Raw genomic sequence first — 113,685 nt, forward strand, 5'->3', positions numbered from 1 at the left:
CGCTGATGGACTCCGTGGACCGCGGTGTCGGCCAGCTCGTCGACGCCGACATGAACGCGGAATCGACCCGCCTTCAGGCGCTGCAGACCCAGCAGCAGCTCGGCGTTCAGGCGCTCTCGATCGCCAACCAGAACAGCCAGAGCATCCTGTCGCTGTTCCGTTAAGCCGCGGCTTCGAAACCGGCCGTGCTCCCAAGGGAGCACGGCCTCCGCCATGAACGGCGGATCCGGTGGCACAAGACGTGCCCGCAATCGACCTCCCGACGCCAGACTCGACCCAGTACGTATCGCCGATCGCGCTGTCATTCGCCCGATCGCCCGCACGTTGCCGCCGATCGCGTCGTTCACTCGCTTGCAAAATTGCAACGCCTCGCCGGCGAACCGGCACATTCGCATTCTCGCGCAACCTTCAGACAAGGTTGGCAGCGGAGTGTCCTCTACGTTCGCATCGGTACGAGGTCACATGCTGCTCAGTCGTGCGCAGATACAGCAACTGCTCAACAATCTTCTGGAGCTTGGGCCGCGACGCCTGATGGCCCTGGGACTGATCGGCTTTGCCGTTCTCGTCACCGTCGTCGGCGGCGCCTATTATCTGAGCCGGCCCGAATTCGAGACGCTCTATACCGGCCTCAGCCGGGAAGACGTGACGCGGATGGGCGCCGCGCTGCGCGAGCAGAACATCACATTCGACGTCAATACCGCCGGCGATGCGGTTTCGGTGCGCCCGAGCCAGACCATGCAGGCGCGAATGCTGCTCGCCGAGAAAGGGCTGCCGACCAGCGCCAATTCCGGCTACGAGCTGTTCGACAAGATCGGCTCGCTCGGCCTGACTTCGTTCATGCAGGAAGTCACGAAGCTGCGCGCGCTCGAAGGCGAGATCGCACGCACGGTGCAGTTGATGAAGGGCGTCAAGGCCGCAAGGGTGCATATCGTGCTGCCGGTGCGCGGCTCGTTTCGTGCCACCCAGCAACCGCCGTCGGCCTCGGTCGTGCTGCGTACCGACGGTGCGATCGAGGCGCGCACGGCGCAGTCGATCCGTCACCTCGTCGCGGCCGCGATTCCAGGCATGACCCGCGACAAGGTGACGGTGCTGGATGCCGACGGTTCGATGCTGCTGGCCGAAGACGACGAGGCGAGCGCCGCGCCGACCAAGATGGCGAACCTCCAGAAGACGGTCGGCGGGATGGTGCAGGAGAATATCCGCAAGGCGCTGACGCCGTATCTGGGCCTCGACAATTTCGAGGTGAGCGTCGCGCCGCAGCTCTCCACCGACAAGCGGCAGATCAACGAGACCGTCTACGATCCGGAGACCCGCGCCGAGCGTTCCGTCCGTAACGTGCGCGAGAAAGAATCGTCGCAGAACGCGGATCGCTCGACGCCGACTACGGTGCAGCAGAACCTTCCGGACCAGCAGGTCAACGCCGGCGGCACCAAGAACTCCAGCGAGGACAAGACGCGCCGCGAGGACGTCACCAATTTCGAGGTCTCGTCCAAGACCACGACGACGGTGAGCGACGGCTATCTGGTGAAGAAGTTGTTCATCGCGGTCCTGGTCAATCGCGCGCGCCTCGTCGCCGACCTCGGCGACAAGAGCAACCAGGCCATCGTCGACAGCAAGCTCGCCGAGATCAGCCAACTCGCGGCGACGGCGGGTGGGCTGGACAAGCAGCGCGGCGACCAGATCCAGGTAACGGCCGTCGACTTCATCGAAGGCTCGCGCGAACTGGCGCCGGTGCCGCCGATCAGCTTCGTCGAAATGATCAACAAGCAGCTCGGCAGCGTCATCAACGCGGTGACGATCCTGGCCGTTGCATCGATGCTGGTCTGGTTCGGGCTTCGCCCCGCGGTCAACGGCATTCTGACCCATCGCGCTGCGCAGGAGCAGACCGAGGCGGCAGAAGCTGCCCAGCTCGAGGCCGCCGGAGCCCTTGCATTGGCTGAAAGCGAGGAGGCCGAGCTCAACCTCGTCGAAGATCTCGAAGGCAAGATGCAGCGAACGCCGCAGAAGCGGCTGGAGCAGATCGTTCGGCTCGATCAGATGCAGGCGGCAGCGATCCTTAAAGACTGGATGCGACGCGAGGAGGCGGCATGAACGCGGCAATCGGAAAACTTCTGACGCAGTTCGACGCGAACGGCCGGGCCAAGTCGCCGCCGCCTCCGCCGCCCAAGATCCAGGACGTGCTGACGAGGCAGAAGGAGGTCCGGCGCGAGCCGCAGCCCCAGCCTCAGCTTCAGGGTCAACCGCAACCGCAGCCTCAGCCTCAGTCGCCGTCTCCCGCTCCGAAGGCGGAAGCTCCGTCGGCCAACCTTCTGGACGATGCCTATCGGCGCGGCCATGCCGCGGGCGTCGCGGAAGGCGACGCCCGGATCGCCGAGGAGCGGGTGCGCAGCGCGATCCGGCTCGGCGAGGAGCGGGCCAAGTGGTCCGACCAGCAGGCGGTCGCGGTCGTCAGTGGCTTCGAGACGGCTTGCCGCGAGATCGAGACCAACATCGCGAGCTCCGTCGCACGGATATTGCTGCCGTTCCTGGCTGAGGCGGTCCGCGACAAGGCGATCGGGTCGCTGGTGGAGCAGATTGCGGCGCTGACCGGCAATTCGCCGGTGCCGGTGTTCAAGGTCACCGGCCCGAGCGAACTGCTCGACCTGGTGAAGATACAGCTCGATACGGCCCGCCGAACGGGTATCGAGTACGAGGCCGCCGAGACCTTCGAGGTCCGCGTCGTCGCCGACCAGACCGTGATCGAGACTCAGCTCTCGGCCTGGAGCGAACGCCTGAAAGAGGCGCGCCGGTAGCCCGCCATGAATGAGGTCAAAGCAGAGCTCGTCATCATCCGTCGGCGGAGCGCCTTCGACGACGAGAAGCCGCACGGTGGCGTCTGGAAGATCGCCTATGCGGACTTCATGACCGCGATGATGGCGTTCTTCCTGGTGATGTGGCTGATCAATGCGCTGAACCAGGACCAGAAGCAGGTGGTGGCGAGCTATTTCAATCCGATCAAGCTCGCGGAGAACGCGCCCGCGCCGAAGGGCCTCAAGGATCTCTCCAAAAAGGAGCCGTCGTCGTTCGAAGGCCAGGACGGCAGGCGTCAGCCGGCCGGACCCAGCGAGGAACGTCGCGGCGACTCCCCGACCGCCGAGAAGCCGCCCTTCTACGAGGAGAAGGTCCTGTTCCGCGATCCCTATGCGACGCTCACCGAGATCGCCAACAGCGCCAACCAGGCCTCGGGCCAGCGGCGCGCCGGCGCGCTGACGTCGGCCGAAGAGGACGGCCTCAAGGGTGGCGACGCCTACCGAGATCCCTTCGATCCCGGCTATTGGAAGCTCGCGCCGCAGGCGTCCAAGGATGCCGACCGCATCATCGAGAGCGAGCCCAAGCCGAATGCGTCCGCGCGCGACAATGCGGCCGGGACAGTTCAGGGCGAGCCGCAGGCGCGTCGTGCCAGGGCGGACGATGCCGCCGGAAACGTGGCTCCGAACGCCGATGCTTCGTCCGCAAGCCTGTCGCCTCTGCTGCCGCCGGGGCCTGCGCCGTCGCAGTCTGCACGCGACGGCAACGCGCAGCCGGGCGCCCAGTCTGGCGTTGGCGTTCAAGCCAACGCCGCCGCACCCGCGCGGCTCAACGATACGACAAAGGAGTCCGAGCCGCGCGATGCGGCCCAGACGCAGCAACCGACGGTCAAGCAGCTGCAATCGGCAATCGCAGAGGCGCTGTCGGACATCAAGGCCGGCGCGGGACCGGCGGCCGAGGTGCGTCAGGTCGAGGAAGGACTGCTGATCAGCCTGACCGACGACGCCAGCTTCGGCATGTTCGCGGTCGGCTCTGCTGAGCCCCGGCCGGAGCTCATCCGCGTGATCGACAAGATCGGCCCGCTGCTGACGAAGCGGCCTGGCATGATCATCGTCCGCGGACACACCGACAACCGGCCATACAAATCGGAGACCTACGACAATTGGCGGCTGTCGACGGCCCGTGCGCAGATGGCCTATTACATGCTCGTCCGCGCCGGCGTCGATGCGCGGCGGATCGAGCATGTCGAGGGTTACGCCGACCGGCGGCCCAAGCTTCAGAACGATCCGGCGGCCGCGCAAAATCGCCGGATCGAGATCCTGATCCGGGAGAAGCGTCCTTGATCAAGCCACTGCTCCGCGCCGCGCTGCTGGCGCTGCTGCCGATAACGGCGGCGGGCGCATTTGCCGAGCCGGCACCGGCTCCGGCGCCATCGACATCGGGCGAGCCATATGAGCTCGTGCGCGCATTGCAGGCCGCGCAGGACGGCATCGCCAACGGCGATACTGCGGCGTATGGCAAGCACATCGCGTTGATCCGGCAGATCGGCGAAAAATTTGTCGCTGCGGATCCGGGCGTGTGGAGCAACCCGCAGAACGGCCAGGCCGTCGTCATCTATCTGCTCAGCGGCGGCGGGCCGCAAATCGTCCGCAAACTGCCGCGCGACAAGCTGAACGTCGACGCACGGCTGTTCGATGGTGCGGTTGCCTATGTCGAGGGCCGTCAGGACGAAGCGCGCGAGTTGCTCAAGGACGTCAAGCCGCGCACGATTCCGTCGGGCCTGGGCGGACAGGTCGCACTGGTGCAGGGGGCGCTGTTCGCGCGCACCGAGGCGTCGCTCGCGATCGAGCGCCTGGACGACGCGCGCCTGCTCCTGCCGGGCACGCTGGTGGAGGAAGCGGCGCTGCGGCGCCAGATCCTGCTGGTCGGCCAGGCGGAGGATTTCGACAAGTTCGAGTTCCTGACGCTGGCCTATATCCGCCACTACCGCAACTCGGTCTATGCCGGGGATTTCTGGCAGCGTTTTTCCACGGGCGTGACGCAATCGAGCCTCGCGCTCGACGAGCGCCGCTTTGCGCGGATCGTCACTCTGCTCGAGCAGATCGATCGCGCGAGCCGGCTCAAGCTCTATCTCGTGATCGCGCGCACCGCGATGGTGCGCGGACGACTGGTCGTGACCCGGCTTGCCGGCGAGCGCGCGCTCGCGCTCAGCGCCGATGCCTCGGCGGATCGCGAGCGCGCGCATTTCTTCCGCGGCGCCTCGCGGGCGCTGACGGACGAATATGACGGCGGTATCGCCGAGCTGAAGGCGCTCGACCGGTCGAAATTGCCCGAGCGCGATCTTCCGCTCCTGAATGCAACGCTGCAGCTCGCGCTCGATGTCCGCAAGCCGTTCGCGGGCGGAACGGTCGCCGCAGCCGACAAGCCTCCGGTCACGCCGGCGCGTCTCGATCTCGCATCGTCGGCCGCGACGCTCGCGCGCGCGCAGAAGCAGTTCGGCGAACTCGAACTTCTCACCAGGGATCGCCGTCCATGACGAAGCTCAGTGGAACCTCCGGACAGGTGTTTTCGGGACTAGCCGAAAGCCTCAGCATGCGGGGCGCATCGCGCTCCGGCAAGAGTGCCGCGGCGAAACCGCAGGCGGACTCGTCGTTCAACGATCTGCTCCACACCGTCTCGAACCTCGCCAAGCGGGCCCTGAACGATGAGGGCGGCGATACGGCCGTCAAAGCGGCAACGCTTCGGACGGGCCTGGCGCATCAGAGCGACAAGGACAAAGCAAGGGACGAGACGGCGCATGACGGCACCGCGACGGTCGAGGACTCCAAATCCACCGGGAAATCCCCCGCGAAGAAGACCGGCAAATCGTTGGAGAAGCAGGCTCCGGTCGACCCCGGCGAGAAGGCCGACGTCCAGAACCGGCCGGGGATTTCCGCAATCGTCGGACAGGAGATCGCCGCCGCACCGGCCGCGAAGCCGCAGCTGCAAGCAACAGCCGGCGACAAGCAGGATACCCCCGCGCGCGGCGAGCGGTCCTTCACTGCGAAGCGCGAAGTTCAGGTCACGGACTTGACGAAGGCGGCAACGGCCGAGTCCCGCCCGTCTGCTGTCGCTCCGACCGCTGCGCGCTCGCAGGCCGCGGCTCCGCGAGCGATAGACGCCGCCCAAGCGCTATCGACGCAAAGCGAAGAGCCGTCGAAGGCGATGCCCATTGCACCCGGCTTCGAGGCCGTCGCCGCCAATGTCGAACGCGCCGCCAAGGCCTCGGCGCGGGATGCGCTGCCCGAGGCGACCAAGGTCACGGTGATCCAGCAGGAAACCCATCTGCCTCCGGCGCAGTTCAACGCCCCACAACAAATTGCCAATGCCGTCGTCGCCGAGCTGAAGGAATCTCCGGTGCCGGCGGCGTCCGCAGCTCCCGATTCTGCGGCATCCCAGACCTCCGCGCCGGACCAGCCGCTCAAGATCCTGACCATCAATCTCGAGCCGCCCGCGCTCGGCAACGTCACCGTTCGGCTTCGTCTCGTCGGCACCGAAGTGTCCGTCCACCTTGCCGCCGAGCGCAAGGACACGAGCCAGATGCTGGACCAGCGGCGCGACTCGATCCGCGAGCTCATGCAGTCGGCGGGCTACGTCGCCGACGTTGCCCCTGTCCAACACGGCTCGTTGGATGAATTCCAGAGCGGCACCGGCCAGTCGCAGTCGCAGCTCTCGGGCCAGCAACAGCCGTCGTCGCAGTCGCAAGGCACGTTCGGCGGCACGAGCACGTCGTCTGGACAATCGGACGGCGGCGCGAAGCAGACCCGACAGGAGCGCCAGTCCAACCAGGAGACGCGTCATGACCAGGACGTGGCGCCGCAGATTCGTCGCGGCCCTGTTTATCTGTAACGCCGGCGCCGCGGCAGCGGCGACCGACAATTCGCGCCCTTGCGAGCGCGAGATGGCGCGCGCGTCCCAGCAGCACGGGATTCCGCTCGGCATTCTCTATGCGGTCGGCCTGACCGAGACCGGGAGGCGCGGCGCGCTTTATCCCTACGCGCTCGGCGCCGAGGGACAGACCGTCTTCGCCAAGGACATGAACGACGCGATCGCGAATTTCGAGGCGATGCGAGCCAAGGGCATCAAGCTGATCGACCTCGGCTGCATGCAGATCAACCACTATTATCACGGCGACAAGTTCGCCTCGGTGCGGGCGATGTTCGATCCCGCCAGAAACGTCGACTACGCCGCGCGCTTCCTGAAGGAGCTCAAGCAGCGCGAGGGCAGCTGGACAATGGCGGTCGCCCGCTACAATGCGGGGCCCAACAACCAGCCGGCGCAGAAGCGCTACGTCTGTCACATCGTCGCTCATCTCGTCTCCAGCGGCTTCGGCGCGTGGACCGACAAGGCGCGCTCATTCTGTCAGGCCAAGACCACCTGAAGAGACGACCCGAGGAGCGACATCAAGTTGTGCATCGTTCCCGATCATCAGCCTCGCGCAAGCAACAACCCCCATTGTAACTGCAACCTACCAAAGGAGCCCAATTCATGAGCCTGTATGGTGTTATGCGCACCGGAGTTTCCGGGATGAACGCGCAGTCCAACAAGCTGTCGACGGTTTCGGACAACATCGCGAACGTCAACACCACCGGCTACAAGCGGGCTTCGACGGAGTTCTCCTCGCTGATCCTGAAGAGCGGCTCGGGCAATTACGATTCCGGCGCGGTCGAGACCACGGTCCGCTATGCCATCACCGATCCCGGCAACCTCCAGTTCACGACCTCGACGACGGACCTCGCGGTCCAGGGCAACGGCTTCTTCGTCGTGCAGGACCCGAACGGCAACAATTTCCTCACGCGCGCCGGCTCGTTCGTGCCCGACAGCACGGGCAATCTCGTCAACACGGCCGGCTTCCAGCTGATGGGCTACAACATCCAGAACGGTGCCGCGCCCAACGTCGCCGCCAACGGCTTCGGCGGCCTTCAGGTCATCAACGTCAACCAGATGGCGCTCCAGGCCGCGCCCTCGACCAAGGCGACCGTGGCGGCCAATCTCGATCCGAGCGCAACCGCGATCGCGGCTCCGGCCGGTCCGGCCAACTACACGTCGAAGACCTCGATGGTGACCTACGACAACATCGGCAATGCCGTGACGCTCGACGTCTACGCCGCAAAGACGGGCGCGAATACCTGGGATATCGAGGTCTACAACGGCGCAACCGCGCTGACGACGAGCGGCCCCGCGACCACGTTCACCTTCGACGTTACGGCGGTCGGCAAGGGTGCGCTGGCCGCCGCGAGCCCGACGTCGCTTTCGGTGGCGATCCCTGGCGGTTCTGCTGCCTTCAATATCGACCTCTCGGCGATGACGCAGGTCGCCTCCGCCTTCGACTTCAAGGCGACCGTCGACGGCAACGCTCCGTCCGCTGTCGAGAAGGTCAACATCGACGACAAGGGAGTGGTCACCGCGGTCCTCAAGAACGGCACCGAACTTCCGAGCTTCCAGATCGCGCTGGCGACCGTGCCGAGCCCCGACCATCTGACGCCCGAAGTCGGGAATGTCTATTCGCCGAACCTGGATTCCGGAAACGTGCAGGTCGGCCTCGCCGGCCAGGGCGGCCTCGGCACGATCCAGTCGGGCGCGCTGGAGGATTCCAACGTCGATCTCGCCGACGAATTGACCTCGATGATCGAGGCCCAGCGCGGCTTCACCGCGAACTCGAAATCATTCCAGACCGGCGCCGATTTGCTGGACGTGGTCGTCAACCTGAAGCGCTGATTCCCGCAGCGCTCGTCGCCGGCAAGAGCAGATCATGAACCTTACCGCCGCCCTCGAATCCGCCCGCTCCTCGCTCATGGCGTCGGGCATCCAGTCGTCGGTCATCTCGCGCAACATCGCCGGTGCCAGCTCCACCGGCTATTCGCGGAAGATTGCCGTGTTGGACAACCTGCCCGGGACCGGCGTCTATGTGGCGGGGATACAGCGCGCGGCCAGCTCGGGTCTCTACAACAACGTTCTGATCGCGACCTCGTCGTCGGCCGAGCAGAGCGCGATCCATGACGGCCTCCAGAAGATCGCATCCGCCACGGTGGACGATCCGGAACTCGACCAGTCGCCGACGGCGCAGCTCAATGCGCTGAAGCAGGCGCTCCAGCAATATGCCAACGCCCCGGACAACACCACGCTGGCGCAGGCGGCGGTTGCGTCAGCCAAGGACATGGCGACCGCGCTCAACCAGGCGACACAGACCGTGCAGTCGGTCCGTGAGGGTGCGGATGCCGACATGAAAACGTCGGTCCAGAACATCAACCGGCTGCTCTCCCAGTTCCAGTCCGTCAATACGGCGATCGTGAAGGGCACGATTTCCGGCGACGACGTCACCGACTACCTCGACCAGCGCGACAGCATCGTCTCCCAGCTGTCGCAGGAGCTCGGCGTCACGATGTCGATCCGCACCAACGGAGACGCGGCACTCTACACCGACAGCGGCGTCGTGCTGTTCGACAAGACGGCGCGGACGGTGAGCTTTGCGCCGACCAACGCCTATACGGCCGGCACCACGGGCAATGCGGTCTATATCGACGGCGTGCCGGTGACCGGCGCCAATTCGGTGATGCCGCTGAAGTCGGGCAAGCTGGCGGGCCTCGCCCAGCTGCGTGACCAGGACACGGTCACCTATCAGAGTCAGCTCGACGAGATCGCGCGCGGCCTGATCAATACCTTCAAGGAGAGTGATCAGTCCGGCGCGGCGCTGCCCGACGTTCCCGGTCTCTTCACCTATCCCGGCGCGCCGGCGATGCCGGCGAGCGCCACCGTCTCAGTAGGCCTCGCAGGCACGATCTCGGTTGCCGCGTCGGTCGATCCGGCCCTGGGCGGCAACCCGGATCTGCTGCGCGACGGTGCGATCAGCGGCAACGCCGCATACCAATACAACACCGCCGGCAACGGCGGCTATTCGACCCGGTTGCAGCAGCTCATCGGCGACATGGATGCGTCGCAGCCGTTCGATGCCACCACGCAAGGCAAGCCGAGCGGCAGCCTGATCGACTTCGCCTCGTCGTCAACGAGCTGGATCGAAAACCAGCGCAAGGCCGCGGACGACAACGTCACCTACCAGAACACGCTGCTCGACCGCAGCACTGCGGCGCTGTCGAACGTCAGCGGCGTCAACATGGACGACGAGATGTCCTTGATGCTTCAGGTCGAGCGCACCTATTCGGCGTCGTCGAAGATCATCTCGACCGTCGACGAAATGTTGCAGAGCCTGCTGGCTGCCGTGGGGAATTGAGCCATGATGAGCGCGAACTACATCTCGACGTTGATGCTGTCTTCGTCGTTGAGGTCCTCGATCACGAACAACCAGGCTGCGCTGAGCAAGGCGTCGACGGAGGCAACCACCGGCCGCTTCGCCGATATTGGCCTCGAACTTGGTGCCACGACCGGCAGCGACGTCACCCTGCGGGCGGATTGGAGCTTCGCCGATCAGCTCGTCGATACCAACGGGCTCGTCTCGGGACGCCTGGACGTGACGCAGAACCGGATCACCCAGCTCAGCACGACCGCAACGGACTTCCTCAAGGACCTGATCGCGGCCCGCAGCACCGACGGCGGCGGGCGGATCATCCTGCCGCCTGCGTCCTCCAATCTCCAGGATCTGATCGGCGCGTTGAACGTGTCCTATAACGGCTCGTACCTGTTCTCGGGCATCAACACGCAGAACCAGCCGATCACGGCTTACGCCGCCGGCTCGGCCAGCAAGAACCAGGTCGACTCCGATTTCCTTGCGACTTTCGGCTTCTCGCAATCCTCCGCCAGCGTGAGCAGCATCACCGCCGCTCAAATGCAGACCTTCCTCAACACCAGCTTCGATGCCGAGTTCGCGAGCCCGGCCTGGAACACCAACTGGTCAACGGCCACCGACCAGGTCATGCAAAGCCGGATCTCAACGACCGAGATCGCCGATACGTCCGTGAGCGCCAACCAGGCCGGCTTCCGCAAGCTCGCCGAGGCCTACACCATGATGGCGGATCTCGGGAACACGAACCTGAGCCAGGAGACGTTCCAGGTCGTCGTGGACAAGGCTATCGGCCTCGTCGGTAACGCCATCACGGACCTCGCTGCGCTCGGCGGCAGCGTCGGCACGGTCCAGCAGCGGCTCACCACCGCAACCAGCAAACTGAAGGCGCAGCAGGACATTCTGAACAATCAGATCGTCGGTATGGAGCAGGTCGATCCGGCGGAAGCCTCGGTCCGGGTCAACACCTTGCAGACCCAGATCCAGACGGCGCTCGCGCTGACCTCGCAGCTCCAGAAGATCAGCCTCATCAACTATCTCTGAGTCATAGCCCGTTCGTAAGGCCTGCAATCCTTGTCTTGTTATTCGGTCTCCTGCGCAGAGTTTTCCTGATGACGTTTGAAGCCTATGAAGCGGTCGTCGACGAGAGCGGCTATGAGGCGCGGGGCCGCGAGCGGCAGGCGCTCAGCCTCGGCATCGATCGGCTCGAGCGAATCCAGAAGGGGCGCTTCAGCTTCGAGGATCTGGTCGAGAGCCTGCTCTATGTGCGGCGGCTGTGGACGATCTTCATCGAGGATCTCGCGCATCCGGAGAACGGACTGCCGGACAAGCTGCGCGCCGACATCATCTCGATCGGCCTGTGGGTCGTCAAGGAAGCTGACCGCCTCCGCGAAGAGAAGTCGGACGACGTGATGCAGCTCATCGAAATCAACCGCCTGATCCGAGACGCTCTTTGATGAAGATATCCTTGCGCGCGGGTGAACGGGTCTACATCAACGGCGCGGTGCTGCGTGTGGACCGCAAGGTCTCGCTCGAACTCGTCAACGACGTGATGTTCCTGCTCGAAGGGCAGGTGATGCAGGCCTCCGACGCCACCACGGCGCTGCGCCAGCTCTATTTCATCGTCCAGCTCATGCTGATGAATCCGACCGACGTCCGGGATGCATCGGCCCTGTACGGGCAGCATCACGCGGCCCTGGTCGCGGTGTGCGAGAGCCACGAGATGCTGGTCGGGCTTGGCGCTGTCGACGAACTGGTCGGAGCGACGCGTTACTTCGAGGCGCTCAAGCGGATCCGGGCGCTGTTTCCGGTGGAGCAGGCCATCCTGGCGGGCGCCAAGACCGATTCCCCATCCGAAGCTGCCTGACAGCGGAGAGGCACATGAACGTCACCAGCGCGACCGATAGCACCGGCAAGTCGTCCAGTTCGACCGGTTCCACCACGTCGACGTCGAGCACCGGCGTCGACTACAACACGTTTCTTCAGCTGCTCATCGCCGAGATGAAGAACCAGGATCCGACCAATCCGATGGATACCTCGCAATATATGAGCCAGTTCGCGCAGCTCTCGTCGGTCGAGCAGGCGATGCAGACCAATACGAAGCTCGACGCACTGCTGTCTTCGCAGTCGCTGTCGCAGGCCGACGGCTTGATCGGAAAGACCGTCAGCTTCACGGACTCGACCGGAGCGACCTTCAGCGGCAAGGTCGCTTCGATTTCCATCAACAGCGACGGCTCCGTCGCGACCCTCGAGGACGGCACCAAGGTCGCCGTCGGGCCCGGTCTCACGATCAGCCAGTCATGAATGAACGGGACGCCCTCGACATCGTCCAGGCGGCGATCTGGACCATCATCGTCGCCTCCGGCCCTGCCGTCGGCGCCGCGATGCTGGTCGGCACCATCATCGCGCTGATCCAGGCCCTGACCCAGATCCAGGAGGTGACGCTGACCTTCGTTCCGAAGATCATCGTCATTCTCGTGGTCGTTGCCGTCTCCGGCTCCTTCATCGGGGCCCATCTCTCCACCTTCACCGAGATGGTCTATTCGCACATCGAGCGCGGTTTCTGATCCGGACGGCCCCGGCCACCACCCCCGCGTAAGCTTTGCACGGCAGATTACGCGCCGGATCCTCTGCCGGTGACCCATGGCCGATACGTTAGCTGCTAGCCTGCCGACCCCGCGACGATTGGGCGCCGACGCCTTCTTCGCGGGCGGCATCGTGGCCATGCTCACGATCCTGTTTCTGCCGATTCCGCCGATCCTGATCGACCTCGGCCTCGCCTTCTCGATCGCGCTGTCGGCATTGATCCTGATGGTCGCGCTGTGGATCCAGCGGCCGCTCGACTTCTCGGCCTTTCCGACCGTGCTGCTGATCGCGACGATCCTGCGCCTGGCGCTGAACGTCGCGACGACGCGGCTGATCCTGTCGCGGGGCGGGGAGGGCGAGCAGGCGGCCGGTCACGTCGTTGCCGGCTTCTCCAAGTTCGTCATGGGCGGCGACTTCGTCATCGGTCTGATCATCTTCGCGATCCTCGTCACGGTGAATTTCGTCGTGATCACCAAGGGTGCCACGCGTATCGCCGAAGTCGGCGCCCGCTTTACCCTGGACGCGATCCCGGGCAAGCAGATGGCGATCGACGCGGATCTGTCGGCGGGCCTGATCGACGACAAGGAAGCGCAGCGCCGGCGCCGCGAACTCGAGGAGGAGAGCGCGTTCTTCGGCGCCATGGACGGCGCCTCGAAGTTCGTTCGGGGCGATGCCATCGCCGCCCTGATCATCACGGCGATCAACATCTTCGGCGGCATCATCATCGGCGTCACCCATCACGGGCTGACGCTGTCGCGCGCCGCCGACGTCTACACCAAGCTCTCGGTCGGCGACGGCCTGGTGTCGCAGATGCCGGCGCTGATCGTGTCGCTGTCGGCGGGCCTGCTCGTCTCCAAGGGCGGCACCAGGGGCTCAGCCGAGCAGGCCGTGCTGCGGCAGCTCAGCGGCTATCCGCGCGCGGTGTCTGCCGCCGCGCTGATGATGTTCGTGCTCGCCTTGATGCCGGGGCTGCCGATGGCGCCCTTCCTGCTGCTCGGCGGCGTCATGGCATTCATCGGATACGCGCTGCCGAGGCGGCAGGCGGCGCGGGAGCGGAAAGAGGATGCGCGCAAGGCCGACGAGCGCGCCCAGTCCGAGGCCAAGGAATCCGTCAAGGAATCGCTCAAGACCGCGGAGATCGAGCTGGCGCTCGGCGGCCACCTTTCGGTCCATCTGCTGGGCTCGCGCACCGAGCTCGCGCACCGCGTGGCCAAGATTCGCAAGAAGTTCGCCAAGCAGTACGGCTTCGTGATTCCCGAGATCAAGCTCACCGACAATCTGTCGATCGACCCCAAGGGATACCAGATCAGGCTCCACGACACCCGCATCGCCCAGGGCGAGCTCCGGCTCGGCGAGGTGCTGGTGCTCGTCGACAAGGACGGCAAGCCCGACGTGCCCGGCGAAGAGGTGATCGAGCCGGCCTTCGGCATGAAGGCATTGTGGGTGACCGACGCGTTCACCGACGAGGTCAAGCGGCAGGGTTGCAAGCCGGTCGACAATCTGTCGGTGCTGCTCACGCATCTGAGCGAAGTGATCCGGGCCAATCTCGCCCAGCTTCTGTCATACAAGGATATGCGCGGCCTGCTCGACCGGCTCGATCCCGAATACAAGCGCCTGGTCGAGGACCTCTGCCCGTCGCAGATCTCGTACTCGGGCCTGCTGGCGATCCTGAAGATCCTGCTGGCCGAACGCGTGTCGATCCGCAATCTGCATCTGATCCTGGAGGCCATCGCCGAGATCGCGCCCCATGTGCGGCGCTCCGAGCAGGTCGCAGAGCACGTGCGCACGCGCCTTGCCCAGCAGATCTGCGGCGACCTCTCGGACAACGGCGTGCTCAACGTGGTCCGTCTCGGCAACCGCTGGGACCTGGCGTTCCACCAGAGCCTGAAGCGCGACGCCAAGGGAGACGTCGTCGAATTCGACGCCGATCCGCGCCTGATCGAGCAGTTTGCGACCGAAGCCAGCGCCGCGATCCGCAAGTTCACCGAGAACGGTACCAGCGTTGTGCTGGCGGTGACCCCTGAAGCCCGTCCCTATGTCCGGATGATCCTGGAGCGGGTGTTTCCGACGCTGCCGATCCTGTCGCATGTCGAAGTCGCGCGCAGCGCAGAGATCAGAGCGCTCGGAGCCATATCGTGATCAGCGGCCTCGCCGACAGCGTTCTGGTGACGTTCATCGTGTTCTGCCGCATCGGCGCCTGCCTGATGCTGGTGCCCGGCTATTCCAGCGTCAACGTCCCGGTCCAGGTCCGCCTGTTCGTCGCACTCGTCACAACGTTTGCGCTGACGCCGATCCTGATCGCTGTCCTGAAACCCCTCACGGACAATGCCGCGCCGCTGACGCTCGCGCTCCTGATCGGCTCAGAGCTCGTGGTCGGCAGCGTCATCGGGCTCGGCGGTCGCGTGTTCTTCCTCGCGCTCCAGACCATGGCCACCATGATGGCGGGCGCGATCGGGCTGAGCAACATCCCGGGAACGCCGATCGCCGACACCGATCCTGCGCCGGCTTTGGTGCCGCTGATCATGGCGGCCGTCACCACGCTGTTCTTCATGACCGACCAGCACTGGCAGGTCCTGCGCGGGTTGATGAACTCCTACGACGTCTGGCATCCCGGCGACAGGCTCGGCGGCGGCATGGCGCTCGACCAACTCGTCGGCCGGCTGTCCGAGGCGTTCGTGCTGACGCTGCGGATCACCAGCCCTTTCATCGTCTATTCGGTGATCGTCAACCTGGCGGTCGGCCTGATCAACAAGCTGACGCCGGCGATTCCGGTCTATTTCATCTCGGTGCCCTTCGTGCTGTGCGGAGGCTTCCTGCTGCTCTACCTCACCAGCGACGAGCTCTTGACGCAATTCATGCTCGGCGTCTCGTCGTGGCTGGCGGAGTGACCGGTCATGACGTCGCGCGCGGACAAGCTCGGCCGGATGGTCTCGCTCGTGAAGCTCCAGCTCCGGCTGTCCGAATGGCAGCTCGCGCAATTGCGGCAGCAGGAGAGAAGCTTGCAGGACGAGCAGGAATGGCTGGTCGGGACCCTGAACGACGGGACGCCCCCGGCGGGATCATCGAGCGAATCGATCGCGCGGCGCTTGAGCAGGACGAGCGTCGGCGCACGCGCGGTTCAGGCCCAGGCCTCGCAGCAGCTCGACCAGGTCCGCGCGGAGAGCCGCCGTATGAAGCAGCTCGAACAGGTCGCGAAGGCGGCACTCGCGGAAAAGCTTCGCGACGCCGAAAAGCGATCGCTCGAGGAGATGACGGGAACCAGCCTCATTGTGCGCGAGTGGACGCCACGGCCAGCCAACCGGACCAAGACATGATCGTAACAGCGACAACCGACCTCGTTCTCGACGTTCTCGATGCGGCCGACCCGGTAGCGCAGCGCGCGGCGACCGCCAAGCTCGACGGGCTGAAAGCCTCCGATGCCGATTTCGCCGCCACGATGGATGCGGAGGTGGGCAAGGCTGCGGCGGCGGCCGATCAAGCGGCGACGAAGCTTTCGGAAGCGCAGCCGGGTGCGGTGAACGGGGCTCCGGTGCCGGTGATCAAGGCGCCGGCTTCGGGCGAAGTGTACCGGAAGTTCGAAGCTTTCATTCTCCAGACCTTCGTCGAGACGATGTTGCCGAAGGAGTCGGAGGAGGTCTTCGGCAAGGGCACGGCCGGCGGCGTCTGGAAGTCGATGCTGGCGGAGCAACTGGGTGCTCAGCTGGCGAAGGGCAAGGGAATTGGCATTGCCAAGCAGCTCGCCGCCGCGCATCCGGCGGGGCCTGACGTTACGGGCAAGGGCGGATGACGATCCGGAAATGGAAGACAGAAGTTGAAGGGTGAATTTCCTATGCAGGCACAAGATGGCGCGGCGACCCTGGTGATGGAACAGCCGGTCGTGGAAACCGGGGCGATGACGACGGCAGCCGCGACGACCGACGTGCTGTTGCCCGTGCCGCTGCCGAATGGCGGCGGCGAGATCGTGAGCGACGGCGCGGACGCGGCGAGATCCGACGAGGTGCGCGGCCTGCTGGCCGCGATCCGCCGGCTCGAAAGCATCGTCGAGGAGGAGACCGCCGCGCTCTCGACGGGCAATAAGATCGATTTCGACGATTTCAGCGCCCGGAAGAGCCGGAGCATGCTGGAATTCGTCCGCTTGATGCGGGCACGAATGCATCTCGGCGGCGAGGTCGAGATCACCGAGGAGATCCAGCGGTTGCGCGAGAAGCTTGAACGGAATCGCGCCATCCTCGAGATGCATTACGACGCGGTACGCGAGGTTGCGGCCATCATCGTCAAGGCCATCAGGGACGCCGAATCGGACGGCACCTATACCGGTCGCGCAGCACAGGACGGAAAATGATCAGACTCGTGCTGGCCGGGCTCTGGGTATGCATCCTCACCGCGGGCACGAGCTATGCCGTGGCCTATTGGAAGGAAAACGGCAGCCTGCTGCCGGCGAAAGACGAATATCTCGAGGGGCTGCAGTACCAGAAGACGCGGGCGCTGAGCGTGCCGATGGTCGAGGGCGGCAACGTGCAGGGCTATATCGTCGCGCGCTTCGTCTACACCGTGGATGCGAGGACCTTGCACCAGCTCACCGTTCCGCCGGAGCCGTTCGTCGTCGATGAGGCCTTCCGCAGGATCTATGCCGACGACCGCCTCGACTTCAGAAAGCTCGCCCGTTACGATCTTTCCATCCTCACGACGGCCATCAAGCAGCGCGTTAATGAGCGGATGCAGGCGGAAATCGTCCAGGACGTCCTGGTCGAGGATTTCAACTACGTGTCGAAGGACGAATTCCAGCAGAAGCCCTGACGCACCAGCCGGCTCCGGAGCGTCGCGGGACCGTGCCTGCGTTCGCCGCTTCTATCGTTGAAACTACAACGGCCTCTGCGAAATTGGTTAGCAGAGGCCGTTGTCGGTTTCGAGGGTGTGCGCCCCGCCGGTTCAGTTTCCAGCCGGATACGCCGCCGGGGCGGCATGTGCCCGGTTCAGGAGAATGCCGACCTCGTCGAGCTCCTGCATCGGCACGTCAATGGTCTCGCCGGCCGGGATGTTGAGGCGGTATCCGACGTAGCGCCGGGCCACGATCGCGTCGAAGCCGAGGCGGTCACGAAGTTTCTTGCGCAGCTTGCTGACGTGACTCTCGATGACGCTCTCGTCGAAGGTCGACTCGAAGATGCCGTAGACCGCGTTGAAGATCTGCGTCTTGGTGATCCACTTGCCGTGGTTGCTGACCATATATTCGAGAATGCGCAGTTCGCGGCGGGGCAGGGTGAGGGCGTGGCCCGCGATCTCGGGGTCACGTCCGTTGAAGAAGACCTGGATCCTGGTCTCGCAGGGCCTCGGCAGTTCGCCCACGCGACGGCGCGCGATCGCGGCCGTTCGGGCGAGGATCTCGCGGAGATGAATCGGCACGTGCACGACGTCATCGACGCCCGATTCGAACAGCTCGAGCGTGTTCTTGAGCATCTTCTGGCCGCTCATGGCGATGATGGGCGCCGAAGAGCGCTTGCGCATCGCCCGCGGCAGGCTTCCACGGGCGTCGCAATCCCCGAGGAGGAACGCGTCCACCGCAGCCAGATCCGATTCACTCGCAGATTGCAGCCAGTCCCAGAATTCTCCGGAGGAGAAGCCGATCGACGATACACCTTCGCGAACGAGCCCTCCGACGTAGCTGTTCGCGACGCTCTCGCGATCATCAACGATAATATACATCAGTCTTTCGCCCCTGTTTCGCAACTGTTGCGGCCGGTTGTTTGTTGTGATGCCCCGGCTCGGCAACGATGCTGTTTGACGACATTCCTTCCCGCGAACCGTTATTATGGTTTCGATATTCGCGGGCAGCCCTACGCATTCAGTGCCTGCGTCTCGCAGGCCTGCTACTTCGACTCGATACTGAACGCTTACTGCGTGAGGCCCGGCGGGTGTCTTACGGATCACCCCGCGGAGCGGATTGAGAAAGCGACCTAGAACAGTTGCGCCAGGTTGCTCATCGCGTCCGAACGCTACTGCACTGTGTCGATCTCCTCGCCAACTGGCGAGAATCACTTGAGTAGGACCGTAACAATTGCCGATTTCCGATCAAGCGTGCGCAACAAAGCGATTGCTACACGTGCTTGATGCTGTTGGTTTGTTTCGGGTTGTTTCTTTGTATATCCAATCGCATCAGTTGATTTGGAATTCGAACTAGTTTTGCACCGTGGCGGTTCTAAAGTTCCGCATCCCCGTATGATTGCAGCTATTTTGGGTGGTCTTGCAGGTCATGCACATCGAGTGGTTTTCAACCCGGGATTGACTCTCGCCGTCGCGTTTCCATGTGCGACAATTCGACTCATTATGGCGAGATGACTCCAGTTTGGCGAAATCTTGGCGGGTGTGTGTCTTTCGAGTCGCACTCTCGCCACGTGTATGACTCGTCGGACTCATGTGACGTCGTCGCACGCGATGAAAAGTTTTCGATACGCACGTTTCGGGCAAGCTTCGGCAAATAACGTCATCGTCCGACAGATCGAACCGAACGGAGCATTCCCGCATGTTGTCCGATGGACAAGCTCGTCCCAACGCGACCGCTGATGTTTCCGCAGCGGCGAAGCCGGCTGCGGAGGTGCGCGATGTCAGGGACAATACGGCGCGAGCCCCCAAGCCCGCTGCGAATACCAAGCGTGTGTCGGCGGCAGCGAGTGACGAAACTCTGGCAAAAGAGGCGCTCGAGGGTCTGAAGCGTATTCGCGCCAAGGCGCGCCTCGACAAGATGGCGATACCGAAGCCCGCGCCGACCGTGATCAAGCCGGCAGTGATCGTGGCCAAGCCGCCGCCGCCGCGCCCGACATGGGTTGCGCCGCTCGCCACATTGGCGGTCGCTTCGATCCTGGTGGTCTGTGCCTGCACCGGCGTGATCGCCTATCTCACCACGCAGCCCGCCCAGAGCAGCGTCGCAGCCAATACGGAGATCAGGATTCTGCGCGAGACGGTGGCGCAGCTACGCAAGCAGGTGTCGGGCGTGTCCGAAAATCTCGACGGCCTGCGCACCGCGGTCGATCAATCAAGCAAGGCAACCAATGACCGTTTTGGCCGTTTCGCCGAGAACCTGGATCGCATAGAACGGGTGAGTTCGTCCTCGACGGTGAAGCTCGACAAGCTCGCCCTGGCCCAGGACCAGGCTCCGACGCCCGCCGCCTCGCAACCGCAACAGCCAGTGCCGATGATGGCTTCGGTCGCGGCACCCGAGATCACGGGATCGGTGCCTCCATCCGAGCGCGGGTCGGCACCGCGAAAGGCGGTCAAGGGCTGGTCGGTCCGCCAGGCCTATGAGGGAATTGCGATCCTGCAGGGCCCCAACGGCGTCATCGAGGCCGTGCTGGGACAGCAGGTGTCCGGCCTTGGCCGCATCGAGGAGATCAGAAGCGAGAACGGACGTCTGGTGGTGGAGTCCAGCGGGGGCGTCATCTATTCGTCACGAAAGGCGGCACCCTGATCGAAGGCCGCTTCTATTGACGGTGATGCTCGAAGCTGGTGCATAGCAGATCGACCTCCGCCTCCGCGATCGGCGCGCGAAACAGGCGGCAGCTGAACTCGACCGTCGTCTTGCTGTCCGTCGTGGTGCGGTCTTCGCGGAGGAAGATGCATCGCTTGCAAACGTCGGTGTGATGCCGCTGTTCTGCGGCGTCCGACTGATCCAGCACATGCCGGAACGTGTCGCGGAAGCGGATCTTTGCCTCGTCGTCGAGTACGTCGATCGCCTCGACGAGGACGTTGACGGGGTCGCGCACCAGGAACTTCTTGCCCTGCAGCGTGACGCTCAGCATCACCGAGCGCTTGTCCTTGGCCGAGCGCTTTCGCTCGACATAGCCGAGCCGCTCCAGCTCGCCGATGATGAACGAAGCAGTGCCACGCGTGGTGCCGACGTAACTCGCGAGCGCCGACGGTGTTCGGGAAAATCGGTTGGCGCGGGACAGGAAACGCAGCGCCATCCACTCGCGGTCGCGCAACCCGTGCTTGGCGCCTTCGAACCACAGGATCCGCGCGGCCTGCTCCAACAGTTCAATCGATTCGCGAGCCAAGTTCATTTCAATTCCAGGTCGGATAAAGCTTTATTCAATTGAGCCTTTGGTAGCGCAATCTGGGTGGACGAGGATGAATCTCTCGGGCGATCCTTCCTCCGTTGCCGGAAGGCAGACCGCGCGCGGGAAGAGCCTTGGTTCTGCGGAGGGAACTTCCGGACGTGGAACTAGAGCTTCACAAAGAAAGTTCGAGTAAATCGCCTCGCTCAACTCTTCCGATAATTTCAGTCAAATGACCGCAGTTCGCGCGCGGATCTCCGATGGCTTGCGATGCGGGAGCAACATGATGTGTTGTTGCGGCTACGGCAGAGCTCATTTGTTGCCGCGACGTGCTTCGAATTGCGCGACGAGGCGCATCGGCTGCAACTCCCGGCAGCGCAAGTCAGGACGAGGGAACCGCCATTTTCGGTTAATGGATGTTGCGCCGCAGCGCAGCCAGCCGGTTAAATCCGAAATACGATCGGGCCTGGGAATGCCAGCGTGCCGTCCGTGATCGAGCAAGCAAACCGTTCAGCGTCTTGTTGCGACGAGCCTGATGCCCGAGGCCGCGCCGGTGAAACAGCGCCGCAAGCAGGCCTGATGGCGGCAGCGCTCGCAGGCTGGTGATTTGCGTTTGGCCGGCAACCAAGGGCGAATGCGCCGCCTGAAGGATCGGGGCCAGGCATCAGGAAGGACCGACCGATGAGTCTCGAAACCACCATCACATCCGACGTCGTCGGGCTGACGAAAGTCGCCCCGGTCTCGCGTCGCGGCTTCATGAGCGTCACCGCGGCTGTAGCCGCCGGCTACACGCTTGCGGCCGGGCCGGTCCGCGCCGAGGTGATCACGACAGACACCAACGGTCTCCAAACCGGCGATGCCAGGATCAAGGTCGGCTCCGAGGAGATGCCTGCATATTTTGCCCGCCCCGCCGGCAATACCAAGGCGCCGGTGATCATCGTGGCGATGGAGATCTTCGGCCTGCACGAATACATCAGGGACGTGACGCGGCGCCTCGCCAAGCTCGGCGCATTCGCGGTCGCGCCCGACTATTACTTCCGCAAGGGCGTCGATCTGACAAAGGTCACCGACATCAAGGACCTGCTGCCGGTCGTCAATGCCAAGCCGGACGCGGAGCTGCTGTCCGATCTCGACGCAACGGCGGCGTGGGCAGGATCACAAGGCGGCGATACCACGAAGCTCGGCATCATCGGCTTCTGCCGCGGCGGTCGCACGGTCTGGGAATATGCCGCCCACAGCGGCACGCTCAAGGCCGGCGTCGCGTTCTATGGTCCGCCGGTCGATGCGCCTAATCCGCTGTGGCCGAAGAGCCCGATGCAGCTCGCGCCCGAGATGAAGGCGCCGGTGCTCGGCCTCTATGGCGGCGCCGATACCGGCATTCCCGTCGCCCAGGTCGAGCAGCTCAAGGCCGCGCTCGAGCGGAACAAGAAGACGGCCGAATTCAAGATCTATCCGGAGGCGCCGCATGGCTTCTATGCCGACTACCGCGGCAGCTACCGCAAGGACGCGGCGGAAGATGCCTGGAAGAAGGCGCAGACCTGGTTCAAGAAATACGGCGTGTTGAGCTGACGCTGAGGCATGATCCGGAAAAGTGTGCAGCGGCTTTCCGACAAGATCATGCTCAAACAATTCACGAGGGCGGCCCGAGCGGCCGCCCTTGCTATTTTAAGGCGCCGGTCTCACTTCACCATCGCGCCATAGACGATGTCCTGGACCTGCTCGCGGTAATATTTCCTGAGCTCGCCAGGTGCCGCTGTTCCCACCACGACGACGAGACGTTCCTTGGGGTCGCAGAAGAACTGCGTCCCGTAGGCGCCATTCCAGGTGAACTCGCCGGGATTGCCGGGAACCGATGACAATCCCTCGCTGGTCCGGACCGCGACCGCGAGGCCAAAGCCGAAGCCGGCGCGATGCGGCTCGACATTCGCCACGTTGTTCTTGATCTCGGGACCGAGATGGTTGGTCGTCATGTGATGCACGGTCTTCGGGGAGAGGATGCGCTGGCCGTCGAGATCGCCGCCGTTGAGCAGCATCTGGCCGAAGCGGATGTAGTCGCCGACCGTCGCGAACGAGCAGGCGCCGCCGCAGTCGAACCTGGTAGGCGTATCCAGCAGCTTGATGGCCTGCGGCTTGCCGGTCAGCGGATCGTTGCCGAACGGGCGGGCGAGGCGCGGGCGCTGTACGTCGGTCGGATGAAAGGTCGCATCCTTCATGCCGAGGGGTTGCCACACATTGGCGGCGAGATAGTCTCCGAGCTTCTGCTCGCTGACCTTCTCGACGACGGCGCCGAGCACGTCGATGGAGAAGCCGTATTCGAATTCGGTCGAGGGCTGATGCGCCAGCGGCAGCTTCGTGATGCGGTCGATGAACGCCTGGGTGTCGCCTTCGATCGCCGGCGCGACGCCATCAGGATATTGCCGCGCCACCGGGCTAGATGAGTCCGGGCGGCCGCCATACATCAATCCGGACGTATGCCGGTAGAGATCGTGGATGAAGATCGGCGAGGCCTGCGACTCGAGCTTGAGCGAACCGTCGGCCTGGACGACGCCGACCTTCATGCCGGCAAAGCCGGGATAGTAGTCCGACAGCTTGGCCTGGAGCGGCAACTTGCCTTGTTCCATCAGTGTCAGGCCCGCGACCGCGGCCATCGGCTTGGTCATCGAGGCCAGCGCGAAGATCGCATCGACGGGCATTGGCGTGCGCTTGTCCGGATCGAGCATGCCGTAGGCCCTGTAGTGCACGAGCTTGCCGTCCCGCGCCACAGCCACGACCGCGCCGGGCACGCGCTTGGCGGCGATCTCGCGGGCGAAGAAATCGTCGAGGCGGGTGAGGCCCTGCTTTGAGAAGCCGGCATCGTCGGGATTGGCTTCGGGCAGCGGCGCGGCTTGCGCTGGACCGAACGTGATGACGGCAGCCGCCGCGATCATGGCGATCGTCTTCTTCATTGTTTCCTCCCAAGGCGAGCTCGTTATGCAGTGGCCCCGCTCAACGGGTAGATCAAGGCCGCGCTGGCGCGAAGTCAAGCGCGAGCACGGCATGTCTGGGGCGGCGGAGATGCCGACCCCTATCGTCCTTCCCCCGCGCGCCATAGCGCATCCAGGGCGTGGCGGTAGCTCGGATAAGCAAGCGTGACGCCGAGCTCGCGCTTCAGTCTAGCGTTGCAGACGCGGGCGCTGCTGGCATAGAAGCTGCGGGCCATCGCCGACATCTCGGCCGTCTCGAACGCCTCTTCGGGCGGCGGTGCAACATTCATCAGCTCCGCCGCGTAAGCAATCACGTCCTGCGGCGGCGCCGGCTCGTCGTCGCAGACATTCCAGGTGCCGCCGCCCGGGCGATGAATGGCGGCCATGATCGCGCTCGCGATGTCGTCGACATGGATGCGGTTGAAGACCTGTCCCGGCTTGATGATGCGCCGAGCTGTTCCAGCGCGCAACGTCACCAGCGCGTTGCGGCCGGGGCCGTAGATGCCGGCAAGCCGCAGGATCGCGACATTGCCGTGCGCCGCGTCCCTCCAGGCCTGCTCGGCAGCAAGGCGCAAGCGCGCGCGCTCGAGGCTCGCCTGCGGCGGCGTGCTCTCGTCGACCCACCCGCCGGCGTGATCACCATACACGCCGATCGTGGACAGATAGACGATCTTGCGGTGGCGGCCCGCCGCCAGCACGCCGGGAAAGGCCTTGATTGCGGGATCGCCGGTGCCGCCGGGCGGGATCGAGACGAGAAGGATATCGGCGTCGCGGATGCGTTCGACTGTCTCGCGTGCCGGACCGCCGCCGGAGAAGGCATGTGTCGCGATGCCGGCAAGGTCGTTTCGTGTTCCGGGATCGCGCACAGTGCCGGCGATATGCGTGAAGGTGCCGCCAAACCTGCGGACGAAATGCCGGGCGCTGTAGCCGAGGCCGAGGATGAAGAGCCGCATGCGTCTGCCGTTCTGGTCGGAGTTCCCGTTCGCGCGAGCTGCGCATCCTCGCTCATAAGAGATTTTTGGGTCCGGCAAAAGATATTGCGATTTGTCCCGCGCGCCAGTGCGGGCGATGCTTGCCTGTCACAGAGGGGACAGGATGAATGCGTCGATCATGCGGGCAGAAGCCCCCGCCACGGTGCCATTGGACGCTGCGGAGCTGATCCGGAGCGCCGCCGCGCTGATCTTCGATGTCGACGGCACCTTGGCCGAGACCGAGGAGCTGCATCGGCAGGCCTTCAACCATGCCTTCACCCGCCATGGCCTCGACTGGCAGTGGGACCGTGCCGTCTACAAGGACCTGCTGCGGGTCACCGGCGGCAAGGAGCGCATCCGCGCCCACCACGAAAGGCTGCGGATCGCTGCGCCATTGTCGGACGAAGACATCGCTGCGCTCCATCGCGTCAAGACCGCACAATACGCCGAGCTGGTCGCGACCGGCTGCTGCCCCTTGCGGCCGGGCGTGACGGAACTCCTCGCTGCTGCAAAGGCGCGCGGCCAGCGGCTCGCGATCGCAACCACCACCTCGCACGGCAACATCGATGCGCTGCTGTCGCGGGCGCTGGGAACGCGCTGGGCGGCGGACTTCGACGCGATCGTGGCCGGCGATGACGTGCGCCAGAAGAAGCCGGCGCCGGATGTCTATCTCGAAACGCTGGCCCGGCTGAACCTGGAGGCTTCCGACTGCGTCGCGATCGAGGACTCAGCCAACGGGCTGATCGCGGCCTCGCGCGCCGGCATTCCGGTCCTCATCACGCGGAGCATGTTCTTCAGCGACGATGATTTCGGCGATGCACGGTTCGTGCTGGATGATTTGTCGGAACTCGGGGCCGCCAAATGAAAAAAACAACAAAACAACCCCATGCACAGTAGAACGCGCCCGCGGGCCGGCCGCCTTCAGTGGACCCGGTGGCTCGCTCTATCGTCTTCGCCCTGCTCGACAATCTGCGCAATTGGGCTCGACTGATGATGCACAAGGCGCCAGCCGTCGCCGACGCGCCGAAAATGATTGGCGGCGGCCAAAGCGGTGCCGTCGACGATCTCGATGCAGAGCACGCGCGCGCTGTCGCCATCGACGATCGCCTGCGGTTCGGCGCAGACGATCTGCGGCCGCTCCGGATTTTGCAGGATGTCGCGCCAGCTTCCGATCACGGTGGCGCGGCCGATGATGGCCGGCCAGCCGGGGTGGATGCAGGAAATGGCGTCATCGTCCGCCCACATCCGCTCCATGCCGTCGAAGTCGCCCTTTGAAAAGGCGGCGTAGAAGGCCGCGTTCGCGGCGATGACCTTGCTGTCCTTTGCCATGCCTTTCGGGTGGGGCAACGACAGCCAAAAATCAAGCGCGACTTCCGTCGGTTTTGACCGCAGTGCAGCATTGCCCGCTTTGAAGTCACGCCGAGATGAGCATCGCCACCGCGCGCCGCGCGCCGTTCTTGTAAAGCCGGTCGAGCGCCGCGGTCACGGCCTCGCGCAGGCGCGGCTCGGCGGCCAGCGGTCCGAACACCTTCTCGATCCCGAGCAATGCGGGCGCGAGCCGTTCGGCGACAGGCCCGGCCTCGCGTGCCAGCGCCGCGAGGTCGCCGGCAAGCGGATCGCGCACGTCGATCGCGCGGCCCTGCTCGTCGAGGGCTGTGACGTAGCGCATCCAGCCGGCCACCGCGAGCGCATGCGTTGCGATCGGAAGGTTTCTGGCGAGACGGTCCTGCATCGCGCCGAGCAGGCGCTGCGGCAGCTTTTGCGAGCCGTCCATCGCAATCTGCCAGGTGCGGTGATGCAGGGCAGGATTGGCAAAGCGCTCGAGCAGCGAGGCACGATAGGCGGCAAGGTCGGTGCCTGCAGGCATCGTCAGCGTCACCGCGGCTTCTTCCATCACCTGTGCGGCGAGGCGGGCGAAATGCGGATCCAGCATCGTGTCGGCGATGGTCTCGTAGCCCGCGAGATAGCCGAGATAGGCCAGCGCCGAGTGGCTGGCGTTGAGCAGTCGCAGCTTCATCAGCTCGAACGGCTTGACGTCGGTGACGAGCTCGACGCCCGCGGCGGCAAGATCAGGCCGTCCCGCTGTAAAACGGTCTTCGACCACCCATTGCGTGAAGGGCTCGGTCATGACGGGCCATGCATCGCGCATGCCGAGCGCGGTCGAGACCATATCGCGGTCGGCATCATTCGTCTCCGGCACGATGCGATCGACCATGGTCGACGGGAAGGCGGCGCTATCAGCGATCCACTTGCCGAGATCCTTCGAGCGCAGTGCCGCGAACTGCGTCACGATCCGCTGCACGGTATGGCCGTTGGCGGCAAGGTTGTCGCAGCACAGCACGGTGAAGGGCGCGAGTCCCTGCGCCCGCCGCCGCGCCAGCGCAGCCACGATGAAGCCGGGTGCCGAGCGCGGCGCGTCGAAATTGTTGAGATCGTGCACGACATCGGGATGGCGCTCGTCGAGATCGCCGGTCTGCGGCGTGTGGCAATAACCCTTCTCGGTGACGGTGAGCGAGACGATGCGGATGGCGGGATCGGCCATCCGCTCGACCAGCGCTGCCGGCTTCTCGCGCGCGACCATGCTGTCGAGCAGCGCGCCGATCACGCGGTGCCCGGTGCCTTCGGCTGCACGCACGGCGACAGTGTAAAGATGGTCCTGCGGGGCGAGGGCGTCGCGCGTATCCGGGCTACGCAGGCTCGCGCCGACGATGCCCCAGGCGTTGCTGCCTGCGGCAAGACAATCGTCGATGACGACCGCCTGATGGGCGCGATGGAAAGCCCCAAGGCCGAGATGCACGATGCCGGGCGTAACGCGCGAACGGTCATAGGCCGGGCGGCGGATAGCCTGCGGCAACCGCTCGAGATTGGCGCTGCCAAGGCGCATGGACGTCTCCCTTTGCTTTGGCCGCTGCTTGACATGGCGCCCGTCCTCGGTCAATGCTCCGGTCAATTGGTAAGACCAATTCTCCAAAATTGGCGGGCCGCCGGGGGAAGCCTCCCCTGCGAGACCCTTTAGGGAGGACCAGCGTGCCGCTGGAAGCTGTGGAGGCGAGACGGCTTTATCGCCAGGTCGCCGATCAATTGCGAAGCCTGATCGACAGCGGCGAGTACGCGGTCGGCAGCCGCTTGCCGACCGAGCGCGAACTCGCCGAGCAGCTCAAGATCTCGCGGCCGACCGTGCGCGAAGCCCTGATCGCGCTCGAGGTCGAAGGCCGCCTCCGCATCCGCGTCGGCTCCGGCATCTATGTGATCGAACCGGCGGCCGTTGCGGCGCCCGCAACCGCCGCAGTGATCGAGGGGCCGTTCGAGCTGCTGCGCGCCCGCGAATTCCTGGAAAGCGCGATCGCCGAACAGGCCGCGCGCGTGGCGACGAAGGACGACATCGCGCGGATCGACGCTTCCGTTCTAGCGATGGAGAATGTCGAGCATCCCGGCGAAGCCTCGATGGTCCACGACCGTGCCTTCCACGTCGCGATCGCCGGAAGCCTCGGCAATGCGGTTCTCGTGCGCGTGGTCGGCGAACTGTTCGACCAGCGCCTCAATCCCTATTTCGCGCAGCTTGCGCATTATTTCGAGAGCCCAGGCACGTGGCGCACGGCGCTCGACGAGCATCGCGCCGTGCGTGACGCCATTGCGGTACACGATCCGCAAGCTGCCCGCGATGCCATGCGCGATCATCTGGCGCGCTCCCAGGAACGCTTTGCGCAGAATTTCGGCGCCGAGACCGCGGCAGGATCGTCCGCCGGGCGAGGCCAGGCGGCGCGATCTCCACCAACGCCGGCGGGATCAAAACGAGCGCCGAAGAAGCGGGCCAAAAAGGAAGCCAAGAGCGGCAGCGCGCGACAGCGATGAGATTGGGCGGCCCGTCTCGGTTTTGGGCGGGCGAACAAGAAGCAGACTTTAGTCAGTGGAGGATAAGTCAGTGTTGAAGAAAATGACGATGGTGCTGGCGACTTCGGTCGCGGCGATGTTCGCGACGACCCATGCCGGCATGGCGCAGACCAAGCTGAAATGGGCGCATGTCTACGAGACCTCGGAACCGTTCCACACCGCTTCGGTCTGGGCCGCGCAGGAAATCGGCAAGCGCACCAACGGGCGCTACCAGATCGACGTCTATCCGGCATCCCAGCTCGGCAAGGAAGCCGACATCAACCAGGGCCTCTCGCTCGGCTCGGTCGATATCATCATTTCCGGCTCGAGCTTCGCGGCCAAGAGCTTTCCGCCGATCGGCGTGACCTACTATCCCTACACCTTCCGCGACGCCGACCATCTCCTCGCCTACACCAAGAGCGACATCTTCAAGGAGCTCGCCAAGGGCTATGAGGACAAGAGCGGCCACCACATCGTCGCCGTGACCTATTACGGCGTGCGCCAGACCTCGTCGAACAAGCCGATCAAGACCTGTGCCGACCTCAAGGGCCTGAAGATGCGCGTGCCCGACGTTCCGGCCTATCTGGCGATGCCGCGTGCCTGCGGCGCCAACACCGCGCCGATCGCGTTTGCCGAAGTCTATCTTGCGCTCCAGAACGGCACCGTCGAGGCGCAGGAGAATCCGCTGACCACGATCGAGGCCAAGAAGTTCTACGAGGTGCAGAAGCACATCGTGCTCACCGGCCACATCGTCGACCACCTCAATACGGTGGTGGCGGGCGCGCTCTGGAAGAAGCTGAGCGACGAGGACAAGAAGATCTTCACGGACGTGGCGCAGGAGGCTGCCGCCAAGGCGACCGCGGAAATCAAGCAGAACGAAGCCAAGCTGGTCGCCTTCTTCAAGGAGAAGGGCCTGACCGTGACCGAGGTCGACAAGAACGAGTTCCGCGACGCCGTGCTGAAGAACGTCGCGTTCGAGACCTTTGGCTATCGCAAGGCGGATTGGGAGCGAATCCAGGCGGTGAAGTAGCGACCTTGTCGTCATTCCGGGGCGGTCCGCAGGACCGAACTACGGTGCGCAATAGCGCACCTGAGAATCTCGAAGTTCCGGGTCCGGTGCTAGCGCACCAACCCGGAACGACGCGTTGCAGGTTTTGAGGAGCATCCCCATGTCCACCGCCGAAACGCACCGGCAGATCACCGCGGACGAGATCGCCCATACCTTCGAGGAGGAGGCGGCGCCGAAGGTCGATCTCGGCATCTACGCTTTCGAGGACTGGGTGGCGCTGGCGATCTTCTGGGTGATGGCGCTCGCCGTCTTCCTGCAGTTCTTCACGCGCTACGTGCTCAACGACAGCTACGCCTGGACCGAGGAGATCGCGACCTACTGCCTGATCGGCGTGGTCTTCATCGGCTCCTCGATGTGCGTGCGGCTGTCACGGCACATCCAGGTCGATCTGATCTATCGCTATCTGCCGCATCTACCGGCGCGCGCGCTGTCGACCGTCATCGACCTGATCCGGATCGCATTCTTCGGCTACGCCATCAAGCTGGTCTGGGTCTACATCCAGATCATCGGCGATGAATCGATGACCACGATCAATCTTCCCAAGGACTACGTCTACTACGCGGTGCTGCTCGGCTTCGTGCTGATGTTCGTGCGCTCCGTGCAGGTGGCGGTGCAACATCTGCGACAGGGCTACTCGATCCTCGAACGTCCCGGCGCCTACGACGGTTTTGAAGGATAAAGTCATGCTGCTGTTGCTTGGAGGCTTCCTCATCCTGATGCTGCTCGGCGTACCCGTGGCGATCGCCATGGCCTCGTCGTCGCTGCTCTACATCCTCGTCAGCGGGGTGACGCCCGACGTCACGCTGGCGCAGCGCATGATTGCCGGCGTCGAGAGCTTTCCGTTGCTCGCTGTGCCGTTCTTCATCCTGGCCGGCAACCTCATGAACATCGCCGGCGTGACCGGCCGCATCTACAAATTCGCGGTCGCGCTGGTCGGCTGGATGCGCGGCGGCCTCGGTCACGTCAACATCATCGGCTCGGTGATCTTCTCCGGCATGTCCGGCACCGCGATCGCGGACGCCGCCGGTCTCGGCACCATCGAGATCAAGGCGATGAAGGACCACGGCTACACCACCGAGTTCTCGGTCGGCGTCACCGCGGCCTCCGCGACGCTCGGTCCGATCATCCCGCCGTCACTGCCTTTCGTGATCTACGGCATGATGGCGAACGTCTCGATCGGTGCGCTGTTTTTGGGCGGCGTCATTCCCGGCGTCGTCCTGACCCTGCTGATGATGGCGACCGTCACTTATTTCGCCCACAAGAACAAATGGGGCAGCGACACCCCGTTCTCCTGGCCGCAGCTCGGCTCGGCCGGCCTCGAGATCGCCATCGTCCTGGCTTTCCCGCTTGCGATCTGGCTGATGGTGGTTGCCGGCATGTCGACCAACATGGCGGTCGTCATCGGCCTCGGCGTGCTGCTCGCGATCGACTGGTACTTCGACTTCTCCGCGGTGATGGCGCTGATGGCACCGGTGATCCTGATCGGCGGCATGACGCTCGGCTGGTTCACGCCGACGGAGGCCGCGGTCGCCGCCGTGATCTGGTCGCTGTTCCTCGGCCTCATCCGCTACCGCACCATGACGCTGAAGACGGTGGCCAAGGCGACCTTCGACACCATCGAGACCACGGCCTCGGTGCTGTTCATCGTCACGGCAGCCTCGATCTTCGCGTGGCTGCTCACGGTGTCGCAGGCGGCCCAATTGCTGTCGGACTGGATGCTCAGCATCACCCACAACAAATGGGTGTTCCTGGCGCTTGCCAACGTCCTGATCCTGTTCGTCGGCTGCTTCATCGACACCACGGCGGCGATCACCATCCTGGTGCCGATCCTGCTGCCGATCGTGCTCAAGCTTGGCATCGATCCGATCCATTTCGGCCTGATCATGACGCTGAACCTGATGATCGGCCTGCTGCATCCGCCGCTCGGGATGGTGCTGTTCGTGCTCGCCCGCGTGGCAAAGCTCTCGGTCGAGCGCACCACGGTCGCGATCCTGCCCTGGCTGGTGCCGCTGATGCTCGCGCTGATCGCGATCACCTACATCCCCGAACTGACCCTCTGGCTGCCTAAATACATGGGACTCTCCAAATGACCTCCACAGCTCTCGCCGCTACCCTGTTCGGGCCCGAAGACCTGCGCATGATCGAGCATCCGCTCGACAAGCTCGCAGGCGGCATGGTGCGTATCCGCTTCGGCGCCGGCGGCATCTGCGGCTCGGACATGCATTACTTCCGTCATGCCCGGACCGGTGATTTCGTGGTGAAGTCGCCGCTGGTGCTGGGCCATGAGATCTCTGGCGAGGTCGTGGAGATATCCGGCTCCGCCGCTAATTTGAAGGTCGGCGACCGCGTCGCCGTCAATCCGTCGCGCTGGTGCGGCCATTGCGTCGCCTGCCGCGAAGGCCGGCCGAACCTCTGCGAGAACATCTACTTCATGGGTTCGGCCTCGAAGACGCCGCACATGCAGGGGGGCTTTGCCAATTATTTCGACGCGATCCCGGCGCAGTGCGTGAAGATCCCGGATCATGTGTCCTATCAGGCCGCGGCGCTCGCCGAGCCGCTTGCGGTCTGTCTGCACGCGGTCGCGCGTGCCGGCAACATCGAGGGCAAGCGCGGCATCATCTTCGGTGCCGGTCCGATCGGGCTTCTGACCATGCTGGCTGCGCACCGCGCCGGCATGACTGACATCACGGTCGCCGACATCGCGCCGGCGCCGCTGGCCTTTGCTAGCCGGCTCGGCGCCTCTCATGTCGAGAACGTCGCAAGCGGCGAGGAGGGCCTCAAGGCGCAGGCTGCTTCGCGGCCCTATGACGTCGCTTTCGAGGTCTCGGGCACGGCCGCGGGCCTTGCCAGCGCCATCGGCATCATCCGGCGTGGCGGCATCGTGGTGCAGATCGGCAATCTGCCGGGCGGCCAGATTCCGGTGCCGGCCAACGCGGTGATGGCGAAGGAAATCGACCTGCGTGGCTCATTCCGCTTCGGCTTCGAATTCTTGAACGCGGTGGAACTGATCGGAGCCGGCAGCGTCGACGTGCTGTCGCTGGTCACCGCCGAGCGGCCGCTGTCGACCGCGCCCGACGCGCTGCGGCTGGCGCTCGACCGCTCGCAGAGCGTCAAGGTGGTGCTGACGGCGAACTGACCCGGGAGAATTTCGATGATGCTAGAGGGATGGCGCTGGTACGGGCCCGATGATCCCGTGTCGCTCGACGATGTCAGGCAGGCCGGTGCGACCGATATCGTCTCGGCGCTGCATCAGGTGCCGATCGGGGAGGCCTGGACGCGCAAGGCGGTCGAGGAGCGCAAGAATTTCATTGAGCGCGGCCAGCCCGGCCGCTCGCAATTGACCTGGTCGGTGGTGGAATCGATTCCGATCCCCGACGACGTCAAGCGTCTCGGGGGCAAGGCTACGAAGTCGATCGAGGCGTGGATCGCGAGCCTTGAAGCCGTGGCGGCCTCCGGCATCAAGATCGTCTGCTACAATTTCATGCCGGTGGTCGACTGGTGCCGCACCGATCTGGAATGGGAGCTGCCGAACGGCGCCCGCGCCATGCGTTTCGACCAGGATCGCTTTGCCGCATTCGAGCTGCACATCCTAAAGCGTCCCGCGGCGCTCGAGGAATACTCGCCCGAGCAGCAGGTGCGCGCGAAAAAGCTGTTCGACGGGATGAACCAGGCCGATATCGACTATCTCGTCATGGTCATCGCCAGCGCGTTGCCGGGCTCGACCACCGAGCCGATGACGATCCCGCAATTCCGCGACCGGTTAGAGACCTATCGCGACATCACGCCAAAGATCCTGCGGCAGCATCTCGCCGAATTCCTTGCGCGCGTCGCGCCGGTCGCCGAGCAACTCGGCGTCTCGCTGACGCTGCATCCGGACGATCCGCCGCGCCCGCTGTTCGGCCTGCCCCGCGTTGCCTCCAGCGTCGACGACTATCAGGCGCTGTTCGACGCCGTGCCGTCCAAGGCCAACGGCATCTGCCTGTGCACCGGCTCGCTCGGCGTGCGCGCCGAGAACAACCTGCCTGCCATGGCCGAGCGCTTCGGCCCGCGCATTGCCTTTGCGCATCTGCGCGCGACCAAGCGCGAGGCGGATGGCCTGTCGTTCTACGAGTCCGATCATCTGGACGGTGACGTCGACATGGTCGCAGTGCTCAAGGCACTGCTGAAGGAGAACGCGCGGCGTTCGCCCGACAAGCGGATCGTGTTCCGGCCCGACCACGGCCACCGCATGCTCGACGACCTCGCCGCCACCAAGCGCACCAATCCCGGCTACACCGCGATCGGCCGCCTGCGCGGCCTCGCCGAACTGCGCGGTGCGATCCGCGCGATCGAGCATCGGTGAGGTGTGTCTCGCCTCTCCCCGCCTGCGGGGAGGTGCCGGAATCTAGCCGCGTCGTCGTTGCGAGCGCAGCGAAGCAATCCAGAATCCCTCCGCGGAAAGACTCTGGATTGCTTCCGCCTTCGCCAAGGCTTCGGCGGACAAGTCGCTGCGCTCGCAATGACGTGGAGGGAGAGGTGCCGCACTCCAAACACCTCCCGCTCGCTCAATAGCACGCCGCCATCGCACCGAGTTTCGGATGGAGCCGGTCGATCGCGGCGATCTCGCTTTGCATCTGCGCGGTGATCCAGTCGCGGATTTCGGCGGCGATGGGGCGCATCGGCCGGTTGCGCGGCGGCAGGAACTCGCAGATGCGCCGCGTGGTGGTGAGCGCGTTGGATGCCGGCACCAGCGCGCCGGTCAACAGCCAATGCGAGGCAACCGTCAGCCAGCCGAGCGCGATGCCCTGGCCGAGCAGGGCGGCCTGCACCACGACGGCATAATCGGTAAAGCTCAGCGCCTTGGCCGCGCCACGCCGCCGGGTGAGGAACGATGAATAATCCGCCGCCCAGTCGCCGGGCGTGTCGGCAAGGCGGATGATGGTGTTGCCCTCGGCAGGCCCGGTCTCGCCGAGATAGGCAGGGCTGCACACCGGCAGCATCACCTCTTTCATCACCAATGTGCCGCCCGAAGACGGTTCTTCGCGATCGCGGAAGCGCATGCCGAGATCGACATTCTCCACCGGTCCGCGCAGCGCGCCCGAGATGAGCTGGAAGCGCAGATCGACCTGCGGAAACTGTTTCTGAAGCTTGTCGATCCGCGGCATCAGCCAATGCGTGGTGAAGGCGGAGGAGACCGAGAGCGTCACCGTCTCGGTGCCCTTGCGGCGGCGCTCGATCTCGATCAGCCCGGTTTCGATGCTGCGAAAACCGTCGAGCACGCGCCGATAGAGCAACTCGCCTTCCTCGGTGAGCACCGCGCGTCCCGCTTTGCGGTCGAACAGGCGCACGCCAAGATGATCCTCGAACTGGCCGAGCATGCGGCTCACCGCCGGTTGCGTGACGTTCAATTCAGCCGCAGCGGCCGTGAAGCTGCCGTTGCGCGCTGCTGCGTCGAAGACGAACAGGGCGTTACTTGAGGGCAGCATCCGGCGCAGCTCGGGCATAACGCCATGTTATGAGCCTGGTAAGAATTTGGCAATTGCCGAGTTCTGCCAAGTCTGGTGTCATTGGCATGACAGCATAAAGACAGGGTCTTGGAGCGAAGATTGGTTGCAGCGCACGCTGCGATCCGGATTGCTCCGAATCCCTGTCTATAAAGCAGGCTTATGGCGTGCAGTGAGGCACGCTGTTGCAGGACACAGACGGGGTCGATCGTTGGACAAACGAGCGGAAAGCGTCGAGATCAGGTCCGCGAGCAAGGCTTACGGCGCGGTTCGCGCCCTCGACGACGTGTCCCTCAATGTCGGCGCCGGCGAGTTCGTCTCGCTGCTCGGCCCCTCCGGTTCCGGCAAGACCACGCTGCTCGGCATTTTGGGCGGTTTCATCCTGCCATCGTCCGGCTCGATCCATTTCGGCGGCCGCGATGTCACCTGGATGCCTCCGCACAAGCGCGACATCGGCGTCGTGTTCCAGAACTACGCGCTGTTCCCCCACATGAGCGTCGGCGAGAACGTCGCCTTTCCGTTGCGCGCACGGCGCCTGCCGAAGGCGATCTGGCCGGAGAAGGTGCGCGCCGCGCTGGCGATGGTCGGTCTCGCCGGCTACGAGGAGCGCGGCATCGCGCAGCTCTCCGGCGGCCAGCGCCAGCGCGTGGCGCTGGCGCGCGCCATGATCTTCGAGCCGCGCCTGATCCTGATGGACGAGCCGCTCTCCGCGCTCGACAAGCAGCTCCGCGAATCCATGCAGATCGAGCTGCGCGCGCTGCACAAGCGCATCGGCGCCACCATCATCTACGTCACCCATGACCAGCGCGAGGCGCTGACCATGAGCGACCGCGTCGCCGTGATGAAGGACGGCAGGCTGATCCAGATCGACGCGCCGGCGCGCCTGCACGATTACCCCGCAGATTCCTTCGTCGCGAGCTTCATCGGCGAGGCGACGATGCTGCCCGTCCGCCGCGTCGATGCCTCCAGCGTCGCGCTCGGCAACGCTCTTCTGCGCAGCGCCCGCGCCATTCCCGACGGCGATGCCCTGATGCTGGCCGTGCACAGCGAGAAGCTGCTGATCGACGACGACTCGCAGGATATCGCCTGCAACCGGTTGACCGGCACCGTCACCGACATCGTCTACCAGGGCGAGAGCCTGCGCATCTTCCTCGCGCTCGAAGGCGGCGTCGCGCTCAGCCTGCGCCAGCCAAGCTATCACCAGGCCTACAGCCGCATTCCGCCGCTCGGCGGCAGTCTCACCGTCACCCTTCACCCCGAGGACACCATCATCGTGCCCGGGGGAACCTAAGCCTTGTCCAACCCGAGAGAAGAAGCCCAAATGTCGTCAGCAGCCTCGTTCAGCAATTTCAAGGTCCTCACTTTCGATGTCGTCGGCACCTTGATCGATTTCGAGACCGGCGTGCTCTCCGCGGTGCGCAGGATCTCGGGCAAGTCGCCGGCCGAGCTCAGCGACGACAAGATTTTCGAATCCTACAAGCGCGGCCGCGACCAGCATTACGAGCGCTCGAGCGAGGTGATGTTCCACGTCTACCGCTACCTCGCCAAGGAGCTCGGGCTTCCGGCGGACGATGCAGCGTGCGACATGTTCCAGCTCTCGGTATTGCGCTGGGGACCCTTCCCGGACTCGGTCGAGGCGTTGAAGCGTCTGCGCACGAAATTCCGCCTGGTCGCCATGACCAATGCCGACCGCGTCGCGCTCTCATGTTACGCGCATGCGCTAGGCGATCCCTTCGATGACACCGTCTGCGCCGACGAGACCGGCGTTGCAAAGCCCAATCCGGAGTTCTTCGCCTACAACAAAGGTCGTCAGTCCGCCTTCGGCTACAAGCAATCCGACATCCTGCACGTCGCGCAGAGCCAGCACCACGACATCGGGATCGCGCGGAAGCTCGGCTACAAGGTGTGCTGGATCGAGCGGCGCCAGGGCATGGCGGGCTTCGGCGGCACGCCTGCCGTCGAGAAGCTGACCAAGCCGGATTTCCACTTTTCGACGCTGAAGGCGCTCGCTGACGCGGCCATCGGGCCGGCGGCGTAATCGGTGAGCACGGGCATGACACGGGACTGGAGCGCGCTGCCATCGGCCAACTCGCTGTGGGAAGCCACGGCGGAGCCGGCGCGCGCGTTTCCCGTGCTGTCGGGCGAGAAACAAGCGGATGTGGTGATCATCGGTGCGGGCTATACCGGCCTGTCCGCGGCGCACCACGTTACCAGGAGCGGGCTCGCGCCGGTCGTGCTCGAGGCCAACCGGCCCGGCTGGGGCGCGAGCGGCCGCAATGGCGGCGTGATCACAGCGAAATTCCGCCTGTCATTCCGCGAGATCGATGCCGTGCACGGCCGCGCCATGGCGCAGCGCATGTACGGGATCGCGCATGAATCCACCGACATGGTCGAGGAGCTCGTCTCCGAATTCGGCATCACCAGCGCAGCGCTGACGCGCACCGGTCAGGTCAAGGCCGCGCACAACGAGACGACGCTGAAGGCCGCGATCGACGAGGCCAACTGGATGAAGCGCGAGATGGGCGATGCGGAAGTCCGCATCCTCGACAAGCGCGAGGTGCGCGAGGAGACCGGCTCCGACATCTTCGTCGGCGGCGTGCTCAATCCGGGCTCGGGCGGTATCCATCCGCTGAACTATCTGCGCGGCCTCGCCGATGGCGTGGCGCGTCGCGGCGTTCCGATCTTCCAGGATTCGCCGATGATCAAGCTCCGGCGCGAGAACGACGGCATCGTCGCCGAAACGCCGCAAGGCGCGGTGCGGGCGAAGCAGGCGATCATCGCTACCAACAGCTATTCGGATCTGACGGATGCCACCGCGCATATGCAGCGGACGCTGATCCCGTTCCGCAGCGCCATGGTCGCGACCGAGCAGCTGCCGCGCAATCTCGCCGGTCGCCTGATGCCGACCGGGCGCACCTATACCGAGACCAAGCGCATGATGCGCTGGTTCCGCATGGTCGACAATCGCGTCATCTTCGGTGGCCGCGGCGCCTTCGGCAAGCAGGATTCCGAAGCTGCCTTCGATGCGCTGCGCAAGGCGATGGTCGGCATTTTTCCGGACCTCGCGGATGTGCCGCTCGCATACAAATGGTCGGGCCTGGTCGGCATGACGCTGGACTCCGTGCCGCATATCGGCCGGCTCGACGACCGCACGCTGTTCTCGATGGGCTACAACGGCGCAGGTGTGGCGATGTCGAGCCTGATGGGCCGCTATCTTGCCGCCTTCGCGCGCGGCGAGACGCCCGAGGTCGGGCTGCTCGATGCGCGGCGCCTGAAGGCCATTCCGTTCTATCCGCTGCGCGAGCCCGCCGTGCGCATGGTCGCCGGCTGGTACCAGTTTCTCGATGCGATCGGTCAATGAGATTTATTTGGAGGAGGCGAGGATGACGATGAAGCGGAATTCTGGGTTTGGCTACACCCTGCTGGGCGCGATCGCGCTCGGTGGCACTGCGGCCCATGCGGCCGAGCAGATCACCTTCGTCTCGCAAGGCGGAGCCTATCAGCAGGCACAGACGGTGGCGATCCTCGATCCCTCCGCCAAGAAGCTCGGCATCACCATCAACCAGGACTCGATTCCCGACGCCTGGCCCGCGATCAAGACCCAGGTCGGCAGCGGCAAGCCGATCTGGGACGTCGTCGACACCCCGACCGGCTATTGCCTGCGCGGCGGCGAGCAAGGGCTGATCGAGAAGCTCGACTTCTCGAAAATCCCGAACGCGGCGGCGATGCCGGAGGCGTATCGCAGCCCCTATTCGGTGTCCTACGAGTTCTATTCCAGCGTGCTGGCCTACAGCCAGAAGACCTTCCCGAAGGATGCGCCGAACAGCTGGGTCGACTTCTGGGACGTCAAGAAATTCCCCGGCCGCCGCGCCCTGCGCAACCACCCGATCGCCACGCTCGAGGCGGCGCTGATGGCCGACGGCGTCGCGCCCGACAAGCTCTATCCGCTCGACGTCGATCGCGCCTTCAAGAAGCTGGAAGAGATCAAGCCGAATATCACGGTGTGGTGGACCTCCGGTGCGCAGTCGGCGCAGTTGCTCAACGACGGCGAGGTCGACATGGAGATGGCCTGGAACGGCCGTGTCAGCGCTGTCGCGAAAGAGGGCGCGAAGGTCGCTTTCACCTACAATCAGGGTATCCTGCAGAGCACCTCGCTCTGCATCCTCAAGGGTGCGCCGAACCTCGACACCGCGGTGAAGTTCCTCAACGAGGCCGTCGATCCCGTGCACCAGGCCAATCTGCCGCTGCAGATCGACTATGGTCCAGGCAATCCCAAGGCGTTCGAGACCAACGTGATCAAGCCCGAGCGCGCCGCGCAATTGCCGAGCGAGCCGGCCAATGCGGCCAAGCAGGCGCTGATGTCCTACGCCTGGTGGTCCTCGCCCGCCGGCGAGGCGGCCGAGAAGCGCTGGGCGTCGTTCATGCAGAAGTAAGCGAAGCGAGGCCGCGTTGACGACATCCGTGCCAGATCCCTCCCAAAAGCATCAGCGCCGTGAGCACGGGCTGATGCTGGCATTGGTGTCGCCGGCGCTGCTCGTGATCCTGCTGCTGATCGTGCTGCCGGTCGGCTGGCTGGCCTGGCAGTCGATCTACCATGACGGCTTCACGCTGGAGAACTATCGCCGCATCTTCACCGAAGACATCTACTGGCGCAGCTTTGCGCTGACCTTCGAGATCAGTCTCGCGGTCACGTTGATCGCGCTGTTGCTCGGTTATCCCGTCGCCTATCTCGCCAATTCCGTGCCGAAGGGGTGGAGCATCCTGATCCTTGCGCTGGTCGTGCTGCCGTTCTGGACCAGCGTGCTGGTGCGGGCCTATGCGTGGCTGGCGCTGCTCCAGCGCACCGGCGTGATCAACCAGCTGTTGCGTTATCTCGATGTGATCTCCGAGCCGCTCGCGCTGGTCCACAACACCTTCGGCACGGTGGTGGCGACCGTGCACATCCTGCTGCCATTCATGGTGCTGCCGCTCTACGCCACCATGCAGAAGATTCCGGGCGATTTGATGCAGGCCGGCGCCAGCCTGGGTGCGAGCCCGTCGCTCACCTTCGCCCGCGTCTTCCTGCCGCTGTCGCTGCCGGGCGTGCTCGCGGGCTGCACCATGGTGTTCGTGCTCTGCCTCGGCTTCTACATCACGCCGGAACTGCTCGGCGGCGGCCGTACGGTGATGGTGTCGATGCTGGTGAGCCGCAACGTCGAGCTCTACAACCAGTTCGGGGCTGCGAGCGCGGTCGCCGTCGTGCTGCTCGTCAGCGTGCTCCTGATCTTTGTCGCCGTCAGCCGCTTCATCTCGCTCGATCGTATCCTGGGGCAGAAATGATGCGAGTGTCGCCCGCCCGGATCGCTCTCTATGTCGTCAGCGCGCTGGTGCTGGTCTATCTGATCCTGCCGGTGCTGATCATCGCGCCGATCTCGTTCTCCAGCGCGCGCTTCCTGACCTTCCCGCCGCCGTCGCTGTCGCTGCGCTGGTATCAGCAGTATTTTTCCAATCCGGCCTGGATGCAGGCGACGCGGGTGACGCTGACGGTTGCGCTCCTGACCGTTCTGATCGCCACGCCGCTCGGGGTTGCGGCCGCCTATGCGATCAGCCAGTCGAAGCTGCGCATCATGCGGCTGATCCACATGATGCTGTTGTTGCCGCTGGTGGTGCCGATCATCATCACCGCGGTCGGCATCTTCTTCGTCTATGCCAAGGTCGGCCTGGTCGCGACCCTGCCGGGCCTCGTGCTCGCCAACGTGATGCTGGGCCTGCCCTACGTCATCATCTCCGTGCTGGCGGGCTTGCAGAGCTTCGATCCGGCGCAGGAAATGGTGGCGCGCAGCCTCGGCATGAACCGCCTGCGCAGCTTCTTTGCGGTCACGCTGCCGCAGATCAAGTCCAGCGTGGTCGCCGGCGGCATCTTCGCCTTCATCTCGGCGATGGACGAGACCATCGTCGCGCTGTTCATCTCCGGCGGCCAGTATCAGCCGCTGACCAAGCGCATGTTCACCGCGCTCCGCGACGAGATCGATCCGACCATCGCCGCGATCTCGACGCTGATGACGGCGGCCTCGTTCATGCTGGTGCTGCTGGCGAGCGCGCGGCAGAAGAAGAGTGGGTGAGGGCTACTAACTCTGCTTCCCCAGCCACGCCAGGATCATCTCCACGATCTGCGTGCGGCTCTTCGCGAGCACCCTGGGCTCGCTGAGGTCGCGGTCGAACAGGGCGCCGAAGGTGTGGCGGTTGGCGACGCGGAAGAAGCAGTAGGAGGAGATAGCGAGGTGCAGGTCGATGGCGTCCACGTCGTCGCGGAAGACGCCTTCGCCACGGCCGCGCTTGAGGATGCCGTCGAGCGTCGCGATCACGCTGGCATTGAGCTGGCGCAGCTGCAGATTCTGCTTCAGGTGCTTGCCGTGGTGGATGTTCTCGATGCTGACGAGGCGGATGAAATTCGGATTGCGCTCGTCATGGTCGAAGGTCGCCTCGATCAGGCGGCGCAGTCCCTCGCGCGCGTCGCAACTGGCGATGTCGAGCTGGTCCTCCAGCGCGCGGATGCTGCGATAGGCCTCCTCCAGCACCGCAAGGTAGAGCTGCTCCTTGCCGCCGAAATAATAATAGATCATCCGTTTCGACGTGCGCGTCCGCGCCGCGATCGCATCGACGCGGGCGCCGGAATAGCCCTCCGAGGCGAATTCGGCCATCGCCACCTCAAGGATGTCGCGCCTGGTTCGCTCGGGGTCGTTGATGCGCTTCGATAGGGGCGGCATGCGCTCGAGCATCGCTGTTTCTCCCGCCAGTTTCCACGGATCACCTTGAAGGTGAAGGCAAATTTCACCTGTCGCGGCATTGATCCAATGCGTATTGCATAAACGTACTAGTTCGTACATTATGGCTTCAAACCAAGGTTGCGGCAACCAGAACCACAAAAACGCGCGCGGCGGTCAGCCTGACGCGAACCGCACCGGACACATGGGGAGGAGATTCAGATGACGTTGACATCAACCGCACCGCTGCACGCGCCGTCCAGCGCGGAGGCCACGCCGAACAAGCTGCCCAAGCGCGCCGCGCTCGTCAGCTTCGTCGGCAGCATGCTCGAATACTACGACTTCTTCATCTACGGCACCGCGGCGGCGCTGATCTTTCCAAAAGTGTTCTTTGCCAATGTCGATCCGTCGACCGGGACGCTGCTCGCGCTGCTCTCTTTTGGCATCGGCTACGTCGCGCGTCCCGTCGGCGCCGTCATCCTCGGTCATTTCGGCGACCGCATCGGCCGCAAGACGGTGCTGCTGTTCACCCTCGTGCTGATGGGCGGCTCGACGCTTGCGATCGGCCTCTTGCCGGATGCCAAGGCGATCGGCAACGCCGCGCCCGTCATCCTGACCCTGCTTCGCCTGTTGCAGGGCCTCTCGGCCGCCGGCGAGCAGAGCGGGGCGAACTCGCTGACGCTGGAGCATTCGGCCAATTCCAACCGCGCCTTCTTCACGAGCTGGACCCTGAGCGGCACACAGGCCGGCGCGATCCTGGCGACGCTGGTGTTCATCCCGGTGTCGAGCCTGCCGGAAGACCAGCTCCTGAGCTGGGGCTGGCGCATTCCGTTCCTGCTGTCGTTCTTCGTGCTGGTCGTCGCCTATCTGGTGCGGCGGACCATGCCGGAGACGCCGGTTTTCGAGGACATCAAGGACAAGGCGCAGGTTGCGCGCTTCCCCGTGGTCGCGTTGCTGCGCGACTATTGGCCGGACGTGCTGCGCGTGATCGCCTGCGCGCTGATCGCCACCGTCAGCACCATGACCGCCGTGTTCGCGCTCGGCTACGCCACCAGCAAGTTCGGCGTCGCGCGCCCGACCATGCTGTGGGCCGGCGTGCTCGGCAATGTCACGGCGCTGATCACGCAGCCGTTCTGGGCCCTGCTCGCCGACAAGATCGGTCGCAAACCAGTGTTCATCGGCGGCGTGCTCGGTTGCGCGGTGCTGCTGTTCCCGTATTTCATGCTGATCACGTCGGGAAATACGATCGCGGTCTTCGCCGCTGCGATGATCCTCTCGGGGATAATCTACGCCGCGCCGAATGCGATCTGGCCGTCCTTCTATGCCGAGATGTTCGCGGCGCGCGTGCGCTATTCCGGCACCGCGATCGGCACCCAGCTCGGTTTCCTCGCCGCCGGCTTCACGCCGCTGGTGAGCGCGAGCCTGGTCGGCGAGGGACCGAACGGCTGGATTCCCGTCGCGATCTTCGTGGCCTGCTGCTGCGTGATCTCGGCGGCGGCCGCAGCAACCGCGCGCGAAACCCACAATGTGGATATCGCCGATCTCGGCAAGCGACGTGCTTGAGCGAAAAACAGGATAGCGATCGCATGCTGACCAATGCAGTTCCGACGACGAGTGGGCCGATCGTCGGCTCTGAACAGGCCGGCATGCGTGCCTTCAAGGGCGTGCCGTTCGCGATCGCGCCGCGCTTCGCCAGTGCGAGGCCGCCGCTTTCGTGGACGGAACCGCGCCGCTGCACGGACTACGGCGCTTTTGCGCCGCAGCCCGGGCATCTCGACAACGCGGATGAGGTGTCCTGTCTCAGCCTGAACATCTGGGCGCCGGCGGGGGCCGATCGTCCGCTGCCGGTGCTGTTCTTCATCCATGGCGGGGCCTTCGTCACCGGTGGCGGCGCCGATTATGACGGCTCTTTCCTTGCCGCGCGCGGGCCGGCCGTGATCGTCACCATCAACTATCGGCTCGGGCCGCTCGGCTTCCTGCAATTGCATCGTCATGGGCTCGACGAGGCGAACAATCTCGCGACGTCGGACGCGGTCGCTGCGCTCGACTGGGTGCGCGCCAATATCGCGAATTTCGGCGGCGATCCGGATGCGATCACGCTGTCGGGCCAGTCGGCCGGCGCCTCCATGGTGATCGCGCTCGCAACCTTGCCACAGGTCAAAGGCAAGTTCATCCGCGCCCTCGCGCTCAGCGCGCCCGGGCGCAACATCATGAGCGCCGATCATGCCGACGACGTCGCGCGCCGTGTGTTCGACGAGCTCGAACTTGCAGGTGATCCCGCCGCGATCGCGGCCGTGCCGCTGCCAGAGCTCTTTGCGGCGGTGGAGCGGGTCGGCCGCAGGCTTGCGGACGAGACCGCCTCAGGCACCGTGTTCGGCCCGGTGCTGGACGGCATCGTGATCCCGCGGGAGCCGCGCGAGGTCTTTGCCGACGGGACCTTGCGCGACATCCCGCTTTGGCTCGGCTCCTGCCGCGATGAGATGGTGATGTTCCTGAAGAGCACCCCGCCCGCCGCGATGATCCGCACCACCGAGCGGAATGTGCGCGCCGCATTCGGCGACGCCGGTTGGGAGCGCCTGCTTGGTTGTTACCGCGCGACGGCGCGCCGCGACGAGGATCCCTACGAAGCGCTGCTGTCGGATGCGTTCTGGCATCGTCCGATGGCGGACCTCGCGCGGGTTCACGCTGCGGCAGGCGGTGCAGTGTGGCTGAGCCGGTTCGACCATCGCCCGGCGCTGGAGCCGTTCCTGTCGCAAGGGCCGACCCACGGCGCCGATAATGCCTGTCTTTGGGCGCATCCGCCGAATTTCATCGATCGCCCGATCCTGAAGCGCAAGGGCGGTCCGATGACACCTGCCGACATCGATGTCGCCGCGCAGTTCCAGGCAGACCTGTTGCGGTATGTCACGACGGGCCGGCCCGATATTGCCGAGGCCTGGCCGAGGTTTGGTGCGAGCAAGGAGGCTCGTGCGATTTTCGCTCAGCCGTTCCAAGTCTGTGCGCTCAACGAAGGCGCGCGCTTCCGCGTCTGGGCGGAGCTTCTGGCAGCAGATGCGACGCAGGGTACGGTCGCAATGCGGGGTGAGAGCGTCCGCGCCTGAGCCGACTGCTCTCGGCATCGTCGTCGCAGCATGCGCTGTCAGTTTGGGCAGGGTTGCCCGGCGGCTCCCCACATGGCCATGTCCTTGACGTGATCCTCAAACGTGCCGGGCGGCGTCGTACGACCCGCTCCGGGCGCCCATCCGCGCGGGATGAAGCCGTTCAGCGATGCATCGTGCCTGAGATGCTCGAGGAGACCGACGGCGTCGCGCCCGCCATTGCGTTTGGGATCCTTCAGCTGTGCACAGATCTCGGCGCCGCTCTTGCCGAACCAGATGAACTCGACCGGAGCAAGCTGCCAGTCGATGCCGGCGCGTGGCGGCGATGGTGCCGGCTCGTTGGCCTGGGTGGAGGTCATGTGACAGGTCGAGCAGGCGATCTTCTCGGCGCCGATGCGGCTGTCGCCGCCATGGATGTTCATGCCATGCACGCGCGGCCTGGTTTCGCCTGCCGGCGTCCAGATCGGAATGGCTCTGGCATCGACGTGACAGTTGGCGCAGCGCGGATGCGTCACCACCGCTTCGATCCGCTTCCAGGCTTCCAGCCCTTCGGCGCGGCTGACGCTGCCCGGCGGCAGAGCGTCCTTTTTGGCCTCGTCCTTGGCCGCGCCAATTCCGGTGAGGGCCGCAATGGCCGAAGCGGCGAGGGCGAGCCTAATCAGGGATCTCTTCATGACCCGCCTCACACGAAATCAATGAACTTGTTGAAGGGCATTTCGCGGATGCGCAGTCCGGTCGCCGCGAAGATCGCATTGGCAAGCGCGGGCGCGGCCGGCGGGACGGGCGGCTCTCCAACGCCTCTCACCTTCGGATCGTTCTCGAGCCCGCGAACCTCGATGACGGGACATTGGTAGATCCGCATCGCCTCGTGATGATTGTAGTTGGTCTGCTGCACCGCGCCTTTGGCGTAAGTCAGCTCGCAATTGATGGCGTGGCCGAGCCCCCAGATCACGCCGCCCTGCACCTGGTTTTCGAAATTGACGGGGTCGACCACCTTGCCGACATCGACCGCGATCCAGACCTTGTCGATCCTGATGCCTCGCTCCGTCTTCGTGACCTCGACGACTTCGGCGGTCGGCGTGCCGAAGGACTCCACGAAGGCGACGCCACGGCCCCTGCCGTTGCCGAGCGGTCCCTTCCAGTCCGACATCTCCGCGACCGTTTCCAGCACCTTGCGGTAGTGCGGCACGGTGCACATCGCGATGCGCGCCTGCATGGGATCGAGACCGGCCGCATGGATCAGCTCGTCGATGAAGCTTTCGGTGAAGAAGCCCGATGTGGAGGCGCCGACCGACCGCCACGTGGTGCTCGGCGACAATCCCTGGGCCTCGTAGCTCGTGGCCCGGAAATTGGGGATGTCGTAATAGACGTTCCACAGACCCGCGGCCAATTGCCCGTCGGGATCCTTCGAGGGGGTGCCCGAACGCTCGAGCAGCCCCTTGAGCGGCGTCGTCGAGGCCAGTTGCAGATCGGCTGCGACGATCGTGCTCTTGTCGACGCTGCCGCGGTGCCTTGCGATCGCAATCTGCCGCGGAATGTCCTGCAGGAAATCCTCCTCGCGCGAGAACACGAGCTTGATCGGTGTTCCCTTCATCTGGTTTGCGATTTCTGCAAGAACCCGTACGTTCTCGTATTCGAGACGATGGCCAAAACTTCCGCCGGCCCATTGATTGTGGAAGGTGACCTGTTCGGGCTTGAGGCCGATCGCTGTCGCCGCAACATACTGCACGAAACGGGGGCTTTGATGGCTGACCCAGATATCCATCCCCTTGTCGGTGACGAGGCCGATCCCGTTCAGCGGCTCGAGCGGCTGATGCGCCACATAGGGCGCGCGATATTCGGCTTCGACAAGCCTGCCTGTCTTCAGGCCGGCTTCGATATCGCCGATCTTCCGCCACTCCTTGCCGAGGAATTCAGGTTTGAACGAGGATTCCAGCACCTTCCAATGGTCGGCCTGCTCGGCGGGATAGGCCGAGGCCGCCCACTCGCAAGCGATGGCGTCGACCGCCTTCATGGCGTACCAGCTGTTCGTGGCGATCACCGCCACGCCATTCTTGATTTCGAGGATCTTCCTGACCCCCGGCATCGCGCGCGCCTTGCTGGCGTCGTATGACTTCAGCGGCTGGCCCTTGCCAGGGTTCAGCTTGACGGAGGCATACAGCATGCCGTCCGTTTTCAGGTCGATGCCGAACTTCAGCTCGCCCATGACCTTCGCGCGAATGTCGAGGCGCGTCATCGGCTTGCCCAGCAAGCGCCATTTCGACGGATCACGCGGCTTGGCATCGAGCACCGGCGGAATTCTTGCGGCATCCGCGGAAAGATCGACATAGGCGATCTTGGTGCCGTTGGGCAGGATCACATGGCCCGATTGGGTGCGCAGGTCAGCCACGGCGACCCCCGACCGCTTGGCGGCGGCGGCCTTCAGCGTCTCGCGCGCGACCGCGCCGGCAACGCGCAGCTTTTCGTAGGTGTCCGGCAGCGTGCTCGACCCGCCGGTCATCTGCAGGCCCGACTGTCTGAGCCATTCGAGCGTCTTGGCGCGCGCTTCCTCGGCGGCCGGACTTTGGTCGGCAGCCACGAACGGCGCGAATTCGTCCGCAAAGCCCGTATTGAAATAGGCGGGGCTCGGGCCGGCGAAGCGAACTTCGAACTGGCCGGGATCGAGGTCCATCTCTTCGGCGATCATGATCGGCTGTATCGAGCCGACGCCCTGACCGATGTCGGCATGCTGCGCGATCAGCGTGATTTTATCCGGGCTGATCTCGACCCAGGGGTTGAAGCTTGCGGAATTCGGTCCGAGCCCGGCGGACAAGGGATTGTCACTGTCCGTCGCGGCTTGCGCAGCGTCGCCGTAGGAGCCGAATACGACACCACCGGCCACCGCGGCGGAGCCGAAAACGAATGCGCGGCGGGACAGCCTCTGCAACTCGCCCATCTCACTTCTCCGCCATCTTCTTCGCGGCCGCAGCGTGGATCGCCGCCCGAATGCGGGGATAGGTTCCGCAACGGCAGAGATTGCCGGACATCACCTCGTTGATGTCCTCGTCGGTCGGCTGGGAGATCAGATCGAGAAGCGAGATGGCCTGCATGATCTGCCCGGTCTGGCAGTAACCGCACTGTGGAACCTGATGTTCGATCCAGGCCTGCAGAACCGGGTGCTGGTCCCGCTTTTCCAGCCCTTCGAGCGTGACGACCGACTTGCCTGCGATCTCGCCGATATGCGCCTGACAGGCCCGGACCGCCATTCCCTCGATCTGGACGGTGCAGGCGCCGCATTGCGCGACCCCGCAGCCGTATTTGGGACTGGTGATACCAAGCTCGTCGCGGAGCACCCAGAGCAGCGGCATCTCCGGAACAACATCGACCTGGCGCTTGATCCCATTGACCGTGAGCTCGATCATGTCGGTGTCCTTTCGCGCGTCCTTGCGGGACGTGAGGTCGAACGAGTACGCTCCAGCGAGCGTCGTCGAATTGTTAGACCGGCATGCTCAGCGTGTCGCTGATGCGGCGATGCTGTCAAACCGCGCCGCCGCGGCATTTGCAAAATCGCACGACGACGAAGGTGTGTGATTTTGCCGCGCCCTTCAGGGCGATCGAAATAGATTCAGAAATAGATTCAATTGTCTTTGATCGTTCGGAAGGCGATCAGCGCAGGAACGGCACCGGATTGGCCGCGCGGTAGAACAGATTGATCAGCGTGTTGATGTCGAACACCGGCAGGCCCGACACCTCGGCGACGTCCTTCGAGAACGGGCACATGTTGGTGCACTCGAACAGGACCGCGCCGGGATTCTTGCAGGACGCCATGAAGGCCTGCGTCATCTCGATCATCTCGGCGCGCAACACCTCGGTGTCCAGTTCCTCGCGGCCGAGAATATAAATCGCTGGAAACTGCGCATCCGGCTTCATGCCCTGGATATGAACGGGAATTTGCTTCTGCGACCAGCCGACGCCGCGAAAATGCTCGTCGTTCATGTGATGGCCGCGTTCGGTGAAGACGCCGATGACCTTGCCCGGCGGCAGCATGGCGTGGATCAGCGGCGCCTGGATCAGGCTCGTGGTGAAGACGGGAATGTTCACGGCGGCGGCGAGCTGCTTCTGGAACGGCGCGAGAAAGCCGCAGCTCGTCGTGATGGCCTTGACGCCCTCGGACTCCAGCTCGCGGGCCGCTGCGACGAACGGCTCGAGCAGGGCCGGATCTGGATGATCGCCCATGATCTTGGTGGCGTGCGCGCCGCGCACGATCTTGTAGCGCACCGGGAAGTCGTAGGAGAGCGCGTTGCCGATGTCGCCGCGCGGGCGCGGGAAGCGGGTATCGAGCATCAGGATGCCGATCGTCTCGCCGTAATTCGTGAAGCCGCCGCGGAGTTTCATGGTTGTCCCCACCGATTCGGGATGGTCGTCACCAGCAGTCTAATGCGTCTCGTGAAACCGGCTCAAGAACGCCTTCAGCCGTTCGCTGCGCGGCCGGCGGATGGTTTCCTCGGGCGTGCCGATCTCGGCCATGATGCCGTCGTTCATGAAGCCGACGCGGGTGGAGACGTCGGCGGCGAAGGCCATCTCGTGCGTCACTAGCACCATGGTCATGCCTTCGGCGGCGAGGCTGCGGATTACGGCGAGGACTTCGCCGACGAGTTCGGGGTCGAGCGCGGAGGTCGGTTCGTCGAACAGCATCACCTCGGGCTTCATCGCGAGCGCACGCGCGATCGCGACGCGCTGCTTCTGGCCGCCGGACAGGCGGCTCGGGAAAGCGTCGGCCTTGTCGGCGAGGCCGACCTTGGCGAGCAGATCGCGGCCGAGCGCGTCGGCTTCGTTTCGTGCCATGCCCTTGACCTGCACCGGGCCCTCTTTGACGTTGGCGAGCACCGACATGTGCGGGAACAGGTTGAAGTGCTGGAACACCATGCCGACATTTTCGCGCAGCTGCGCCAGTTGCGCGTCCTTCGGTGCGCGAGGACCTTTGCCGAACGCGAACCGATGCGTGCCGATCGCAAGCTCGCCCTGCTGCGGCATTTCGAGCAGGTTCAGGCAGCGCAGGAAGGTGGACTTGCCGGAGCCGGAGGCGCCGATCAGCGTGACGACCTCGCCGCGCTCGACCGACAGCGAGACGCCCTTGAGCACCTCGTGGTCGCCGAACGCCTTGTGGATGTTGCTTGCGATCAGGGCACTCATCGATGTGCTCCCAGCTTGAGCTCGACCCGGTCGGCGACCAGCGTCAGCGGGAACAGCACGACGAAATAAAGCACGGCGATCGTGGTGTAGACCTCAAGCGGCTTGTAGCTCGTCGCCGTGATCACCGAGCCCTGATAGAGGAGGTCCCCGACCGCGACCACCGACACCAGCGAGGTGTTCTTCAGCTGCATGATGGTCTGGTTGATGAAGGAGGGGATCATCACCTGGGTTGCCTGGGGCAGCACGATGCGGCGGAAGATCTTGCCGCGCCGCATGCCGATGGCGCGGCCGGCTTCCCACTGGCCGACGTCGACGGCCTCGATGCCGCCACGAAAGATCTCGGCGTAGAACGAGCCGGCATAGAGCGACAGCGCGATGAAGCAGGCCATCGCCGGCGACATGTCGACGCCGATCAGGACGGGCAGGGCGTAGTACATCCAGACGAGTTGCACCAGGAGCGGCGTGCAGCGAAACACCTCGATATAGAGCCGCAGCGGCACCGAGACCCAGCGCGGTGCCGTCGTGCGCAGAATGCCGACGACCAGTCCGATCGCGAGGCCCGCGACCACCGTGGTCACCGTGTAGAACAAGGTGACCAGGAGCCCTTGCCAGATCAGGCCCCAATACGGCTTGAGCGCCGCGAACTCCCAGACATACATCGTCGAACGGTCGTCAGAACTGCACTTCGGCCGGAAGGTCCTCGGCGGTGAGGCCGACTGCTTCAAAACCCTTCAGCATCCATTCGCGGGTCTGGCCCATCGCGCGGTTGTAATCGGCCCAGGCGCTGAGGAAGTCCTTGTAGCGGCGATCGCTCTCGGCGCGGATGCCCATGTTGGTCGGCAGCGTCAGCAGCGGCCGCGGGATCGCGAGATCGCCGAGATTCGGGTTCTTCTTCAGGGTCGAGACCGAGAGCACTGCCAGCGATACGTTGCAGTCGGCGCGGCCGGTCGCAACCGCGAGGATCGCCTCGTCGCGGTTCTTGAAGCCGAGGATGGTCGCCTTCGGGCAGTAGCGGCGCGCGATGGTCTCGTGCGTCGAGCCGATGTCGACGGCGATCTTGACCTCGGGCTTGTTCAACTCGGCCCAGGTCTGCGGCTTGGCAAAGCCCTTCTTGGTGATGACCGTGAAGGAGTGCACCAGGATCGGCGTCGAGAAGTCGATGACGAGGGCGCGTTCCGGCGTCGGGTTCACTGCGAAGGCGAGGTCGACCTTGTCGGCCTGGAGGTCGAGGATCTGGTTGCCCCAGGTCGATTCCAGCGTCTCGACCTTGGCGCCGAGCTTGCCGGCGATGTCGTTGGCCATGTCGATGCAGGCGCCCGACCACGTGCCGGTGGCGAGGTCCTTATGGAAGTAGGGCTCCTGGCCGACGATGACGGCAACGCGCAGCACGCCATTCTTCTTGATGCGGTCGAGCGTGGAGGTCGGTGCGGTGTCGGCCCTGGCCGGGCTGCTCGCGGCGGCAATCGCTGCGCCTGCCAGCGCCACGGTGGTGAGAGCGTACCTGCGATTCATGGTCTCTGTCTCCCTGGAATTTGGGTCGGATCGGTCGCTGGACTATTTCTGTATTCAGGATAATATGCAATACGGTATTTTAGATTGCTGACCATTTGTGCGACAGGGCAGAAATCAGCCCAATATCTTGGCAGAGCTATATAAAATTGAGGTTGTCATTCGCATGATTATCTGAATACAAATCTGAATGCAATTTTCTCGTGATCTCAAGGAGAGGCCTGTGCGCGCTCTGTTCGTCGATGCAAACGACACCCTGGCGGCGGTGACCGACAAGCTGCTGCGCTCGCAGAACCTGGCTGTTGGCATCAACCGCAACCCCTCCATCAAGCCGGACGATCTCCCCAGCCTGCTCGGCGATTCCGAGATCATGATCGTCGATCACACGGCAGTGCCTTCAGTGATTGCCGCCAAGTGCAGCAAGCTGAAGCACGTCGTCTTCCTCGGCACGGGCGCCCGCAGCTACATGAATCCGGAAGAGCTCGCCGAGTGCGGCATCGCCGTCCACACCATCAAGGGCTATGGCGATACGGCAGTCGCAGAATGTGCGATCGCGCTGATGTGGGCCTCCGCCAAGAGTTTTGGCGAGATGGATCGCGGCATGCGCGAGGGCAACTGGCTGCGCCGCGACGCGGTCCAGCTCACCGGGAAGACGCTCGGCCTGATCGGCTTCGGCGGTATCGCTGCGGAAGCAGCCCGCATGGCGGCGGGCTGCGGCATGAAGGTGATCGCCTGGAACAGGACCCCGAAGACGCATCCGGGCGTCGAGTTCGTTGCGCTGGAGAAGCTGCTGGCGGAAAGCCACGTCATCTCGCTGCATCTTCTGCTCAACGACGAGACCAAGGGTTTTCTGTCACGTGAGCGTATCGCGCAGATGCGTCCAGGCAGCATCCTGATCAACACCGCGCGTGGCGCCGTCGTCGATGAAGACGCGATGCTCGACGCGCTTCGCTCGGGTCACATCGCCCATGCCGGCCTCGACGTCTTCACCGTCGAGCCGCTGCCAGCCGGACATCCGCTGACCAAACTGCCGAACGTGACGCTGTCGGCGCATTCGGCGTTCCGCACGCCGGAGGCCAGCGACAACCTGATCGGCGCCGCGCTGGATCACTGCCGCCGCATCATCGCCACCGGCAAGTAACAAGGACGTCCCATGTCTGATATCACCCGCATCGACCAGAACGCCCGCCGCAGCCGCGCTTCCGTGTTCGGCGATCTCGTCTTCCTCGCCGGGCAAGTGGCGGACACCAAGACCGCCGATATCACCCTGCAGACCCGCGAGGCACTCGGTAAAGTCGACGACATGCTGGCGCGCGCCGGTACCGACAAGTCGCGCCTGCTCAGCGTGCAGGTCTGGCTCAGGACCATGGACGATTTCGACGCCATGAACGCGGTCTATGATGCCTGGGTCGTGCCCGGCAACGCGCCGACGCGTGCCTGCGGCAAGGTCGAGCTCGCCGATCCCGCCTACCGCATCGAGGTGATCGCCATCGCCGCGCGCAAGTAAGGGCTGGCTCGTGACCGTCCAGGCTCCCGCAACCGGCTTCCGTCCAGCCCAGCGCATCAGCGCCATCGGCGTCTCCGAGATCCTGAAGATCGGTGCGGTCGCGCAGCGGCTGAAGCGCGAGGGGCGGCCGGTGATCGTGCTGGGCGCCGGCGAGCCGGATTTCGACACGCCCGATCATGCCAAGGACGCGGCCGAGCGCGCGATCCGCGCCGGCCAGACCAAATACACCATCCTCGACGGTTCGATGGAACTGAAGGCGGCGATCGCTGAGAAATTCCGCCGCGAGAACGATCTCGTCTATGCCACTGAGGAGATCACCGCCGGCGCGGGCGCCAAGCAGGTGATCCACAACGCCTTCATGGCGACGTTGAGCCCGGGCGACGAGGTCATCATCGCCGCGCCCTACTGGACCAGCTATGCCGACATGGTGCGCATCGCCGACGGCACTCCGGTCGACGTGCTCTGCCGCGAGGACAACGGCTTTCGCCTCGATGCCGCCGACCTCGAACGCGCGATCACGCCGAAGACGCACTGGCTGCTGCTGAACTCGCCGTCCAATCCGACCGGCGCTGCGTACTCCGCGGCGCAGTTGCGCCCGATCCTGGATGTGCTGGGGCGCCATCCGCATGTCTGGCTGATCGCCGACGACATCTACGAGCACCTGACCTATGACGGCATGCCGTTCGTCACGGCGGCAGCGCTTGAGCCCAGCCTGAAATCGCGCACGCTGACGGTGAATGGCGTCTCCAAGGCCTATGCCATGACCGGCTGGCGCGTCGGCTATGGCGGCGGCCCGCGCGAGCTGATCGCAGCAATGGCGGTGGTGCAGAGCCAGAGCACGACCAATCCGTGCTCGGTGAGCCAGGCCGCCGCGATTGCCGCACTGACCGGGCCGCAGGATATTCTGGCCGAACGCCGCGCCGCGTTTCAGCGACGCCGCGACATCGTGGTCGATGCGCTCAATGCGATCGACGGCGTCAGCTGCCGCCGGCCGGAGGGCGCGTTCTACACCTATCCCAGCTGCGCTGGCCTGATCGGCCGCCGTGCCCCCGACGGCACCACGATCGACAGCGATGCCGCGTTCTGCCGCTTCCTGCTGGAGAGGCATGACGTAGCCGTGGTGCCGGGCAGCTGTTTCGGCCTTGCACCTTATTTCCGCCTGTCCTACGCCACCTCGGAACAAAACTTGCGCGAGGCCTTAAAGCGCATCGCCAAAGCCTGCAGGGAGCTGTCATGACCATTCGCAACACCCGCACCGGGGGCCAGATCCTGATTGATCAGCTCGTCGCGCAAGGCGTCGAGCGAGTCACCTGCGTGCCGGGCGAAAGCTATCTCGCCGCGCTGGACGCGCTGCATGACTCCCCGATCGACGTCATGATCTGCCGCGCCGAAGGCGGCGCCGCGATGATGGCGGAGGCCTACGGCAAGCTCACGGGGCGCCCGGGCGTCTGCTTCGTCACCCGCGGCCCCGGCGCGACCAATGCCAGCCACGGCGTCCACATCGCGATGCAGGATTCGACCCCGATGATCCTGTTCGTCGGCCAGGTCGATACCGGCATGCGCGAGCGCGAGGCGTTCCAGGAGCTCGACTACAAGGCGGTGTTCGGCACCATGGCGAAATGGGCGGTCGAGATCGATCGCCCCGACCGCATCCCGGAGCTGGTCGCACGCGCCTTCCGCGTCGCGATGCAGGGCCGTCCCGGTCCCGTGGTGATCTCGCTGCCGGAGAACATGCTGACCGAGACCGCTGCTGTCGCCGATGCCATGCGCATCGAGCCGGCGGTGAGCTGGCCCGCGCCTGCCGATATCGAGCGTCTCGGGGCGATGCTCGCGAGTGCCAAGGCGCCGCTGGTCATTCTCGGCGGATCGCGCTGGACCGATGAGGCAACCAGGAGCATCGCGCGCTTCGCCGAGCGGTTCGACCTGCCGGTTGCGACCTCGTTCCGCCGGGCGTCGCTGATCGATGCCGATCATTCGCACTATGCCGGCGACCTCGGCATCGGGCCGAGCCCGGGCCTGAAGGCGCGCATCGACGGCGCCGATGTCCTCCTTCTGATCGGCGGCCGCATGTCGGAGATGCCGTCCTCATCCTACACGCTGCTCGACATTCCGACGCCGCGACAGAAGCTGATTCACGTGCATCCGGGCTCGGAAGAGCTCGGCCGCATCTATCAGCCGGAGCTTGCGATCCAGGCCACGCCCGCCGCCTTCGCCGCCGCTGTCGAGACACTGAAGCCGGCCGCCGCGCCTGCCTGGAACGGCGAGGCCGCCAAGGCGCATGCCGATTATCTCGCCTGGACCGAGAAGGCGCGCGAGCTGCCGGGTACGTTCCAGTACGGCCAGGTCATGACCTGGCTGCGCGACCGCCTGCCGAAGGATGCGATCGTCTGCAACGGCGCCGGCAATTATGCCGGCTGGATCCATCGCCATCACCGCTTCCACAGCTTTGCCTCACAGCTTGCTCCGACGTCGGGCTCGATGGGGTATGGCGTTCCGGCGGCGGTGCTGGCCAAGCGGCAATACCCGGATCGCACCGTCATCGCCTTCGCCGGCGACGGCTGCTTCCTGATGAACGGCCAGGAGTTCGCGACCGCCGTGCAGTACGACGCGGCGCTCGTCGTGATCGTCGTCGACAATTCACAATACGGCACCATCCGCATGCACCAGGAGCGCGACTATCCCGGCCGCGTGGTCGGCACCCAGCTCAAGAACCCGGATTTTGCGATGTACGCAAAAGCGTTCGGCGGCCATGGCGAGCGGGTCGAGCGCACCGAGGAGTTCGCTCCGGCTTTCGAGCGCGCGCTGGCCTCGGGCAAGCCGTCGATCCTCCACTGCATCATCGATCCGCGCGCGATCTCGGTCGGCAAGGATTTTGTCCCAGCGGTGAAGGCTTAAGCGATGTCCGAGGGCCGCCACGTCGCCATCATCGGTGCCGGTGCGGTCGGCGTGATCAGCGCCATCGAGGCGCTGCGCGAGGGCCATCGTGTCACGCTGATCGATCCGGGCGAGCCCGGAGGCGAGCAGGCGGCGAGCTACGGCAATGCCGGCTGGCTCTCCTCGCATTCGGTGATCCCGCCGGCCGAGCCCGGCGTCTGGAAGAAGGTGCCGGGCTATCTGATGGACCCGCTCGGACCGCTAGCGATCCGCTGGTCTTATCTGCCGAAGGCGCTGCCGTGGCTGATCAAGTACCTGCTCTCGGGCTGGACCGAGGCGCGCGTCGAGAAGACGGCTTTCGCGCTGCGCGATCTCCTCAAGGATGCACCGCTGCTGCACCGGAAGCTTGCGGAAGAAGCCGGCGTGCCTGAATTGATCGAGCGCAACGGCGTGATGCATGTGTTCCCGTCGCGCGGCAATTTCGACAACGATCTCGGCTGGCGCCTGCGCAAGAAGGTCGGCGTCGAATGGCTGGAGCTCAACGCCGACGAAATGCGCCAGCGTGAGCCGGATCTGCATCCGCGCTACACTTTTGGCGTGGTGGTGGAGGAAGCCGGACGCTGCCGCGATCCCGGCGCTTACGTCGCGGCGCTTGCCCAGCATGCACTGGCGAGTGGCGTCAAGCTCGTGCGCGCCAAGGCGACGGGCTTCAGGCTTTCCGGCGACAAGCTCGTTGCTGTCGTTACCGAGACTGGCGAGATTCCTTGCGACGCGGCAGTGGTCGCCGCCGGTGCGCATTCAAAACGGCTCACCGCTTCGGTCGGCGATCCCTTGCCGCTCGAGACCGAGCGCGGCTATCATGTCATGATCGAGAACCCGGAGTCGGGGCCGCGCTGCTCGATGATGGCGTCGGACGCCAAGATGGTGGTGAACTGGACCGACAAGGGCCTGCGCGCCGCCGGCACCGTCGAGATCGCGGGCCTCGAGGCCGCGCCGAACTGGAAGCGCGCCGAGATTTTGCGCAACCACCTCTTCAGTATGTTCCCGAAACTGCCGAAGGACATTCCGCCCTCGCGCATCAAGACCTGGTTCGGCCATCGGCCGAGCATGCCGGACGGACTTCCCTGCATCGGCCATGCCCGCGCCTCGCGCGACATCGTCTACGCCTTCGGCCACGGCCATGTTGGCCTGGTCGGCTCGGCCCGCACCGGCCGCCTCGTCGCCCAGCTCCTGAGCGGCAAGAAGACTGAGATTCCGCTCACGCCGTTTTCGCCCAATCGTTTCCTCTGAGATCGCACCATGACCACTCCAGCCAGCTCATCCTCCCGCATCGCCCGTGGCGGCAAGGCCATCTACGGTGCGCCGCTCGGCATCTTGATGCTGGAAGCGCGCTTCCCCCGCATTCCCGGGGATATGGGCAACGGCACGACCTGGCCGTTCCCCGTGCTCTATCGCGTGGTGAGCGGCGCCTCGCCGGAGAAGGTGGTGCTGAAGGGCGCGGCCGGCCTGCTGCCCGACTTCATTGATGCGGCGAAGGATCTGGTGCGGCTCGGGGCCGAGGCGATCACCACCAATTGCGGTTTCCTGTCGCTGTTCCAGAAGGAGATCGCGGCCGCCGTCGGCGTGCCCGTCGCGACCTCGTCGCTGATGCAGGTGCCGTGGGTGCAGGCGACACTGCCGCCGGGCAAGCGCGTCGGCCTCGTCACGGTGTCCGGCTCGACCTTGACGCCGGCCCATCTCGAAGGCGCCGGGGTGCCGCTCGATACGCCGCTGGCCGGCACCGAGAACGGCAAGGAGTTCTTCCGCGTCCTGATCAAGGCCGAGAAGGACGACATGGACATTGCGCAGGCCGAGCGCGACGTGGTCGAGGCCGGCAAGGCGCTCGTCGCCAGGAACCCCGATATCGGTGCAATCGTACTGGAATGCACCAACATGCCGCCTTACGCTGCAGCACTTCAGGCCGAAGTCGGATTGCCCGTCTATGACATCTATTCGATGATCACCTGGTTTCACGCGGGACTGCGTCCGCGCGCCTTTTCCTGATTCCGGCCGTCCCAAAGCACTGAACAAGCCCTGCCAGACCTTCGTTTGCATTGCCATCGTCTGAGGCGCCCCGGTATATTGAACTGTGTTCGGGCATAAATGCAGATTGTGATGAGCAACGTGGAACTGGCTTCCGACAGTATCGTCGATCGCGTCTATGAACAGCTCAAGGCGATGGCCGTGAGCTATGAGTTCAAGCCGGGCGAGCGGCTCAACGAGGGCGAGCTCGCCAAGCGTCTCGGCGTCAGCCGCACGCCGCTGCGCGAGGCGCTCAACCGCCTCAACACCGAAGGGTTTCTGCGCTTCACGCCGGGCAAGGGCTTTTTCTGCCGCGAGCTCGACGCGCACGAGATCTTCGATCTCTACGAGCTGCGCAAATCGATCGAGGTCGCCTCGATCCGCCTCGCCGTCAGGCGTGCCAAGGACGAGGACATCGACGCGCTGCTGAAATTCCTCGAGGCCACCGGTCCGGATCCCGGCGAGCGCTCCTCGGTGGAGCTGGTCGAGTTAGACGAGACCTTTCACGAGCGACTTATGGCGATGTCGACCAATGCCGAGATGCTGCGCGTCCTGCGCAACGTCAATGCCCGCATCCGCTTCGTGCGCTGGATCGACATGGACAGCATCAACCGGTCCAACACGCAAGCCGAGCACCGCGCCGTCGTCGAAGGGCTGAAGGCACGCGACGAAGAGGTCTGCGTATCGGTGCTGGAGAAGCACATCGACCGCCGCCTCGATCGCATCACGTCCGCGATCAAGGAAGGCTACGCGCAGATTTATATGCCGACGACGGCGCGGTCCGCGGCCAACTAGTCTGCGTACCGCAGTGACGGTGCTCTCCCTTCTCCCCTTGTGGGAGAAGGTAGCGCGAAGCGCCGGATGAGGGGTATCTCTCCGCGCATGCCGATGCGCGTGAGCGCGTAGAGGCAACCCCTCACCCGAGCGAGGCCGTGTCGACTTGCGGGGATGCCCTCTCCCACAAGGGGAGAGGGCGCAGCAATGCGCATCGCGCCTCCGGTCCCGCAGGCGCACCAGCGCACGCAGCTATACAATCCTTCAATATCTGATCGTGCCAGACGGTCAGAGCCTTCGCACGCGAACGTCGCTAGCGTGCTGCTCGAAATTCATGGAGACCCACGGTGCACAGCCCTCAACCCAATCTCGACACGCGCACAAGCGACGACTGGCCGGCCGAGCTCTATCGCATCCTGAAAGCCGCCGACGTCAGGCAGATGTCCTACGTCCCAGATGCCGGCCATAGCCAGCTGATCCGGCTGTTCTCCGCCGATCCTGACGTCACCACCAACGTGCTGACGACCGAGGAGGAGGGCGTCGCGATTGCCGCCGGCGCTTGGCTCGGCGGCCAGCGCAGCGTGCTGCTGATGCAGTCGAGCGGAGTCGGCAATTGCATCAATATGCTGTCGCTGTCGGCGATCGGCCGCTTTCCGCTGCTGATGCTGGTGACGATGCGCGGCGAATGGGCCGAGTTCAATCCCTGGCAGGTGCCGATGAGCCGGGCCACGCAGCCGTCACTGGAGGCGATCGGGCTGAAGGTGATGCGGGCGGAGACGGCGGAGGATCTGGTCGAGACGGTCGAATCGGCGGCTGCGCTCGCGTACGATTCCGATCAGCAGATCGCGGTCCTGATCGGGCAACGCCTGATCGGCAAGAAGAAGTGGTGATATCGATGTCCGTACCCTCTCAGCTTGATCGTCGCGTTGCCGTCGCGGCTCTTCTCAAGAACCGCAAGGACACGCTGGTCGTTTCCGGCCTCGGCTCGCCCACTTACGACCTTCATTCTGTCGGCGACCACGACGGCAATTTCTATCTCTGGGGCGCCATGGGCGGCGCCGCGCTGATCGGCCTTGGCCTTGCTCAGGCGCAGCCGGGAAAGCGCGTGATGGCCCTCACCGGCGACGGCGAGCAACTGATGGGCCTCGGCGGCATTGCCACCATCGGCGTCGCGCGCCCGCGCAATCTCGACATCGTCGTGATCGACAACCAGCATTTTGGCGAGACCGGGATGCAGGCGAGCCACACCGGCCGCGGCGTCGATCTCACGGCGATCGCTACAGCCTGCGGATTTGCTGCGACGGGGACCGTGCGGACGTTGGCGGAGGTGGAAGGCCTCGCATCGCAAATCGCTGAGCCGGCCGATGGCCCGCGGCTTTTCGTCATCAAGGTTCTGGCGGAAAATCCGCCGCGTTCGCTGCCGTCTCGCGATGCCGTCTTTATCAAGAACCGGTTCCGTGCTCATCTCGGGTTTGCGGCGGCTTGAGCTGAGGCCCTTGCCCGGATCAGGTTTGCCGCAAGCAGCTATTCTGGAGCGAGCCCTATGAAACTATCCGGCAAGGTCGCCGCCATCACCGGCGCGGCGCGCGGCATCGGCAAGGCCTGCGCAAAACGATTCCTCGACGACGGCGTCAAGGTCGTCATATCGGATGTCGATGCCGAGGGCCTCGCTGCGACGGCCGTCGAGCTCGGGCACCCGGACGCCTTGCGCACCGTCGTCGGCAATGTCGCCAAGCGCACTGACGTGGATCAGCTCGTCGCAACCGCCGTGAAGGAGTTCGGCCGGCTCGACATCATGGTCAACAATGCCGGCGTCGCCCGCAACCGGGACATCCTGCAGATTTCCGAGGAGGAATTCGACGAAATCATCGGCATCAATCTGAAGGGCGCGTTCTTCGGCGTGCAGGCGGCGGCCAGGCAGATGATCGCGCAGGGCGGCGGCGGGGTCATCATCAACATGTCCTCGGTCAACGCGCTGCTGGCGATCCCGGCGCTTGCGACCTACGCGATGTCCAAGGGCGGCATGAAGCAGCTCACCTCGGTCGCTGCCGTCGCGCTGGCCCCGCACAATATCCGCGTCGTCGCGGTCGGGCCGGGCACGATCCTGACCGACATGGTGGCCTCGTCCATCTACACCTCGGAGGATGCCCGCAAGACCGTGATGTCGCGCACGCCGGCCGGCCGCGGCGGTGAGCCGAGCGAGGTGGCGTCCGTGGTCGCGTTCCTCGCCAGCGACGATGCGTCCTACATCACGGGGCAGACCATCTATCCCGATGGCGGCAGGCTGATCCTGAACTACACGGTGCCGGTGAAGGAGAGGTAGGGCCGGTTCACTCCGCGGCGATCGTCATCCCGTAGCCCAGTCGCTTCGAGATGCCGCCGGCGCAGTCGCGCAGCGCATTTGCGATCGGGCTATCCCAGCGGGCGTCAAAGGTGCCTTCCGGCCCCATCGCGGTGATGACCAGCGCGACATGGCCGGAATGATCGAACACCGGTGCGGAGAACGCATTGACCCCGGGCAGGGGATCGCCGAGCGCACGGGCGAGGCCGTGCTTGCGGACTTCAGCGAGCATCTCGGCGACCTTCGCGCCTCTTACAGCGCGCTTCGGATTGTAGCCGACGCCGTGACGATCGAGTCCGCTCTCCAGCGCGGCGTTGATCGTCTTCTCGGGCAGAAAGGCCGCAAAGGCGCGGCCCGTGGCCGTCTCCAGCAGCGCCATCACCGAACCGGCGCGCATCACGACGTGCACGGGCTGGCCGGGTTCTTCGAGCTGCACCACGGTCGGGCCGTGCGTCCCCCAGACCGCAAGCGAGACCGCGTGCCCGATCTGGCTTGCGAGGCCGGCGATCTTCGGTCCGGCGATACGCACGCCGGAGAGACGGCGCAGGCTGATCAGGCCGAGCTCCAGCGCCAGCGCGCCGATCTCGTAGCGGCCGGTGGTCTCGTCCTGCTCGATCAGGCCGATGCGAGAGAAGCTGGCGAGATAAGGATGCGCCTTGGCCGGCGTCATGCCCGCCTCGCGGGCGAGATCGCGCAGCATCATCGGTTCGCCGCATCTGGCGAGCGCGCGGAGCAATTCTCCACCGACCTCGATCGACTGGATACCGCGGCTTTCTCTCTTCATGCGCCTCCTGGCGTGGCCTATGCCGCGTCGCGCCTGGCGGCGCGGTCGGCGAGATGACGGCCGGCAATGTAGCCGAAGGTCAGCGCCGGCCCAAGCGTGATGCCGGCGCCGGGATAATTGCCGCCCATGATGCTGGCCATGTCGTTGCCGGCGGCATAGAGCCCGGGAATCACCCGGCCCTCGGAGTCCAGCGCCCGCGCATTCTCGTCAGTGACGATGCCGGCATAGGTGCCGAGATCGCCGACCACCATCTTGATGGCGTAGAACGGGCCGTTTTGGATCGGCGCGACGCAGGGATTCGGGCCGTGCAGCGCGTCGCCCTGGTAGCGATTATAGGCCTTGGTGCCCTTGCCGAAGGCGGCATCGTGGCCCTGCGGCGCGGTCGCATTGAACTGCTTGACGGTCTCGGTGAACGCGTTGGCATCGATGCCGGCCTTCGCCGCCAGTGCCTCCAGCGTATCGCCGCGCATGAGATAGCCGGTATTCAGATGGTGGCCGAGCGGCATGGGGAAGGGCGGCACGCAGCCGAGGCCGTATTTGCGCAACGTCGGATGATCGCAGACGAGATAGGCGGCGATCTCTTCGCCGGGCTTGGCGGCTTTGACCATGGCCTGGACGAAATCGTGATAGGAATTGCCTTCATTGGCAAAGCGCTTGCCGTCACGCATCACCGCGATCACGCCAGGCTTGGCGCGGTCGATGAAATGCGGCATCACGCCCTTTGAACCGTCCTTGCGCGCGGTCAGCGACACCGGCACCCAGGCGGCCGCGTTCGGCAAGCGATCCTCGACGTGACCACCGACGGACTCCGCAAGGCGCAAGCCGTCGCCGGTATTGCCGGTCGGTCCGGGCGAAAAATGCTCGTTGCCGGTCGGCGCGTGCGGAAACATTTTCTTGCGGCGTTCGACGTCATGGGGGAAGCCGCCGCAGGCGAGCACGACGCCTTGTCTTGCATGAATGCGGACGTCGCGTCCCTCGCGCGAAACGATCGCGCCGGTGACGGTGCCGTTTTCAACCGTCAGCTCGCGCACCGGCGAGGACAGCCACATCGGAATCTTCAGATCCTGCGCGGATTTCGCGAGCCGCCCCGCCAGCGCATTGCCGTTGGTCAACGTCATGCCGCGGCCGTAGCGCAGCACGTCCATCAGATGACGCGACAGGCGCTTTGCGACATATACGGCGGACGCCAGCGACTTCGTCACGCGCATGAAATGGATGATCTCCTTGCCGGAGCCCAGCATCATGCCGAACACGGTGAGCTCCGGTAGCGGCATGCCGAGCGTCTTGATCTGCTCACCCAGCTCGCGGCCGTCGAACGGGCGCGTCACCATCGAGCGGCCGCCCTGTGCCCCGCCGGGCGCTTCGGCATGATAGTCCGGAAACACCAGCGGCATGTCGAAGCGGAGCGCGGTCTTGCTGGTGAAGAAATCGACCGCCTCGGGGCCGGCGCTGAGGAATGCGTCGACGCGCGCGGCGTCGAAATTGTTGCCGGCTTCGTGCCGCAAGTAAGTGCGGGCCTGGTCCGGCGTCTCCGCGATGCCATAGGCCTTCGCCAGCGATGTGCCGGGAATCCAGAGCCAGCCGCCTGAGCGCGCTGTGGTGCCGCCGAAGCGCGGCTCTTTCTCGACGATCAGCACGTCGAGGCCGCGATGGCGTGCGGTGATCGCGGCCGACATGCCGGAGGCGCCCGATCCGGCCACGAGCACATCGCACTCGTAAGTCTCAATTGCGTTGTGCGCGTTGCTGGTCATGTCTCACCTCACTTCTTCAGCAGCGGGCATTTGGATTCGGAGACCGGACGGAAAGCGTCCTCGCCCTTCACCGTCTTGATGATCTCCAGGTAGTCCCAGGGTTCCCTGGACTGCTCGGGCGACTTCACCTTGGCGAGATACATGTCGCGGATGACGCGGCCGTCCTCGCGCAGCTTGCCGCCATGGACGAATGTATCCTCGATCGGCAATTCGCGCATCTTGGCCATTACCTTGGCGGCATCGTCGGTGCCCGCCGCCTTGATGCCTTTCAGGTAATGCAGCACCGAGCCGTAGACGCCGGTGTGGATCATGGTCGGCATCACCTTGGTGCGCTCGTAGAATTTCTTGGACCAGGCCCGGGTCGCCTCGTCCATGTTCCAGTACGACGCCGTGGTCATGTAGGTGCCCTGCGCGGCCTTCAGGCCGACCGCGTGGACGTCGGTGTCGAACATCAGGAGGCCGACGAGCTTCTGGCCGCCCTGCACGAGGCCGAATTCGCCGGACTGCTTGATCGCATTGTCGGTGTCCTGGCCGGCATTGGCGAAGGCGACGACGTCGGCTTTCGAGCTCTGCGCCTGGAGTGCAAAAGAGGAAAAGTCCGCCGTGTTGGTCGGATGCTTGACGCCGCCGAGCACCTTGCCGCCCATTTCGTTGATGAAGCGCGTCGCGTCCTTCTCGAGCTGCTGGCCGAAGGCGTAATCCGCGGTGATGAAATACCAGGATTTGCCGCCTTCCTTGATCACGGCGGAGGCCGTCACCTTCGACAGTGCGTAGGTGTCGTAGGTGAAGTGCACGGTGTTCGGGCTGCACAGCTCGTCGGTCAGCGAGCTCGCGCCGGGGCCGGAGAGCAGTGCGATCTTGCCCCGCTCGCGCACCATATTGTGGACCGCGATGGCGATGCCGGAATTGGGAATGTCGACCACGGCGTCGACCTTGCCGTTGTCGAACCAGCCGCGCACGATCTGCACGCCGACGTCGGTTTTCATCTGGTGGTCGGCGCTGATGATCTCGATCGGCTTGCCGAGCACGGTCGGCCCGAACTCCTCCACCGCCATTTTTGCGGCTTCGACGGAGCCCGGCCCGCTGTTGTCGCGGCCCCAGCTCGACAGGTCGGTCAACACGCCGATCCGCACCGCGTCGTCGGAGACTTGCGCGGTCGCAGTCGTTGTCATCGCAGCCGAACTCATGGCCGCGAACATGGCCCAGGCGAGATGCCCTCTCATCGTCGTTCCCTCTCTTTTTACGGGCCGCTTGGCGCGGCCGGCTATTCCAGCGATAATTAGATATTAACAAATAGGTTTGTCAATGACGAATTTGATGGGATGGTTGGGTTCCGGGCCGTTGGCTCGCCATGACGACGTCCCAAACCGTCGTCATGGCGAGCCAACTGGTCCGCGCGAAGCGCGGCCCGATGACAGGCTTCGCGAAGCAATCCAGAATCTCCCCGCGAATGACGCGCGAATCGCTCGGGTCGCGAGCGTGGTCATCGGCACGCGGGGTTCGCGGCGCCTGGGACGACGAGGAACGTGATGGTCTCGGGCGCGAGGCGAACTGCACCGGCAGCCGTCGCTCGCCCGGCGAGGTGCGGCAGCTCATCACCGTCGGTCAGCGCGAGTGTCGTGCCGTTCAGTTGCACTGTCGCGCCTTGCTGCCTCTCTGCCTGCAAGCTATAGCGCTCGGCGGAACGCGGCAGCACGATCGCGCGCGAGGTGCGGTGTGAGATGTTGATCGCGAGCATGGTCACGGCGCCGGGCCTCGATGGATGACAGTGGGCGTAGACGCGCAGGTCGGGCACTGCCGCCGCGCTTGCATCGAGCACTGTCGCTCCCATCAGCCGATGCCAGAGCAGCGCGCCCCAGTAATTCGGACGTGGACGGAACGTCGTCTCGTCGAGCAGGCCGTAATCGCTCGCCGCCAGCGTGTTGTGCATCACCACCTGAACCCCGGCTCGTGCCAGGCGTCCGAGCTGGTCGAGATAGCGGAAGGTGTCGAGAAACGTCCTGTCCCAGCGATTGCCGCCGCAAGCGGCATCGGCGGTTTCCGTCAGCCAGATCGGTTTGCCCGGCGCGAATTCATCGCGCAGGCCGCGGTAGATCGACAGCGTCACATCGGTTCGGGCCAGCCATTCTTCGGACAACGCGCGTGCCGGCGCGTCCCGGCCGCCGCAGCGTGGCGAGATCGTGTTGTAGTGATGATAGGAGAAGCGATCGATGTCGGCTCCGGATTTCGCGAGCAGGTCGTGCGTGCGAATACCGGATGCGGAAGGGGATGCGGAATCGCCGACGGAGCCCGGGCCGACGATCAGCGTCTCCGGCGCCGCGCGCCGTATCCAGTCGCGAAAGACGTCGAAATCGCGGACATAGGCTTTCGCGTCATATCCCCGCGGCGCTCCGCTCGTCGCCGCGAGCGTCGGCTCGTTCATGAACTCGGCGGCGGCGATGTGGTGGCCCAGCGATCGCGTGTCATCGACCAGACGCCGCGCCTGGTCCGGACTCCACACGCCATCGGCACCGCGGCTGCCGGGACTGATCGCGAAGGAGGTGACGATCTCCGCATCAGTCGCACGCGCAAAGTCGACGACGCCGCGCCACTGTGCACGGCTCAGCACCGTGTCAAACCCCGGCGGCGGCGCGGCTGGTGCCTGTTCGCTGCGGGCAAAGAACGTCGCATTGGCCCAGGTGCCGCTTACGCGCAGATAGGCCGGCGACAAGGCGGCAGCGAGCTTGCGCAGTCGCGCATTGGCAAGATCGATCGGCGGCCGGTCGCTGTAACGATTTCGCTGATCGATCGTGTGCATCGTTTGCGGATAGGGCTTCCAGAACCGTCCGCCGGTCACCTCCACCATCTCGATGTTGTAGGATTGAAAGCGCGGATCGATCGTGCCGATAAATTTCAGTTCCGCTGGCGCGATGGACACATCTCCGGCGCGCGCCGCGCACAACGTTGAGGCAATCAGCAGCGCGATTGTCGTCAGAGCCGCCGCTGGGACGAGCCCGCACGATCGAGGCCACCGGCTTGCATGCATGTCCTGACGCCTTCTTATGCGCGCTGCTAAAAGCCGATGCAGCGGGGCGAACCATTAGCCGCGTTTATACCGCGAATTTTTACTTCCAATTTTACTTCGCGACATCCGGCCCATAGCCTCGCCCGCAACTGATCACATCCGCAGCCGGTCAATGACGATCGGAGCGAGCGCTTATTGTAACCAACGAGGGTTGCCATGCTTGACAGGGACAAGGGGACATCCACTGCCAATCCGGCGGGGACGAGCGACAAGTCTGCGAAAAAGCTGAGCCGGCGCACGCTGTTGAAGGGCGCGGCAGCAATTGCCGGCGCAGCCGCAGGCTCGGACGCGATCCGCGGCTTTCCGACCATCTGGGCGCAGGAGATCAAGGATATCGAGCTGCGCCATGTCGGCGTGTCCTATTCGGTGGTGAAGGCGATCGGCGACCAGGCCGCCAAGGATCTCGGTTTCAAGGTGACGATGCAGAACCTCGACACCTCCGCCGCCATCAACCGTTTCATAAGCCAGCCTAATACGGTCGATATCGCCGACCTCGAGGGCTGGCAGGCCAAGCTCGCCGCCAAGCGCAGCGTGATCCAGGGCATCGAGGTCAAGAAGATCAAGGAGTTCGACAACATCCTGCCGATCTTCACCAAGGGCGAGATCGACGGCCACAAGATCCCGCGCCAGGGCATCTCGCCCTACGAGGCGATGTACATCTCCAAGCCCGACTCGACCGACCTGCATGACGGCGTCACCGAATGGGCGACGTTCCTGCCGCAGGTCTACAACGCGGACTCTATCGGCTATCGCCCGGATCTCGTCGGCCATGAAGTGACCGAGTGGAAGGACCTGATCGACCCGAAATTCAAGGGCAAGGCGGCGATCCTCGACGTGCCCGCGATCGGCATCATGGACGCCGCGCTCTGCTTCGAAAGTGCCGGGCTGATCAAGTACGGCAACAAGGGCAACATGACCAAGGAGGAGATCGACTTCACCTGCAACAAGCTGATCGAGCTGAAGAAGCAGGGCCAGTTCCGCGCGACCTGGACCACCTTCGACCAGTCGGTGCAGCTGATGGCGGCGGGGGAAGTGGTCATCCAGTCGATGTGGTCGCCGGCGGTCGCTGCCGTCCGCGTCAAGGAAATCCCTTGCGTCTACGCGCCGGTCAACGTCAAGAACGGCAAGGAAGGCTATCGCGGTTGGTGCAACGGCATGGGCCTGATGAAGCACCTCTCCGGCAAGAAGCTGGATGCCGCCTACGAATATCTCAACTGGTATCTGTCGGGCTGGCAAGGCGGCTTCGTCGCGCGCTACGGCTATTACAGCCCGGTGCCGTCGACCGCGAAGAAATTCCTCACCCCGGCCGAGTGGGCGTTCTGGTACGAGGGCCAGCCGGCGCCGGAGGTGGTCAACGATCCCTATGGCGTTGCGATGGAGAAGGCCGGCACCAAGCGTGACGGCGGTTCGTTCCTCGACCGCGTCAAGAACATCTCGTGCTGGAACACGCTGATGGACGAAGCCGCCTACATGAACAAGCGCTGGAACGACTTCAAGGTGGCGTAAATCCTGCTTTCCCTGGCCCGACACGAGCGCCGGCGCGGCGACGCTCCGGCAGAGAGACCGAACTGAAGCGTGGCTTTTGCCGACATGCAGCCAAGTCCAAACCCATCACGCGCCAATCTCGCCGGCTGGCTCTACGTGTCGCCGCTGGTCCTGGTGCTCGTGCCGTTCTTCGTGGCGCCGATCCTCGTCGTGCTGGCCGCAAGCTTCTTTGCGACGGACGGCTTTGGCGGGCTGACGCCGGGTTTCACGCTCGCAAGCTATGTGGAAGTGCTGCATTCGGCGCTGACGCTGAAGCTCTATCTGGCGACCATCAAGTTCACGGTGCTGACCTGGATCTTCACCCTCGTCATCGGATTCTTCGTCGCCTACTTCCTGGTGTTCCACGTCCGCAATCAGCTGCTCGCGATCGGCCTGTTCCTTTTGTGTACGGTGCCGTTCTGGACCTCGAACATCATCCGGATGATTTCCTGGATTCCGCTGCTCGGCAAGGAAGGCCTGATCAACCAGGCGCTGCTGGCGCTCGGGGTGATCCGTCAGCCGCTTGAGGTGCTGCTGTTCTCCGACCTCGCGGTCGTCATCGCCTATGTCCACCAGCTCACGATCTTCATGATCGTGCCGATCTTCAACTCCATGGCGCGGATCGACAAGAAGCTGATCGAGGCCGCAATCGACGCCGGCGCGAGCCGTTTCGACATCATGCGCCTGATCGTGGTGCCGATGTCCAAGAGCGGCATCGCGCTCGGCACCATCTTCGTGGTGTCGATCGTGATGGGCGATTTCTTCGTCGTCAAGGTCATGTCCGGCGGCGGCTCGGCCTCGGTGGTCAGCGCCTTCTACGAGGACGTCGGCGTGCTGCAATATCCGACCGCGGCGGCGAGCGCCGTGCTGCTGACGCTGGTGCTGGTCGCGATCGTCTCGCTGATCCTCCGCACTGTCGACATCAGGCAGGAGATCACGCGGTGAGCGCCATTCTTGCCGATATGCCCAAGACCGACGCGTCAAAGACGGGCGCGCCCGCGACGACCAGGGCGATCGCACCGAGCAAGGGCGGCCGTCCCTGGACGTTCTACGTCCTGGCGACGCTGTTCGCGTTCTATGTGATCGCGCTCTATGGCCCGATGTTCTGCATCTACGTCCTGTCGTTCCAGGATATCCGCGGCGGGCTCGTGTTTCCGATGAAGGGTCACTCGCTGCACTGGTTCGTCGATCTCTTCACCCAGGTGCGGACCGGAGACGTCAAGGGCTCGTTCGACCGCTCGATCAAGCTCGCGGTCATCGTCACCGTCATCACGGTGGTGGTCTCGTTCCTCGCCGGGCTCGGCTTCCGCAAGCGTTTTCGCGGCGATACCGTCGTCTTCTACATGATGATCGGCAGCCTGGTCGCACCGGGCCTCGTGCTCGGCCTCGGCACCGGCCTTCTGTTCCAGGCGCTCGGGCTGAATGCGAGCTGGTACACCTCGGCGCTCGGCGCGCAGCTGTCCTGGACGCTGCCGTTCGGCGTGCTGGTGATGTTCGCGGTGATGTCGCGCTTCAACCACGTCTGGGAGGAGGCGGCCTACGACCTCGGCGCCAGCCGCTGGCAGTCGATCCGCCTGGTGATGATCCCCGTGCTGGCGCCCGGCCTCGTCGCGGTCGCACTGTTCGGATTCACGCTCTCTTACGACGAGTTCGCGCGCAGCCTCCAGACCGCGGGCTCGCTGAACACGCTGCCGCTGGAGATCTGGAGCATGACGCTGAACGTCACCTCGCCCTCGCTCTACGCGCTCGGCACCGTGACGACCATCGTCTCCTTCATCGTCATCGGCGCGAGCCTGGGCAGCATCGTGCTGATCCAGAAAAAGCGCGGCAGCAGCGCAAAGGGTTGAGTTGGGAATGAAGAGCGATCGAGGCGATATCGAACTGGCGGGCGTCTGCAAGAGCTTCGACGGCGCGACCTACGTGGTCGACGGCGTCAATCTCAAGATCGCCGACGGCGCCTATTGCTGCTTCATCGGCCCCTCCGGCTGCGGCAAGACCACGATCTTGCGCATGATCGCCGGCCATGAGGACCCGACTGCCGGCGAGATCGTGATCGGCGGGCAGAACGTCGTCGGGCTCGCGCCGGTGCAGCGCCGTACCGCGATGATGTTCCAGTCCTACGCGCTGTTCCCGCATCTGACCGTACGCGACAATATCGCGTTCGCCTTGCGCGTGCGCGGCATGTCGAAGGCCGATCGCCTGCGCGCGGCCGACGCCATGATCGAGAAGGTGCGGCTGACGCAGTTCGCCGACCGCCTGCCGGCGCAGCTCTCCGGCGGGCAACAGCAGCGCGTGGCGCTGGCGCGCGCCGCGATCACCGAGCCGCGGGTGCTGCTGCTCGACGAGCCGCTGTCCGCGCTCGACGAGCAGCTTCGCGTGCAGATGCGCCAGGAGCTGCGGCGGATGCAGCAGGATCTCGGCATCACCTTCATCCACGTCACCCACACCCAGCTCGAGGCCATCGCGCTCGCCGATCTCGTGGTGGTGATGGAGCAGGGCAGGATCAAGCAGGCCGGAGCGGCGCGTGACGTCTATGCCCATCCGCATGACCGTTACGTCGCCGAGTTCATGGGCGGCCAGAACGTGCTGTCGGGGCTGGTCGAGAAGGTCAACGGTTCGACTTTTACGCTCGCGCAGGCCGCGCCTGATGGCATCGAGGTTCCTCTTCAGGCGCGGTCCACGGTCAGCGTCGGCGACAAGATCGATATCGCCGTGCGACGCGACGACGTCGCGCTGGTCCGGCCGGGCAGGGAGCTGCCGCCGGGCTGCACGACGTCGCTGCCGAGCCGCGTGCTCGCGATCGAGTACCAGGGCTATTTCGTCAAGGTCATGCTCGACACCGTGCCGGACGACGCGTTCGTCGCCTATGTGCCGGAAAAGGTCTTCTTCGCGGATCCGTTCACCGTCGGCGACGTCGTGATGGCCACATGGGCCACCGGCAGCGCGCTTCCACTCGCCTAAAGCCCCGTCGCGCACAGGAGTATGACCGTGCAGATATCCTTCACACTCAACGGACGGCCAACTACTGTCGAAGTCGAGCCGGCAACGCTCGTCGCCGAGCTGCTGCGCGAACAGCTCAGCCTCACCGGCACTCACATCGGCTGCGACACCAGCCAGTGCGGCGCCTGCGTCGTGCATCTCGACGGCCTGCCGGTGAAGAGCTGCACGCTGCTGGCACCTGCGCTCGATGGCGCGACGCTGCTCACTATCGAAGGCCTGCAAGGTGCGCCCGGTTCGAACCGGATGCATCCGATGCAGGAAGCGTTTCGCGAGCATCACGGCCTGCAATGCGGCTTCTGTACGCCCGGCATGCTGATGACAGCGGTGGCGCTCGCGACCGAGAAGCCGGACCTGACCGAGGCTGATGTCCGCCACGGCCTCGAAGGCAACATCTGCCGTTGCACCGGCTATCAGAACATCGTCGTCTCGGTGATGGCAGGCGCTGCCGCCATGAACGCCGCCAAGGGAGAGTGACCATGGGCAACGTGATCGGCATCGGCGCATCACCGAAGCGGAAAGAGGATCAGCGCTTCCTCACCGGCCGCGGCAATTACGTCTCCGACATCAAGCGACCCGGCATGACCGCGGGCGTTTTCGTCCGCTCGCCGCATGGCCACGCGGTGCTGCGCGGCATCGACAGGAGCGCGGCGCTGGCCGCGCCCGGGGTCATTGCCGTCCTGACTGGCGCGGATGCCGCGGCCGACAAGCTGGGCTCGCTGCCCTGTGGCTGGGGCATCTCGGATGCCAAGGGTGTGCCCATGAAGGAGCCGCCGTTTCCGATGCTGGCGCAGGGCAAGGTGCGCTTCGTCGGCGACATGGTGGCCTTTGTCATCGCGGAGACACCGGAGCAGGCGAATGCGGCGGCCGAGCTGCTGAAGATCGACTATGAGGTGCTGCCCTCCGTGGTCGGCGTGCTCGAGGCTGTCAGGCCGGGCGCGCCACAATTGTTCGACGACGTGCCGAACAACATCTGCTGCGACTGGGAGCTCGGCGACAAGGCCGCGGTCGAGTCCGCGTTCCGAAAGGCGGCGCATGTCGCAAAGCTGAGCCTCGTCAACAATCGCCTGATCGGCAACCCGATGGAGCCGCGCGCGGCGATCGCGGAATACGAGCCGGGCACCGACCGCTTCACGTTGTGGACCACCAGCCAATTCCCGCACGTCGTGCGCTTTCTGATGGGCGCGCTGGTGCTGAACATCCCGCAGCACAAGCTGCGCGTGGTCGCGCCCGATGTCGGCGGCGGCTTCGGCGTCAAGCAGTTCCACTACGGCGAGGAGGCCGTGATCACCTGGGCCGCCAAGCGCGTGATGCGGCCGATCAAATGGGTCGCGAGCCGTTCTGAGGGCTACGTCTCGGATCGCCACGGCCGCGATCACGTCACCGAGGCCGAGCTTGCCCTCGACGAGACCGGGAAGTTCCTGGCCTTCCGCGTCAACACGCTCGCCAATATGGGCGGCTATCTCTCGACCTTCGGGCCGAACATCCCGACCAATCTCTATGGCCCATTGCTCGGCGGCGTCTATACCACGCCGGCGATCTACTGCAACGTGAAGGTGGTGTTCACCAATACCGTTCCGGTCGACGCCTATCGCGGCGCCGGCCGGCCCGAGGCGACCTTCGTGCTGGAGCGCATCGTCGATGTCGCAGCGAGCGAGATGGGCATCGATCGTGTCGAGATCCGTCGCCGCAACATGATCCCGAAGGAAGCCTATCCGTATCAGACGCCGGTGCTGGTGCAGTACGATTCCGGCGATCCCATGGGCTGTCTCGACGGTGCGCTGGTGGCGGCCGACGTCAAGAATTTCGGCGTGCGCAAGTCGGCCTCGGCCAGCAAGGGCAAATTCCGCGGGCTCGGCTACTCGACCTATGTCGAGGCCTGCGGCCTTGCGCCGTCGCGTTTCGCCGGACGGCTGGGGGCGCGCGGCGGCCTCTATGAAAGCGCCACGGTGCGCGTGCATCCGACTGGCCAGGTGACGGTCATGATCGGAACGCACAATCACGGCCAGGGCCACGAGACGACGTTCGCGCAGATCGTCTCGGAAAAGCTCGGTGTCGCCTTCGAGAATGTCGATATCGTGTTCGGCGACACCGACCGCGTGCAGTTCGGCATGGGCACCTACGGTTCGCGTTCGCTGGTGGTCGGGGGCGCGGCGCTGTCGAAGGCGACCGACAAAGTGGTCGCCAAGGGCAAGAAGATCGCGGCTCATCTGCTCGAAGCCGCCGAAGTCGACATCCAGTTCAAGTCCGGAAAATTCTCGGTCGCCGGCACTGACCGCGCCAAGACGTTCGAGGAAATCGCGGGCGCCGCTTACGTGCCGCATGACTATCCGCTCGAAGTGCTGGAGCCGGGGCTGGAGGAGCAGGCCTATTACGACCCCGTCAACTTCACCTATCCCGGCGGCTGCCACATCGCCGAGGTCGAGGTCGATCCGGAGACGGGCACGGTGACGCTCGTGAATTACACCGCCGTGGATGACGTCGGCACGGTGATCAATCCGATGATCGTCGAGGGCCAGCTGCATGGCGGCATCGTGCAGGGCGTCGGCCAGGCGCTGTTCGAGAACGCAGTCTATGACGAGAGCTCAGGCCAACTGCTGTCGGGCTCGCTGATGGACTATTGCATGCCGCGCGCCGATCACATGCCGATGATGAAGGTCGCGACCCATTCGACGCTGTGCACGCACACCCCGATGGGCGTGAAAGGCTGCGGCGAGGTCGGCACGATCGGCTCGCCGGCCGCCGTCATCAACGCGGTGGTCGATGCGCTGTCGCATCTCGGCGTCACCCATGTCGACATGCCGGCGACGCCGAACCGGATCTGGCGGCTGCTGCAGAACGCGTCGCTACCGGTCGCGGCGGAATAGGGAGAGCAACAATGAAACCGTTTGCCTATCACCAGCCGGACCAGATTCCCGACGCTGCTAAACTCCTGACCTCGATCGAGGACAGCAAGCTCGTCGCCGGCGGCATGACGCTGATCCCGACGCTGAAGCAGCGGCTGGCCAACCCGCCTGCCTTGATCGACCTGTCGAAGCTCGGACACCTGAAGGGTATCACCGACGACGGCGACAGCATCACCGTCGGTGCGATGACGCCGCATGCGCAGGTCGCCGCCTCGAAGCTGGTGCAGACGAAAATTCCCGGTCTCGCGGCGCTGGCCTCGATGATCGGCGATCCTGCCGTGCGCAGCCGCGGCACCATTGGCGGCTCGGTCGCCAACAATGATCCGGCCGCGGATTATCCGGCCGGCGTGCTCGGTCTCGGCGCCACCATCGTCACCAGCACGCGCGAGATCGCGGCCGACAGGTTCTTTCTCGGCCTGTTCGAGACCGCGCTCCAACCCGGCGAGATCATCACGGCGATCCGCTTTCCCTTGCCGCTCAAAGCGGGTTACGCAAAATTCAAGGCGCCGGCGTCGCGTTACGCGCTGGTCGGCGTGTTCGTCGCAAAATTCGCCGATGGCGTCCGTGTCGCCGTGACCGGTGCGGGTCCCGGCGTATTCCGCGTGCCGCCGATGGAGATGGCGCTGTCGGAGAACTTTGATCCGTCTGCAATAGCGGCGATCAAGATCGATAATGACGGCCTCACCTCCGACATCCATGCCGAAGCCGACTACCGCGCGCATCTCGTCACGGTCATGGCCAAGCGCGCCGTCGACGCGGCGCTCAGCTAACTCTTTAGGGTTGATGATGACTGATGGTTCCGGCCGAACGGCCTTTCCGCCGGCGCCGACTGGCCTTGGCGCGCTTTCTGCAGCCGAGATCATGGCCGGCTACCGGCGCAAGGCGTTTACCCCGCGCGATGTCGTCGACGACACCATCGCCGCGCTTCTGGCGACGAACGAGACCTGCAACGCGGTGGTGACGCCGATGTACGAGCAGGCGAGGGCGGAAGCCGATCGTCTCACCAGGGAGATGCGTGCGGGCGAAGCCAGGGGGCTGCTTGCCGGCGTGCCCGTCACGATCAAGGATCTCGTCTTTGTCGCGGGTGTGCCGGCCTATGGCGGCTCGCCGATGAACAAGAGCTTTGTCCCCGAGGCCGATGCGGCCGTGGTGTCGGCGCTGAAGGCGGCGGGTGCGATCATCACCTGCAAGACCACGACCTGCGAGTCCGGTTACAAGCTCACGGCCGACAGCCCCGTCACCGGGACGACGCGAAACCCCTGGAATCCCGGCCGCACCAGCGGTGGATCGAGCGGCGGTGCGGCGGCGGGCGTCGCCGCCGGCTGCGGTCCGATCGCGATCGGCACCGACGGTGTCGGCTCGATCCGGGTGCCGTCGTCCTTCTGCGGCGTGTTCGGCCTCAAGCCGACCTTTGGCCTGGTGCCGCGCTCGCCCGGCTTCTCGCCACCGTCATGGGGCTCGCTCGCACATACCGGGCCGATCACGCGCACGGTCGCGGATGCCGCACTGACGCTGGAGATCATCGCTGCTTACGATCTGCGCGATCCGGCGAGCCTGCCGGCGGCGCCGCGGCGGTTTGATACCAACGTCGCGCCGTTGAATGGCATTCGCATCGGCGCCAGCGTCGATCTCGGCTACGCCGCCGTCAGCCCCGACGTGCGCTCGGCGTTCGGCAAGGCGCTGGCTGTTCTCGATGCGTGCGGCGCGCAGGTCACCATGGATGGACCGGGCCTCGATCCCGGCATTCTGGAACACACGCTCAAGCCGATCGCCTTCACCGAACAGGCGGCTGCGGTCGCGACCAAGACCACGGCCGATCTCGCCGGCTCCGAAGCAGATTATCGCGATGTCGTCAGTGCCGGACGGCGCTACAGCGGCACGGACTATATCGAAGCCGGTTATCGCCGCGGCCAGGCGCGCAGCGGCTTTCTGAAGCTTTTCGAGCGCGTCGATGCGCTGGTGACGCCGACGGTTGCGGTGACCGCGTTCGAGGCCGGCCGGATTGGCGTCGACATGATCGACGGCAGCAAGGTCGATCCGCATCTCGGCTGGTCGCCGTTCACCTGGCCGATCAACCTCGCTGGCCTTCCGGCCGCGACGCTGCCCTGCGGTTTCGATCGCGACGGAATGCCGATCGGCCTTCAGATCGTCGCTCCCTGGCTCGACGAGCCCACGATTTTTCGCATCGCTGCTGCGTTCGAGGCGGCTTTGCCCTGGGCGAAGTTCTGGCCGCAGCTGGCGCTTCGCGAAAGTCCCGCGCGCGCGAAGGCATGAAGCTCAGGACAGCTCGATCGGCACCCCACGGCCGCTGAGTTCTTCGTCGAGGCGCAGATAGTGCGCGAGATAGTCGTGCAGCGCTGTCGCCGCCTTTGAGGTCGCGCCGCTGGATTTGTAGAGCAGCAGCTCGATCTTCGGCAGCGGCGGCAGGCCCTCGTTCGGGCCGATCTCGCGCATCGCCGGCACCAGCGCGCTGCGGCCGAGCACGGTGACGGCCATGCCGGCAAAAGCCGCAGCCTGCAGGCCGCCGACACTCTCGCTGACGCAGGCGATGCGCCAGCGCAAATTCGCGCGCTCCAGCGTATCGATGGCGTAGTCGCGATAGATGTTGCCGGGGGGCAGCAGCGCCAGCGGAATCGGGCGTTCCTGATGCGCGGCGGATTGCTCGCCGGTCATCCAGACCAGCTGCTCGCGCCGCACCACCTGGCCGCCGGTGAAATCGTTCATGCGGGTAACGAGTGCGATGTCGACATCGCCGCGCTTGACGAGGCCGACCAGCGGCGTCGACAACGCGCAATTGAGCTCGACCTGGACGCGCGGAAAGGATTTTCGAAACACGCTGAGGATTTGTGGCAGCATGAACGCCGCATAGAGGTCGGGCGTGCCGAGCACGACTTGGCCCTCGATCTCCTGCGACGCCAGTTGCGAGATCAACTCGTCATGCAACCGCAGGATGGACTTGGCGTAGGTTAGGACCGTGGTGCCGTCTTCGGTCAGCGTCAGCCTGCGGCCGGCGTGCTCGAACAATTGCTTGCCGGTCAGCTCCTCCAGCCGCTGCAATTGCAGGGTGATCGCCGGCTGGGTGCGACCCAGCCGTCGCGCGGTCTCGGTGATGCTGCCGGTCTCGACCACCGAGATCAGTGACCGGAGCATACGGATATCGAGACTGATGAGGTTCATGCGGCGTCCATGTCGCCCAGATTTTATGCAAGTTCCATGCTAACGGGGCGGCAGTCCGGCCTGGGCTGCGAAACCGCAGGATGGCCTGCTCTCAACAATAAGGCGATGCCGCGTCGCGTCCCGTCCCGTCGTTGTTGCTGGCATACTGAATATCGATTATCAGCCGGAGCGGCGCGTACGACGCTGCCCAATAAGGCTGAAAGGGAGCACAAAACATGAAAGAGACCTCATCCACGCGACGCGATCTGCTTGCCACCGCCGTGGCGGTGACAGCAGCTTCGATGGCCGAAATTGCTCCCGCCGCGGCGCAAGCCGGGCCGAAGCCGATCTTCCCGGTGCCGATGGTCACCATCCCGATCGTCGGCGAGACCCAGGTGTTCCAGGTCCGCCGCATCTATTGCATCGGTCGCAATTATGCGGCGCACGCGATCGAGCGCGGCTCGGATCCGAACCGCGAGCCGCCGTTCTTCTTCCAGAAACCGACCGACGCGATCCAGAACGTCGCGGTCGGCGAGGTCGCCGACCATCCCTATCCGTCGCTGACCAAGAACTATCATCACGAGGTCGAGCTGGTCGCCGCGCTGAAATCCGGCGGCACCAACATCCCGGCCGAGAAGGCGCTCGAGCATGTCTACGGCTACGCGCTCGGCCTCGACATGACCCGGCGCGATCTCCAGAACGGCATGGCCGCGGAGAAGAAGCCGTGGGAGATCGGCAAGAGCTTCGACCACGCCGCGGTGCTGGGTCCGATCCATCCCGTGAGCAAGACCGGTCATTTCGAGAAGGGCGCTATCTCTCTGGCAATCAACGGCAACGTCAAGCAGAGCTCGGATATCAGCAAGATGATCTGGAGCGTTGCCGAGCAGATCGCGAAGCTCTCGGAAGCGTTCGAGCTGAAGGCCGGCGACATCATCTATTCCGGCACGCCGGAGAATGTCGGCCCGGTGGTCAAGGGCGATGTGCTGCTGTGCAAGCTCGAGGGCCTCCCGGACATGTCGATCAAGATCGTGTAGTGGTCGCGCCGACGGGCCTCCGCGGCTCAGTTGGCTGCGGAGCTCTTCGATTGACATCGGGTTCCCCGGCCGATTGCCTTTTGTTGGCCGGCAAGCGAACCTCGTGAGGCCATATTTGGGCATGAGTCATCTCCCGTGAGGGAGGCGCTCCGATGAACAAAGCTTTGATCGCTGCCGTCGTGATGGTGGTTGGCGTGCCCGCGAGTGCTGTCGCGCAGGAGCGCGCCGGCGCTGCGGCTCTGGGTGCCGTATCAGGTGCCGTCGTGCTCGGTCCGATCGGTGCCGTCGCGGGCGCTGTGGTGGGTTATACCGCGGGGCCTGCAATTGCCCGGTCCTGGGGCGTGAGAGATTCACACTCGGCGAGACATCGGCCGCCGCCGCGACGCGATGCGTATCGCGCAGCCGGCGCTCCACCGCGCGCACGCGAGGCGATGAATGCCAACGGCCAGATCAGAGCTGCTACCAATCCGCCCGCTCAAGCCGCGCCTGCGGTGCAGCCTGTCGAAGCTGCACCGGCGCAGACGTCGGCGCCGCCCATTCAGGGATTCGAATGAAGCTTCGGCGTCAGGCCGCGGTGGTCTTCGGCCGCAGCCGGTCGACCGTCCTTGCGATCAAGGCGGCCACTTCGCCAACCTTCGGCCCAATCCGGAACTCCGGGCCGGCGACGACGACTGATAGACGGCGATCTCCGATCGGCAGTGGAATCGCGGCGCCCGCGAGGTCGCGGCTGTAGTCGCCAAAGCTCTGGCAATAGCCGCGCGCGATCGAGTTGCGCAGCTCGGCTTCCACCGCCTCGATGCTGATCGGCGTCGACGGGCCGTATTGCTTGAACTCGATCTTGCGATAGACGGAGTCGCGCTCCTCCTGCGAATACTGCAGCAGCAGCGCGCGGCCGCTCGCGGTGGCGTGGATCGGTACGCGGTGGCCGATGGTTGCGAAATAGCGGATCGCGGCCCCGGATTCGACGACGTCGATGAACACCGCCATCACGCCGGCCGGTGCCACGATCGAGGCGGTCTCGCCGGTCTCGGCGGAAAGATCGGCGATCAGCGTATGCGTCCAGGGCGGAAGCGGCTCGACCTCCGAGATCATCCGCGCCATCGCGAGCCACCGCGGCGTCGGATAGAACCCTGCGCGCGGCCGCGGTTCGTAGAGATAGCCCTTCTCCGACAGCGTCGCGAGCAGATTGAAGGTCGACGAGCGCGGCCAGCCGAAATGATCCGCGATCTCGGCAAGCGTTGCCGGCTTCCTCGTTTGCGCGAAGAATTCCATGATCTCCAGAACATTGGCGGCTTGGCGAACGATCATGATGGATCCCGTCTGGCGACGCTGCGTCCTGATCTAGGGCTGGCCGAGGATCTTCTTCGCGGCGCGAAGATGCGGCTTGTCGATCATCTGGCCGTCGAGCCGCAGCGTGCCGGAATTCGGATTGCTCGCGAACGCCGCGATCACCTTCTCCGCCCATGTGCGCTCGGCCTCCGTCGGCGCGAACGCCGCGTTGACCACGTCGACATGCTTGGGATGGATCAGCGCCTTCGCCGAAAAGCCGTCGCGCCGCGCCGCGCGCGTCTCCTGCTCGAGACCGGCGAGGTTATCGATGTCGGTATAGACGGTGTCGATCGGCGCGACTTCGGCCGCGGCCGCCGCCATCAGGCAGAGATCGCGCGCCAGACGATACGGGCTGTGGAACACGCCGCCCGAGGCCTTTTCGGTGGCGCCGAGCGAGGCCGAGAGATCTTCCGCGCCCCACATCAGGCCTGCGAGGCGAGGGGAGCATCCCTTGTAGCTGCCGAGGCCGAAGATCGCGCCGGCGGTTTCCGTCGCGACACAGACGATGCGCGTCGTCCCGACCGCGATGCCGGCTGCAGCTTCCAGCGCTTCGAGCCATGTCGCCACCTGCCGCACGTCGTCACCGCCCTGTGATTTCGGCAGCACGATTCCGTCGGGCTTGCCCGGCATGACGGCGGCGAGATCGGCGAGCGTCATGCCGGTGTCGAGGGCATTGACGCGGACATAGAGCTGATACGGCCCGCTGCGTCCTTTCAGCATCGCGAGCGTCAGCCCGCGCGCCTCTTCCTTCTTCTCGGCGACGACGGAATCCTCGAGATCGATGATCAGTGCGTCGGCCTTGCCTTCGCTCGCCTTCTCGAATTTGCGCGGGGAATCCCCCGGCACGAATAGCATCGAACGCATCAGACCGGCCTCTTGTGCATCATCGCCATGCGGCGGCATTTACCGACGATCTCGTCGTTCTGGTTCAGGGCGTGGTGCTCGAACTCGACAATGCCCGCCTTGGGGCGCGATTTGGATTCCCGCAACGAAAGCACCTTCGTCGTCGCCCGCAACGTGTCGCCATGGAAGACCGGCTTCGGAAAGGTGACGTCGGTCATGCCGAGATTGGCGACGGTGGTGCCCATGGTCGTATCATAGACCGTCATGCCGATCATGATGCCGAGGGTGTAAAGGCTGTTGAAAATGCGCTGGCCGAACTCGGTCTTTGCGGAAAAATGGGCGTCGATGTGCAGCGGCTGCGGGTTGAGTGTCAGCAGGCTGAACATGGTGTTGTCCATCTCCGTCACGGTCCGGGTCAAAGGGTGCCTGAACTCCTGGCCCACGGAAAAGTCCTCGAAATAAAGTCCGGCCATCGCCATCTCCTCCCTATGTCCTGCGATTTGGCTGCGCGGCCGCTAAGCTAGCGCCGCCAGTTGAACTGCTTTCTGCTCTGCGAGCCGTTCGATTTCGTCGGCCGAGAAGCCAGCCTCGCGCAAAATATCGCGACCGTGCTGGCCGAGCGTCGGCGCGGGGCCGGCGGCTTCCGGCTGGGTTACGCTCCAGGTCGAGGGCACGCGCATCTGCCGGATACGGCCTTCGACGGGGTGATCGACGGTCTGGAAGAAGCCGACGGCGTTGAGATGCGGATCGTCCAGAATCGTCTCCAGCGTATGCATCGGCATTACCGGAATGTCGGCGCGCTCCAGCAGTTCGCGCCATTCGGCGGTGCTGCGCGTTGCGAAGATGTGGCCGATCTCCTCGTAGATCTCGTCGATATGCCTGGTGCGCGACGCATGGTTGGCAAAGCGCGGCTGATCGAGGAAATGCGGCTGCCCGATCGCCTCGAAGAAGCTGCGCCAGTGCTTGTCGTTGTAGATGAGGACGCAGAGATAGCCGTCGCTGGTCTTGTAGGGCTTTCGATAACGCGAGAGCAGGCGGGCATAGCCGCCATGATCGAGCGGCGGATCGTAGGTCAGTCCGCCGAGATGATCGACCAGCACGAACTCCGTCATCGATTCGAACATCGGCACGTCGATGCGCTGGCCGACACCGGTGCGCTGCTGGTGCATCAGCCCGCCCATGATGGCGTTGACCATCATCAGGCCGACGATGCGGTCGGCGATGGTGACCGGAACGTAGCGCGGTGTGCCGTCGCCGGCTGCCGCGAGCAGCGTCGGAATGGTTGCCGCGCCCTGGATCAGATCGTCGTAGGCGGGCTTGGCGGCATAAGGGCCGGACTGGCCGTAGCCGAAGGCGCCGACATAGACGAGAGCGGGATTGATCGCGGCCAGCGTCTCATAATCGAGGCCGAGCCGCGCCATTGCCTGCGGGCGGACATTATAGACAAGCGCGTTGGCGCGCTTGGCCAGACGCAGCAGCGTGTCGCGGCCTTCCGGCTTCTTGAGGTCGAGCACGATGCTGCGCTTGCCGCGATTGGCATTGAGAAACATCCCGCCCATGCCGGGCGTACGGCCGGGACCAATTTGGCGGACGATGTCGCCCTCGGGGCTTTCGACCTTGATGATGTCGGCGCCCATGTCCGCCAGCACCTGGGTGCCGTAGGGGCCCATCAGCACCGAGGTCAGATCGAGAATGGTGAAGCCGGCGAGCGGTCCCATGGGGCCTCGTACGATGAATTCATATATGTGGAGTTAGAGTTCAGAAAAGACCGGTGTCAATTCGGCAGCTTCGACCCGCGGTGCATGGCCCCATGACTAATTCATATACTTGACAGATAAATTCACATATATGTATTTTTAACTCAAGCAAGAATTGGAGTGAAGGCCGAGCGGTCGGCAGCGATGAGCTGCCGCCTTCGGCGTGGGAACGCGTCAAGGAGAAGCAAATGAAGAGAAATCTGGTCCGGGCCGCCGTAGCGCTCTCACTCTCGCTGCCGCTCTCGACGCTGCAGGCCCAGGCGCTGGAGCTGAAAGTCGCCGACTCTTTCCCCGGCGACCACTATCTCGTTCGTCTGATGCTCAAGCCGTGGATGGAGGACGTCACCAAGCGCACCAACGGCGGCGTCACTTTCACCCATTATCCGAACCAGCAGATCGGCAAGGCCACCGACATGCTGCGCCTGACCCAGTCCGGCGTGATCGACATCGGCTACATCGGGCCGTCCTACGTCTCGGACAAGATGCCGCTTTCCGAGGTCGCGCAATTGCCGGGCGCATTCCAGACCAGCTGCCAGGGCACAATGGCCTATTGGAAGAGCGCGCGGGAAGGCATCCTGGCCAAGCAGGAATATGCGCCGAACAAGATCAAGCTGCTGATGGCCGTGGTGCTGCCGCCTTATCAGGTGTGGACCGCCAAGCAGAAGGTCGAGACGATCAAGGACATGGCTGGCCTGAAGCTGCGCACTACCGGCGGCGCACAGGATCTCACCGTGCGCACGCTCGGCGCGGTGCCGGTACGCATGGCCGCTCCGGATGCCTATGAATCGCTGTCGCGCGGCACGATGGACGGGCTTCTGTTCCCCATGGACAGCGTCGTCGCATACGGCCTGGACAAGCTCGTCAAGTATGCGACCGAAGGCGTCAGCTTCGGCAGCTTCATCGTCGCCTACTCGATCAATCAATCGGTCTGGGACAAATTGCCGGACGATGTGAAGAAGGCGATGAACGAGGCGTCCGAGGCGATCACGCCAAAGGCCTGTGCCGATGTTGACAACGAGCAGGACGTCACGCGGCAGAAGATGAAGGATCAGGGCATCGGCTTCACCGCGCTTCCGGATGCCACGCGCACGGAAATGAAGGAAAAGCTCAAGGGCGTCGCGCACGAATGGGCGGCCGGGCTGGACAGCCGCGGCAAGCAGGCCTCCGCCGTGCTCAAGGAGTTCGAGGGCTTGCTCGCCGCCGGCGCCGCGAAGTAGTGGGGCACCATCGAAGCGGAAGGGAGACGTCGGAGATGATCAAGCGAGCAGCGGATGTGCTCGGTGTGCTGGAGCGCGCGCTGACGGTGATCGCGGCGGTCTCTCTCTTCGCGATCATGGCGCTCGTGGTGGCGGACGTGTTCATGCGCTACGTCATGAACAGTCCGTTCTCCTTCACCTATGATCTGATCGGACTCTATCTCCTTGCCGGCGTGTTCTTCCTGACGCTGTCGGACACCTTGCGCGTGCATGCGCATGTCGGCGTGGACATCCTGCTGTCACGATTTCCGCCGGCGGGCCGGCGGCTGTCGGAGGTTGTGACGGCGCTCACGGGGCTGTTCGTCTTCGTCCTGATCTCAAAGGTCGGGTTCGAGCGTGCACTCGAGAACTACCAGCAGCAAGACGTGCTCGCCGGCGCCATCCCGTGGCCGACCTGGATCTCCGCTGCGCTGGTGCCGTTCGGCTGCTGTGTGCTGGTGTTGCGTCTGGCGCTGCAATTGATCGGCCACGGGCTCAGCCTCGTGAGCGGTCGCGACCTCTTTCCCCTGCCGCCGGAGACCGGGACCGGCGAAGCCAACTCGTTCGAGTAGCCCATTCCATGACAGTCATCATCGTTCTTGTGCTGCTCTTCCTCCTGCTGGCGATCGGCACGCCGGTCGGTTTCGCCATGGGATTCGCCGGGTCGGTCGGCTTGCTGATGGTTGGCGGCACCGGCACGCTGTTCGGCATTCTCCAGACGGCGCCGCTTTCGACGGTATCGTCCTATGAATTGATCACGATCCCGATGTTCCTGCTGATGGCGGATCTCGTCTTGCTGTCCGGCGTCGCCGACGACATGTTCAAGACGGCGTCGGCCTGGGTCGGCCGCATTCCCGGCGGGTTCGGCATGGCGACGGCGCTGGCCGGCGCGGGCTTCGGCGCGATCTGCGGCACCTCGACGGCGTCCGCAGCGACGCTGGCATCGACGAGCCTGCCGGCGATGATCCGGCAGGGCTATGAGCCGAAGATGGCGGCCGGCGTCGTGGCCATCTCGGGAACGCTGGCCATGCTGATCCCGCCCAGCGTGGCGCTCGTCATTTTCGGTTTGCTCGCTGAAGTCAACATCGGGCAGTTGCTGATCGGCGGCATCATTCCGGCGATGCTCGTGACGGCAACGATCATGGCGACGATCGGCTTCCTGGTCTGGCAGGACCCTTCGCGAGCCCCTCGCGTGGAACCCGTGCCGTGGCGGGAGCGGTTTGCGCTGCTATGGCAGGTCGGCCCGATGGTGCTGTTGTTCTCGCTCGTCACTGGCACCATCTATCTCGGCATTGCGACGCCGACGGAAGCTTCGGCTCTCGGTGCCGCGGGAGCGCTGGTGCTCGCCATCGCCAAGGGCAGGGTTACGCCCGGCTCGCTCTACAAGGCGCTGCTGAGCGCTTGCCATGGCACTTGCATGATCGTGACGATCCTCGTCGGCGCCTCGATCTTCGGTTACTTCTTCACGCTCACCCATGTCACGCAGGACCTCGTCGCCTGGATCGGTAGCCTGCCGACCTCGCGCTGGGTGATCATCACGCTGATCCTGTGCGGCTACATCGTGCTCGGCTCCTTCATGGACCAGATCGCGATCCTGGTGTTGACCGTGCCGATCGTGCTGCCGCTGATCAAGACGCTCGGCTTCGATCCGATCTGGTTCGGCGTCATCAAGATCGTCACCGCCGAAGTCGGCATGATCACGCCGCCGGTCGGGCTGAACTGCTTTATCGTCGCCCGCTATGCCAAACGGCCGGTGGCCGAAGTGTTTCACGGCACCTTCCCGCATTTCATCGCCCACCTGATCGCAATCGCGATCCTGGTGGCGTTTCCGAGCATCATTCTCTGGCTGCCCTCGCAGATGGGGCGCTAGGATCGGAGCTCTCGCGGCTCCCAAGAAGGAGATCAAGAACATGGATTTCGCGCTCACCGATCAGCAGGAAGCCATTCGCGACGCCATCGCAAAGATCTGCGAGGGCTTTCCCGACGCCTATTGGCTGAAGAAGGACCACGACGGCGGCTTCCCGCACGACTTCCACAAGGCGCTGGCCGATGCCGGCTGGCTCGGCATCTGCGTGCCGGAAGCCTATGGCGGCTCCGGCCTCGGCATCACCGAGGCCGCAATCATGATGCGCGCCATCGCGGAATCCGGCGCCGGCATGTCCGGGGCCTCCGCGGTGCACATCAACGTGTTCGGACTCAACCCCGTCGTCGTGTTCGGCACCGAGGAGCAGCGCAAGCGCATGCTGCCGCCGATGGTCGAGGGCCGCGAGAAGGCGTGCTTCGCGGTCACGGAGCCCAACACCGGCCTCAACACCACGCAGCTCAAGACCCGCGCGGTCGCCAAGAACGACCGCTACATCGTCAACGGCCAGAAGGTGTGGATCTCCACCGCGCAGGTCGCGCACAAGATCCTGCTGCTCGCGCGGACGACCCCGCTCGAAGAGGTGCGCTCGCCGACCCATGGCCTCAGTCTGTTCTACACCGATTTCGACCGCAACAAGATCAAGGTCCACGAGATCGAGAAGATGGGCCGCAAGGTCGTCGATTCCAACGAGCTGTTCTTCGAGGACTTTGAGATCCCGATGGAAGATCGCATTGGCGAGGAAGGCAAGGGTTTTCAGTACATCCTCGAAGGCATGAACCCCGAACGCATCCTGATCGCGGCGGAGGCGGTGGGCCTCGGCAAAGTCGCGCTGTCGCACGCCAGCGAATACGCCAAGACGCGCGTTGTCTTCAACCGGCCGATCGGCAAGAACCAGGGCATCCAGCATCCGCTCGCCGTGAACTGGGTCGAGCTCGAGGCGGCCTGGCTGATGGTGATGTCGGCGGCCTGGCAATATGACAAGGGCATGCCGTGTGGGGCCGCCGCCAATGCCGCAAAATATCTCGCGGGCGAAGCGGGCTTTTCCGCCTGCGAGCAGTCCGTGATGACCCATGGCGGCTTCGGCTACGCCAAAGAGTTTCATGTCGAGCGCTATTTGCGTGAAAGTCTGATCCCGCGCATTGCGCCCGTGAGCCCGCAGCTTGCACTCAGTTTCATCGCGGAAAAGGTGCTTGGGCTAGCAAAGTCGTATTAAGCTGACGCGCGGATAGCTCGGCAGGATCGCCATGAACCTCGCTCACCATCTTCTGCGGGCCGCCAGGGCCGACGCATCCGCGCCGGCGTTGCTGAAGGGGTTGACGCCGGTTGCCGATTACGGCCGGCTCGCTGCGACGGTGGCGTCGCTGGCTGCGTCGCTTCAACAGCATTTTGGCCTGGCCAAAGGCGACCGCGTTGCCTTGCTGATGAAGAACGTGCCGGACTATGTCGCCTGTCTCTATGCCTGCTGGCATGCCGGGCTGGTTGCCGTTCCCATCAACGCAAAGCTGCATCCGCGCGAGGTCGCGTTCATTCTCGACAATTCGGGCGCGGCGATCGTGTTCGTGACCGAGGACATGGCGGGGGGTGCCTCGGAAGCTTTGGTTCTCGGCACCGCCAAGCCGCGCATCGTCGAAATCGGCGCCGCCGAATATCGCAGGTTGGAAAAGAGCGAAGGCATCGCCATCGCCGATGTCAAGACCACCGACCCGGCCTGGATCTTCTACACCAGTGGCACGACGGGCCGGCCGAAGGGCGCGGTGCTGAGCCATCGCAATTTGCTTGCGATGTCGCTGAACTATCTTGCCGAGATCAATCCGATCGCGCCGGGCGAAGCGCTGCTGCATGCCGCGCCGATGTCGCATGGCTCCGGCCTCTACATGGTGCCGCACGTGCTCGGCATGGGCGCGCAGATCATCCCGGAGAGCGGTCGCTTCGAGACGGACGAAATCCTTGAGCTGACGACGAAGCGCGACGGCATCTCCTTCTTCGCTGCGCCCACCATGGTGCGGCGCCTGACGGTCGCGGCTGAGGCAGCAGGGGTGACCGCGCGGGGGCTGAAGACGATCATCTATGGCGGCGGCCCGATGTACGTCGCCGATTGCAAGGCCGCGCTGGCCGTGTTCGGACCAAAACTCACGCAGATCTACGGTCAGGGCGAGACGCCGATGACCATCACATACCTGCCGAAATCGATGCATGCCGATGCCGGGCATCCGCGCCACGAGGAGCGCCTTGCCTCGGTCGGCATTGCCCAGGGCGTCGTCCAGGTGCGCACCGTGGATGAGGCCGGGCAGGATGTCGCGACGGGTGAGATCGGCGAGATCATCGTGCGGGGTGACACCGTGATGTCCGGCTACTGGCAGAATCCGGACGCAACCGCGAGCACGCTGCGCGACGGCTGGCTCTACACCGGCGACATGGGAGCTTTCGACGCGCACGGCTTCCTCACGCTGAAGGACCGCTCCAAGGACGTCATCATTTCCGGCGGCACCAACATCTATCCGCGCGAGGTCGAGGAGGTGCTGCTGCGGCACGAGGCCGTCGCCGAGGTTTCGGTGATCGGCCGGCCGCATCCGGAATGGGGCGAGGAGGTCGTGGCGGTCGTCGTACCGGTCACCGGAAAAACCGTGGCGCGCGATGAGCTGGATCAGATATGCAACGCCTGGATCGCCCGCTTCAAGCGACCCAAGCATTATTACGTCACCGGCGAGCTGCCGAAAAACAGCTACGGCAAGATCGTCAAGACAGAGCTGCGCACGCTGCTCGGCGAATCCTCTGCGCGCCTCACGCCGATGGGTTGAGTGGCCATGCCCGAGCACGCGCCGCCGATCGACTTTTCCGGCCTGATCCGTGACGGCGATCTCATCGTGTGCGGCCAGGCGACGGCGGAGCCCGCCACGCTGACCGAGGCGCTGATGGCACAGGCGGCACATCTTCCGCCGTATCGCATGATGCTTGGGCCGGTGTTCTCGGAGACGTTTTCCGCGTCTTGCACGGGGAGCGTCTCTTTCCAGAGCTACGGTGTGATCGGCAATGCGCGGCGGCTCGCGAAAGCCGGGCGGCTCGACGTGATCCCGAGCAATTACAGCGCCTTCTGTGCGGACTTCGCCGCGCGCCGCCACAAGGCCGATGTCGTTCTGGTGCAGCTTGCGGAGTCCAGGGGCCGGCTCAGCGCCAGCCTCTCCAACGACTATGTCATCGACGCCGCACGCGGCGCGCGCCTCGTCATCGCCGAGATCAATCCGGATTCGCCCTTCACGTTCGGCGCGGAATGGCCGGAGGATGCGCCGATCCATGTCCGCGTGGTGGCTCGGAGGCCGCCAGTTGAATTGGCACCGATGCCGCTCGACGATGTTTCGCGGCGCATTGCGGCGCATGCGGCCGGCCTGATCGTCGACGGCAGCACGCTGCAGTTCGGTGTCGGGCGGATACCGGACGCGGTCCTCTCCTCGCTCTCCCATGTACGCAATCTCGGCATTCATTCCGGCCTGATCAACGATGCTGTCGTCGACCTGATCGAATGCGGTGCGGTGACGAATGCGGCGAAGGGCATCGATGCCGGGATCACCGTCACCAACCAGGTGATCGGTAGCCGGCGGCTCTATCGTTTCGTGCACGAGAACAAGGCGGTCGCGGTGCGGCCGACGTCCTATACGCACGGCCAAGGCGTGCTGGCGCGGATCAGCCGGTTGGTCGCGATCAACTCGGCGCTTCAGGTCGGGCTGGACGGCAGCGTGAATTCCGAGACGCTGAACGGCGTCGCCATCGGCGCGATCGGCGGGCAGCTCGATTTCGTGCGCGGTGCCAATGCCTCGCCCGGGGGCAGGGCGATCATCGCGCTACCGGCGACGGGCTCTGACGGGACCAGCCGGATCGTCTCCATCGTCGAGACCGTGACGACGCCGCGCGCCGACGTCGATGCCATCGTCACCGAATGGGGCGTTGCGGAGTTGCGAGGTTGCGGCCTGGCCGAGCGGGCACGCCGCATGATCGCGATCGCGGCGCCCGAACACCGCGACGCGCTCTGGGAACAGCTTCGCCGCGCCGCGTGCTAGCTCAGTTCATCATCGCGAATGCCGGACGCTGGCTCTCGCTGGAGCCGATGATCCCGGGGAGGTCCGCCGCCTCGCCGGCGATCATGCCCGACATCTGCCAGAACAGATGGGCGAGACGGGAGAACACCAGGCGCTCGCGTTCGGCAGGAACGGTGCCGTCCGGGACCGTCACGGTTTCGAGGCCGACAACCTTCTTGAAATCCGGCCAGATCGTCATCGATTGCGCGATCACGGAATAGCAGCGCGGATCATCGTCGCTCTCGTCGGGTGCCGGCGGCAAGCCCGGGTATTGTACCGGTGCCGCGTAGAACTTGTAGGCACCATAGCCGAGCTGGAGCAGGAACTTTTCGGAGACGGCGACGTCAGCGGCAAAGGACACCAGCCGCGCTTCGCTCAGCACCTCCGGTTCGATCGAGCTGAGGTCATGGGCGCGCAGCGCCGAGCAGAAGGCGAGATCGTGATTGTGCTCTCGGAGCAGATTGGCCAGGGGCTGCTGCTGTTGCACGGTGTCGGTGAGCAGGATGATGGTCTTGAGCATCTTGTGACATGCCTCAGGGAAAGAGATGGCGGGCGGTCATGACCGCATCGTCGGCGGCGTGGTGAGCGAAGAAGTCGTTGGCGATGCGCTGTCCCGGCGCGATCTCCAGGATGCGGTAGCGCGCGAGAGCTGCGGCGTCCCGCGCGGCGCCGACGTCGTCCTGCCAGGCGCAGAGCGACAGCTCGAGCCGGCCATATCCGCCGCAATCGGCGGCATAGGCGCCGGTCACGGCCTCGACAGTTGCGGCCACCGCGCCCGCGTCGCTTGCGGAGATATCGCGCAGGATCACGGAGATGCCGTTGCCGGCTTCGGCCTGCGACGTCATCACCATGAAGGCATCGCGGGCGCCGGTGCGGCCGGCGCGACGGGCCGCGCGCACCATGCTTGCAAAGGCCGGATCGGGCCCGAGCTCCAGCGTTGTGGTCTGCTGGTCATGCAGGATCGTGGCGCGCATCGCGCCGAGGTCGCCCTTCAGCGCGTGATAGGAGCGCGGCAGCCATACCGTGTCGAGTGGCAGCTGTGACGAGGTCAGGCTCCAGGCCTGGTCGAGCAGATAGCCCTCCCAGATCGCGGGATAGGATGCGGCGAGTTGCTGCCAGCTGCGCAGGAGCATCTCCGCCCCCTTGGTGCGGCCGAGATAGAGCGTGCGCGCCGACATCTCCCAGCGGTTCCACTTGTGCAACGCGACGTCGCAGCCGAGGTAGGACGGCAGCAGCGGCGCCTCGCGCAGCATGGCGCCGGCTTCGACGAACAGCAGCGGCTCGCGAAACTTGTTCCACATCCGCATCATGAACTCCGCCTTCTCGAAGCAGAGGACGCGGTCGCTGAATTCCGTCTCAATCGCCTCGATGTGACAGGCCAGGTCGAACCGCTCGAGCGAATGCCGCAAGGCGAACGCTGCTGTCGCGTCGCCGCCGCGCGGATAGCATGAGACGATCCGCGGCTGGAGGGAGGAGGCATCGGAAGCGGCGAGAAACTTCGACCAGCCGATGCCGCCCCACCACATCTCGTGCGGGCCGTCCGCACCGCAGGGGCCGACCGAGCCGAACTCGGTCAGCTTGGATTTGAGAAAATCGAAGCCGGGATTTTCGCTTCTTGGGATGACGACGGCACAGCCGGGCGTGAGCGAGCGGTAGAACAGCTCGGCCGCAGCGCCGCTCAGCGGCTCCTTGAGGATGACGACGCCGTTTCGGCGGCCCTCGCTGACGTCGTCGAACGTCGGCGCACCATACTGGTTGACGAGCCAGCCCAGGCGGTCGCGCTGGGCCCGGCCGAGTCTCACGCCACCCGATTGCAGCAGCCGATCAAGGTTTGCGTGCGCCTCGTCCGTCAATTCCGTGCCCCTCAAATCGTCAGCCCTTGGACTTCAACGTCCCGAGCGGCGCGATCAGGCGCACTATTTGGGGCTGGAGCCGAGCGGGGTGATCGCGACGGAATAGACCGCGATCTGCTGCGTCATGGGAGCGACGGGGATCAGCAGGCAGCCATCGTCGCTCTCGGCGCGATAATGCGAGCCATTCCGCCGCACGCCGGCATAGACCAGGCTGTCGGCCCCGATGCCGACGACGTCCTGGCTCTCGGCGGCGCCACGAACGTGATCGCCTTGCTGTACGGTCACACCATGAAGAAGGCCCTCGGGCGCGAATTTCGCCAGCGGCAGCGCGATCATGGTGATACCCATGGTGCGCGACAGGGGAATGCGCAGGCGCAACTCGCCGAGACCGGTGCGATGGGCGCTTACGCTCTCCAGCGCCGCATCGCCGCCAGCGCGGAACAGGCCGACTTGAACCGGGCCGCAGGGCCGTTCCTCGAAGACGTCGGCAGGCAGGCGGTTGGTACCGAACAGCACATAGAGATAGCCGTAGGAGGGGGACAGGCCGGCAAAGCTGCCGGCGAGCCACATCGGCGGTGCCACCGAAGCGCAGGCGGCCGAGAGGCCGCGGGCGGTGATCTGGTCGCGCACGAATCGTTCGTCGAGCAGCGGCGCGAGCGCGTGGGTACCGAGATTGACGTCGTGCTTCAACGTGCCGAGCAGCGCGAGCTCGTCATCGTCGGGCAACAGCAGGAGCCGCGCCAGCGTCGCCGCGCACCAGCGCGCGGCAACCTCGGGCGCAGCATAGGGATCGAGGCCATGGTCGAGCGCGAGGTCTCCCGCGTTCTGCGCGAAGGCGTGCGCGCCGGCCTGGATCTCGGCGGCAAGCGCCATTTGTTCCGCGGGACGCGGATTGATCTCGCGCAGCACCGCGCGGCCGTCGTAATCGCGAACCGAGCCGTCGGCGGAGCAGCAGGCCTGCTCCAGCAATGCCACGTTGCGGATCAGCATGCGCTTGACATGCGGCGTGACCACGAGGTCGGATACAAAACCCATCGCACTGTCCTGCTCGGCGAGATCGTCGAAGGCGTCGTCGAGCGAGATCAGATAGGCGCCGTGGAGGCGGATCTCGATGCCTTCCAGGTCGAAGATTCGGCGCAGCGCCTTCTGCACGCTGCCGGAATAGCCGAGATCGGCGAGCACGAGGTCGGTGCAGTCGTCGAAGCCGGGGATGGCGTGGCGAAGATAGACGAGCAGACGGGCCCGCAGGCCGGTGGCGAGTGCGACGATTTCAGCCGGATCCATCAGTCCGGGAAGCGCCTCGGCGAGCTCTTCGCCGGAGGCGATACCGCCGGGACAGCCGGCAAAGAAGGCCGCGACCTCCGACGGCAGGATCTTCACCATGTCGCGGAAGGTCGGTGCGTCGATCCTGAAGACCTTGCCGAGGAGATCGACGAGCGGCTGCATCGTGTCGGCCGAGGCAATCAGGCCGACGCGACGGTTGATCTCGACATAGGCCGACGGCATCCCGTGCAGGTCCTGCCAGATCAAATGCGACAGGAAGCCGTCGCGGCCGAGGAAGGCGAGAGCAACCTTCCTGCCGGGACCTGCGACCTCTTCGCACCGCCTTGCGACGAAAGCGTCGAATGCCGTCATGACCGGGCCGAGCACCGTGACACCCAGGTGGAAGGCCGGCGACCTCTCGGCGTTGCGCGCGGCGGCCATGCGCCGCAAGGTGCGCGCGCCGTGGTCGAGCCGCGACGGCGCGCCCTGACACAGCAGCTCGAACAGCGCCGTCTCGCGCTGAAATTTCGATGCGAGCCGGGCCGTGGCCTGCGGATAGTAACGTGGGCGAATGCCGTGGCGCCTGGCACCCTTGATGTCGGCCTTGTCATTGTCGCCGACGTGAAAGGAGGCGCTGGCGTCGATGCCCTCGGTAGCGAGGTATTTTTCGAACAGCGCCTCGCTCTTGCTGCTGCCGTGGTCGCAGGAGGCGTAGAGAAAGTCCCACGTCAGCCCGGGACGGCAAGCCCGCAGCAGCCGCGCCAGCCGGTCGGAATCCCAATACGTGTCGGAAATGAAGCCGACGCGATGGCCCGTGCGCTTCATGTCCAGATATTGCCGAAGCATGTCCGGGTTGGCGCGACAAAGCTCGATCTCGGCCCCGAACTCCGATTCGACCAGATCGTTCAGTTGGCCGCGTGTGAGACCGAACAGCCTGAACGGAAAATAGGAATAGATCTCCGCGATGTGAACTTCGCTTCCGCCGCGCTTCTCCTTCGCGGTCCTGCGCGCACGTGCTTCGGCCTGGATTCGATGCTGAACGAAACTTGCGGAAACATTCGGACAAGTTCCTGAAATGCCGGATAGCTCGTAAGTCCTTTCAAACACACCATCCGGCGTCGTGCAGGCGCGAAGCAGAAACGTATCGAAAACATCGAACGACCATGCAGAAACAATTTTCGCGCGGGGCTCGAGCTCGGCCGTTGCGATCTTCATGCGACAATTCCCCGTCCACCAGGACGATTAACGTGCGCATGCACGGAGTCAGGCGCCGCAAATGCGAAAAAAATTCACGCGCGATTCAAAATCGCGTTCGTCGCGACTGACAGATTCAAAAAAAGCGCTAGGTTCGAAAAGGTGATTCGGAAAAAATTGCCGAGTGCAGAAGTCGTCTCGCGTTCATTCACACTCGGAAACAATCGCGTCTGCTTGCAGTACGCGCGTGTCGCGTTCGATCATCCAGTGCCGCGTAATGTCAGCGTTTTCTCCCGAGTGCATCTGTTCAGGATGGACGATCCGCCATGGCGCGAGACGATGTGATGATTGCAGGCTGGACGCGCGATGGTCACGCGCAGTCGGCAATTCTTGCCCGATGCTCGGCAAAAGATACCGGCTAACATCTTGAAAAATAACAAAAAATCGCCGCCTGGATTGTTTTGGCTCCGCGTTCAACGCCTGGAAGCCGTGTGGCATGTGCGCCCCCGGCATTGCGGGTTGGAGGTTGCGGGATGAGTTACGCTGCTGATGTCTGGGCTCCCGCCGAGGCCGGGATCGCGACGACGGCGCCGGTCGATGCGATCGTGCCGGTGACGCCGTCGGTGCCGCTCGCGCCGGACAGTGCACCTGTCACCGCCGATGTCGTCTATGACGAGGACAGCGAGCTCCTCGACAGGCTCGCGGCCGGCGACGAAGCCGCGTTCCGTGCGCTGGTCGAACGCCACATCGATCGCGCCTATGCGATCGCGCTTCGCATCGTCGGCAACGCGGCGGATGCCGAGGATGTGGTCCAGGACACCATGCTCAAGATCTGGAGCCATCGCGGACGCTGGCAGCACGGCCGCGCCAAATTCTCGACCTGGCTCTACCGCGTCATCTCCAACCGCTGCATCGACCTGCGCCGCAAGCCGCGCAACGAGAATGTCGAGACGGTGCCGGAAGTCGCCGACGGACAGCCCGGCGCCGTCGAGATCATCGAGCGCAACGAGCTCAACGGCATGCTGGAGCTCGCGATGCAGCGCCTGCCCGAGCAGCAGCGCATCGCGGTGATCCTGTCGTACCACGAAAGCATGAGCAACGGCGAGATCGCCCAGGTGATGGACACCACGGTGGCCGCGGTGGAATCGCTGCTCAAGCGTGGCCGCCAGCAGCTGCGCCAGCTGCTGCGCAAGCACGAGCGCGACATCCGCACCGCGTTTACCGACTGCTAACCATAAAAATCACTTCACGAAGATTTTCGCGCCTGATCTGCTTGCGCTCCGCCGTTTGAGCGAACGGACGGGGCTGCGGTCCGCGTCGTCAATCGTCTTCAACGATGCGGCACGCCATGCCCATCAGCACAGGAGCTTCCAATGCCCGCAATCAATACCAATAGCGCCGCCAACGCAGCGGTCCGCTATCTCAACATCAACTCCGCGCAGGAAAGCAGCTCGCTCTCGAAGCTGTCGAGCGGCTCGCGCATCACCTCGGCATCCGACGACGCCGCGGGCCTTGCGATTTCCACGCGTATCTCCTCGGACGTCACCACGCTCCAGCAGGCCGCGACCAACGCCTCGCAGGCCACCGCGATCCTCCAGACCGCCGACGGCGGCGCCTCGAACATCTCCGACATTCTCGCGCGCATGAAGTCGCTGGCCTCCGAGTCCGCTTCGGGCACCACGACCGACTCCAGCCGCGCCTATATCCAATCGGAATTCTCGCAGCTCAACTCGGAAATCGACTCGATCGCGACCGGCACCCGCTACTCCAGCCAGAGCCTGCTCGACGGATCCAGCGTGTTCTCGTCCGGCGTGTCCGTGCTGGTCGGCTCGGACGGCTCCGACACCATCACCATCACGCTGACCAGCCTCACGGCGTCCTCGCTCGCCGTCACCTCGCTCGACGTCAGCACCCAGTCCGGCGCGACGTCGGCGCTCGACGCCCTCGATACCGCGATCGACACGGTCTCCGCCGCGCGCGCCTCGATCGGCGCCCAGGAATCGCGATTCAACTTCTCGTCGGATTCGATCTCGACCCAGACGCAGAATCTCCAGTCGGCAAACTCCGCGATCAAGGACGTGGATATCGCTGCCGAGCAGTCCAAGCTGTCTTCGGCCGAGGTGAAGACCCAGGCTGCCGTGTCGGCGCTGGCCGCCGCCAATCAGATGCCGCAGTACCTCCTCAAGCTGCTGGGCTGATGACCAACCGACCGGGCCGGCATGATGCCGGCCCGGCCCTCTCTGTCAGGGACGGACGAGCAAAGTGACCAGCGTCAGTTCGAGCACCAGCAGCACAAGTACGACGAGCTCGTCGGGCGTATCGGTCACGACGAGCGGAACCACCAATTCGAGCAGCATCGACTGGACGGCGCTGATCCAATCGGCCGTCGACGCGAAGACCGCGCAGGCGGACACGATCTCGACCACGATTACGAACAATGAGGCCAAGATATCGGCCTATCAGACGCTCCAGAGCGATCTGAAGACGCTGTATTCAGGGCTGGCGTCGCTTTCGACCGCGGTGGTCAACTCGCTGTCCACCAGCGCATTTGCGACGCGCGCGGCGAGCATAAGTTCCACCGGCGACGTGAGCGCCTCGTCGGCGCTCTCCATGACGCTGAAGAGCGGGGCCGCGATCGGCGACCACACGCTGACGATCAGTCAGCTGGCCGCCGCTCAAAAGGTTTCCGGCACCTCGCAATCGAGCCAGACCGACGAACTCGGATACTCCGGCACGTTCTCAATCGGCCTGGAGGGCGGCAGCACCGCCGACATCAGTGTCACCAGCACGATGTCGCTTCAGGACGTCGTCGATGCCATCAATGCCCAGACCTCGACGACCAACGTCCAGGCCTCGATCGTGCAGGTCTCCAGCACTTCGTTCCAGATGGTGCTGACGGGCACGGAGGATGCCGCCGACATCACTTATTCCAGCACGTCCGGCGACGATATCCTGAACAAGCTCGGCGTGACCGACAGTTCGGGGAGCTTCACCGACGTGCTCCAGGAGGCGCAGGCCGCCGAGTTCACGCTCGACGGCATCGCGATGACGCGCGACACCAACGATATTTCGGACGTCCTGAGCGGCGTCACCTTCAGCCTGCTCCAGGAGACGCCGGACGGAGCGACGCTGAACATCAGCATCGAGACCGACACCAGCCAGATTGAATCGACACTGGAGACGTTCGTCACCAACTACAACGCCTTTCGCGACGAGGTGGTCGCCCAGCAGGCGACCGCAACGGACGGCACCGCGGATTCGAGCGCAGTGCTGTTCGGCGACGGCACCATGCGCAACATCATGGACGCGCTCCAGAATGCCCTGAACACGACCGTGGGCGGCATGACCATGGCCGATCTCGGCCTGTCCTTCAACGAGAGCAACGAACTCGAGCTGGATACCAGCACGCTGTCGGATATCCTGAGCACGAATCTGAGCGGTGTCACCAAGCTGTTGTCGGCGCAGACGACGACGTCGTCGAGCCAGCTCAGCGTCGTCAATACCGGAACGTCGCCGCAATCCTTCACCCTGGATCTGGCAGTCGATTCCGACGGCAACCTCACCTCGGCGTCGGTCGGCGGCGACACATCGCTGTTCACGATCAGCGGCACCACGATCATCGGCGCTTCCGGCTCGATCTACGCCGGCATGGCCTTCACCTATAGCGGCTCGACCTCGCAGTCGATCACGGTGACGTCGACCTTGGGCATTGCAACGCAGCTCTATCAGATCGCTAAGGACTACTCGTCGTCGACCGGCGCGCTGCAAACGCAGATTACCAGCCTGACGACCCGCGATGATGATCTCCAGCAGAAGGTCGACGACATCAACAGCGCGGCGTCGACGCTGCAGTCGCAGCTCGAGACGCAATACGCGAAATACCAGGCGGCGATCGAGAGCGCCAACAGCACGCTCGATTATCTCAAGGCCCTGCTCAATTCCAGCTCGAGTAATTGATGATGAATAATGCAATGGCGTACATGGCCAACCAGGCCTATCGGGGGACAGCAACGAGCGTGCCGCCGCTCAAGGCGGTCTCGATGCTGCTTGGCGGCACGATCACCTTGCTCCAGAAGTCGCTGAACGCGCAGGAGGGACGACGCTTCGAGGAGGGGCACGAGCACCTGATGAAGGCGACCGCGATCCTGCGCGGGCTGAGCCACAATCTCGATTTCACGAAGGGCGGGGCGGTGGCGGAACAGATGTTCCAGACCTACAACGCTTTGATCCTGGCGAGCCTCAAGGCTTACGGCCGGCCGCATGCCCGCGAGAGTTTTCGGCGGATCATCGCCGGGCTGACCGAGCTGCGGGAGGCCTGGGAATCGGTCGATGCCACGTTGCGGAGCAGCAAGGCCGGGCCGGTCGATTCGGCCCGCGCGGGCTGAAGCGGCCTATTCCTCCGCAGTGCGGGAGGGGCGTTGGGGGCGGTTGTTTTGTCCCCATTTGCCGGCGATTTTGGCGGCCGGAGCCGCTGAAATCCGGTTTCCGCATCGCCCGCAATGCTTTATGACGGCCTGACCGAGGCGGGACCGGCGGGCGATGGACGTCACCGAGTTTGAAGAACTGATCGACCGGCTGGGCGAGGATCTCTCGCTTTGGCCCGATGATCGGCGTTTGCCCGCCGAAGAGCTGCTGGCGCACTCGTCGGCTGCGCAAGCCCTGCTCGAGGAGGCCCGCGCGGTTCGCAGCGCGCTTGCAGCCCCTCCGGTGCGTGCGCCCAAAGGCCTCGCCGACCGCATCGTCGCCGCCGCTGCGAAAATGAAAGGCGACACTGCCGAGCCGCGCACCGAAGGCGAGACAACGGAGAGCTGAAGGGCTCCTTCCGAAAGCGTGTTCTTCAATTCGTTGCGGTTGCCGCCAAGCCCGGCCATGACGCAGTGGAAGCGTCGGCACCCCGAACACTCCTCTCGGATGCGATTGCTTTGCCGCGCGTGAGGCCCGCACGGCAGATTTTGCCGTGTCGAAAGCCGTTTTTGCGCGCGTGAATCCCCGCCTGAATCCGCGCGCCCACCCGTTTCATCAGCACACAGATTTCAAGCGCCGCCGACCGACGTCTCGTCGCCGGCGGCGCGGGAAGGCCGGAGTTTCCGATGACCGTTTCCGCAACGAGTTCTGCGTCGACCGCCACCACGACGACATCGTCGTCGTCGAGCACGTCGTCCAATTCGACGCTAACATCCAGCGATTTCCTGAGCCTGCTCGTCAGCGAGCTCCAGAACCAGAATCCGCTGGATGCGACCTCGACCACCGACCTCGTCAATCAGCTCACCTCCTACGCGAATTTCACCTCCCAGCAGTCGATCAACTCCAACCTCAATTCGCTCGCGAGCTCGTTCTCCAGCCTCGTGACGCTGAATTCGGTGAACTACATCGGCCATACCGTCGAGGCAAAGACGGACACCTCGACCTTGAGCAACGGCTCGGCGACGTTCGGCTACTCGCTGTCCTCTGCCGCCTCGAACGTGTCGATCAGCATCTCGGACTCCTCCGGCAACGTCGTCTACACCGGCACGGGGACCGGCAATTCCGGCTCGAACAGCTTCACCTGGGACGGCAAGGACTCCAGCGGCAACCAGCTTTCCGACGGCGGCCAGTACACGATCGCGGTGACCGCGACGAATTCCTCCGGAAATTCGGTGCTCAATTACACGACCGTCACCGGCACGGTGACCGGCATCGACACCTCGACCTCGACACCCTCGCTTACCGTGAACGGCATTTCCGTCAGCGCGGCCAACATCATCGGCGTCACATCCTGATTTCTTCCGGAGTTCTATCATGAGTCTCAGCGGCGCATTATCCTCGGCGATCTCGGCGCTCAGCGCGCAGAGCCAGTCCCTGTCGATGATCAGCGACAACATCGCCAATTCCGACACGACCGCCTACAAGACGACGTCCGGGATGTTCGACGCGCTCGTGACGGCGTCGAGCAACACCACCTCGTATGCCTCGGGCGGCGTCACCGTCTCGGGCCGCGCCAACATCACCCAGCAGGGCCTGCTGGCCGCGACCTCCAACGCCACCGACGTCGCGATCCAGGGCTCGGGCTTCTTCGTTGTCACCGACGCCAAGTCGGGCGGCACCGTCGCCTACACCCGCAACGGTGCCTTCACCACCGACAATGCCGGCTATCTCCAGAACAACGGCTATTACCTCGAGGGCTGGCGCACCGACGCGGACGGCAATGTCGTCGGCAACGAATCGGCGAGCAATCTCGAAGCCATCAACACCCAGGTCGCCTCGACCAGCGGCAGCGCCACCACCAAGACCACGATCGCCGCCAATTTGCCGTCGGACGCCGCGACGGGCGAGACCTATACCAGCTCGATGACGGTCTACGATTCGCTTGGCGCCGCGAATTCGATGCAGATCACCTGGTCCAAGACCGGCACCAACACCTGGAGCGCGAGCTTCGCCAACCCGACCTCGGCTTCTGACACCACCACCGCGACGGGGACCGCTTCCGGCACGATCGACATCACCTTCAACAGCGACGGCTCGCTGGCCAGCACCAGCCCTGACCCGGCGACCGTCTCGATCACGGGCTGGACCGACGGCGCGGCCGACAGTACGATCACCATGGATCTCGGCACCGCCGGCAAGACCGACGGTCTGACGCAATACGCGTCCGGCGAAACCACGCCGTCGGTCAACGTCACCAGCATCGACTCGGACGGCCTGTCCTACGGCAAGCTGTCCAGCATCTCGATCGGCGACGACGGCGTGGTCGATGCGACCTATTCGAACGGTCAGACCATCGCAATCTACAAGATCGCGGTCGCGACCTTCGCCGATCCCAACGGGCTCGCCGCCTCCAGCGACGGGATCTATTCGGCGACCGTGACGTCGGGCAACGCCGCGCTGCAGGCGTCCGGCGAGAACGGCGCGGGCACGATCTACGGCAGCGAGCTCGAATCCTCGACCACCGATACCTCCAGCCAGTTCTCTAGCATGATCTCGGCGCAGCAGGCCTATTCGGCGGCGTCCCAGGTCATTTCGACCGTCAACAAGATGTACGACACCCTGATCTCGGCGATGAGGTGAGTGGTGCGCAGTGAGGAATCCGGGACTGTCGGCGAGGCGCTGCTGCGTCGGCTGCAACGACTGGTGGCGCGGGCCGCGACCGCCAAGGGCGGCGAGCGCAGGCAATTGCTCGCACTGATCGACGACCTCGAGACGGCGCGCCGCGGCCTGTTGCGGGAATGCGCGGAGGTCGAGGGCCAGATGAGGCAGGCAGCCGTCAGGACGACTGCGATCGCCGCTTACCTGCGCAACGCGCAGGCCAGCCGCGGCAAACGGAATAACTAGAAGAAGGCGATGACCATGACTGTAGCCCAAGCCAAGAGCCACGCCACGAGGACGAGCGCCGCAAACGGCGACACGCGGATCAAGTCGCTGATCGCGCTGATCGACACGCTGACCGCGCTGGTCGCCGAGGAGAATGCGGAGCTTGCCAAGGGCCTGCCGGCCTCGCGCCTGAAGCAGGTCGACGAGAAGAACCTCCTGGCGGAGATGTTCGAACGGACGGTTGCCGAGTGCGCGGCGGGCACGACCAGCCTGAACGTACCGGACCGGATCCTGCGTGAGCAGCTCATGGAGCGGATACTGAAGCTGCGCGCGGCGATGGACGAGAACCTGGTGCGCCTGCGCGCGGCGATCGAGGCCAGCAACCGCCGGATCGAGGCCGTCATGCAGGCGATCCGCGAGCAGATCGCGGCGGTGTCGCCCTATGGCGCTTCCGGCCGGGTCGCCGCGCGCTCCGTCTCCAGCGGCACCAGCCGCAGCGCCTGACGATTCGAGGGGCCCCGCCGTGTCACTCAATATCGCACGATCGATCGCCTTCAGCGGACTATCGGCCACGTCGGTGCAGATCAGCGTGACGTCGTCGAACATCTCGAACGCCGACACGACGGGCTATACCGAGAAGACCGCCAGCCAGTCGAGCAGCGTCACAAACGGCGTCGGCACTGGCGTCACCGTGACCGGCATCACCTCGACCGTCGACAAGCTGCTGCTGAAGTCGCTGGTCGCGGCGACTTCCGACCTCGGATCGGCCGATACCACCAACACCTATCTGACCTCGCTCGAAAAGCTCTACGGTTCGACCAGCAGCACCGATGGGAGCTCCACGGGAACCTCGCTCGCAAACAGCATCGCCACGCTGGAATCTGCGTTGGCGTCGCTGGCGAACACGCCGAGCAGCGCCTCGCTGCAATCCAATGTCGTCAGCGCCCTCGATGACGTCGCGAGCCAGTTGCGGGAGACGTCGAGCGGCATCCAGAAGCTCCGCGGCGACGCCGACCAGGACATCTCGTCCTCGATCGACGACGTCAATGCGGATCTGGAGCAGATCGCGGATCTCAACGCCGCGATCAAGCAGACGGCGGCGGCCGGCCAATCGACCGCGGACCTGGAGGACCAGCGCAACACCGCGCTCCAGGACGTCGCCTCCAAGATGAACATCAGCTATTTCACGGCGTCGAACGGCGATCTGCAGGTCTATACCACGTCCGGGCAGGCGCTGGTCGACAGTTCCGCGCACACGATCAGCTATACCGCCGCGGCCAAGGTGACGGCGTCGACGACTTACACCGCCGGCTCATCGTCGAGCGGCTTCAGCGCGATCACGGTGAACGGCGTCGATATCACTTCCCAGATATCAGGCGGCGACATCGGCGCACTCGTCACGCTTCGCGACAAGACCCTGTCGGAGGCGCAGTCCCAGCTCGACCAGCTCGCACAGCAACTCGCCTCGGCCATGAACAGCGTCTCGAACGGCGCTTCTTCGGTGCCGGCACCAACCAGCCTGACCGGTACGACTGCCGTCACCAGCAGCACGGCGCTCTCCGCCACCGGCACGGTGCGCATCGCCGCCACCGACCAGAGCGGCAATCTGGTCTCTTACGGTGATCTCGACCTCTCGTCCTATTCCACGGTCGGCGATCTCGTCACCGCGATCAACGGTATCTCCGGGCTCTCCGCATCGGTCGATTCGGACGGCCATCTTTCGATCACGGCGACCGGCTCCGGCAATGGCGTCGCCATCAATGAGATGACGAGCTCGGTGGGAAGCTCCGGCGAGGGGTTTTCGGAGTATTTCGGTCTCAACGACTTGGTGACGGGAACGAGCGCGTCGGATATCGCGGTCAACAGCAAGATCCTGTCCGGAACCAACGAGCTTCAGCTCGCGACACTGGACTCCTCGTCGAGCCTGACGGCCGGCAGCACGGTGCTGTCGTCGGGGTCTGCCACGGTCGTCAATGCCTTCTACGATGCTTTGACGGAGTCGCGGACATTTTCCTCCACCGGCGGGCTCGCCGCCACTACCGGCTCACTCGCCGATTACGCCTCGGCGGTCGTGTCCGATGTCGCGAGCAAGTCGTCGCAGGCCTCCACCAACTACACCGCCAAGGAGACTGCGCAGTCGACCTATGCGAACTCCCTGTCGTCGCAGTCGGGCGTCAACCTGGACGAGGAATCGGCGAAACTCAGCACGCTCCAGAACAAATACTCGGCAGCCTCCGCGCTGATCCAAGCCATCAACTCCATGTACTCGGCGCTGCTCTCCGCCGTGCAGTCGACATAGGAGGCACCCTGGGCATGGTGGCGATGCGGGTCGCGACCTTCGCGCAGTCGAGCAAGATGATTTCCGACGCGCTGCGCGTGCAGGCGGTCATGGCCGAGAAACAGGTCCAGGAATCGTCCGGCATCGTCTCGAGCGATATCGGCGGTTACGGTTCGGACGCCCAGCACGTCGTCAACCTCCAAGTCTCGGTGACGCGTGCGCAGTCCTATATCGATGCCGCGACGCTCGCCGACAGCAAGGTGCAGGTGATGTATTCGGCGGTCGGCTCGATGACCGACATCATCACGCAACTTCGCTCCCAGCTCAGCGCCGCCTCGACCGGCAGCACGACCGAAGCGACCTCGGTGATCAGCTCCGCCCAGCAGATGCTGGAGGAGATGGGGTCGATCATGAACACGCAGTATGACGGCCAGTATGTCTTTTCCGGCGGCAAGACGGACACGGCCCCGGTCGATCTCACGGGCTTTTCGTCGGGGACGGGCTCTCTCGCCACGGCGGACAGCAGCTACTACGGGGGCGACGACGAAATCGCCTCGGTGCGTGTCGGCGCCGGTGAAACCGTCTCCTATGGCGTAACCGCCGACAATTCGGCGTTCGAGGAGGTGATGCGTGTGCTGAAATTCGTCGCCAACAGCACCTCGCTGTCGTCCGCGGACATCTCCAGCGCGCTCGATCTTGCCAGCACGGCGCTCGACGACACGGCGGCCGTGCAGGCGAAGCTTTCCAGCGCGGCGTCCTCGATCGAGACGGCGAGCGCCCGCCAGAGCGACTACAAGAGCTATGCCGAGACGTTGTCGAGCGACCTCACCAGCGTCGACGTCGCCGCCATTACGGCGCAGCTCTCGACCTACGAGTCGCAACTTACCGCGTCCTATTCGGCGCTTGGCAAGATCCTGAGTCTGAATCTTGCGAGCTATCTGAAGTAGGACAGGCTCATTCGGCCGCGATGCGCTCCATCGCCATGGCACGAAGCCGGGCGCGCTGGATCTTGACGCCGTTGGCGCTGTCGGTGACGGGGAAGGTCTCCACGACATAGATCCGCGCCGGCACCTTGTAGCCGGCGAGCCGCTCGCGCAGGCGCGCGACCAGCTTCTCCTGTTGCGGCGGCTCCTGGTGCGGTTCCTGGGCCGGGATCACGAAGGCGACGCAGCGGGCGTTTCCCTTCAGATCGACCGCGACCACCTGGGCGTCGGCCACGCCAGCGCACGATTTGAGCTCGTCCTCGATCTCGCCGGGGGCGACGAGAAAGCCGCCGAGTCGCATCGCGTCTCCTGCACGGGTCTCGTAGACGAACGAGCCGTCGCCGCGCAGCCGGCCAATGTCGCCGGTGCGGAAGAAGCCGTCCGCCGTGATCGCATCGCGCGTTGCGTCCGGGTTGTTGAAGTAGCCGAGGAAGCGCGAAGGCGCGCGGATCTCGATCTCGCCGGAGACGCCTTCGGCCGCGAGCTCGCCGCTCTCGGTGTCGCGCACGCGCACCATCGCGTCGGGTGACATCGGCCAGCCGCCGCCCTCGATGCGGTCGGCAAAGGCATCGCCAGGCCGGGCGATCGAGAACAGCGCCTGCACCTCGCTCGAACCGTAGAGGCCGAACAGCTGCACGCCGCGCGCCTCGGCGTCTGTGGCAAGCTCGCGCCAGCCTGGCTGGAATGCAGCGAAGCCGCAGACTTCGAGATGCGGGAACGGCCGCGGCGCATCGGCGAGTGCGAGGATGCGGCGAAGCATCTCGTCGGAGCCGAAGGAATGCGTGATCCTGCACTCGCCGAGAATCTTGAGCGCTGGCGCTGCTTCGAAAGCGTCGAGCACATGAACGGTCGCGCCCGCGGCAATGAAGCCGAGCAGGCTGGTCATGCCGAAGGTGCCGCAGAATGGCAGCATGGCCAGCAGCGAGTGACGCTGCGGCAAGAGTTTCAGCGCTTTGGCGACGGAGGCGGCGTGGGTGGCCAACGTCCGCTGCGAATGCGCAACGAGCTTTGGTCCCCTGGTCGTGCCCGATGTCGTGTACAGCAGAACCGGCAGGTCGACGTCGTTCTGCGGCGGTGGGGCCGGCGGATAAGGCTTGTCGAAGGCGTCGAAGCGTACACAGGGCCATTGTGCGGGAATCCTGTCCGCGCCGACCACGGCGAGTTCCCGCAATGCGGGGACCTCGTCCCTGGCGACGTCGGCGAGGATGGCGGCGAAGTCGATCGAGCGGAACGCGGCTTCAACCACCATGAGCCTGGCGCCGGAAACCTTGAGCAGATGGGCGACCTCCGCGCTGCGGTAGCGGGTATTGACGGCAGTAACGACCGCGCCAAGGCGGGCGGCAGCGAACAGCAGCGCGACCCATTCGATCCGGTTGACCAGCCAGATCGCGATCACGTCGCCCTTGCCGACGCCTTGCGCGGCAAGCCAGGCGGCAGCCTGTTCGACCTTCTCTGAAAGCTCCGCGCGCGAGACGGGCGTGCCGTCGAACACGAAGGCAGGGCCGGCCGTGGCTTCGCTCCGGATCAGCCATTGCAGCGAAAGTTCATTGGCGCTCATGCCAACCGAACTAACCCGATCGCGCAATCCTGTCTACTTTGTGCCGAACATCCGGTCGCCGGCGTCGCCGAGGCCCGGCACGATGTAGCCGTGGTCGTTGAGCCGCTCGTCGATCGCGGCGGTCCAGATCGGCACGTCGGGATGCTCGCTCTGGAACTGCGCGATGCCCTCGGGGGCGGCCAGAAGGCACACGAAGCGGATGTCGCGGGCGCCGCGCGCCTTGAGCAGGGAGGCGCCGGCGCAGGCCGAGTTGCCGGTCGCCAGCATCGGGTCCATCAGGATCACGGTGCGGTCGGACAGGTCCTGCGGCGCCTTGAAGTAATATTCCACGGCCTGCAATGTTTCAGGATCGCGGTAAAGCCCGATGTGGGCGATGCGCGCCGAGGGCATCAGTGCCAGCATGCCATCGAGGAAGCCGACGCCCGCACGGAGGATCGGCGCCAGCGTGAGCTTTTTGCCGGCGATCTTCGGCGCCTGCATCGGCGCGATCGGCGTCTCGATCTCGACCAGCTCCAGCGGCAGGTCGCGCGTCACCTCGTAGCCGAGCAGCATCCCGATCTCGTTCAGGATCTCGCGAAAGCTCTTGGTCGAGCGGTCCTTCTCCCGCATCAGGGAGAGCTTGTGCTGGACCAGGGGATGGGCGACGACGTTGACGCTGCTTGTGCTCATGAAACCGATCTACACGGTTCCGTGAAATTGCGCCAGATCGGCCGGGTGTTTTCCGCCGGATACGTGGCCTCAAGCCGGCATCGCGACCTCCTTGCGGGCACGGCTGCTTGCCTCGTAGGCAGCCATGGTCAATTCACGCTCGATCGCCGTTCGCATGGCGTCGATGGCCGGCTGGCGCAGGCGCTTCTTCGCGGTCGCATGCGACGGCATGTGGATCGCGCGCAATGCCGCGATGATCTCCTCGAGGGCGTTGTCGATGGCTTCCGGCGAAACGACGCGATCGAGAAAGCCCGCAGTCAGCGCCTCTTCAGGCTCGTACATTTCGCCCAGCGTCGCGGTGCGGCTGAGCCAGGCCGGATGCAGGCGGCTGCGTGCGAGCTCGATGGCGAAGCTGGGCGGCGCAATGCCGATCGCGACCTCGTTCAGCCCCATGCGGTGCGGCCCGCGGGCGCCGAGCCTGACGTCGCAGGCGAGCAGCAGGAACGTCCCCATCGGAAAGGCATGGCCCTCCATCACGCCGATGGTCGGATGCGGAAACGACATCAGCCGCAGCGCAAGCTCCGCGCCGGCCCGGACCATCTCGAGACTCCCGGCGGCATCGCCCGAGGCGAACACCTTCAGATCGAATCCCGCGGAAAAGACGCCCGGCCGCGCCGAGCGCAGCACCACGATCCGCGCTTCCGTCTCGGCGCGGTCGAAGGCGGCTCCGATCTCGCCCAGCATGGCGGCCGACATCACGTTGACCTTGCCGTCGTCGAGCCCGACCCGCGCGACGCCGTCCTTCAGCTCGTAGGTCACTCCCTTTGGCATTTGCCTCTCCTCGTTGTCACGCCTTGACTGTCGGAGGCTGATATAGACCAATCAATATAATTTACGATCGAAGGAGGACGCCATGCCGGCCGTGCCAAGACACCGCCAGCCCATCATCAATGCGGCGGTGACGCTGTTCCGCCGCCAGGGCTTTGCCCGCACCGGCCTGAACGACATCGTGGACGTCAGCGGTGCGCCGAAGGGGTCGCTCTATCACTACTTTCCGGATGGCAAGTCTTCGATTGCCGTCGCTGCGGTCGAGGAAGCCGGCCGCCGCGTCGCGGCGACCGTCGCAAAACTCGCGGCCGAATGCGGCTCGACCGGCGATTTGCTGCGCGCCCATGCAAGGCTGCTGGCGGCATGGATGCAGGGCTCCGGCTTTCGCAACGGCTGCCCGATTACGACCGTGCTGCTGGAGCTTGCACCGCGCGAGCGCGCGGTGTCCGATGCCGGCCGCAAGGCTTATGCGGCGCGGATCGCGCTGCTTCGTGACAAGCTGATTGCGGACGGGTTCGCCAGGCCGCGGGCGGAGGCGCTTGCCGTGCTCTGCACGTCGGCGCTCCAGGGGGCGTTGATCCAGGCGCGAGTCGAACGCAGCGGCCGGCCGATCGAGATCACCGCGGTGGAACTGGCGCGCCTGATCGAGACGGAAGTGAAGCGGTGAGGACTAGACGCCGAGTCCCCGCGCGACGAGCGTGATCACGATCGTCAGGATCGCGCCCCAGACCAGGCTCAGCGTCATCGTCAGGATCGTCGTGGTGACCGCGTGCTCGAGATTGCCCTTGAGGAGCTGCATGCTAGCTGTCCGAGGCGGGCGCTGCGGTGAGGCGCATGCCGAACAGGAGCGCGGCCATCAGCGCGATCAGCATGATGATCTTGAGCTCGACCATGTCCAGCTACCTCGCAGCCTTGTGCCCCAGGAGACGCTTGAGCCCGTCCAGCACGTGTGCGGCTGTCACGATCAGCGGATTGCCCTGGTTCTGGACGTCGAGCTCGAAGGTCTCGGCGGGAAATACCAGCGCGCATCGTGCCGGTCCGCTCTGCCGGTTGGCGAAATCCACCGCCGAGCTCTTGAACAGGAAGACGCCGCCCGTGCATCCGTTCGCCTCGCGCGCGACCCAGAGGCCGGCGCCGTTGCGCCCGATGAAGAAGGCGGGGATGGCGGCACTGACGACATCCGGGTCGAGCGGCCCAAGCGTCGCCGCCTGCGCGTGCCGGGTCTCCGGCCGGCGGCGGGAAGCCTGGAGGGCGATCGCAGCCATGGCGGCCTCCTCACACATCTGCAAGGTCATGATCGTCTCCCATGCTCGTCAGGCGTGGAGGTGCCAGACATAGATCGCGGTCTTCAGCGCGATCAGCGCGGTGAGCACGCTGCCCATCGAGAGCACGGCCAGCGCACTCAGCGCGATGCGCTTGAGCCGGGCCTTGCGTGCATCCGATATCAGCGCGGGGCGTTCCGCCCAGCCAAGGGGGCGTTCAACGCCATGTGTCAGCATCGACATTCTGGTATTCCTTCGAAAGCCTGACGGCGGTCGAAGCCGCCGCCATCAGTCTCGAATGATGGCCATCGGCGCGTAGGATTGCGAGATGAGCGCCGGGCTCGCTGCATAGGAATCTCATAAAGAAGCGGTCTGTCGTGTCGGCAGGCCCCTGAACAGATCCGGGCTCCGCTTGCGGCGAACGTTGGATGGAGCAGGGCTCGAACCCGTGATCCCGAGGGCTGCGGCAAAGGCGAGCCGCAGCCGTGATTCGTCAATTTTTTTGACAAAAATGGCCAAGAATCGCTTCGGCGTCCTCTTGCTGTCCATTGATCGCAACGCAGAGCCGCGAGCTGGATCGCCGGAAGAAGTGGAGGGAGTCATCGGTGTTGCGCCGGCCGAGACGATCGAGTTCTCCGGCCAGAGCCGCGATGTTCACTCTGTCGCAATCATCCCGCGTCACAGCAAAGCGCAGCAGCGCCAATTGCCAGGCACGGAGCAACCGGTGATGCCCATCGGCCGGTGGGATAGAGCTCACGCAAAAATCGCCCGCACCTGGAACATCAGGCACCGACGCCGTCGATCAGTTCCTCGTCGGCGATCGCGGCGAAGGCTCGCACCATTTCCCGCTGCGCCGCCGCGTCCAGCGGCACGATCGGCAGTCGCGTCTGTGCCGACATCAAGCCGAGCACGCCAAGTGCATGTTTGAGCGCAGCCGGGCTCTCCTTCGAGAGGCAGGCGATGAGCGGGATCAGTCGCTTGTGTAAATAGCGGGCGGATTGCAGCCGGCCCTGCCGGACCTGGGAGAAGATCGTGCGGCAGAGATCCGGAGCGATGTTGGCGACCTCGGAGATTGCGCCGTCGCCGCCGCTGGCTATGAAACTGAAGGCGGTGGGATCGTCGCCGGATAGGAAGCGAAATCCGGCCGGGAGGTGCCGGGACAGCCGCATCGGGCGGGTGATGTCACAGCTTCCATCGCGCAGGCCGACGAACTGGCGGGATTCGAGGAGACGCAGAAGCGTCTCGTCGGCAAGCGGGCGCAGCGTTCGGGAGGGAACGTCGTGCAGGATCACCGGCAAGCCGATCGCACCGGCGATCGCGCGGAAGTGCGCGAGCATTCCCTCCTGCATCGGCTTGTTGTAGGCGGGCACCACCGCCATGACGGCATCGGCGCCGGCTGCCTCCGCCCGCCGCGCAAGTTCGATGGCTTGGCCGGTGCCATTCGACATCGCGCCGGCGATGATCCGGACGCGGCCGCGGGCGACGTCGACCGCGGCGCGAATTACGAACTCCTGCTCGGCCGGCGAGAGCGTCGGTGCCTCACCGGCGGTTTCGCACACCACGAGTGCAGGAACACCGGCCGCGACCTGCCGCTCACACAGCGCGGCGAACGCCTTCAGGTCGATCGTGTCCGCCGCATCGAACGGGGTCGGCATGTCCGGGATGAAGCCGGTGAACCAGGCTGAGGGGGGAGTGAACATGGCTTTTCGCCTGTATGCGCCGGCTCAGGCGGCGCGGCGTGCGCTATTGCTGCCGGGGCTCTTGCCCATGTCGAGCTCGATCTCGCGCGGCAGCTCTACGATGGTTTCGGGGTGCTGGCCGTTTTCGAACAGCGCATATTTGATCGCCTGCGCGCGGCTGACGAACAGGCCGCCATAGAGGCCGCTCTGTTCCTGGGCGACCCATTGTCCCCCGTGGTTGCGGCCAATGAAGACGATGGTCGAAGGCGAGCTGCACGAGGGAGGTTCGACGAGTTTCACGGATGTAGTCCTTCCGATTGATGCGGGCGGCGGGGACATGTCCCGCAACCGTTCGATCAATATCTTTTCAGGTGGGTATGATTTCGAGAGCGTTCGGAAGGTGATCTCATAGGAAGATCATAAAGTCTGGCGTTCAGGTCAGCTCGTTGACGACGTGAACCAGCGCGAACAGCGCACCGAACGCCGCGCACTCGTCCCAATGATTGAGGGCGCCACCGAACAGCGGCTCGCGTCGCAAGAGGGCGACGGCGGCGCACAGGATGATCGACATCCAGAGCAGCGCGGCGAGGCTCCGCCCGAAGCTTATGCTGCCGAAGGCGGCAAAGGCGGCGAGGAGTACGACGCGGACGGCAAAGCGCGCGATCGCGCGTGTCGGGCTCAGGACCCTCGATATGTCCGAAGACTGCGGCAAGGCGCGAACCCGCCCGGCCGGCTAGCTGAAGTGCTCGCAGCCGACCGGCTCATAGAACGGGTCGGGGGCGGGGCGCACGATGGGAACGCTCGGCCGCGAGATTTCCACGGCCAACGCCTGTACCTCGATGAACGCCGACAGCAGGGCCAACGCAAGGTCGGCATGCCGGGCTTCGACAGCGGCGTCGAGCCAGTCCGGCAATTCGCGCTCGCGCGAGAGCGCGCAATGCCATTCACCCTCGTCATAGGCGATGCGGCGGACCTGCCACAGCGGCAGCTCGAGCTCCAGCAGCGCCAGCGCGGCATCGGCCCAGGCCTCGGCATCGACCAGGCGCATGATGCGCGCTGTGCGCTCACTTTGTCCAAGCGAAGGGAAGCGCCGGCAGGCGTGATCGATGATGTCCAGCAGCAGCGATCGCGTCACTGTCGGTGCCGCGCGAAGCCGCTGGCTGATTGAAGGCGGGTCGTAGTGTCGGAGTGTGGCGGTCATGTCAGGCCTCCTGGAATTGGCGTCGGTCAGTCGGCCGGCCTCTCCAAAATGGCGAAAATGGCATTTGAAAACGAGATGGGGACGGGGCGGGAGATATAAGGATTTCATAAGTGGCGGGCCTATCCCGTTCGGCGCCGCGCCCCGGCCTTTATGAGATTCCTATAACGTCGCCATAGCCCTCATCTCGAAAACCTATGCCCGTGGTGGCACTTCAGCACGGTCAAAAGTCCCGACTGGCGCCGTGGAAGCGCGTTGCATTCCATGTCCGCGCGCCCCGCCGGGTCCCAGAGAAATGGTTGCGCCGGACATAAAGACGCAACGAGGAGTATCTCCATGATGGACATTCTGATGCTGGCGCTGGGCTTCGCCTTTTTCGCCCTTGCGATCGGCTACACCTACGCCTGCGAACGGCTGTGAGGGAGCGGACCATGATCTTTGATTATGCGCTCGCCGGTGCCGTCTCGTTCGGCCTCCTGTTCTACCTCACCTACGCGCTTCTGCGGCCGGAACGGTTCTGAGCCGTGCTGCTCCTTGTCGAATTGCTGCTGGCGGACGCCGTGCTCGTCGCCGGCCTGCTGACGGTGTTCCTGCCGCTGTTGCGCCGGGCGCCAAGCCTGAAGGATTGATTCCATGACCATGATCGGTTGGCTCCAGATCATTCTCTATTGCGCGATCATCGTCGCGCTCGCCAAGCCGCTCGGCTGGTACATGACGCGCGTGTTCGACGGCGAACGGACGTTCCTGTCGCCGGTGCTGCGGCCGATCGAGGCCGGCATCTACTGGTTCTCCGGCGTCGACGAGAAGCGCGAGCAGCACTGGCTGACCTACACGGTCTCCATGCTGCTGTTCCATGTCGGCGGCTTTCTCATCATCTATGGCGTGATGCGGTTGCAGGCCGTGCTGCCCTTCAATCCGGCAGGCCAGGGCGCGGTCGCGGAGGACCTCTCCTTCAACACGGCGATCTCCTTCATCACCAACACCAACTGGCAGAACTACGGCGGCGAGAGCACGATCTCCTATCTCGTGCAGATGCTCGGCCTGACGCACCAGAATTTCCTGTCGGCCGCAACCGGCATCGCGCTCGCGGTCGCCCTGATCCGCGGCTTCTCGCGCGCCTCGGCGCGCACCGTCGGTAATTTCTGGGTCGACGTCACCCGCACGACGCTCTACGTGCTGCTGCCGATCTGCGTCGTCTACACGCTGTTCCTGGTCTGGCAGGGCATGCCGCAGACGTTGGGCGATTATGTCGAAGCGACAACGCTCGAAGGCGCCAAGCAGACCATCGCGGTCGGCCCGGTCGCCTCGCAGGTCGCGATCAAGATGCTCGGCACCAACGGCGGCGGCTTCTTCAATGCCAACGCCGCGCACCCTTTCGAAAACCCGACCGCGCTGTCGAACTTCGTGCAGATGCTGTCGATCTTCGCGCTCGGTGCGGCGCTCACCAATGTGTTCGGCCGCATGGTCGGCAACCAGCGCCAGGGCTGGGCAATCCTCGCCGTGATGGGCGTGCTGTTCGTCGCCGGCGTCGCCGTCACCTATTGGGCCGAAGCCAACGGCACCTCGACCCTGCAGGCGCTCGGCCTGACCGGCGGCAACATGGAAGGCAAGGAAGTCCGCTTCGGCATCGTTGCCTCCTCGCTGTTCGCGGTGATCACGACGGCGGCCTCCTGCGGTGCGGTCAACGCCATGCATGACAGCTTCACCGCGCTCGGCGGCATGATTCCCCTGATTAACATCGAGCTGGGCGAAATCATCGTCGGCGGCGTCGGCGCCGGCATGTACGGCATGCTGCTGTTCGTTATCCTTGCGATCTTCGTCGCAGGCCTGATGGTCGGCCGCACGCCGGAATATGTCGGCAAGAAGATCGAGGCGCGCGAGGTCAAGATGGCGATGCTCGCCATCCTGGTGCTGCCGCTGATGATCCTGGGCTGGACCGCGGTCGGAGTGGTCTATCCGGCGGCGGTCGCCTCGATGGCGAATGCCGGCCCGCACGGCTTCACCGAAGTGCTCTACGCCTTCACCTCGGCGACCGGCAACAACGGCTCCGCCTTCGCGGGGCTCACCGGCAACACTTTCTTTTACAACCTCACGCTCGCCAGCGCGATGTTCGTCGGCCGGTTCTTCATGATCGTTCCCGCGATGGCGATCGCGGGCTCGCTCGCCGCGAAAAAGTCCATTCCGCCGTCTGCGGGCACCCTCCCGACCACCGGC

116 protein-coding genes (1 of these 116 running past the window's edge) are annotated in these 113,685 nt (G+C 64.8%); 77 read left to right on the forward strand and 39 right to left on the reverse strand.

Going from position 1 to position 113,685, the window contains the following annotated elements:
* The 20 genes from OC450_RS00830 to OC450_RS00925 form a co-directional block, all read left to right on the forward strand.
* Positions 1–164, forward strand: a 164-nt coding sequence (locus OC450_RS00830; RefSeq protein ID WP_262047227.1) for a flagellin, incomplete at its 5' end; no start/stop codon positions are given.
* A gap of 298 nt (positions 165–462) precedes the next feature.
* Positions 463–2,091, forward strand: coding sequence for a flagellar basal-body MS-ring/collar protein FliF (fliF, locus tag OC450_RS00835; protein WP_211387291.1), 1,629 nt, complete (start codon positions 463–465; stop codon positions 2,089–2,091).
* Positions 2,088–2,792, forward strand: a complete 705-nt coding sequence (locus tag OC450_RS00840; RefSeq protein WP_211387290.1) for a hypothetical protein — start codon at positions 2,088–2,090, stop codon at positions 2,790–2,792. The genes fliF and OC450_RS00840 overlap by 4 nt, the downstream gene beginning before the upstream one ends.
* Before the next feature lie 6 nt (positions 2,793–2,798).
* A complete protein-coding gene (locus OC450_RS00845; protein ID WP_262046986.1) occupies positions 2,799–4,130 on the forward strand; it encodes a MotB family protein in 1,332 nt (443 codons plus the stop codon).
* Positions 4,127–5,323, forward strand: coding sequence for a chemotaxis protein (locus tag OC450_RS00850; protein WP_262046987.1), 1,197 nt, complete (start codon positions 4,127–4,129; stop codon positions 5,321–5,323). Before OC450_RS00845 ends, OC450_RS00850 begins: the two co-directional genes overlap by 4 nt.
* Positions 5,320–6,675, forward strand: coding sequence for a flagellar hook-length control protein FliK (locus OC450_RS00855; protein ID WP_262046988.1), 1,356 nt, complete (start codon positions 5,320–5,322; stop codon positions 6,673–6,675). Before OC450_RS00850 ends, OC450_RS00855 begins: the two co-directional genes overlap by 4 nt.
* Complete coding sequence (locus OC450_RS00860) at positions 6,626–7,207, forward strand: transglycosylase SLT domain-containing protein (protein WP_211387286.1); 582 nt, start codon at positions 6,626–6,628, stop codon at positions 7,205–7,207. The genes OC450_RS00855 and OC450_RS00860 overlap by 50 nt, the downstream gene beginning before the upstream one ends.
* Before the next feature lie 107 nt (positions 7,208–7,314).
* The gene (locus tag OC450_RS00865) at positions 7,315–8,544 is read left to right on the forward strand and encodes a flagellar hook protein FlgE (protein ID WP_262046989.1); all 1,230 of its coding nucleotides are present in this window, start codon (positions 7,315–7,317) and stop codon (positions 8,542–8,544) included.
* A gap of 34 nt (positions 8,545–8,578) precedes the next feature.
* Positions 8,579–10,054 carry a flagellar hook-associated protein FlgK gene (gene flgK / locus OC450_RS00870; protein WP_262046990.1) on the forward strand — a complete coding sequence of 492 codons (1,476 nt, stop codon included), beginning with the start codon at positions 8,579–8,581 and terminating at the stop codon, positions 10,052–10,054.
* Between the two features lie 3 nt (positions 10,055–10,057).
* On the forward strand, positions 10,058–11,104 hold the full coding sequence (locus OC450_RS00875) for a flagellar hook-associated family protein (protein WP_211387283.1): 1,047 nt from the start codon (positions 10,058–10,060) through the stop codon (positions 11,102–11,104).
* Positions 11,105–11,172: 68 nt separating this feature from the next.
* Complete coding sequence (flaF, locus tag OC450_RS00880; RefSeq protein ID WP_211387282.1) at positions 11,173–11,517, forward strand: flagellar biosynthesis regulator FlaF; 345 nt, start codon at positions 11,173–11,175, stop codon at positions 11,515–11,517.
* Positions 11,517–11,927, forward strand: a complete 411-nt coding sequence (gene flbT, locus OC450_RS00885) for a flagellar biosynthesis repressor FlbT (protein WP_211387281.1) — start codon at positions 11,517–11,519, stop codon at positions 11,925–11,927. The genes flaF and flbT overlap by 1 nt, the downstream gene beginning before the upstream one ends.
* 14 nt (positions 11,928–11,941) lie before the next feature.
* Positions 11,942–12,364 carry a flagellar hook assembly protein FlgD gene (gene flgD / locus OC450_RS00890; protein ID WP_211387280.1) on the forward strand — a complete coding sequence of 141 codons (423 nt, stop codon included), beginning with the start codon at positions 11,942–11,944 and terminating at the stop codon, positions 12,362–12,364.
* On the forward strand, positions 12,361–12,627 hold the full coding sequence (gene fliQ, locus OC450_RS00895) for a flagellar biosynthesis protein FliQ (RefSeq protein ID WP_018453982.1): 267 nt from the start codon (positions 12,361–12,363) through the stop codon (positions 12,625–12,627). The genes flgD and fliQ overlap by 4 nt, the downstream gene beginning before the upstream one ends.
* A 76-nt stretch (positions 12,628–12,703) precedes the next feature.
* Positions 12,704–14,785, forward strand: coding sequence for a flagellar biosynthesis protein FlhA (flhA, locus tag OC450_RS00900; RefSeq protein WP_211387279.1), 2,082 nt, complete (start codon positions 12,704–12,706; stop codon positions 14,783–14,785).
* Positions 14,782–15,534: a flagellar biosynthesis protein FliR gene (fliR, locus tag OC450_RS00905; protein WP_211387278.1), complete on the forward strand. Its 753-nt coding sequence runs from the start codon at positions 14,782–14,784 to the stop codon at positions 15,532–15,534. Before flhA ends, fliR begins: the two co-directional genes overlap by 4 nt.
* Positions 15,535–15,540: 6 nt before the next feature.
* Positions 15,541–15,960: a hypothetical protein gene (locus OC450_RS00910; RefSeq protein WP_211387277.1), complete on the forward strand. Its 420-nt coding sequence runs from the start codon at positions 15,541–15,543 to the stop codon at positions 15,958–15,960.
* On the forward strand, positions 15,957–16,433 hold the full coding sequence (locus OC450_RS00915; RefSeq protein ID WP_211387293.1) for a rod-binding protein: 477 nt from the start codon (positions 15,957–15,959) through the stop codon (positions 16,431–16,433). The genes OC450_RS00910 and OC450_RS00915 overlap by 4 nt, the downstream gene beginning before the upstream one ends.
* Positions 16,434–16,475: 42 nt before the next feature.
* Positions 16,476–16,988, forward strand: a complete 513-nt coding sequence (locus OC450_RS00920; protein WP_211387276.1) for a flagellar biosynthesis protein FlgN — start codon at positions 16,476–16,478, stop codon at positions 16,986–16,988.
* Positions 16,985–17,443 (forward strand): hypothetical protein, encoded by a 459-nt coding sequence (locus OC450_RS00925; RefSeq protein WP_211387275.1) that lies wholly within the window; start codon positions 16,985–16,987, stop codon positions 17,441–17,443. Before OC450_RS00920 ends, OC450_RS00925 begins: the two co-directional genes overlap by 4 nt.
* A gap of 132 nt (positions 17,444–17,575) precedes the next feature.
* On the opposite strand, the gene OC450_RS00930 is transcribed toward OC450_RS00925, so the two are convergent.
* Positions 17,576–18,346: a response regulator transcription factor gene (locus tag OC450_RS00930; RefSeq protein ID WP_256805843.1), complete on the reverse strand. Its 771-nt coding sequence runs from the start codon at positions 18,344–18,346 to the stop codon at positions 17,576–17,578.
* 817 nt (positions 18,347–19,163) lie between these two features.
* Here OC450_RS00930 and OC450_RS00935 point away from each other — a divergent pair.
* Entirely contained in the window at positions 19,164–20,105 is a 942-nt protein-coding gene (locus OC450_RS00935; RefSeq protein ID WP_256805844.1) for a hypothetical protein, read from the forward strand.
* 13 nt (positions 20,106–20,118) lie between these two features.
* On the opposite strand, the gene OC450_RS00940 is transcribed toward OC450_RS00935, so the two are convergent.
* Entirely contained in the window at positions 20,119–20,697 is a 579-nt protein-coding gene (locus OC450_RS00940) for a MarR family winged helix-turn-helix transcriptional regulator (protein ID WP_256805845.1), read from the reverse strand.
* A gap of 675 nt (positions 20,698–21,372) precedes the next feature.
* On the opposite strand from OC450_RS00940, the gene OC450_RS00945 reads away from it, so the two are divergent.
* Positions 21,373–22,260, forward strand: coding sequence for a dienelactone hydrolase family protein (locus OC450_RS00945; protein WP_262046991.1), 888 nt, complete (start codon positions 21,373–21,375; stop codon positions 22,258–22,260).
* A 110-nt stretch (positions 22,261–22,370) separates the two neighbouring features.
* Here OC450_RS00945 and OC450_RS00950 read toward each other — a convergent pair whose 3' ends face one another.
* Positions 22,371–23,636, reverse strand: a complete 1,266-nt coding sequence (locus tag OC450_RS00950; RefSeq protein WP_262046992.1) for a serine hydrolase domain-containing protein — start codon at positions 23,634–23,636, stop codon at positions 22,371–22,373.
* A 119-nt stretch (positions 23,637–23,755) separates the two neighbouring features.
* Complete coding sequence (locus OC450_RS00955) at positions 23,756–24,607, reverse strand: SDR family oxidoreductase (protein ID WP_262046993.1); 852 nt, start codon at positions 24,605–24,607, stop codon at positions 23,756–23,758.
* A gap of 157 nt (positions 24,608–24,764) precedes the next feature.
* Here OC450_RS00955 and OC450_RS00960 point away from each other — a divergent pair, with 157 nt between their 5' ends.
* A complete protein-coding gene (locus tag OC450_RS00960) occupies positions 24,765–25,490 on the forward strand; it encodes an HAD family hydrolase (protein ID WP_262047228.1) in 726 nt (241 codons plus the stop codon).
* A gap of 56 nt (positions 25,491–25,546) precedes the next feature.
* On the opposite strand, the gene OC450_RS00965 is transcribed toward OC450_RS00960, so the two are convergent.
* On the reverse strand, positions 25,547–25,954 hold the full coding sequence (locus OC450_RS00965) for a nuclear transport factor 2 family protein (RefSeq protein ID WP_211384229.1): 408 nt from the start codon (positions 25,952–25,954) through the stop codon (positions 25,547–25,549).
* 85 nt (positions 25,955–26,039) lie between these two features.
* The gene (locus OC450_RS00970) at positions 26,040–27,509 is read right to left on the reverse strand and encodes a mannitol dehydrogenase family protein (RefSeq protein WP_262046994.1); all 1,470 of its coding nucleotides are present in this window, start codon (positions 27,507–27,509) and stop codon (positions 26,040–26,042) included.
* Between the two features lie 143 nt (positions 27,510–27,652).
* Here OC450_RS00970 and OC450_RS00975 point away from each other — a divergent pair, with 143 nt between their 5' ends.
* From OC450_RS00975 to uxuA, 6 genes are all read left to right on the forward strand, one after another.
* Positions 27,653–28,477 (forward strand): FadR/GntR family transcriptional regulator, encoded by an 825-nt coding sequence (locus OC450_RS00975; protein WP_262046995.1) that lies wholly within the window; start codon positions 27,653–27,655, stop codon positions 28,475–28,477.
* An 88-nt stretch (positions 28,478–28,565) separates the two neighbouring features.
* The gene (locus tag OC450_RS00980) at positions 28,566–29,525 is read left to right on the forward strand and encodes a sialic acid TRAP transporter substrate-binding protein SiaP (RefSeq protein WP_211384795.1); all 960 of its coding nucleotides are present in this window, start codon (positions 28,566–28,568) and stop codon (positions 29,523–29,525) included.
* A gap of 139 nt (positions 29,526–29,664) precedes the next feature.
* Positions 29,665–30,243, forward strand: a complete 579-nt coding sequence (locus OC450_RS00985) for a TRAP transporter small permease (protein WP_211384232.1) — start codon at positions 29,665–29,667, stop codon at positions 30,241–30,243.
* A gap of 4 nt (positions 30,244–30,247) precedes the next feature.
* Complete coding sequence (locus tag OC450_RS00990) at positions 30,248–31,654, forward strand: TRAP transporter large permease (protein ID WP_262046996.1); 1,407 nt, start codon at positions 30,248–30,250, stop codon at positions 31,652–31,654.
* A complete protein-coding gene (locus tag OC450_RS00995; protein ID WP_211384234.1) occupies positions 31,651–32,700 on the forward strand; it encodes an L-idonate 5-dehydrogenase in 1,050 nt (349 codons plus the stop codon). Before OC450_RS00990 ends, OC450_RS00995 begins: the two co-directional genes overlap by 4 nt.
* Positions 32,701–32,718: 18 nt before the next feature.
* Positions 32,719–33,906: a mannonate dehydratase gene (gene uxuA, locus OC450_RS01000; protein ID WP_262047229.1), complete on the forward strand. Its 1,188-nt coding sequence runs from the start codon at positions 32,719–32,721 to the stop codon at positions 33,904–33,906.
* A gap of 202 nt (positions 33,907–34,108) precedes the next feature.
* On the opposite strand, the gene OC450_RS01005 is transcribed toward uxuA, so the two are convergent.
* Positions 34,109–35,047, reverse strand: coding sequence for a LysR family transcriptional regulator (locus OC450_RS01005; RefSeq protein WP_256805853.1), 939 nt, complete (start codon positions 35,045–35,047; stop codon positions 34,109–34,111).
* 211 nt (positions 35,048–35,258) lie between these two features.
* On the opposite strand from OC450_RS01005, the gene OC450_RS01010 reads away from it, so the two are divergent.
* From OC450_RS01010 to OC450_RS01035, 6 genes are all read left to right on the forward strand, one after another.
* Positions 35,259–36,338, forward strand: coding sequence for an ABC transporter ATP-binding protein (locus OC450_RS01010; protein ID WP_211384236.1), 1,080 nt, complete (start codon positions 35,259–35,261; stop codon positions 36,336–36,338).
* A 30-nt stretch (positions 36,339–36,368) separates the two neighbouring features.
* Positions 36,369–37,085, forward strand: a complete 717-nt coding sequence (locus OC450_RS01015) for an HAD family hydrolase (protein WP_211384237.1) — start codon at positions 36,369–36,371, stop codon at positions 37,083–37,085.
* Between the two features lie 15 nt (positions 37,086–37,100).
* The gene (locus tag OC450_RS01020; protein WP_262046997.1) at positions 37,101–38,408 is read left to right on the forward strand and encodes an NAD(P)/FAD-dependent oxidoreductase; all 1,308 of its coding nucleotides are present in this window, start codon (positions 37,101–37,103) and stop codon (positions 38,406–38,408) included.
* A gap of 22 nt (positions 38,409–38,430) precedes the next feature.
* Positions 38,431–39,480, forward strand: a complete 1,050-nt coding sequence (locus OC450_RS01025; RefSeq protein ID WP_211384239.1) for an ABC transporter substrate-binding protein — start codon at positions 38,431–38,433, stop codon at positions 39,478–39,480.
* 73 nt (positions 39,481–39,553) lie between these two features.
* Positions 39,554–40,366: an ABC transporter permease gene (locus OC450_RS01030; protein WP_211384240.1), complete on the forward strand. Its 813-nt coding sequence runs from the start codon at positions 39,554–39,556 to the stop codon at positions 40,364–40,366.
* A complete protein-coding gene (locus tag OC450_RS01035; RefSeq protein WP_211384241.1) occupies positions 40,363–41,148 on the forward strand; it encodes an ABC transporter permease in 786 nt (261 codons plus the stop codon). The genes OC450_RS01030 and OC450_RS01035 overlap by 4 nt, the downstream gene beginning before the upstream one ends.
* 6 nt (positions 41,149–41,154) lie before the next feature.
* Here the strand turns inward: OC450_RS01035 and OC450_RS01040 are convergent, their stop codons facing one another.
* Positions 41,155–41,805, reverse strand: a complete 651-nt coding sequence (locus OC450_RS01040) for a TetR/AcrR family transcriptional regulator (RefSeq protein WP_262046998.1) — start codon at positions 41,803–41,805, stop codon at positions 41,155–41,157.
* Positions 41,806–42,012: 207 nt separating this feature from the next.
* Between OC450_RS01040 and OC450_RS01045 the strand changes: the two genes are divergently transcribed.
* Together OC450_RS01045 and OC450_RS01050 are read left to right on the forward strand one after the other, a co-directional pair.
* Positions 42,013–43,353 (forward strand): MFS transporter, encoded by a 1,341-nt coding sequence (locus OC450_RS01045; RefSeq protein ID WP_256805859.1) that lies wholly within the window; start codon positions 42,013–42,015, stop codon positions 43,351–43,353.
* 23 nt (positions 43,354–43,376) lie between these two features.
* Positions 43,377–44,891, forward strand: a complete 1,515-nt coding sequence (locus OC450_RS01050) for a carboxylesterase family protein (RefSeq protein ID WP_256805860.1) — start codon at positions 43,377–43,379, stop codon at positions 44,889–44,891.
* Positions 44,892–44,929: 38 nt separating this feature from the next.
* Here the strand turns inward: OC450_RS01050 and OC450_RS01055 are convergent, their stop codons facing one another.
* The 7 genes from OC450_RS01055 to OC450_RS01085 form a co-directional block, all read right to left on the reverse strand.
* Positions 44,930–45,562 (reverse strand): hypothetical protein, encoded by a 633-nt coding sequence (locus tag OC450_RS01055; protein WP_211384245.1) that lies wholly within the window; start codon positions 45,560–45,562, stop codon positions 44,930–44,932.
* 8 nt (positions 45,563–45,570) lie between these two features.
* The gene (locus OC450_RS01060) at positions 45,571–47,823 is read right to left on the reverse strand and encodes a xanthine dehydrogenase family protein molybdopterin-binding subunit (RefSeq protein WP_262046999.1); all 2,253 of its coding nucleotides are present in this window, start codon (positions 47,821–47,823) and stop codon (positions 45,571–45,573) included.
* 1 nt (position 47,824) lies between these two features.
* The gene (locus OC450_RS01065) at positions 47,825–48,289 is read right to left on the reverse strand and encodes a (2Fe-2S)-binding protein (protein ID WP_211384247.1); all 465 of its coding nucleotides are present in this window, start codon (positions 48,287–48,289) and stop codon (positions 47,825–47,827) included.
* A gap of 244 nt (positions 48,290–48,533) precedes the next feature.
* Complete coding sequence (locus OC450_RS01070) at positions 48,534–49,262, reverse strand: aspartate/glutamate racemase family protein (protein WP_262047000.1); 729 nt, start codon at positions 49,260–49,262, stop codon at positions 48,534–48,536.
* Between the two features lie 39 nt (positions 49,263–49,301).
* Positions 49,302–50,060, reverse strand: a complete 759-nt coding sequence (locus tag OC450_RS01075) for an amino acid ABC transporter ATP-binding protein (protein WP_256805864.1) — start codon at positions 50,058–50,060, stop codon at positions 49,302–49,304.
* Positions 50,057–50,719, reverse strand: coding sequence for an amino acid ABC transporter permease (locus OC450_RS01080; RefSeq protein WP_211384250.1), 663 nt, complete (start codon positions 50,717–50,719; stop codon positions 50,057–50,059). Before OC450_RS01080 ends, OC450_RS01075 begins: the two co-directional genes overlap by 4 nt.
* Before the next feature lie 13 nt (positions 50,720–50,732).
* A complete protein-coding gene (locus OC450_RS01085; RefSeq protein WP_262047001.1) occupies positions 50,733–51,572 on the reverse strand; it encodes a transporter substrate-binding domain-containing protein in 840 nt (279 codons plus the stop codon).
* A 220-nt stretch (positions 51,573–51,792) separates the two neighbouring features.
* On the opposite strand from OC450_RS01085, the gene OC450_RS01090 reads away from it, so the two are divergent.
* From OC450_RS01090 to OC450_RS01135, 10 genes are all read left to right on the forward strand, one after another.
* Complete coding sequence (locus tag OC450_RS01090; RefSeq protein WP_211384252.1) at positions 51,793–52,710, forward strand: NAD(P)-dependent oxidoreductase; 918 nt, start codon at positions 51,793–51,795, stop codon at positions 52,708–52,710.
* Positions 52,711–52,722: 12 nt separating this feature from the next.
* On the forward strand, positions 52,723–53,076 hold the full coding sequence (locus OC450_RS01095; protein WP_211384253.1) for a RidA family protein: 354 nt from the start codon (positions 52,723–52,725) through the stop codon (positions 53,074–53,076).
* Between the two features lie 10 nt (positions 53,077–53,086).
* Positions 53,087–54,313 carry a pyridoxal phosphate-dependent aminotransferase gene (locus OC450_RS01100; RefSeq protein ID WP_211384254.1) on the forward strand — a complete coding sequence of 409 codons (1,227 nt, stop codon included), beginning with the start codon at positions 53,087–53,089 and terminating at the stop codon, positions 54,311–54,313.
* On the forward strand, positions 54,310–55,971 hold the full coding sequence (locus tag OC450_RS01105; protein WP_211384255.1) for a thiamine pyrophosphate-binding protein: 1,662 nt from the start codon (positions 54,310–54,312) through the stop codon (positions 55,969–55,971). The genes OC450_RS01100 and OC450_RS01105 overlap by 4 nt, the downstream gene beginning before the upstream one ends.
* Positions 55,972–55,974: 3 nt before the next feature.
* Entirely contained in the window at positions 55,975–57,240 is a 1,266-nt protein-coding gene (locus OC450_RS01110) for an NAD(P)/FAD-dependent oxidoreductase (RefSeq protein WP_262047002.1), read from the forward strand.
* A 9-nt stretch (positions 57,241–57,249) separates the two neighbouring features.
* Complete coding sequence (locus OC450_RS01115) at positions 57,250–57,993, forward strand: aspartate/glutamate racemase family protein (protein ID WP_262047003.1); 744 nt, start codon at positions 57,250–57,252, stop codon at positions 57,991–57,993.
* Between the two features lie 111 nt (positions 57,994–58,104).
* On the forward strand, positions 58,105–58,806 hold the full coding sequence (locus OC450_RS01120) for a GntR family transcriptional regulator (RefSeq protein ID WP_262047004.1): 702 nt from the start codon (positions 58,105–58,107) through the stop codon (positions 58,804–58,806).
* Between the two features lie 326 nt (positions 58,807–59,132).
* A complete protein-coding gene (locus OC450_RS01125) occupies positions 59,133–59,675 on the forward strand; it encodes a thiamine pyrophosphate-binding protein (protein WP_262047005.1) in 543 nt (180 codons plus the stop codon).
* Positions 59,676–59,680: 5 nt separating this feature from the next.
* Entirely contained in the window at positions 59,681–60,271 is a 591-nt protein-coding gene (locus tag OC450_RS01130; RefSeq protein WP_262047006.1) for a thiamine pyrophosphate-dependent enzyme, read from the forward strand.
* Positions 60,272–60,328: 57 nt separating this feature from the next.
* Positions 60,329–61,108 (forward strand): SDR family NAD(P)-dependent oxidoreductase, encoded by a 780-nt coding sequence (locus tag OC450_RS01135; protein WP_262047007.1) that lies wholly within the window; start codon positions 60,329–60,331, stop codon positions 61,106–61,108.
* A gap of 7 nt (positions 61,109–61,115) precedes the next feature.
* Here OC450_RS01135 and OC450_RS01140 read toward each other — a convergent pair whose 3' ends face one another.
* The 4 genes from OC450_RS01140 to OC450_RS01155 form a co-directional block, all read right to left on the reverse strand.
* Positions 61,116–61,910: an IclR family transcriptional regulator gene (locus tag OC450_RS01140; protein WP_256805872.1), complete on the reverse strand. Its 795-nt coding sequence runs from the start codon at positions 61,908–61,910 to the stop codon at positions 61,116–61,118.
* A gap of 17 nt (positions 61,911–61,927) precedes the next feature.
* Entirely contained in the window at positions 61,928–63,661 is a 1,734-nt protein-coding gene (locus tag OC450_RS01145) for an FAD-dependent oxidoreductase (protein ID WP_262047008.1), read from the reverse strand.
* 8 nt (positions 63,662–63,669) lie between these two features.
* Positions 63,670–64,884: an ABC transporter substrate-binding protein gene (locus OC450_RS01150; RefSeq protein ID WP_211384268.1), complete on the reverse strand. Its 1,215-nt coding sequence runs from the start codon at positions 64,882–64,884 to the stop codon at positions 63,670–63,672.
* Positions 64,885–65,144: 260 nt separating this feature from the next.
* Entirely contained in the window at positions 65,145–66,686 is a 1,542-nt protein-coding gene (locus OC450_RS01155) for a hypothetical protein (protein WP_262047009.1), read from the reverse strand.
* 195 nt (positions 66,687–66,881) lie between these two features.
* Here OC450_RS01155 and OC450_RS01160 point away from each other — a divergent pair, with 195 nt between their 5' ends.
* The 8 genes from OC450_RS01160 (at position 66,882) to OC450_RS01195 (ending at position 76,426) form a co-directional block, all read left to right on the forward strand.
* Positions 66,882–68,231 carry a PotD/PotF family extracellular solute-binding protein gene (locus OC450_RS01160; RefSeq protein ID WP_211384270.1) on the forward strand — a complete coding sequence of 450 codons (1,350 nt, stop codon included), beginning with the start codon at positions 66,882–66,884 and terminating at the stop codon, positions 68,229–68,231.
* A gap of 84 nt (positions 68,232–68,315) precedes the next feature.
* Positions 68,316–69,194: an ABC transporter permease gene (locus OC450_RS01165; protein ID WP_256805875.1), complete on the forward strand. Its 879-nt coding sequence runs from the start codon at positions 68,316–68,318 to the stop codon at positions 69,192–69,194.
* Positions 69,191–70,096, forward strand: a complete 906-nt coding sequence (locus OC450_RS01170; protein ID WP_256805876.1) for an ABC transporter permease — start codon at positions 69,191–69,193, stop codon at positions 70,094–70,096. Before OC450_RS01165 ends, OC450_RS01170 begins: the two co-directional genes overlap by 4 nt.
* 7 nt (positions 70,097–70,103) lie before the next feature.
* The gene (locus OC450_RS01175) at positions 70,104–71,210 is read left to right on the forward strand and encodes an ABC transporter ATP-binding protein (protein WP_211384274.1); all 1,107 of its coding nucleotides are present in this window, start codon (positions 70,104–70,106) and stop codon (positions 71,208–71,210) included.
* 21 nt (positions 71,211–71,231) lie between these two features.
* Positions 71,232–71,723, forward strand: a complete 492-nt coding sequence (locus tag OC450_RS01180) for a (2Fe-2S)-binding protein (RefSeq protein WP_256805878.1) — start codon at positions 71,232–71,234, stop codon at positions 71,721–71,723.
* A gap of 2 nt (positions 71,724–71,725) precedes the next feature.
* Entirely contained in the window at positions 71,726–74,113 is a 2,388-nt protein-coding gene (locus tag OC450_RS01185) for a xanthine dehydrogenase family protein molybdopterin-binding subunit (RefSeq protein WP_262047010.1), read from the forward strand.
* A gap of 11 nt (positions 74,114–74,124) precedes the next feature.
* On the forward strand, positions 74,125–74,922 hold the full coding sequence (locus OC450_RS01190; protein WP_211384278.1) for an FAD binding domain-containing protein: 798 nt from the start codon (positions 74,125–74,127) through the stop codon (positions 74,920–74,922).
* A 16-nt stretch (positions 74,923–74,938) separates the two neighbouring features.
* Positions 74,939–76,426 (forward strand): amidase, encoded by a 1,488-nt coding sequence (locus OC450_RS01195; RefSeq protein ID WP_211384280.1) that lies wholly within the window; start codon positions 74,939–74,941, stop codon positions 76,424–76,426.
* A 3-nt stretch (positions 76,427–76,429) separates the two neighbouring features.
* On the opposite strand, the gene OC450_RS01200 is transcribed toward OC450_RS01195, so the two are convergent.
* Entirely contained in the window at positions 76,430–77,329 is a 900-nt protein-coding gene (locus OC450_RS01200) for a LysR substrate-binding domain-containing protein (protein ID WP_211384282.1), read from the reverse strand.
* Positions 77,330–77,544: 215 nt separating this feature from the next.
* Here OC450_RS01200 and OC450_RS01205 point away from each other — a divergent pair, with 215 nt between their 5' ends.
* Complete coding sequence (locus OC450_RS01205; protein ID WP_211384283.1) at positions 77,545–78,342, forward strand: fumarylacetoacetate hydrolase family protein; 798 nt, start codon at positions 77,545–77,547, stop codon at positions 78,340–78,342.
* A gap of 152 nt (positions 78,343–78,494) precedes the next feature.
* Positions 78,495–78,896 (forward strand): hypothetical protein, encoded by a 402-nt coding sequence (locus OC450_RS01210; protein ID WP_256805879.1) that lies wholly within the window; start codon positions 78,495–78,497, stop codon positions 78,894–78,896.
* Positions 78,897–78,906: 10 nt separating this feature from the next.
* Here the strand turns inward: OC450_RS01210 and OC450_RS01215 are convergent, their stop codons facing one another.
* From OC450_RS01215 to OC450_RS01230, 4 genes are read right to left on the reverse strand one after another with little or no spacing between them, the layout of a single operon-like run.
* Complete coding sequence (locus tag OC450_RS01215) at positions 78,907–79,650, reverse strand: IclR family transcriptional regulator (protein WP_211384286.1); 744 nt, start codon at positions 79,648–79,650, stop codon at positions 78,907–78,909.
* Between the two features lie 33 nt (positions 79,651–79,683).
* Positions 79,684–80,535 carry an HpcH/HpaI aldolase/citrate lyase family protein gene (locus tag OC450_RS01220; RefSeq protein ID WP_211384288.1) on the reverse strand — a complete coding sequence of 284 codons (852 nt, stop codon included), beginning with the start codon at positions 80,533–80,535 and terminating at the stop codon, positions 79,684–79,686.
* Positions 80,535–80,993 carry a MaoC family dehydratase gene (locus tag OC450_RS01225; protein WP_349643101.1) on the reverse strand — a complete coding sequence of 153 codons (459 nt, stop codon included), beginning with the start codon at positions 80,991–80,993 and terminating at the stop codon, positions 80,535–80,537. Before OC450_RS01225 ends, OC450_RS01220 begins: the two co-directional genes overlap by 1 nt.
* 36 nt (positions 80,994–81,029) lie before the next feature.
* The gene (locus tag OC450_RS01230) at positions 81,030–82,232 is read right to left on the reverse strand and encodes a CaiB/BaiF CoA transferase family protein (RefSeq protein ID WP_262047011.1); all 1,203 of its coding nucleotides are present in this window, start codon (positions 82,230–82,232) and stop codon (positions 81,030–81,032) included.
* 227 nt (positions 82,233–82,459) lie between these two features.
* Here OC450_RS01230 and dctP point away from each other — a divergent pair, with 227 nt between their 5' ends.
* Genes dctP through OC450_RS01260 form a run of 6 tightly spaced genes read left to right on the forward strand, consistent with a single transcriptional unit; the run spans position 82,460 to position 89,422 of the window.
* Positions 82,460–83,488 (forward strand): TRAP transporter substrate-binding protein DctP, encoded by a 1,029-nt coding sequence (gene dctP, locus OC450_RS01235; protein WP_256805880.1) that lies wholly within the window; start codon positions 82,460–82,462, stop codon positions 83,486–83,488.
* A gap of 35 nt (positions 83,489–83,523) precedes the next feature.
* The gene (locus OC450_RS01240) at positions 83,524–84,078 is read left to right on the forward strand and encodes a TRAP transporter small permease (RefSeq protein WP_211384293.1); all 555 of its coding nucleotides are present in this window, start codon (positions 83,524–83,526) and stop codon (positions 84,076–84,078) included.
* 8 nt (positions 84,079–84,086) lie between these two features.
* Positions 84,087–85,376 (forward strand): TRAP transporter large permease, encoded by a 1,290-nt coding sequence (locus OC450_RS01245; RefSeq protein WP_262047012.1) that lies wholly within the window; start codon positions 84,087–84,089, stop codon positions 85,374–85,376.
* Positions 85,377–85,416: 40 nt separating this feature from the next.
* Positions 85,417–86,583, forward strand: coding sequence for an acyl-CoA dehydrogenase family protein (locus OC450_RS01250; RefSeq protein ID WP_262047013.1), 1,167 nt, complete (start codon positions 85,417–85,419; stop codon positions 86,581–86,583).
* Positions 86,584–86,614: 31 nt separating this feature from the next.
* Positions 86,615–88,168 (forward strand): class I adenylate-forming enzyme family protein, encoded by a 1,554-nt coding sequence (locus OC450_RS01255; protein ID WP_262047014.1) that lies wholly within the window; start codon positions 86,615–86,617, stop codon positions 88,166–88,168.
* 6 nt (positions 88,169–88,174) lie between these two features.
* Positions 88,175–89,422 carry an acetyl-CoA hydrolase/transferase family protein gene (locus tag OC450_RS01260; RefSeq protein WP_262047015.1) on the forward strand — a complete coding sequence of 416 codons (1,248 nt, stop codon included), beginning with the start codon at positions 88,175–88,177 and terminating at the stop codon, positions 89,420–89,422.
* Position 89,423: 1 nt separating this feature from the next.
* On the opposite strand, the gene OC450_RS01265 is transcribed toward OC450_RS01260, so the two are convergent.
* From OC450_RS01265 to OC450_RS01280, 4 genes are all read right to left on the reverse strand, one after another.
* Positions 89,424–89,960: a hypothetical protein gene (locus tag OC450_RS01265; RefSeq protein ID WP_211384303.1), complete on the reverse strand. Its 537-nt coding sequence runs from the start codon at positions 89,958–89,960 to the stop codon at positions 89,424–89,426.
* A 13-nt stretch (positions 89,961–89,973) separates the two neighbouring features.
* Complete coding sequence (locus OC450_RS01270) at positions 89,974–91,293, reverse strand: hypothetical protein (protein ID WP_410050487.1); 1,320 nt, start codon at positions 91,291–91,293, stop codon at positions 89,974–89,976.
* Between the two features lie 63 nt (positions 91,294–91,356).
* Positions 91,357–93,771 carry a hypothetical protein gene (locus OC450_RS01275; protein ID WP_262047017.1) on the reverse strand — a complete coding sequence of 805 codons (2,415 nt, stop codon included), beginning with the start codon at positions 93,769–93,771 and terminating at the stop codon, positions 91,357–91,359.
* Positions 93,772–93,954: 183 nt separating this feature from the next.
* Positions 93,955–94,248 (reverse strand): hypothetical protein, encoded by a 294-nt coding sequence (locus tag OC450_RS01280; protein WP_262047018.1) that lies wholly within the window; start codon positions 94,246–94,248, stop codon positions 93,955–93,957.
* A gap of 35 nt (positions 94,249–94,283) precedes the next feature.
* Here OC450_RS01280 and OC450_RS01285 point away from each other — a divergent pair, with 35 nt between their 5' ends.
* The 11 genes from OC450_RS01285 to OC450_RS01335 all read left to right on the forward strand — a co-directional run bounded on the left by OC450_RS01285 (position 94,284) and on the right by OC450_RS01335 (position 104,262).
* On the forward strand, positions 94,284–94,982 hold the full coding sequence (locus OC450_RS01285; protein ID WP_262047019.1) for an RNA polymerase sigma factor: 699 nt from the start codon (positions 94,284–94,286) through the stop codon (positions 94,980–94,982).
* Between the two features lie 141 nt (positions 94,983–95,123).
* Complete coding sequence (locus OC450_RS01290) at positions 95,124–95,948, forward strand: flagellin (RefSeq protein ID WP_092184841.1); 825 nt, start codon at positions 95,124–95,126, stop codon at positions 95,946–95,948.
* Between the two features lie 64 nt (positions 95,949–96,012).
* Complete coding sequence (gene fliD, locus OC450_RS01295; RefSeq protein ID WP_256805886.1) at positions 96,013–97,707, forward strand: flagellar filament capping protein FliD; 1,695 nt, start codon at positions 96,013–96,015, stop codon at positions 97,705–97,707.
* Positions 97,707–98,135, forward strand: a complete 429-nt coding sequence (fliS, locus tag OC450_RS01300) for a flagellar export chaperone FliS (RefSeq protein ID WP_256805887.1) — start codon at positions 97,707–97,709, stop codon at positions 98,133–98,135. Before fliD ends, fliS begins: the two co-directional genes overlap by 1 nt.
* 154 nt (positions 98,136–98,289) lie before the next feature.
* Complete coding sequence (locus tag OC450_RS01305; protein WP_211384310.1) at positions 98,290–98,562, forward strand: hypothetical protein; 273 nt, start codon at positions 98,290–98,292, stop codon at positions 98,560–98,562.
* 278 nt (positions 98,563–98,840) lie between these two features.
* Entirely contained in the window at positions 98,841–99,509 is a 669-nt protein-coding gene (locus tag OC450_RS01310) for a flagellar hook assembly protein FlgD (RefSeq protein WP_211384311.1), read from the forward strand.
* A gap of 19 nt (positions 99,510–99,528) precedes the next feature.
* Positions 99,529–100,794, forward strand: a complete 1,266-nt coding sequence (gene flgE, locus OC450_RS01315; protein WP_211384312.1) for a flagellar hook protein FlgE — start codon at positions 99,529–99,531, stop codon at positions 100,792–100,794.
* A 3-nt stretch (positions 100,795–100,797) separates the two neighbouring features.
* Positions 100,798–101,058, forward strand: a complete 261-nt coding sequence (locus tag OC450_RS01320; RefSeq protein WP_211384313.1) for a hypothetical protein — start codon at positions 100,798–100,800, stop codon at positions 101,056–101,058.
* A 9-nt stretch (positions 101,059–101,067) separates the two neighbouring features.
* Positions 101,068–101,541, forward strand: coding sequence for a flagellar protein FlgN (locus OC450_RS01325; RefSeq protein ID WP_211384314.1), 474 nt, complete (start codon positions 101,068–101,070; stop codon positions 101,539–101,541).
* A 19-nt stretch (positions 101,542–101,560) separates the two neighbouring features.
* Positions 101,561–103,336, forward strand: coding sequence for a flagellar hook-associated protein FlgK (gene flgK, locus OC450_RS01330; RefSeq protein WP_211384315.1), 1,776 nt, complete (start codon positions 101,561–101,563; stop codon positions 103,334–103,336).
* Between the two features lie 14 nt (positions 103,337–103,350).
* A complete protein-coding gene (locus OC450_RS01335; RefSeq protein WP_256805890.1) occupies positions 103,351–104,262 on the forward strand; it encodes a flagellin in 912 nt (303 codons plus the stop codon).
* Positions 104,263–104,269: 7 nt separating this feature from the next.
* On the opposite strand, the gene OC450_RS01340 is transcribed toward OC450_RS01335, so the two are convergent.
* From OC450_RS01340 to OC450_RS01350, 3 genes are all read right to left on the reverse strand, one after another.
* Entirely contained in the window at positions 104,270–105,856 is a 1,587-nt protein-coding gene (locus OC450_RS01340; protein ID WP_262047020.1) for an AMP-binding protein, read from the reverse strand.
* A 33-nt stretch (positions 105,857–105,889) separates the two neighbouring features.
* Positions 105,890–106,525 carry a uracil phosphoribosyltransferase gene (upp, locus tag OC450_RS01345; protein ID WP_211384318.1) on the reverse strand — a complete coding sequence of 212 codons (636 nt, stop codon included), beginning with the start codon at positions 106,523–106,525 and terminating at the stop codon, positions 105,890–105,892.
* Between the two features lie 69 nt (positions 106,526–106,594).
* On the reverse strand, positions 106,595–107,335 hold the full coding sequence (locus tag OC450_RS01350; RefSeq protein WP_262047021.1) for a crotonase/enoyl-CoA hydratase family protein: 741 nt from the start codon (positions 107,333–107,335) through the stop codon (positions 106,595–106,597).
* A gap of 82 nt (positions 107,336–107,417) precedes the next feature.
* Here OC450_RS01350 and OC450_RS01355 point away from each other — a divergent pair, with 82 nt between their 5' ends.
* A complete protein-coding gene (locus tag OC450_RS01355; protein WP_262047022.1) occupies positions 107,418–107,999 on the forward strand; it encodes a TetR/AcrR family transcriptional regulator in 582 nt (193 codons plus the stop codon).
* Between the two features lie 3 nt (positions 108,000–108,002).
* Here OC450_RS01355 and OC450_RS01360 read toward each other — a convergent pair whose 3' ends face one another.
* The 8 genes from OC450_RS01360 to OC450_RS01395 all read right to left on the reverse strand — a co-directional run bounded on the left by OC450_RS01360 (position 108,003) and on the right by OC450_RS01395 (position 111,474).
* Positions 108,003–108,131, reverse strand: a complete 129-nt coding sequence (locus OC450_RS01360) for a hypothetical protein (protein ID WP_256374891.1) — start codon at positions 108,129–108,131, stop codon at positions 108,003–108,005.
* 100 nt (positions 108,132–108,231) lie between these two features.
* Positions 108,232–108,627 (reverse strand): hypothetical protein, encoded by a 396-nt coding sequence (locus OC450_RS01365; RefSeq protein WP_211384321.1) that lies wholly within the window; start codon positions 108,625–108,627, stop codon positions 108,232–108,234.
* 18 nt (positions 108,628–108,645) lie between these two features.
* Entirely contained in the window at positions 108,646–108,837 is a 192-nt protein-coding gene (locus OC450_RS01370) for a hypothetical protein (RefSeq protein ID WP_211384322.1), read from the reverse strand.
* A 250-nt stretch (positions 108,838–109,087) separates the two neighbouring features.
* Complete coding sequence (locus tag OC450_RS01375; RefSeq protein ID WP_262047023.1) at positions 109,088–109,351, reverse strand: hypothetical protein; 264 nt, start codon at positions 109,349–109,351, stop codon at positions 109,088–109,090.
* Positions 109,352–109,376: 25 nt separating this feature from the next.
* Positions 109,377–110,294 (reverse strand): 4-hydroxy-tetrahydrodipicolinate synthase, encoded by a 918-nt coding sequence (gene dapA, locus OC450_RS01380; RefSeq protein ID WP_211384323.1) that lies wholly within the window; start codon positions 110,292–110,294, stop codon positions 109,377–109,379.
* A gap of 24 nt (positions 110,295–110,318) precedes the next feature.
* Entirely contained in the window at positions 110,319–110,573 is a 255-nt protein-coding gene (locus tag OC450_RS01385; RefSeq protein ID WP_211384324.1) for a hypothetical protein, read from the reverse strand.
* 133 nt (positions 110,574–110,706) lie between these two features.
* Positions 110,707–110,985: a hypothetical protein gene (locus tag OC450_RS01390; RefSeq protein WP_211384325.1), complete on the reverse strand. Its 279-nt coding sequence runs from the start codon at positions 110,983–110,985 to the stop codon at positions 110,707–110,709.
* 21 nt (positions 110,986–111,006) lie between these two features.
* Positions 111,007–111,474, reverse strand: coding sequence for a hypothetical protein (locus tag OC450_RS01395; RefSeq protein WP_262047024.1), 468 nt, complete (start codon positions 111,472–111,474; stop codon positions 111,007–111,009).
* A gap of 428 nt (positions 111,475–111,902) precedes the next feature.
* Here OC450_RS01395 and OC450_RS01400 point away from each other — a divergent pair, with 428 nt between their 5' ends.
* Positions 111,903–111,992, forward strand: coding sequence for a K(+)-transporting ATPase subunit F (locus OC450_RS01400; RefSeq protein WP_038965694.1), 90 nt, complete (start codon positions 111,903–111,905; stop codon positions 111,990–111,992).
* A 112-nt stretch (positions 111,993–112,104) separates the two neighbouring features.
* Positions 112,105–113,685: the 5' portion of a potassium-transporting ATPase subunit KdpA gene (kdpA, locus tag OC450_RS01405; RefSeq protein ID WP_262047025.1), read on the forward strand. The gene runs 123 nt beyond the window's last position; the window shows 1,581 of its 1,704 coding nt (coding positions 1–1,581); its start codon is at positions 112,105–112,107; its stop codon lies off the right edge, out of view.

It is taken from the genome of Bradyrhizobium sp. Bra78 (assembly GCF_024519855.1).
GTDB lineage: Bacteria > Pseudomonadota > Alphaproteobacteria > Rhizobiales > Xanthobacteraceae > Bradyrhizobium > Bradyrhizobium japonicum_G.

Coding starts and splice junctions, on each gene's coding strand:
- OC450_RS01095 (WP_211384253.1), top strand. CDS start 52,723: ATGTCTGATATCACCCGCATCGACCAGAACGCCCGCCGCAGCCGCGCT.
- OC450_RS01370 (WP_211384322.1), bottom strand. CDS start 108,837: ATGTCGATGCTGACACATGGCGTTGAACGCCCCCTTGGCTGGGCGGAA.
- OC450_RS01155 (WP_262047009.1), bottom strand. CDS start 66,686: ATGCATGCAAGCCGGTGGCCTCGATCGTGCGGGCTCGTCCCAGCGGCG.
- OC450_RS00865 (WP_262046989.1), top strand. CDS start 7,315: ATGAGCCTGTATGGTGTTATGCGCACCGGAGTTTCCGGGATGAACGCG.
- OC450_RS01220 (WP_211384288.1), bottom strand. CDS start 80,535: ATGCGTTCGATGCTATTCGTGCCGGGGGATTCCCCGCGCAAATTCGAG.
- OC450_RS00910 (WP_211387277.1), top strand. CDS start 15,541: ATGACGTCGCGCGCGGACAAGCTCGGCCGGATGGTCTCGCTCGTGAAG.
- OC450_RS01145 (WP_262047008.1), bottom strand. CDS start 63,661: ATGACCAGCAACGCGCACAACGCAATTGAGACTTACGAGTGCGATGTG.
- OC450_RS01030 (WP_211384240.1), top strand. CDS start 39,554: ATGCTGGCATTGGTGTCGCCGGCGCTGCTCGTGATCCTGCTGCTGATC.
- OC450_RS01240 (WP_211384293.1), top strand. CDS start 83,524: ATGATCAAGCGAGCAGCGGATGTGCTCGGTGTGCTGGAGCGCGCGCTG.
- OC450_RS01205 (WP_211384283.1), top strand. CDS start 77,545: ATGAAAGAGACCTCATCCACGCGACGCGATCTGCTTGCCACCGCCGTG.
- OC450_RS01245 (WP_262047012.1), top strand. CDS start 84,087: ATGACAGTCATCATCGTTCTTGTGCTGCTCTTCCTCCTGCTGGCGATC.
- OC450_RS01080 (WP_211384250.1), bottom strand. CDS start 50,719: ATGTATGTCTGGGAGTTCGCGGCGCTCAAGCCGTATTGGGGCCTGATC.
- OC450_RS01350 (WP_262047021.1), bottom strand. CDS start 107,335: ATGCCAAAGGGAGTGACCTACGAGCTGAAGGACGGCGTCGCGCGGGTC.
- OC450_RS01290 (WP_092184841.1), top strand. CDS start 95,124: ATGCCCGCAATCAATACCAATAGCGCCGCCAACGCAGCGGTCCGCTAT.
- OC450_RS00970 (WP_262046994.1), bottom strand. CDS start 27,509: ATGCGCCTTGGCAGCGCCAATCTCGAGCGGTTGCCGCAGGCTATCCGC.
- OC450_RS01120 (WP_262047004.1), top strand. CDS start 58,105: ATGAGCAACGTGGAACTGGCTTCCGACAGTATCGTCGATCGCGTCTAT.
- OC450_RS01265 (WP_211384303.1), bottom strand. CDS start 89,960: ATGCTCAAGACCATCATCCTGCTCACCGACACCGTGCAACAGCAGCAG.
- OC450_RS01395 (WP_262047024.1), bottom strand. CDS start 111,474: ATGACCGCCACACTCCGACACTACGACCCGCCTTCAATCAGCCAGCGG.
- OC450_RS00945 (WP_262046991.1), top strand. CDS start 21,373: ATGAGTCTCGAAACCACCATCACATCCGACGTCGTCGGGCTGACGAAA.
- fliS (WP_256805887.1), top strand. CDS start 97,707: ATGATGAATAATGCAATGGCGTACATGGCCAACCAGGCCTATCGGGGG.
- OC450_RS01045 (WP_256805859.1), top strand. CDS start 42,013: ATGACGTTGACATCAACCGCACCGCTGCACGCGCCGTCCAGCGCGGAG.
- fliF (WP_211387291.1), top strand. CDS start 463: ATGCTGCTCAGTCGTGCGCAGATACAGCAACTGCTCAACAATCTTCTG.
- OC450_RS01110 (WP_262047002.1), top strand. CDS start 55,975: ATGTCCGAGGGCCGCCACGTCGCCATCATCGGTGCCGGTGCGGTCGGC.
- OC450_RS00845 (WP_262046986.1), top strand. CDS start 2,799: ATGAATGAGGTCAAAGCAGAGCTCGTCATCATCCGTCGGCGGAGCGCC.
- OC450_RS00935 (WP_256805844.1), top strand. CDS start 19,164: ATGTTGTCCGATGGACAAGCTCGTCCCAACGCGACCGCTGATGTTTCC.
- OC450_RS01130 (WP_262047006.1), top strand. CDS start 59,681: ATGTCCGTACCCTCTCAGCTTGATCGTCGCGTTGCCGTCGCGGCTCTT.
- OC450_RS01355 (WP_262047022.1), top strand. CDS start 107,418: ATGCCGGCCGTGCCAAGACACCGCCAGCCCATCATCAATGCGGCGGTG.
- OC450_RS01040 (WP_262046998.1), bottom strand. CDS start 41,805: ATGCTCGAGCGCATGCCGCCCCTATCGAAGCGCATCAACGACCCCGAG.
- OC450_RS00950 (WP_262046992.1), bottom strand. CDS start 23,636: ATGAAGAAGACGATCGCCATGATCGCGGCGGCTGCCGTCATCACGTTC.
- OC450_RS01180 (WP_256805878.1), top strand. CDS start 71,232: ATGACCGTGCAGATATCCTTCACACTCAACGGACGGCCAACTACTGTC.
- OC450_RS01020 (WP_262046997.1), top strand. CDS start 37,101: ATGACACGGGACTGGAGCGCGCTGCCATCGGCCAACTCGCTGTGGGAA.
- OC450_RS00985 (WP_211384232.1), top strand. CDS start 29,665: ATGTCCACCGCCGAAACGCACCGGCAGATCACCGCGGACGAGATCGCC.
- flgD (WP_211387280.1), top strand. CDS start 11,942: ATGAACGTCACCAGCGCGACCGATAGCACCGGCAAGTCGTCCAGTTCG.
- flgK (WP_262046990.1), top strand. CDS start 8,579: ATGAACCTTACCGCCGCCCTCGAATCCGCCCGCTCCTCGCTCATGGCG.
- OC450_RS01055 (WP_211384245.1), bottom strand. CDS start 45,562: ATGAAGAGATCCCTGATTAGGCTCGCCCTCGCCGCTTCGGCCATTGCG.
- OC450_RS01195 (WP_211384280.1), top strand. CDS start 74,939: ATGACTGATGGTTCCGGCCGAACGGCCTTTCCGCCGGCGCCGACTGGC.
- OC450_RS00855 (WP_262046988.1), top strand. CDS start 5,320: ATGACGAAGCTCAGTGGAACCTCCGGACAGGTGTTTTCGGGACTAGCC.
- OC450_RS00980 (WP_211384795.1), top strand. CDS start 28,566: ATGGTGCTGGCGACTTCGGTCGCGGCGATGTTCGCGACGACCCATGCC.
- dctP (WP_256805880.1), top strand. CDS start 82,460: ATGAAGAGAAATCTGGTCCGGGCCGCCGTAGCGCTCTCACTCTCGCTG.
- OC450_RS01260 (WP_262047015.1), top strand. CDS start 88,175: ATGCCCGAGCACGCGCCGCCGATCGACTTTTCCGGCCTGATCCGTGAC.
- fliQ (WP_018453982.1), top strand. CDS start 12,361: ATGAATGAACGGGACGCCCTCGACATCGTCCAGGCGGCGATCTGGACC.
- OC450_RS00995 (WP_211384234.1), top strand. CDS start 31,651: ATGACCTCCACAGCTCTCGCCGCTACCCTGTTCGGGCCCGAAGACCTG.
- uxuA (WP_262047229.1), top strand. CDS start 32,719: ATGCTAGAGGGATGGCGCTGGTACGGGCCCGATGATCCCGTGTCGCTC.
- OC450_RS00860 (WP_211387286.1), top strand. CDS start 6,626: ATGACCAGGACGTGGCGCCGCAGATTCGTCGCGGCCCTGTTTATCTGT.
- OC450_RS01255 (WP_262047014.1), top strand. CDS start 86,615: ATGAACCTCGCTCACCATCTTCTGCGGGCCGCCAGGGCCGACGCATCC.
- OC450_RS01150 (WP_211384268.1), bottom strand. CDS start 64,884: ATGAGAGGGCATCTCGCCTGGGCCATGTTCGCGGCCATGAGTTCGGCT.
- OC450_RS01200 (WP_211384282.1), bottom strand. CDS start 77,329: ATGAACCTCATCAGTCTCGATATCCGTATGCTCCGGTCACTGATCTCG.
- OC450_RS00920 (WP_211387276.1), top strand. CDS start 16,476: ATGCAGGCACAAGATGGCGCGGCGACCCTGGTGATGGAACAGCCGGTC.
- OC450_RS01340 (WP_262047020.1), bottom strand. CDS start 105,856: ATGAGCGCCAATGAACTTTCGCTGCAATGGCTGATCCGGAGCGAAGCC.
- OC450_RS01280 (WP_262047018.1), bottom strand. CDS start 94,248: ATGCCACACGGCTTCCAGGCGTTGAACGCGGAGCCAAAACAATCCAGG.
- OC450_RS01310 (WP_211384311.1), top strand. CDS start 98,841: ATGACCGTTTCCGCAACGAGTTCTGCGTCGACCGCCACCACGACGACA.
- OC450_RS01005 (WP_256805853.1), bottom strand. CDS start 35,047: ATGCCCGAGCTGCGCCGGATGCTGCCCTCAAGTAACGCCCTGTTCGTC.
- OC450_RS00990 (WP_262046996.1), top strand. CDS start 30,248: ATGCTGCTGTTGCTTGGAGGCTTCCTCATCCTGATGCTGCTCGGCGTA.
- OC450_RS01085 (WP_262047001.1), bottom strand. CDS start 51,572: ATGAATCGCAGGTACGCTCTCACCACCGTGGCGCTGGCAGGCGCAGCG.
- OC450_RS01400 (WP_038965694.1), top strand. CDS start 111,903: ATGATCTTTGATTATGCGCTCGCCGGTGCCGTCTCGTTCGGCCTCCTG.
- flbT (WP_211387281.1), top strand. CDS start 11,517: ATGAAGATATCCTTGCGCGCGGGTGAACGGGTCTACATCAACGGCGCG.
- OC450_RS01035 (WP_211384241.1), top strand. CDS start 40,363: ATGATGCGAGTGTCGCCCGCCCGGATCGCTCTCTATGTCGTCAGCGCG.
- OC450_RS01250 (WP_262047013.1), top strand. CDS start 85,417: ATGGATTTCGCGCTCACCGATCAGCAGGAAGCCATTCGCGACGCCATC.
- OC450_RS01075 (WP_256805864.1), bottom strand. CDS start 50,060: ATGAGTGCCCTGATCGCAAGCAACATCCACAAGGCGTTCGGCGACCAC.
- OC450_RS00915 (WP_211387293.1), top strand. CDS start 15,957: ATGATCGTAACAGCGACAACCGACCTCGTTCTCGACGTTCTCGATGCG.
- OC450_RS01140 (WP_256805872.1), bottom strand. CDS start 61,910: ATGAAGAGAGAAAGCCGCGGTATCCAGTCGATCGAGGTCGGTGGAGAA.
- OC450_RS01225 (WP_349643101.1), bottom strand. CDS start 80,993: ATGGCGATGGCCGGACTTTATTTCGAGGACTTTTCCGTGGGCCAGGAG.
- upp (WP_211384318.1), bottom strand. CDS start 106,525: ATGAGCACAAGCAGCGTCAACGTCGTCGCCCATCCCCTGGTCCAGCAC.
- OC450_RS01015 (WP_211384237.1), top strand. CDS start 36,369: ATGTCGTCAGCAGCCTCGTTCAGCAATTTCAAGGTCCTCACTTTCGAT.
- OC450_RS01135 (WP_262047007.1), top strand. CDS start 60,329: ATGAAACTATCCGGCAAGGTCGCCGCCATCACCGGCGCGGCGCGCGGC.
- OC450_RS01025 (WP_211384239.1), top strand. CDS start 38,431: ATGACGATGAAGCGGAATTCTGGGTTTGGCTACACCCTGCTGGGCGCG.
- OC450_RS01190 (WP_211384278.1), top strand. CDS start 74,125: ATGAAACCGTTTGCCTATCACCAGCCGGACCAGATTCCCGACGCTGCT.
- OC450_RS00940 (WP_256805845.1), bottom strand. CDS start 20,697: ATGAACTTGGCTCGCGAATCGATTGAACTGTTGGAGCAGGCCGCGCGG.
- OC450_RS01165 (WP_256805875.1), top strand. CDS start 68,316: ATGCAGCCAAGTCCAAACCCATCACGCGCCAATCTCGCCGGCTGGCTC.
- flgE (WP_211384312.1), top strand. CDS start 99,529: ATGAGTCTCAGCGGCGCATTATCCTCGGCGATCTCGGCGCTCAGCGCG.
- OC450_RS01360 (WP_256374891.1), bottom strand. CDS start 108,131: ATGCAGCTCCTCAAGGGCAATCTCGAGCACGCGGTCACCACGACGATC.
- OC450_RS00930 (WP_256805843.1), bottom strand. CDS start 18,346: ATGTATATTATCGTTGATGATCGCGAGAGCGTCGCGAACAGCTACGTC.
- OC450_RS01325 (WP_211384314.1), top strand. CDS start 101,068: ATGACCATGACTGTAGCCCAAGCCAAGAGCCACGCCACGAGGACGAGC.
- OC450_RS01050 (WP_256805860.1), top strand. CDS start 43,377: ATGCTGACCAATGCAGTTCCGACGACGAGTGGGCCGATCGTCGGCTCT.
- OC450_RS01115 (WP_262047003.1), top strand. CDS start 57,250: ATGACCACTCCAGCCAGCTCATCCTCCCGCATCGCCCGTGGCGGCAAG.
- OC450_RS01335 (WP_256805890.1), top strand. CDS start 103,351: ATGGTGGCGATGCGGGTCGCGACCTTCGCGCAGTCGAGCAAGATGATT.
- OC450_RS01275 (WP_262047017.1), bottom strand. CDS start 93,771: ATGAAGATCGCAACGGCCGAGCTCGAGCCCCGCGCGAAAATTGTTTCT.
- flaF (WP_211387282.1), top strand. CDS start 11,173: ATGACGTTTGAAGCCTATGAAGCGGTCGTCGACGAGAGCGGCTATGAG.
- OC450_RS01105 (WP_211384255.1), top strand. CDS start 54,310: ATGACCATTCGCAACACCCGCACCGGGGGCCAGATCCTGATTGATCAG.
- OC450_RS00965 (WP_211384229.1), bottom strand. CDS start 25,954: ATGGCAAAGGACAGCAAGGTCATCGCCGCGAACGCGGCCTTCTACGCC.
- OC450_RS01215 (WP_211384286.1), bottom strand. CDS start 79,650: ATGATCGTTCGCCAAGCCGCCAATGTTCTGGAGATCATGGAATTCTTC.
- OC450_RS01365 (WP_211384321.1), bottom strand. CDS start 108,627: ATGACCTTGCAGATGTGTGAGGAGGCCGCCATGGCTGCGATCGCCCTC.
- OC450_RS00840 (WP_211387290.1), top strand. CDS start 2,088: ATGAACGCGGCAATCGGAAAACTTCTGACGCAGTTCGACGCGAACGGC.
- OC450_RS01285 (WP_262047019.1), top strand. CDS start 94,284: ATGAGTTACGCTGCTGATGTCTGGGCTCCCGCCGAGGCCGGGATCGCG.
- OC450_RS00875 (WP_211387283.1), top strand. CDS start 10,058: ATGATGAGCGCGAACTACATCTCGACGTTGATGCTGTCTTCGTCGTTG.
- OC450_RS01175 (WP_211384274.1), top strand. CDS start 70,104: ATGAAGAGCGATCGAGGCGATATCGAACTGGCGGGCGTCTGCAAGAGC.
- flhA (WP_211387279.1), top strand. CDS start 12,704: ATGGCCGATACGTTAGCTGCTAGCCTGCCGACCCCGCGACGATTGGGC.
- OC450_RS01060 (WP_262046999.1), bottom strand. CDS start 47,823: ATGGGCGAGTTGCAGAGGCTGTCCCGCCGCGCATTCGTTTTCGGCTCC.
- OC450_RS01230 (WP_262047011.1), bottom strand. CDS start 82,232: ATGGGACCGCTCGCCGGCTTCACCATTCTCGATCTGACCTCGGTGCTG.
- OC450_RS01160 (WP_211384270.1), top strand. CDS start 66,882: ATGCTTGACAGGGACAAGGGGACATCCACTGCCAATCCGGCGGGGACG.
- OC450_RS00955 (WP_262046993.1), bottom strand. CDS start 24,607: ATGCGGCTCTTCATCCTCGGCCTCGGCTACAGCGCCCGGCATTTCGTC.
- OC450_RS01305 (WP_211384310.1), top strand. CDS start 98,290: ATGGACGTCACCGAGTTTGAAGAACTGATCGACCGGCTGGGCGAGGAT.
- OC450_RS01185 (WP_262047010.1), top strand. CDS start 71,726: ATGGGCAACGTGATCGGCATCGGCGCATCACCGAAGCGGAAAGAGGAT.
- dapA (WP_211384323.1), bottom strand. CDS start 110,294: ATGTTCACTCCCCCCTCAGCCTGGTTCACCGGCTTCATCCCGGACATG.
- OC450_RS01210 (WP_256805879.1), top strand. CDS start 78,495: ATGAACAAAGCTTTGATCGCTGCCGTCGTGATGGTGGTTGGCGTGCCC.
- OC450_RS00925 (WP_211387275.1), top strand. CDS start 16,985: ATGATCAGACTCGTGCTGGCCGGGCTCTGGGTATGCATCCTCACCGCG.
- OC450_RS00960 (WP_262047228.1), top strand. CDS start 24,765: ATGCGGGCAGAAGCCCCCGCCACGGTGCCATTGGACGCTGCGGAGCTG.
- OC450_RS01070 (WP_262047000.1), bottom strand. CDS start 49,262: ATGAAACTCCGCGGCGGCTTCACGAATTACGGCGAGACGATCGGCATC.
- OC450_RS01065 (WP_211384247.1), bottom strand. CDS start 48,289: ATGATCGAGCTCACGGTCAATGGGATCAAGCGCCAGGTCGATGTTGTT.